Raw genomic sequence first — 112,532 nt, forward strand, 5'->3', positions numbered from 1 at the left:
TGCTCAGCCGCCTGCAGCACGGCCGCCGCGTTCAGGTAGCTCTGCCCCGCCGCGCCGGGGCCGATCAGCACGGTCTCGTCGGCGAACCGGGTGACGGCGGATCCCCGGTCCGGTGTGGAGCAGATCGCCACCGTGGGGATCCCCAGCTCCCGGCACGTGCGGGCGACGCGCAGGGCGATCTCGCCCCGGTTCGCGATCAGGATCTTGTCGAACACGTCGCGGCCCGCCTACGCCGCGGTCAGCTCGGCGCCGAGCGCAGCAGGCGCACCGAAGCGCCGGAACCGGGCGTGCCGGTGCGCGCGCAGCTCAGGGCCCGAGAGCGTGCCGAGCTCGGCCAGCCCCGCACGGACGGCCTCCCGGAGCGTGGTCGCCGCGACGACCGGCGCACGGCCCGTCCCGCCGGGCGGCTCCGGCAGCACGCCGTCGACCACGCCGTGCCGGAGCAGGTCCCGCGCGGTCAGGCAGAGCGCGGCGGCGGCCCGCGGGGCCTGGGCGGCGTCCTTCCAGACGATGGCCGCGCACCCCTCTGGACCGATCACCGAGTACACGCTGTGGTCGAACATCAGCACGCGGTTGGCGACGGCGATGCCGAGCGCCCCGCCGCTGCCGCCCTCGCCGATGACGGCGCTGACCACCGGGACGGTCAGCGACATCATCAGCCGCAGGTTCTCCGCGATGGCGACGGCCTGGCCGTTCTCCTCGGCGTCGGCGCCGGGGTAGGCGCCGGGCGTGTCGACGAGCGTGACGACCGGCAGCCGGAGCTTCTCGGCCAGCCGCATCAGCCGCGCGGCCTTCCGGTAGCCGGCGGGCACGGGCATGCCGAAGTTGTGCCGCATCAGCTCGGCTGGGTCGTGCCCCTTCTGCTGCCCGATCACCATCACCGGCTGCGTCCCGAGCCACGCGGGCCCGCCGACCGTCGCGGGGCAGTCCCCCGAGACGCGGTCACCGTGCAGCTCGACGAAGTCGGTGAACGCGAGCCGCAGGTAGTCGACGCACTTGAGCCGGTCGAGGCTGCGGGCCTGCGTCACGTGCTCCCACGCGTCCGGCTCGGGGAGCAGATCGGGTTCGGTCACCACACCGTGAGCAGGCACCGGCTCGGGAGCCGACGGCGTCGCGGCGACGCGCAGCAGCCTGCCGAGCTCCTGACGCTGCCGCGAGCGCGGCACCACCATGTCGACGAACCCGCGGGCCAGCAGGAACTCGGCCGTCTGGAACTCGTCGGGCAGGGACTGGCGGATGGTCTGCTCGATCACGCGCCGCCCGGCGAACCCGAGCCGGGCGCCCGGCTCGGCCATGACCACGTCGGCGAGGGTCGCGAACGACGCGGCCACGCCGCCGAACGTCGGGTCGGTGACGAGCGAGATCGTCAGGATGCCCGCCCTGTCGAGCTCCCCGAGGGCGCCGCTGGTCTTGGCCATCTGCATCAGCGACAGCGCGCCCTCCTGCATGCGCGCGCCGCCCGACGCGGTGACGATCAGCAGCGGCGTCCGTTCCTCGAGCGCGATCTCGGCGGCCAGGGTGATCAGCTCCCCCACCGCGCTGCCGAGGCTGCCGCCGAGGAAGCGGAAGTCCATCACCGCCGCCACCACCCGGCAGCCCTCGATCGTGGCGCGGGCGCACAGCACGGCCTCGCGCATCCCGGTCCGCGCCTGCGCCGTCGCCAGCCGGTCCCGGTACGGGACGGTGTCGACGAAGCCGAGCGGGTCGGTGCTGGTCACGGAGAAGCGCAGTGGCTCGACCGAGCCCGCGTCGGCGAGCAGGGCGAGCCGTTCCTCCGCGGTGAGCGGCGCGTGCCGGCCGCATTCGGGGCACACGCGCAGGCTGCGGGTGAACCGCTTGCCGTAGACGGGCCGCTGGCAGCCGGTGCACAACACCCAGTCGGGCGAGTCCATGGTGTTCCTCTGCTGTCGGAGTCAGACCTTGAGCGTTTCCGTGGCGTAGAGCCGCGCGGCCGGCTCGAACTGGATGGCCATGTGCGTGGAGATCGAGTTGACGTCGCGCCAGAACCGCTGCAGCGAGCCCTTCGTCGACTGACCGGTCGTCCCCGCGGTGCGGAAGATGCGGTCGACCGCGGTGACCAGCATGTCCACGGCCAGCGAGCAGTCGCGCAGGTTCTGCGCGGTCTCGGCAGGCGTGGTGGCTGCGCCCTGGTCGGCGATGCCGACGGCCCGCTCCAGCAGCAGCTGCGCGGCGTCGATCTCGCCCGCCGACCGGGCGAACGCCATCTCGTAGGTCGCCCTGTTGCCCTGCACACCGGGCACGCCGGGCAGGGAAGGCGCCGTACGGATCTTGTTGGCGATGTAGCCGGAGAACGAGCCGAGCGCCCCGCGGGCCGCGCCCAGCGCGGGAAGCACGAAGGACAGCCCGTTGACGGCTTGCAGCGGCGCCGAGTAGCAGGGGGCGTCGGTGTCCGGGGACTCCACGGTCTTGCCCGCGAACAGGTCCGCGCGGTCGAACGCGAGCGGGCGGGCCACGAACGCGTCATCGACGACGAGCGTGTTGCTGCCCGTGGCCTGCATGCCGACGTTGAACCAGGTCTCCTCGACGCGATAGGCGCTGCGCGGCACCGCGAACAGCTTGGCCACCTGGTCGGAGCCGCTGCCCACGATCGCGCACACCAGCGCCCAGTCCGAGAACTCGACGAAGCTGATGTAGGGCCAGCTGCCGGCGACGATCCAGCCGCCGTCCACCTCCTCGGCCCGCCCGAGCGGGGTGACCGAGCCGACGACGACCGCGTCGGGGCCTGCGGACCAGATCTCCCGCTGCCCCTCGACGGGCAGGAACGCCGCCGCCATCCGGGACATGCTCGCGGTGAGCGATGCGCACCACGCGGTCGCGGCGCACGCCTCGCCGACGGTGACGACCGCAGCGGCGAGGTCGGCGAACGTGCCGGCGTGCCCGCCGGCGCTGATGGGCACGAAGTGCCGGGCGAACCCGGCGTCGACGACCGCCGCCGCGACGTCGGGATCGAGCCGGCGGCGCTCGTCGGCCGCCGCCGCGCACCGGGCGGCGATGGCCGCGAGATCTGCCGTGGCCACGCTTGGCAATGGTTTGGCGGACATTCTGGGCCCTTCCTGCTCACCGCGGACTGGTGGTGCAACTGTGATCCCGCGCGATCGAAGACCGGTAGGCGGACGATAGAACGCCCGTTGACCCGACTGCTCGTTGTCGTCGATACTCCGGATCCGAAATCACTGCTACTACCAAAGGTGGAGCATGACGACATCGACCATTCTTCCGGGCCTGGTCGCGGGCACGTGGAACCTCGACCCGAACCACTCCGAGCTCGGATTCACAGTCCGGCACATGATGGTGAGCCGGATCCGCGGCCGGTTCCGCGCGTACTCCGGCACCGCACAGGTCGCCGACGACCCGCTGCGGTCGACGGTCACGGTTACCATCGACGCCGCGTCGTTCGAGAGCGGCAACGAGGCGCGGGACAACGCGGTGAAGTCCGCGGAGTACCTGGACGTCGTCACGCACCCCGAGTACACGTTCCGCTCCACGGAGATCCGCACCGACGGCGACCGGTACGTGCTGGCGGGCGAGCTCACGATCCGCGGCATCACCCGGGCCGTCGAGCTGCGGTTCGAGTACAACGGCAGCACGCGGGACCCCTTCGGCAACGACCGCATCGGTTTCAGCGCGCGCGGCGAGATCAGCCGAAAGGACTTCGGGATCGTCACCGAGCTGCCGATGGACGGCGGTGGCGTGGTCGTCGGCGAAAAGGTGTCGCTCGAGTTGGACGTCGAGTTCACCCGCGCCTGAACGCGAAAGGGAGCCTCCCGCGCCATTGCGGGAGGCTCCCTTTTCGTCAGGCGGGGCTGCTGGAGACGACGTATCGGCGCACGGCGATCTGCGCACCCTGACCGAAGAGCCGATTCGGCTCGAGGCTCTCGTCGTCGAGGAACGGCTGCGGCGCGGGCGGGCCGATCTCGGTCGAGTAGTAGTAGCCCTCGATGTCGGAGACGCGCACCAGCGCCGTGCGGCCGGGTGCGGCGTAGTCGAGCGAGGCGAACATGCCCATCCCGGCGTTGAGCTGCCGCGGCTCGATGCCGACCTCGTCGCCGCCGTGATCGACCATCAGGTAGCGCCGCGAGTGGAGGCGGTGACCGAGCCGGTCCACCTGGTAGACCTCCGCGTCGTCGAGGAACCACCGCACGAGCCCTGCCGACCGGTCGTAGGAGATCCGGAAGTGGTGCTCCTGGTCGGCTGTCCGCCGCGCGACGGGGATCTGGTAGACGAACGCGGCGTAGTTCCCCATCTGCTGGCGGGAGAACGGCAGCCGCTCGTAGACCACGTAGACCTGCTCGTTCGACAGGAAGAAGTCGACGATCAGGGAGGTCTCCTCGTCCAGCAGCGGCATGCCGACCGAGGCGAGGCGCATGTCGTCGTCCGGGTCGGTCACGTGCTCGCCGAACGGATGGCCCGCGGTGCCGAACGTGCGGCCCGACATCCAGGTCTCGAAGCTCAGGACGGCGCCCGGCTCGGCGTCGAAGCCGTGGAAGCCGGTCGACGCCGTGCGGTTGGTGAACGCGAGCCACTTGACGTGGTCGAGCGTGCCCGGCAGGCCGCTGCCGTTTGCCCCTTCCTGCGCGAGCGTCCGCACGAACGCAGGCTCACCGGTGCTCGGGTTCGTCCCGCTGGAGCGCACCCGCAGCCCGGCAGCGGACGTCTCGACGACACCGTCGTCGCCCAGGTGGGGCCCGAAGCCGTAGTGGAACCACCGGGCCGCGGGGTCCCCCGCCGCGCCGACGGCGAAGCCGTCCTTGAAGTCGTCCCACACGATCCGGTAGCCGGGCTCGGTGCTTGTCGTCATCTCTGCCGTCCCCTCTCGTTTCAGCTGTCAGCCGTGAAGCGCCGACCGGATCGCGTCGACCTGGTCGGCGAGCATCCGCCGGGACACCGCCACCGGGGCGGTGTACGAGGCGTGGAAGGTGCCCGGGTAGTAGCGCAGCTCGGTGCGCACCCCGGCCTGGATGAGGCGGTGCGCGAACGTGATGTCCTCGTCCCGCAGCGGGTCGAACTCGCTGACGCCGATGAACGCGGGCGGCAGGCCCGCGAGGTCGACGGCCCGGGCGGGCGCGGCGAGCTCCGAAGCGTCGCCACCGTTCAGGTAGTGGCGCCAGCTCGCCGCCGCGTTGTCCCGGTCCCACTTCGGGGTGTCGACGAACGCGCGCGCCGACGGGGTGTCGAGCCGGTCGTCCAGCTCCGGGCTGAGCAGGCACAGGTGGCGCAGCCGCGGGCCGCCGCGGTCGCGGGCCAGCAACGCGACGGCCGCGGCCAGCCCGCCGCCCGCGCTCTCGCCCGCGACGCCCACCCGGTCCGGGTCGACCGCGAGGTCGCCGGCACGGGCGACGGTCCACTCGAGCGCGGCGTAGCAGTCGTCGAGGCCTGCCGGGAACGGGTGCTCGGGGGCGAGGCGGTAGTCCACGGACACCACGACGACGCCTGCCTGGTCGGCCACCCGGGCCGCCGCGGAGTCGACCATGGCCAGGTCGCCGAGGACGAACCCGCCGCCGTGCAGGTAGAGCACCACCGGCGCGGGCGGTACCGCCCGGTCAGGCCGGTAGACCCGGACCGGCACGGCATGCTCGCCTGGCACTGTGCGGTGCTCGACCCAGACCGGCTCGCGGGGCCAGTAGGCGGGCGTGGCCGCGGTGATCTCGCGCAGCGTCTTCCGGGCGGTCTCGACGTCGGTGTAGTCGATCCGGGCCAGCCTCGGCACGAGCGGCGCGAGCTCGGGATCGAACGCGTACGGCATCACACACGCTCCCATCGCAACGCGCGGACGAGCGGCTTCGTACTGATCACGGCGGCGCCGGTGAGCGTGAGGGCGTCGCCGTCGATGTGGAACTCCCGCTCCTGCGCGGTGCCCACCATCTGCGGATGGGCGCTCACGGCGACGAGGTGGACGACGCGGCCGGTGCCGCGCAGCTGCCAGCGACCGGCGTACCCCATGAAGGACTCCGGCGTGGCCTCCGCCCCGCCTGCCATCATGCTGACCGACATGAACCCGGTCGGCTCGTAGATGAGCAGGCCGTCGGGCCGCTCACCGAGCGGTCCCGGCCTGGTCACCCCGTCCTCGTCCCGCTCGGTGTACGCGCGCAGCCGCCACACGCCGATCAGCTCCCTCACGTGCCCTCCTCGGCGGGGGTGCTCGACACCGCGAACCGCGACACGCTGAGCGCGGCGCCCTGCCCGAACAGCCTGCTCGTCTCGCGGCTCTCCTCGTCGAGGAACGACGGCGGCTCCTCACCACCGGCCACCGGGTCGACGTAGAACCCGTCCGAGCGCACCAGCCGCACCAGGGCGGGCAGGCCGTCCAGCCGCGCGTCCAGCAGCGTCAACATGCCGATCCCGAAGCGCAGCTGGCGCGGCTCGGTGCGCCGCGGCGGCCCGCCGTGGTCGAGCAGGAGGTGCCGGCGCGAGTCGAGCGGCACGCCGATGTCGGTGACCCGGAAGACCTCGCGGCCGTCGACCAGCCACCGCACGAGCCCGGCCGACCGGTCGTAGGCGATCTCCAGGTGGTGCCGGTCGTCCGGGGAGCGTTCGGCGACCGGGACCGCGTAGGAGAACGCGGCGTAGGCGCCGAGCTCGGCCCGCTGGTTGGGAAGCCGCTCGTAGAACGCGTAGATCCGCGTGTTGGTCAGGAACAGGTTGAAGATGGTCGACGTCTCGGGGTCGACGGCGTTGAAGGTCACCGTCGCGAGCCGCAGGTCGGCGTCGGGGTCCGCGACGGCGTCGCCGAACGGGTGGCCGTGCGTCCCGTACGTGCGGCCGGACAGCCAGGCCGAGCCGGACAGGACCTGGCCGGGCACGGCGTCGAAGCCGGGGAGGCCGGTGGCGGCCTCGTGGTCGGCGAACGCGAACCACTTGAGGTGGTCGAGCAGCCCCGGCAGGCCGTGCGGGTTCACGCCCTCCGGCGCGAGGGTCCGGACGAATGCGGGCTCGCCGGTCGCGGGGTTCACCCCGCCCGAAACGACCTCGAGTCCGCGGGGCGAGGTGTGCACGATCCCGTCGTCGGCCACGTGCGGCCCGAACCCGATGTAGGTCCACCGGGAGTCCGGACCGGACGTCGGGAAGCCGCCGGCGAAGTCGTCGGCCCAGAGTGCCTGTACGTCACTGGGTACTGTCATGATCCATCCCGCCGTCAGAGGAACTCGTACTCGGCCGGATCGAGGGCATGGGTGCGCCGCCAGTACTCGAGCGCGGAGAACGGCCAGTTCTGCGCGGTGCGGCCCTTCTCGTTGATGAACCAGCTCGACACCGACGAGAAGCCCCAGGCTCGTTCCGCGTTGCCCTGGTCGACCCATTCGTTGTAGTCGTCGTGCACGTCCGCGCGGACGTCGAGCGCGTTCTTCCCGCGTTCCAGCACCTGCCGGATCGCGTCGAGCACGTACGTCATCGCGCATTCGGAGAAGTAGAAGATGCTTCCGCCCTGTCCGGAGAGGTTCGTGTTCGGGCCGTACAGGCAGAAGAGGTTGGGGAAGCCCGGGACGGTGATTCCCAGATAAGCTCGCGCGTCCCCGGCCCACATCGCGTGCAGGTCGACGCCGCGGCGGCCGGCCACCGCCATCGGGGTGAGGAACTTCGACGCCTGGAAGCCGGTGGCGTAGACGATCGCGTCGACGTCGTGCCGGCGCCCGTCGGCGGTCACCAGGCCGTCAGGCGTGATGCGGTCGATCGGGTCGCAGACCAGGTGGACGTGCGGCCGCTGGAGGGTGCGCAGCCACACCCCGTTGTCGCGCATCACGCGCTTGGCCCCCACCGGGTACGCCGGGATGACCTTCTCGAGCAGCTCGGGTGCGTCGGCGACCTGCGCGGACATCCACTCCGTCAGCGCGGCGCGCAGCCGGTCGTTCGCCGCGGAGATCGCGCGCTCCGTGGGCGGGTAGCCGCGGTCGACGATCCACCCCTCCAGCACGCCGCCGCGCTCCAGCAGCCCCGGGGCGCACAGCCAGAACCGGTGCCACGGCGAGTAGTACGGCACGTTGTCGTAGAGCCAGCGCACGCCCGGTGGTACGGGGTCGTGGTAGTGCGGGGTCGGCCGGAGCCACGGGGCGTTGCGCTGGAAGACGGAGAGCTCCGCGGCGACCTTCGCGACCTCGGGGACGAGCTGGTACGCGCTGGATCCCGTGCCGACGACGGCGACGCGCCTGCCGGTGAGGTCGACGGAGCCGTCCCACTCCGCGGAGTGGAACGCGGGGCCCGCGAAGCTCTCGCGCCCCGTGATGTCGGGCAGGTTCGGCCGGTTGAGCTGCCCGACCGCGCTGATCACGGCGTTCGCCTCGACCCACGACTCACCCCGCGCGGTGCGCAGGTGCAGCCGCCACCGCGACGCGGCGTCGTCCCAGTGCGCGGCGACGACCTCGGTGCCGAACTCGATGCGGTCCTGGAGGCCGAACCGCTCGGTGACGTCGCGGAAGTACTCGTGCAGGACGTCGCGGGTGCAGAAGTGGTCCGGCCAGTCGTGCCTCGGCGCGAACGAGTAGCTGTAGAGGTGGCTGGCGACGTCCACGCGGCACCCCGGGTACCGGTTCTCCAGCCAGGTGCCGCCGACGTCGGTGTTCCGCTCGTAGACGGTGCAGCGCACGCCTGCCTGCGTGAGGCGGTGCGCGGCCAGCAGCCCGCTCATCCCCGCGCCGATGATCGCGACGTCGAACTCGACGCCGGGCGCGACCTCGTCGAGCGTCCAGCGCGGGGCCTTGGCATCGGTGCCCGCGGTGACGATCTCCTCGGCGAGCAAGGGGACGAGATCGGCCGTGTCGGCATCCAGGGCCCACGCGGAGATCGTCCGCAACAGGTCAGCGTCCGGCGGAGGGACCGGCGGGCAGCCGGCATCCCGGTAGCGCCGCAACGCGTCGAACGCCGCCGCGCGCACCATCGCCTGCTGCTGCCCGGACAGGCCACCCTGCGGTTGGAACAGCCAACCGTTCCGCCGCTCGACGCGGCCGAGGATCGACGGGTCCGCGGTCAGGTGCGCGACGGTCATCAGCAGCGAGGGCGCCTCGGCGATCTCCAGGTGCGCGCGCAGTGTCTCGTCGTCGGCCGTACCGAGGGGCACACCGAATGTCACAACGCACCTCCGCAGCGGGCCGGCATTCGCACCGAAAGCCTGGGGGAAGCGTCTCGAACTTCACTAGAAGGCCGGTGATGCGCCGATCCGCTACCGGAATGCGACCGCTCTTCTACCGCACGCCGAGATTCCGTCGCCACGATGGAACACGTCCTCGCGACCCGAGAGGAAAGGTGCCCGAAATGTCTCTCTCCGCACAGCGGACCGGTGTTCGACGATGAATCGCCGCGTTGTCATCACTGGTATGGGAGTCCGCACGCCGGGCGGAAACGGCGTGAAGGAGTTCTGGGACCTGCTGTCGGCAGGCCGCACGGCCACTCGCCGGATCTCGTTCTTCGACCCGTCCCCGTACCGTTCCCAGGTCGCAGGCGAGGCCGATTTCAACCCCGAGTTCGAGGGCCTGTCCGCGCGGGACGTGCGCCGGATGGACCGGGCGTCCCAGTTCGCCGTGGTGTGCGCCAGGGAGGCCGTCGAGGACAGCGGGATCGACGTCGGAGCGCTCGACCCGCACCGGGTCGGCGTCAGCCTCGGCAGCGCGGTGGCCGCCGCGACGAGCCTGGAGCGGGAGTACCTCGTGCTGTCCGACAGCGGCCGGCACTGGCTGGTGGACGACGCGTGGCTGTCGCCGCACATGTTCGACTACCTGGTGCCGAGCGTGATGCCGGCCGAGGTCGCGTGGACGGTCGGCGCAGAGGGCCCGGTGGCCATGGTGTCCAACGGGTGCACGTCAGGGCTCGACTCGGTGGGCCACGCTCGGCAGCTGATCCAGGAGGGCAGCGCCGACGTCGTGCTGGCCGGCGCGTCGGACACCCCGATCACGCCGATCGTGGTCGCCTGCTTCGACGCGATCAAGGCAACCACACCGCGCAACGACGATCCCGAACACGCCTCCCGGCCGTTCGACGGCTCGCGCAACGGGTTCGTCCTCGCCGAGGGCGCCGCGATGTTCGTGCTGGAGGACCTCGACCACGCCCTCGCCCGCGGCGCGCACGTCTACGCCGAGATCACCGGCTACGCCACGCGCTGCAACGCCTACCACATGACCGGCCTCAAGCCGGACGGCCGCGAGATGGCCGAGGCGATCCGGGTGGCGCTGGATGAGTCGCGGCTCGATCCGACCGCGGTCGACTACGTCAACGCGCACGGCTCGGGCACCAAGCAGAACGACCGGCACGAGACCGCCGCCTTCAAGCGCAGCCTCGGCGACCACGCATACCGCACGCCCGTCAGCTCGATCAAGTCGATGGTCGGGCACTCGCTCGGTGCCATCGGATCGATCGAAATCGCGGCGTCGGCGCTCGCGATCGAGCACTGCGTCGTTCCGCCGACGGCCAACCTGCACACCCCCGACCCCGAGTGCGACCTCGACTACGTGCCCCGCACCGCGCGGGAACGGCAGGTCGACACGGTGCTGAGCGTGGGCAGCGGCTTCGGGGGCTTCCAGAGCGCCATGGTGCTGCGTCGGATGGACTCGGGCCGCGTGAAGGGGGCCCACCGATGAGGGACCGCGTCATCGTCACCGGGATCGGCGTCATCGCGCCGAACGGCCTCGGGCTCGAGCCCTACTGGCAGGCGACCCTCGAGGGAACCAGCGGCATCGGCACGATCACGCGGTTCGACTCCTCCCGCTACCCGGCCCGGCTGGCGGGTCAGATCACCGGCTTCGACGCCGAGGAGCTGCTGCCCAGCCGGCTGCTGCCCCAGACCGACGTGTCCACGCGGTACGGGCTGGTGGCCGCCGACTGGGCCATCTCGGACGCGAAGCTCGAGCCGGGTGGGCTGGTCGACTACGACATGGGCATCGTCACGTCCAACGCCTGCGGCGGCTTCGAGTTCACCCACCGCGAGTTCCACAAACTCTGGTCGCAGGGGCCCGAGCAGGTCAGCGTCTACGAGTCGTTCGCCTGGTTCTACGCGGTCAACACCGGCCAGATCTCGATCCGCCACAAGATGCGTGGGCCGAGCAGCGCGCTCGTCGCCGAGCAGGCGGGCGGACTCGACGCGATCGGCCACGCCCGGCGCACGATCCGGCGCGGGACACCGCTCGTCGTCACCGGCGGCGTCGACTCGGCGCTCGACCCGTGGGGCTGGGTGTCCCAGCTCTCGAGCGGACGGGTCAGCCGGGCCCCCGACCCGCTGCGCGCCTACCTCCCGTTCGATGCGAGCGCGTGCGGTTACCTGCCGGGCGAGGGCGGCGCGATCCTGGTGCTGGAGAGCGCGCAGGGCGCGCAGCGGCGCGGCCGCAACCACGCGTACGGCGAGATCACCGGCTACGCGTCCACGTTCGACCCGCCGCCCGGCTCGGGACGCCCCTCCGGCCTGCGGCGCGCCGCGGAGCTGGCCATCGAGGACGCCGGGGTCTCCCCGGACGCGATCGACGTCGTGTTCGCCGACGCGGCAGGCGTTCCGGAGCTCGACTCCGCAGAGGCGGAGGCGATCCGGGGGATCTTCGGGCCCGGCCACGTCCCGGTGACGGCGCCGAAGACGCTGACCGGCCGGCTCTACTCCGGTGGCGGGCCGCTCGACGTCGTGAGCGCGCTCATGGCGATCCGCGACGGCGTCATCCCGCACACCGCGGGCACCACGGCCGTCCCGGCCGAGTACGGGATCGACCTCGTCACCGGCAGCCCGCTGACGGCGCGGGTCTCGACCGCGCTCGTCCTCGCACGGGGCCGGTGGGGGTTCAACTCCGCCGTCGTCGTGTCCGAGTCCGTCGCCTGACCCGGCGAACCAGGGAAGGAACCCAGACATGATCATGACGATCGACGACCTCCGCACGATCCTCGTCGCCTGCGCGGGCGAGTCCGACGGCCCGCTCGACGGTGACATCCGCGACGTCGACTTCGACGAGCTCGGCTACGACTCACTCGCCCTGATGGAGACGGCCGCACGGATCAGGAGCGACTTCGGGGTGACCATCCCGGACGAGCGGATCGCCGAGCTGCGCACGCCCCGCGAGATCCTCGACCTGGTGAACGGCTGATCGCCATGGTGATCCACACCGAGCACTCCGTCGCGGTGTCGGCGGCACCCGATGTGCTGTTCGACCTGATCGGCGACGTCACCCGGTGGCCGGCGATCTTCGGGCCGACGGTCCACGTCGAGCACATGCACCGCGCACCGGGAACGGAACGCTTCCAGCTCTGGGCGCTCGCGGGGGACGAGGTCAAGACCTGGGTCTCGCGCCGCACCCTCGACGGCGTCCGGCGGCACGTCACGTTCGAGCAGGAACGTACGCAGGCGCCGATCGCGTCCATGTCCGGCTCGTGGACCTTCCACCCGGCGGGCGGCGGCACCGAGGTCGTGCTCACGCACGACTTCACCGCCGTCGACGCGGCGCACGAGGACCGGCTCACCTCGATCGTCGACAGCAACAGCAACCGCGAGCTCGCCGCGCTCCGCAGGGTCGCCGAGATCGGGCATCCCGTCGCCGACGTCGTCGTGACCTTCGAGGACGAGATCCCGCTCGACGGTTCGGCGGAGGACGCCTACGTGTTCATCGACCGGTCCGACCTCTGGCCGCAGCGCCTCCCCCACGTGGCGCGGGTCCGCCTGCTGGACCCGCAGCCGGGCGTGCAGGACATGGAGATGGAGACGACCACGGCTGACGGCGGTACGCACACCACGCGGTCGATCCGGCTGTGCTTCCCGTCCGACCGGATCGTCTACAAGCAGCTCGTCCCACCGGAGCTGCTGCTCGGGCACAGCGGGTCGTGGCACCTGCGCAAGGGCGAGGACGGTGACGTGGCGACCGCGCGGCACACGGTCGTCATCAACCCGGACGCGGTCGCGAAGGTCCTCGGCCCGGACCGCACGCTCGCCGACGCCCGGGAGTTCGTGCGGGGCGCGCTGGGTGCGAACAGCCGGACGACCATGGCCCACGCGAGCGCCTACGCGGGGCAGCTCGCCGTACTGGGCGGGCCGTCTTGACGGCAACGGCCGCGGCGACCGAGCGGACCGTCGAGGTCGCCGACGGCGTCCACGCCTACCTGCAGGAACCCGGCGGGTGGTGCGTGAGCAACGCCGGGATCGTGGTGGGCGACGACGGGGCGGTCGTGATCGACACGCTGGCCACGGAGCGCCGCGCGGCCCTGCTCCGCACAACGGTCGACGAGCTGTGCCCCGCATCCCGCCGGATCGTCGTCAACACCCACCACCACGGCGACCACATCTTCGGCAACCACCTCTACGGGCCGGAGGCGACGATCGTCGCCCACGACGGGGCGCGCGCCGAGATGCGCGAGACCGGGCTGGCCCTCACCCGGCTGTGGCCGGACGTCGAATGGGGCGACGTGCGGGTGACGCTGCCGACCGTCACGTTCACCGACCGGCTGGCCCTCACCGTCGGCGGCAGGCGGATCGAGCTGATCGGGGTGGCCCCGGCGCACACCACCAACGACGTGGTCGCGTGGATCCCCGACGACCGGGTCCTGTTCGCCGGGGACGTCGCGCTCGCCGGCAGCACGCCGTTCACGCTGATGGGCTCGATCAGCGGCAGCATCGTCGCGGTCGAGCGGCTGCGCAGGATCGGCCCGCGCACGATCGTGTGCGGCCACGGTCCCGTCGCTGGGCCCGAGGTGCTCGACGAGACGATCGAGTACCTGCGCTGGATCCAGAGGCTCGCCGACGCGGGAGTGCGGAAGGGCCGGACGCCGCTCGAGGTCGCCCGCGACGCCGACGGGCGGTTCTCGCACCTGCTGGACCCCGAGCGGATCGTCGGCAACCTCCACCGGGCGTACGCCGAGATCGAGGGCGGACCACCGGCCCGGCCGCTCGACGTGATCGGGATCTTCGGGGAGATGGTCGAGTTCAACGAGGGACGGCTGCCCACATGTCTCGCATGACGTCCCTCGCCGTCGAGCCGGCCCTGTTCCGCGACGCGATGGCACGCTTCCCGTCCGGGGTGGTCGTCGCCACCACCCGCGACGATGCGGGCGAGGCGCACGGCTTCACCGCCAGCTCGTTCTGCTCGGTCTCGGCCGACCCGCCGCTCGTGCTCCTGTGCCTCGCGATCTCGGCCACCTGCCACCCGGTCTTCGCCCGGTGCCGCCGCTTCGCGATCAGCATCCTGCACGCCGGGCAGGTCGAGCACGCCGTCCGGTTCGCGACGAAGGGCGCGCCGAAGTTCACGGACCTCGACCTCACGAGCACCGTGAACGGCCAACCCGCGCTCACCGGCGCACTCGTGACGCTCGACTGCGCCGTGGAGGACCGGCATCGGGCAGGCGACCACACGATCATCGTCGGACACGTGCAGCACGTCGTGCTCGGCGACGACCGGCCGGTCACCGTCTACCACGGCAGGGCGTTCCACACGCTGCCATGACGCGAGCCGGGCCCGCTGGGCACGGGCCGGCCGGGGTCCTGACGGATCGTCATGAGGGCTGCGAGCGGACGCGCTCAAGGATGCCGAGCGTCAGTCCCGTCGCCATGTCCTCGAGGTTCCAGCCTGGTTCCCGGTAGGCGTGGTTGCTGACCCAGAACGTCATCACGGCGTCGTCCGGGGAGTCGTCGACGGATCGCGCGTAGGTCGCGAGCGCCCAGTCGTTGCCCCCGTCGTGAAATGCGATCCGCCCGTCCTCCGCGTCGACGATGCCCCAGCCGTACGCGTACGACTCGGCGGAGTCAGGGACGGGAACGCTCGGGGCGAAGAGCTTCGCCCGCGCGCTCGCCGAGAGAACGGTGTCGCCGGTGAGAGCACGGTGCCAGCGGAACATGTCGCGTGCGGTGGACAGGAGGCCGCCGTTGCCGCGCAGGTTCCAGTACGGGCCGTCCGCTGCCCACGGCCGCTCGTCCGGCCGGCCGCGGCTCGCGCCGCCGGCGTCGTACTCAACGGCCACCTGGTCGCGTTCCCATCGGGGCAGCACGTATCCGGTGCTCGTCATGCCTGCCGGGGCGAACAGGTACCTCGCCATGAACTGCTCGTAGCCGAGCCCGGAGACCTTCTCGACGATTGCGGCGAGCACGCTGTAGCCGACGTTGGAGTAGCGGAACTCCGCCCCCGGAGCCGACAGCGGCGTCGAGGCCAGCGCCTCGGCCAGCATGGCGTCGCGGGACAGCACCGCGTAGTCGTCACCGAGCGCTTCCACGAGGCCCGCCGTGTGCGTGAGCAGGTGGTGCAGGGTGATCCCCCGCTTGTCGCCGGGAACCGGCCCGAGATGGGTGCTGATCGGATCGGTCACCCGCAGCTCGCCCGTCATCTCCAGCTTCAGGATCGCGGCCGCGGTGAACTGCTTGCTGATCGACATGACGTCGTACGCGGTGTCGCAGGTCGCCGCGATCCGCTCCTCGCGATCCGCCATGCCGAAGCCCTCGCAGTGGACGATCCGTTCACCGCGCCCGGCGACGACCGTGCCGCCGGGGCCGTCCGGCAACGTCTGGGAGAGGAACTCGGCGACGGGTTCGCGCGAAGGCTCCGGGGAGCACGCGGCCATCGCCAGCACGACCACCAGCGGCACACCGATGCGGATCCGGCGCATGTGACCTCCAGTTGCGGTTCATCGAGGGGTCACACGCTGACCGGCATGCTCGAACTCGATCAATACGTTCGCGTGTTCGGGTTCGTGCGGAACGCCGTACGGCCAGCTCAGCGCCCTCACCACCGGAGCGACCATGACGACCGCACCACCGGCCAGCACACCGCCGTCGCCGGCAGCGGCCACGGACGAAGCCGCGTTCGTCGCCGAACTACGACGGCTCAAGGCCTGGTCCGGACGCAGCTTCCGACAACTCGAACGCCAGGCGGCCGCCGCAGGCGACGCACTGCCCGCCTCAACCACCGCCACCATGCTCGGCAAGCACCGGCTCCCCCGCGAGGAACTCCTCGTCGCATTCGTCCGAGCCTGCGGCCTCGGCGAGGACGAGATGCGGCCATGGCTGGCCACCCGCGCAAGGCTCGCCGGCGGGACACCGGCCACTCCGACCGCTCCGGCCGCTCCGGCCATGCGGTCGTTCCGTTGGCGGCCGGCCCTCACGGCGGTGGCCGCGCTGGCCATCGCCTTCGCCTGCGGGGCAACGCTCACCGCGGGTCTCGCCGACGGTTCGAGCGACGAACAGGAAACCGTGCAGCTCACACCGTGACCGACACCGTGTCGGTCGACGGCCGTCAGGGCTCGCGGGAGCGGTGATCGACCGAGATCCGGGACCACGCCGGAAAGTAGTTGAACTATGGTACAACTAGTACGATGGTTCAACTACCTTGAACGGAGGCCCGTCGATGCCCACTCCCACCCGTCAACGCGCCGGCACGAGACAGTGGGTCGGCCTCTCGGTAGTGGCACTGCCGACGGCATTGCTCGGTCTCGACGTGACGGTGATGTACCTCGCGCTCCCCGAACTGTCGCTCGACCTGCGGCCCAGCAGCGTCGAGGCACTGTGGATCATGGATGCGTACGGGTTCATGATCGCGGGCTGGCTGATCACGATGGGCACGCTCGGCGATCGGATCGGTCGACGCAGGCTGCTGATGATCGGGGCCGCCGCGTTCGGGGTCGCCTCGATCGCGGCGGCGTTCTCCACCTCGGCGGCCATGCTCATCGCCGCCCGAGCCGCGCTCGGAGTAGCGGGGGCGACCTTGATGCCCTCGACGCTGGCGCTGATCAGCAACATGTTCACCGACGCCCGTCAGCGCGCCTTCGCGATCGGGGTCTGGGCGACCATGTTCGCCCTCGGCATGGCCGTCGGACCGCTGGTCGGTGGAGCGCTCCTGGAGCGCTTCTGGTGGGGATCGGCGTTCCTCGTCGCGATCCCGATCGTGCTCATCGTCGTCGTCGCGGCCCCACTCCTGCTTCCCGAGTACCGCGACCCCGACAGCGGTCGTCTCGACCTCGCCAGCGTCGTCCTGTCGCTTTCCGCGATCCTGCCGGTGATCTACGCGATCAAGCACGGTGCCGTCGAAGGTCTCGACGCCCCGACCCTGACCGCCGCCGTCGTGGGCGTGCTGTTCGCCGTGCTGTTCGTCCGGCGGCAGAACCACCTCACCGACCCCCTGCTGGACCTCCGCCTGTTCGCCACCCCCACCTTCAGCGCCGCCCTCGCGATCCTGCTGGTCGGGCTCGTCGGGGTGGGCGGCGCGATGTTCCTCGTCACCCAGCACCTGCAGCTGGTCGAGCAGCTCTCCCCCCTGCACGCAGGCCTCTGGATGGGCCCACCGGCGCTGATGATGTTCGTCGCCGCGATCGGGGCGCCGCTGCTGGCGCGCCGGATCCGGCCCGGTCGCATCGTCGCGGGCACCTTGGCCCTGTCCGCGGTCGGCTACGCCCTGCTCGCGGCTGTGGACGGCCCAGGCAGCATTGCCCTCGTCGTCATCGGCTTCGGCCTTGGCTACCTCGGCCTCGGCGCGATCGCCGCCCTCGGCACCGACCTCGTGGTCGGGAGCGCTCCCCCCAACAAGGCGGGCTCGGCATCGGCGCTGTCCGAGACCGTGCAGGAACTCGGCCTCGCGATCGGCGTGGCCGTACTCGGCAGCCTCGCCAACGCGATCTACCGCGCGGAGATGACGACCACGGCGCCGCACCCGGCGACCGCTCCGTACACGCAGAGCCTGTCCGACGCCGTCTCCGCCGGCGAACTGCCTGGCAGCCTCCTCGACGCCGCCCGGCAGGCCCAGACCACCGGGCTGAACGCCACCGCCTTCGTCACGGCTGCGACGATCCTGGTCCTCGCCGTGCTCTCCGCGGTCATGCTCCGAGCGGTCCCGACCATCGGCGGCAACGACGAGGCAGCCGACCCTGCCGACCTCCCGGCACCCTGACCCCGGCGATACGGTGGCGGTCGATGACCGAAGTGCGCAGGCTCGACGACCGCGGAGAGGATCCGGAAGTCCTCTCCGACGGTCGGCGCGCCCGCGGCGTCCGCCGCCGCGCCGAGCTCATCGGCGCGACGCTGCGGATCGTCGAACGCGACGGCGCGGCCGGAGTCACGCACCGGACCGTCGCCAAGGAGGCCGGCGCACCCACCAGCCTCGCCACGTACTACTTCGCCACCCTCGACGACCTGCTGATCGCGGCCCTCACCGACGTCGGCGAGCACTACGAACGCGCCCTGCGCGAGATCCTCGACCGGGGCGGCGACGAACTCGGAGAACTCGCCCGACTCGTCGCGGCAGCCGCAACCGACCCCGGACGCCGCCGGGCACTCGCCGAACGCGAGCTCTCCACCCTCGCCGCTCGCCGGCCCGCGCTCCGCGGACTCGCACACGGCTGGCGGCGACAGGTCGCCGACATCGGCCGCCTCCACACCACCGATCCCACGGCGATCGACGCTCTCGTCGCGGCCGTGGACGGTCTCTGCGCCTCGGTCCTGCTCTCCGAGACGCCGCCCGATGTGAACCGGCTCCGGTCGGTGCTGGCGCGCATCGTGGGAGCGGACGACTGACGTGAGCGGTCCCGCGGGCTACCGCGATGGATCAGGAAGATGCACGATCGCCAGGTCGTCGCTGCCGAGGTCGAGCGGGATCTCGACGTCGGGCCACCACACCACGACGATGCGGGTGCGGGCACCTTCGGGTGTGCCGTAGTGGTGCACCTCGCTCAGGATGCCGCTGAGCCCGTGCCCGCCCGCCCGCTCGATGACGATCGGCTTGCCTCGGTGGCCCGAGTGGAGCTCACCCAGGAAGATCGTTCTGGGTTCGTTGTTCACCCGTCCCCGACCCGTTCGCTGCCGACGTGAGTGCCGTCGTTCACCCTACCGGGTGAACACACCTCTGATGTGTGTAGCCGCTGCACACCGTGCCTGCGGCGATCTCGGGCACACCGGATGGCGGCAACCTAGTGCGTGATCGCGCCGATCTTCGGCGTCAGCCGTCGTTGTCGGGGAGACGGTCGAGCACCCGTTCGAGCGCGAGACCGATGACGTCGATCTCGGCGTCGGCGAGCGCGTCGAAGAAGTGGCGCCGCACGGCAGCGACGTGGGCGGGTGCGGCGGCGACGATGGCGGCTCGGCCCGCGTCGGTGAGGCGGACCATCGAACCGCGCGCGTCCTCGCTGCATTCCTCACGGGCGACCAGGCCGCGCTTCTCCATCCGGGTGACCTGGTGGGAGATCCGGCTGCGCTCCCAGCCGATCGTCCGACCGAGGTCACGCGCCCGCAGCACCCCGCCCTGCGCCTCGGAGAGCGGCACCAGGAGGGCGTAGTCCGCCCCGGACAGACCCGACTCCCGGATCAGGCCACGCTCCAGCACCGCACTCAACCGCTGCTGCACACCGACGATCCCGCGCCAGACGCGTGCCTCCCGCTCGTCGAGCCAGCGCACCTCCTCCTCCATGAGCAGGACCCTACCAGGGAAGTTGACGTGTCATCCGAAGCCGAGTAAATGTAGATGCATCAACAAGAAGGTCGTGCTCGCCGGTTCCGTGGCGTGGGGTCGCTTCGGTCCGTACCCATTCGCCTGACCCAACCAGGAGCATCAGATGACCGACCTCATTCTCGGGCTCGACACCTTCGGCGACGTGCCGGAGGACGACTCCGGCACCCTCGTCTCCCACGCCGAGGCGATCCGGCAGGTCGTCGCGGAGGCGACCCTCGCCGACGAGCTCGGCGTCGACGCCATCGCCCTCGGCGAGCACCACCGGCCGGAGTTCGCGATATCGACACCCGAGACCGTGCTCGCCGGCATCGCGGCCCGCACCTCCCGCATCCGGCTCGGCTCCGGCGTCACCGTGCTCAGCTCCGACGACCCGGTGCGCGTCTTCGAGCGCTTCGCCACCGTCGACGCGATCTCGGGAGGCCGGGCCGAGGTGATACTCGGGCGCGGCTCGTTCACCGAGTCGTTCCCGCTGTTCGGCTACGACCTGGCCGACTACGAGGTGCTCTTCGAGGAGAAGCTCGAGCTGTTCGTCCAGCTCCTCGACGAGAAGCCCGTCACGTGGAGCGGCACCACCCGCGCTGCCCTCGACGACGCCGACGTGTACCCCAAGACCGACTCAGGGCGCCTCACCACCTGGGTCGGCGTGGGCGGCTCGCCCCAGTCGATCGTGCGGACCGCCCGGTACGGCCTGCCGCTCATGCTCGCCATCATCGGCGGCCCGCCCGAGCGCTTCACCCCGCTCATCGAGCTCTACCGGCGCGCCACCGACCGGCTCGGCACCGCCACGTGGCCGATCGGCATGCACTCGCCGGGCTTCGTCGCCGACACCGACGACGAGGCCAAGGAACTCTACTACCCGCGCTACAAGGTCGTCCGCGACCGCATCGGCGCGCTGCGCGGCTGGCCACCCGTCCGGCGCGAGGAGTTCGAGGCGGAGATCGAGGGCGGTTCGATGTACGTCGGCTCACCCGACACCGTCGCCCGCAAGATCGCCCGCACCGTCAGCGCACTCGGCGTCGGCCGCTTCGACCTGCTCTACACCTCGGGTTCCCAGTCGATCAGCGCCCGATCGCGCGCGGTCGAGCTCTACGGCACCAAGGTCATCCCCATGGTCCGTGACATCCTCTCGGCAACCTGACGACACGATCGGCGCCCCCGGGGGCCGGGAAGGTCGGCACCGTGCTCGGCCGCCTCGCCGTCGGCTACCGCGTGCTCATCACCGGCTGAGCGGCCCGCTCCTCCATCTCCCGGTACACGGCGATCTTGCCGTCGAGCACCTCCAGCTCGCGGTGGGTGCGCTCGATGCGTTCCAGCACGGCCGCCCGGTGGGCCTCCAGCAGCTCCCTGCGACGGGCTGGGTCGCGGGCGCCGTCGACCGCCACGAACCGGCGCAGGTCGGCCATCCGCATCCCCGTGTCGCGCAGGCAGCGCAGGATCCGCAGCCAACCGAGGTCACCTTCGGTGAACGCGCGCGCCCCGCCCGCCGTGCGCGTGACGGCCCCGAGCAGGCCGAGGCGGTCGTAGTAGCGGATCGTGTCGACGGCGACACCGGTGCGCCGGGCGGCCTCGGAGATGTTCACCGTGCCGATGCTGCCGCACCCACGAGCACCCGGTCGACCGTGGCCAGCTGGTCGGCGTCGAGCGGGCCATGGGCCAGCGCTCCCACGAGCTCCCGGGCCTGTGCCGCCGTCCGCACGCCGGGCAACGCGATCGCCCGCTCCGAGCGGGCCCACACATAGGCGAGCGCACCCTGCACGAGCGTGCGCCCACCGGAGGTCAGCACGTCGCGCACGGCGTCCAGCCGGGCGAGCCACTGCGGCATCTCGGCGTCGGCGAAGAACGTCCACCACGGGGTGTGCCGGCGGACGTCCCCGGCCGGGAGCTGGTCGGGCGTGCGGTACTTGCCACTGAGCAGGCCCATCGCGAGCGGGGTGCGGGCCAGCACGGCCATGTCGTGGCGCGCGCAGGCCGCGAGGGCGGGCTCGTCGGCGCTGAACACGTTGAGCTCCTGCTGCACCGCCACGCCGTGGCCGCCCGCCGCGACGATCGCGATCACCTCGGGGTCGGTCGCGCTCGTGCCGTACGTCCTGATCTTCCCGGCCGCCACGAGCTCCTCGAACGCGCCGACCGCATCCTTCGCCTGCTCGGCGTCCGCGTCCCCCGGATGGATCTGGTAGACGTCGATGTGATCCACCCCGAGCCTGCGCAGGCTCGCCTCGCACGCCTTGCGGATGTGCGCGGCGGTCAGGTCGCTCCCCGCGCCCGTCCTCGTCTCCTCGTCGAACACGAGCCCCACCTTCGTCGCGAGCACCACGTCGTCGCGGAACGGGGCGATCGCCCTGCCGACCACCCGCTCCGAGTGCCCGCACCCGTAGACGTCGGCCGTGTCGACGAAGCGCACTCCACCGTCGTATGCGGCGCGAACGGCAGCCACCGACTCGTCGTCGTCCACCGGGCCCCAGCCCGCGGGCTGGCCGTTGAATTCCCAGTCCCCGCCGAGCGCCCATGTCCCGATGCCGAGCGCGGGAACGCGCCACTCACCGACGCTGCGGGCCGTGATCGATCCATCCATGGCCGCGAGGCTGCCCCCTGGAGCGCGCTCCAGGTCAAGAGCGGGATCAATCGTCGTCGGGATCGGCCTCGTCGCCCGAGGAGACGGGGTGTCCCGCCTCCCAGCGCTCACGACGCTGCGCCGCGAGATCCGCCAGCCGGGGACCCCGGAACGCGTCCGTGACCCGGAGGAGGATCGCGCCGATGGTGAGGCACTCGAACCCGGCGAGCATGAGCCGGATCAACGGCGTGATCACCGCACCGCTGGCGAACACGAGCATCGTGATCATGGTCTGGTCTCCCTCGTCCGCCCCTCCCGGATCGACGGCTGCCAGTGGACGACGTCCATCACCGGCGCTCTTGCCGACCTACTACCTCAGTATCGAACTGCACGCGCCGAGCGGAGGAAGAGTTCATCACGAACAGCGACACGAGCCGCCTGATCGGGTGAGGCGTTCCCGTCTCAGCGATCACGCATCAGCGACAGCCGGCAACGGAGCGTTACGCGGTCCGAAGTCATGGCGCTCCGCCCACCCCCGGCCTACGGTCGCGGCATGCGCTTCGCGATCAAGACCCGGCCCGAGCACACGACGTGGGAACGCATGCGCGACGTCTGGGTCGCGGCGGACGAGTTCGAGGTCTTCGAGTCGGCGTGGAACTGGGACCACTTCTACCCGCTCAGCGGCGACCTCGCCGGGCCGAACCTCGAGGGCTGGACGACGCTCGCCGCGCTGGCCCAGGCCACCCGCCGGATCCGCGTCGGCTGCCAGGTCACCGGCATGATCTACCGCCATCCGGCCGTGCTGGCGAACATGGCCGCCACCATCGACATCGTCTCGGGCGGCCGGCTGGAGCTGGGCGTGGGCGCCGGGTGGAACCAGCAGGAATGTGACGCGTACGGAATCCCGCTGCCACCGCTGCGGGAGCGGTTCGATCGGTTCGACGAAGGCGTCGAGGCGATGGTCGGGCTGCTGCGCGACCCGGTCACGACGTTCAAGGGCAGCTACGTCACGCTCACCGAGGCCCGCTGCGAGCCCAAGCCCGTGCAGCGGCCACACCCGCCGATCACGATCGGCGGCCGGGGCCCGCGCCGCACGCTCGGCGCCGTCGCCCGGTGGGCGCAGGCCTGGAACGTGATCGTCACCGATGCGGACGAGTGGCGCCCGCTGAAGGACACGCTCGACACCCGCTGCGCCGAGGTGGGCCGCGACCCCGCCGAGATCACATGCTCGGTCAACGTCCGGATCGACGGCGACGTCCCCCAGGACCAGGCGATCGAGGCGGCGCTCGGCCAGATCGCGGACTTCACGTCTGCGGGCGTCGACCTGATCGTCCTCAACCTCCCGCTCGACGCCACGCCGGACATCCTCCGGCCCCTCGCCGATGCGGTGGCGCCGCTGTCCTGATCACCAGGCGCACCCGATATATGCCGTTTCGTCCGGTTCGCTATGGTCGCCTCGAACGCCGGTGCTCCCCGTCGCTCCCCTCCGGCGTGCACGTCGAGGAGGCTGGATGTCCCGGTTCCCGCGGCGCGTCTGCTGTGCGCTGCTCGGTGCCGTCGCCGTCCTGGTCGCCGGTTGCGGAGGCAACGCGGCCGGACCGGGCGAGCCCGATCTGTTCGAGGCGCTCCCGCCGCCGTCTCCCCCGCCGACGGCCGTCCCCGCTCCCGTGATCGACGACGCGCGCACTCCGGGCAGCCGTCGTGAGGGGGCCGCCGGCAACGAATGGCGAATGGTCTTCGAAGACGACTTCGACGGATCCCGGCTCGATCCGAACGTCTGGAATCGCTACAGCTCCGTCGGCGGGTTCGGCAACGGCTTCCGCCGCCCCGAGGCGATCACCGTGGAGGACGGCAAGCTGCGCATCACCGCGCGCGGCAACGTCTCCGGAGGCATGAACCACGAGCGCAGCCAGACCTACGGGCGCTGGGAGTTCCGGGCCCGCACCGACAAGGGCCGCGGCCGGGGCTCGGCGATCCTGCTGTGGCCCGACTCGCTCGACAAGGCGGCCGACGGCGAGCTGGACATGATGGAGGTGCCGCGCGAGGACCGGTCGCAGGCCCACTTCGTCATCCACTACTCGGCGCAGAACAAGCTCGCGGGCAACAAGGTGGGCGGCGACTTCAGCCAGTGGCACACGTTCGCGATGGACTGGCTGCCCAACCGGATCACCTGGTACGTCGACGGCGTCAAGCAGTTCGAGACCACCGACCGCAACGTGATCCCGACGAGCTCGATGCACCTGGCGATCCAGCTCGACATGGGCCCGTTCGAGGAGTGGATCCTCGCGCCGGACGAGACCACGCCCGCCGAGGTCAGCCTCGAGGTCGACTGGGTACGCATCTACGCGCGGCGCTAGTACCACAGCTCGACTTCGTGATCTTGCTGGTCGAGGCGGGGGAACGTGGACTGCCGCCGCGCGACGGGTGTCGGCGCTGTTGCCGGGCCCCGTTCGCCGGTGGCCGCGCCCATGATCCGCAATATCGGTTGCTCATGGCTGTGCCGGCAGCGATGAACACCCGCTACTCGCGATCTTCCCGTGCATGATCCGGAGTTTCGGGTGCTCATGGTCGTGGGGGCAGCCGTGGACAACCGCTAGTTCGGATCATGCCCGCCGTCGGTCGAGGGCCGTGGTGAGTCAGGGCGCGATCGTGTCGATCCGTCGGGTCGAGTCTGGTCGGGCAGCTGCCGGTGGGCGCGCCGTTCCCGGCCCGGGCCACCCGGCGCCCGCCCCGCGATCGGGCCTCGGCGGTGTTCCCTCCCGTTCACCTCGACCCCGTCACCGTGCAGGGGTGGCTGGGTTGGGTGCACTACCGAACCCTGGGGTTGCGTGGGCAGCCGTCCCCGACGCGGGGGCACGCCCGTTGTCGACGAGACCACCGCGGTTCGGGTGCCACGCAACCGGCTGTGGTCCCGACCCTCCACGCCCAGCCCTCTCCCGGATGATCACGGCCAGACCCACCCCAGGGACAGGGCCGCGGGCGGGTCCATGATCAGCAGGAGCGGGGCACCAGCCGCAGGGGTGCAGCTCAGGTCCCGATCCCGCTGATCACGCCCCAGATTCCCGGGGCGGCCACCGGGCGAGGACGGGACCACAGCCAGTCAAGTGGCACCCAAGCCGCGGTGGTCTCGTCCGGAACGGGCGTGCCCCCCAGTCGGGGACGGCCGCCCGCGCAACCACATGATTCGGTAGTGCACCCCACCCAGCCACCCCCACGAGGCGACGCGGTCGAGGTGAACCGGTGGGAACACGACGGCGGCCGAGGCTGGTGGGTGAGCGCCGGGTGGCCCGGGCCGGGAACGGCGCGCCCACGAAAGACCCGGCACCCGACCGCACCCCCGGGGCGCGTTCCGCGGAACGCACCGCGACCCAGGCGGTGATCAGCGGTTCGGCGCGAAACCCGACGCCCCACGTCGGGAAAGGCGCCAAGCTGACGATCACAGGCTGCCGCCGGCCCAGCCCTGTGTCGCCCGGTGCGCTCGTTCTCGGGTGGCGCGCCCGGCCGACCGGGTTGGCTGGCCGGTGACCAGGCGTCGACCGGCACGGGTTGCGCCGGTGTCGTCGGCTCCGCCGTGCCGAGATGCTCCCCAGCCCTGCGATCAGAAGAACGATCACGAAGTCCGGCTTTGGTGCCAGCGGCAAATGACCCGATTCGTGACGAACTCCCGACCGACGACCTCACGCCCCCGCTTGGATACCGTCGCCGTACCGGGAGACCTCGGAGGTGGCCGTGACCGACTGGGCGAGCGTGATCCTGGACCCGACGGGCAATGCGGACCACGGCGAGAACCGCGTCCTCGCCCCGCGGCCCACCACGCTGCACGGGGCGACCCTCGGCCTGCTGGACAACGGCAAGCCGAACGCCGCGCTGCTGCTCGATGAGGTCGGCAGGCAGCTCGCCGACCGGTTCCGGCTGCGGGACGTGAAGGTCTTCACGAAGGGCTACTTCGGCACGCCGGTGGAGCAGACGCAGGTCGAGCGCATCGTCGCCACCTGCAACTTCGCCGTGACGGCTGTCGGTGATTGAGGCTCGTGCAGCGCGGCCAGTCTGGCCGACGGGATCCTGCTGGAGCGTGCCGGCATTCCGGCCGTCAGCATCTGCACCGAGCCGTTCCGCCTCGCCGCCGACGCGATGGCGCGCTCGTACGGCTTCCCCGGCTACCCGTACGTGGTGACCGAGCACCCGGTGGCCAGCCTGTCGCGCGACGAGATCCGGGACCGCGTGACCCTGATGGTCCCGCGCATCGTCGAGCTGCTGGTGGTCGAGGGATGAGCATGGAGGACGACGCCCGCGCGATCGTGGACGCGATCGAGTACTGCTACGACCAGGAATGGAGCGACGGGCTCCCGGTGGTCCCGTGCACCCGCGAACGGCTCGACACCTTCCTTGCGCGGACCGATCGCGCGCCGGACGACGTCCTGCTCGCCATGCCGCAGATCGGCCGCGAGTGCACGGTGCGGCTGGCGGCGCTGAACGCGGCGATGGCCGGCTGCCGCCCTGAGTACTTCCCGGTGGTACTCGCGGCGTGGGACTCGCTGCGCGCCGAGGGGTACGCCGGGCGGGGCATCTGGCAGAGCACCACGGGCACCGCGGCGTTGATACTGGTGAACGGGCCGGTGCGCGGGGAGATCGGTATCAACGGCCGGGGCAACGTGTTCGGCCCCGGCTTCCGCGCCAACGCGACGATCGGGCGGGCGATCCGGCTCGCGGCGATGAACGTGTTCGGGCTCCGCCCGCACGCCCTCGACCAGGCCACCCAGGGCACCCCGGCGAAGTACACCTGCTGCATCGGGGAGAACGAGGAGGAGAGCCCGTGGCCCGCGTTCCACGAGGAGTTCGGGTTCGGCCGTGGCGCGAGCGCCGTCACGGCCATGACGATGCGTTCGGTCGCCCACGTCGAGGCCCGGCACACCTCCGACGCCGCGCAGCTGTTGCGTGACCTGGCCGGGACGATCGCCCGCACCGGCGCGCTCCTGCACCGCACGATCTCCTCCTGCCTCGTGCTCGGCCCGGAGCACGCCCACCTGCTGGCCGGACAGGGCTTCGACAAGCCGGCCATCCGCCGGTTCCTGTTCGAGGAGGCGGTCCTGAGCCGCGGCGAGCTCGACCGGGTCGGCAAGACCGCGATCTCCCGCACCACGTCGTGGCGGCTCCCCGCCGATCACCCCGAGGCGGTTCCCGACGATGGCATCGACCCGGCCACCGGGTCGTTCCACGTGCTCACCTCGCCCGACGCGGTGCAGATCGTGGTGGCGGGTGCCTCGAACTCCGGGGTGTCGGCGGTAGTCGACACCTTCGGACCGCGCGGCGACCGGCCCCCGCTCGTCCCGGTGGGGACGGTGCCGCCGACCGACGGGTGAGCCCCCCAGACCCGGTAGTGGCGATCTTTGGTGGCGCTGCTGTCGGCGGCGCCGATCAAAAAGCCCAGCCGATAAACCTACGCGACGTCGGGCTGGGTCATCAGCGGCGACGTCACGTGCAATTCCAGGCTGGGGCCGGTCAGGGGCACGGTGCTCCACGTCGCCACCGCTGTCTGCGTCTCGGCGTCGACCACCAGCCGGACCCGGTGCGGGGTGGTGATGACGTAGAGCTCGGCGACGAACGTGCTGCCCTGCCAGGCGCCGGCCGCGACGACCGGACGGCCGAGCGGCGAGCTCTCCCGCCACTGACCGTGGCCCGCCTCGATGTCGAGATCCGACCCGAGTCGCAGGAGCCAGCCATCATCGACGGGATCGACGACCACCCTGGTCCCGTCGGGCAGTGCCGAACCCTCGGCGGAGGCGTTGAGCCTCGCCGTGACCGAACGTCCCGGCTCGGCCGAGCCCGGCACGGGCGCGAACGACAGCCGGCGCAGCCGCTCGGCGAGGAGCTCGTCGTCCGGGGAGCCGCCGTCGCCGGCACCACCCGCCACGTCCACACCGGGCAGTAGGCACTCCCGGATGGCGTCGTGCACGACCTGTGCCGGCGAGTCCGCGTTCGGATGGCCGCTGGTCACGGCGACCACGAGATCGTGCGACGGGACGACCACGCATTGCTGGCCGAAGGACCCGTTTCCGTGGTAGCCGTGCCGCGACATCCAGAACTGGTACCCGTAACCGCACAGGAAGTCGGGGTTTCCGGCTTCGTCCGCCGGAGGCAGCGTTTCGACGTGCCGCCTGGTCGCGAGCTCCACCCATTCGCGCGGGACGAGCTGCCGCTCGCCCCATCGGCCGCCCCGCAGCAGCAGCTCGCCGAACGCGGCGACGGCCTCGGTGGTGAGGTGCAGCCCGTGGAATCCGAAGGCGGCGCCGCTGGCCACCCGGTCCCACTCGGCGTGGTCGACACCCATGGGCGTGAAGAGGCGCTCGTCGAGGAACTCCGGCAGGCCGTGGCCCGTGACCCGTTCCACGATCCGGGCCAGGATGAAAGTGGTCGAGTTGTCGTAGGTGTGCCGTGTTCCCTCGGCTTCGGTAAACGGCACGCGCAGGAAGCCCTTGACCAGGTCGCCCGGTTCCAGTTGCCAGGCCTCGTCGAGGCTGTCCGTGTCGTGTCCGGCCGTCATGGACAGCAGGTGGTGGACGGTGATGCGGCGCCCCTGCTCGGAGACGTCGGCCGGAACGTGGTCGGGCAGTACGTCCACCACCCGGTCATCCAGCGTGAGCAGCCCGTCGGCGATCGCCAGCCCCACGGCGACCGAGGTGAACGATTTGGTCAGCGAGTAGAGCAGGTGCGGGCGTTCGGCCGAGTACGGCGCCCACCAGCCTTCGGCGACGACGTGACCGTGGCGCACCACCATGATGGAGTGGCATTCGATGGATCGCGCTTCGACCCGGTCCAGCAGTGCGGCAACCGCGCGGGACGACACCCCCACGGCGGCCGGTGTCGACCGTGGCAGCAGGGCGCGCTGAGAAGGCATTCAGGAGACCCTAACCAGGCGCTCATCGCGCAATTCGGACCGCCTCGATCGCGGCCTCGAGGATGTCGATGCCGGCGTGGAGCTCGTCGTCGGTCGTCGTGAGCGGTGGGGCGATCCGGAAGATTCCGCCCATGCCCGGCAGCTGGACGATGTTGAGATGCAGCCCGCGGTCGAGGCATGCCGCGGTGACGGCATGGCCGAGCGCGTCGGCGGGGGCCTTGCTCTCCTTGTCGGTCACGAGCTCGATGCCCTGCAGGAGTCCACGGCCCCGGACGTCGCCGACGACCTCGTGGTCGGCGCGCAGCCTCAGCAGCCGCTCCTTGAGCTGCTCGCCCAGCTTGGCGGCACGTTCGACGAGGTTGTCCCGCTCGATCACCTCGAGGACGGTCAGCGCGACCGTGGCCGCGAGCGGATCGGAGACGTGGGTGGTGAAGAAGAGGAACCCGCGCTCCCGGCAGATCTGCTCGATCTCGTCGCTGGTCACCACGGCCGCCACCGGCAGACCGGCGCCGAGCGTCTTGGACAGGGTGAGGATGTCCGGGACGACCCCGTCACGCTCGAAGGCGTACATGTGACCGGTGCGCCCGAGACCGGTCTGCGCCTCGTCGAGGACGAGCAGCATGCCGCGCTCGGCGCACATCTCCTTGAGACGGGCGAGGTAGCCGGGCGGCAGGTCGATGACCCCGCCCGACGAAAGGATCGGCTCGACGAGACACGCGGCCATAGCCCCCGTCGACTGCTGGTCGACCAGGGCGAACCCGTACTCGAGTTCGGCCTCCCAGTCGTACGAACCGTCCGGCCTGCGGAACGGCGACCGGTAGGCGTTGGGGGTCGGCAGCGTGAGGTTCCCGGGCAGGGTCGGGCCGTATCCGCGGCGCCCGGCCGAGAAGGTCGCCGCCGCTGCCCCGGACGTCATGCCGTGCCACGACCGGTCGAACGAGACGATCTCGTACTTGCCGGTATACAGCTTCGCCATCTTGATGGCGGCTTCGTTGGACTCCGCTCCGGTCGTCAGCAGCAACGTCTTCGTCAGTGGGTCGGGCAACGTCGCGGCTAGCCTTCTGGCCAGGTCGACGACCGGCCGGCTCAGCATCCCGCTGAACAGGTGGTCCAGCGAGGCGACCGAGCGGGAGACCGCGCGGACGACGTCCGGGTGCGAGTGCCCCAGCACAGCGCTCATCTGGCCGGAGGTGAAGTCGAGGATGGCCGCCCCGTCGCTGTCGTAGACGTACGAGCCGGCAGCGCGCTCGATGATGCGCGGGGTGAAGGTCGGGCCGTACCGGACGAGGTGGCGTTCGACGTCGTCCCAGAAGGCGTCCACACCCCGTCATACCGCAGGCGGGACGTCACCGGCCAGCGGCACTCCGCTCGGACCGGACGACCGCGACCGGGCACGGCGAGTGGTGCAGCACCGCGTGACTGACGGACCCGAGCACGAGGCCCGCCGCGCTGCCCCTCCCGTGCGAGCCGACGACCACGAGCTGGGCGCCATCGGCGCTCGCCTGCTCGATCAATGCGTGCGCGGGCCGGTCCTGTACGACCACCCGGCGCACCTCGACATCGGGGTACTTCCCGCCCCAGCCCGCCAAGCGCTCGGCGAGCACGCGATGCTCGTCCGCCTCGATGGCGTCCCAGTCCAGCAGCGGCGCCACGGCGGCCTCGAACACGGTGTCGGTCCAGGCGTGCACCGTGACCAGGGGCACCTCACGCGTCGCTGCCGCCTCGAAGGCGAAGCCCAACGCCGTGTCGCTGATCTCCGAGCCGTCGACGCCGACCACGACCGGGCCGGCATCGGACGGCCGTTCACCACGAACGACCACGACCGGGCACGCCGCCCCCGCGGCCAGTCCGATCGCCACCGAACCGACGAGCAGGGACGTGAACCCGCCGAGCCCGCGATCACCGAGGACGACCAGGCTCGCCCGGCGCGACGCGGCGAGCAGCAGCGGCACCGGGAAGCCGTCGATGACGCGCTCGGAGATCTCCACGCCGGGAGCGGCCTCCGCGGCGGCCTCCGCGGCCGCCGAGACCTCCTCCCGGGTGCGTGCCATCAGCGTCTCGCGAAAGCGCACACCGAGTCCTGCGCTGTGGAGGTGCCTCGTCTCGAGCCAGCCGAAGGCGCTGATCAACTGCATGCCGGTCCGGCGACGCGCGGCTTCGCGCGCCGCCCAGCGGGCGGCCTCGAGCGCAGACGGCGACCCGTCGATGCCGACGACGACCGGCAGCCCTCGCTCTCGCGCTTCCTCCATCGCACGCTCCTGTCCGCTCCGGTACCGATTCGTTTCGGCACCCCAGTGTGGACAAGACGGAGCGCCATTGCGTGACAACCTGCGATCAGGCGCGGGTCAGCGCACCGCGGAGCTTGTTGCGCGAGCTGACGTCGAGCTTGGTGAACACCTTGCGCAGGTGCCATTCGACGGTGCGGGGGCTGATGAACAGTTCGGCGCCGATCTCGGAGTTCGTCATCCCCTCGCCGGCCAGGCGGGCGATCTGGGCCTCCTGCGCGGTGAGCACGTCACGCACGTCGGCCGAGCGTCGGCGGACCGTCTCGCCGGTGGCCTGGAGCTCGCGACGAGCGCGCTCGGCGAACCCGGAGGCACCGAAGCGCTGCAGCATCTCGTACGCGGTTCGGAGCTGCGCACGCGCGTCGACGCGCCGGTTCTCCCGGCGCAGCCATTCGCCGTACACCAGATGGGCACGGGCGAGGTGGACGTTGACGCGGGTGCGTTCGAGGCGCTCGATCGCCTCGCGGTACAGCGAGTCCGCGGACCGGCCGTCGGCGAGCAACGCGGCCGACCGGGCTCGGGCGCCGAGCGCCCAATCCGTGCCACTGGCGTCGGTTCGCTCCTCGAGTCGTCGCATGGCAGCACCGGCCACCTCGAGGGCACCACCTCGAACACCGGCCTCGACGAGCTCGACGAGCGTGAACCCGAAGACACCCAGATCCTCGAACTCGCACCCCCGTTTCGCGCAGGCCAGGGCCTCCTGGTAGCGGCCGAGGCCGTTGTACAGCACCGCCCGCACGTATTCGACCCCACCGATGGCTCGTCCCTCGCCCCACGAGATCCCGTCCTGGACATCGGACTGGAACGGCACCGGGGCCACACCAGCCTCGCCGCGCCAGGCGGCGAGCGACAGCTTGGAGTACCCCATGGGCGCGTGGCCGGTGGCCTCCGTGAGCGCGTCGCACTCCTCGACCAGCTCCGAGGCCGCGGCGAACTCTCCGGCGTGCAGGTGCACGGCAGCACGGTGGGTCAGGGCCAAGGGGAGGACGTTGAGCGCGCCGGCCTCGCGAGCCAGCCGGACCGCGCGCGTGGTCAGCTCGTGCGACGTCTCGTCGTCCCACATGTCGCCTGCGACGAACCACGCCAGCCAGAACCAGCGTATGAAGTCGTCCTCGTCGGGTCGGGAGTCCTGCCGGAACGCCTGCAGCGCCCGCTTCAGAAGCGGCGCACCCGAGACGTAGCCCTTGGTGAACCGCGCCACCAGCCCGTCCAGGAGCATGTCGATCGGCCGTGGTGGCCGCGAGGCCGGCGGCGCTGCCATGGCGGCCTCGGCCACCTCCCGCAGCCCGTTCTGACCGAGCAGGCGACCGGCGAAGACCGCGGCAGCCAGCGACTCGAGGTAGGCCTCCCTGGCCTGTCCGTCGCCGAGTCGTTCGAGTTGGTCGGCCGCATCGACCAGGAACGGCACCGCGTCGCGGCCGCGCCGGCGGGTGAGCACTATTCGGGCACGGAGTCGGGCCAGCCGCGCGCGCTGCAGCTCGCCGAGCGGACCCAGCTCCGCTGCGGCGAGCAGCTCGGAGGCTGCGTCGGAGGATCCTGCCTCGAAGCTGGCGTGCGCTGCGGCCAGCGCACGTGCGACGCGGTTGACCGGATCGGGCGTCAGCTCGGTCGAGCGTTTCAGGAACACGGCCGCGGCGGCGATTCCGCCCCTGGCCTGCGCCCGGTCGGCTGAGCGCTCCAGCTCGCCTGCCACCGACTCGTCGGGTTCCACCACCCCGTGTGCCCGATGCCATGCGCGGCGATCCGGATCGGACTCGGGATCGGTCGCGGCGGCCAGCGCGCGATGCACGGCCTGGCGGTCCTTGGCGCTCGCCGCGCGATACGCGGCCGAGCGCACGAGCGGGTGCCGGAACCGCACCCGCACCCCGATCTCGATCAGCCCCGCCGCCTCGGCAGCGACCGAGGCGTTCGGCTCGATGGCGAGCCTCTCGGCCACCCGCCGCAACAACGACACGTCCCCCAGCGGCTCGGCGGCCGCGGTGAGGAGCAGCCGTTGCGTCGCGATCGGGAGCGCCTCGATGCGCCGCAGGAAACTCTGCTCGATCTGGCCGGCGAGCGGCCGCGCGTCCGGACGCCCGAACCCACCGGTGAGCTCCGCCGCCGTCAATCCCCGTGGCAACTCCAGAAGGGCGAGCGGATTGCCTCGGGTCTCGGCGACTATCCGGTCCCTGATCCGCTCGTCGATCCGCCCGGGGACCGCCGACTCAAGAAGCGCACGGGCGTCACCGTCGCGCAGGCCCGTGACCACGAGCTCCGGCATTCCCGTCAACGGGTGGGCCGGGGCGAGCACCGGTTCGCGCACCGCGAACACCAACGCCGCCCGTTCCGCGAGCAGCCGACGCGCGACGAAGGCCAGCGTCTGCGCGGAGACCTGATCGAGCCACTGCGCGTCGTCGAACACACAGACGAGGGGCTGTTCCTCCGCCACCTCGGCCAGCAGGTTGAGCACCGCCAACCCGACCAGGAACCGATCCGGCGCGCTGCCCGTGCTCAGCCCGAACGCGACGGACAGTGCATCCCGCTGCGGGCCGGGAAGGCGATCGAGATGCCCCATCATCGGCACGCACAGCTGGTGCAGCCCGGCGAACGGCAGCTCCATCTCGGACTCGACGCCGACGGCGCGCGCGATCCGGCACCCCGCTGCGCTGCCCACCAGGTAGTCCACCAGCGCGGACTTGCCGACCCCCGCCTCACCGCGCAGGACCAGGACCTGGCTCCGACCCGCCCTGACGTTCGCCACGAGCCGACCGAGCGACTCGCACTCGCTACGCCTGCCGAGCAACCTGCGCCGGACAGCGCCGCTCGACATCAACCACCACCGCGCAGGTCAAGGAGGCCCGGCTCCGATCAGCGCGGGTGATCCCATGATGCCCTGCGCGCGAGCGCGGCAGCCACTGTCGGGGTGTGTGACGTGTTCCCCGGCCCCCCACTCCTCGCGATCGGGCTGCTAGTGCCCCCGCTCCCGAGCGCCGGGCATCAGCATGATCGCCGCTCCGGCGCACGGACGGCCATATTCGGCCGGGGATGCACCGGCCTGGTGATCAGGGGCCGGCGGCGCCGGCCGCTCGGTCGCGCGTGGTACCGAGGGTGAGCAGATCCGCAAGGCCGAAGTCCGGTCCGGCTGCGGGCAGGATCGGCTCCCAGTCCGGTTCCAGGCTCAGGTAGCTCGCCGGGTCGGCGCGCAGCAGCCCGATCAGGACCTCCGCCACGATCCGGCCGCCCACCGGGCCGAGCCGGTCACCGCCGCCGCGGTGCTCGGCCTCCTTGAGGATGTAGAACCACAGCGGCGTGCCGTGCGGCCACGCCTGATCCAGCTCGTCCACCGTCAGCGGCGAGACGTTCATGACGTGCGCGACCGCCTCGCCGCTGGGCAGCGCGGTGGTCTCGCCGCGCAGCAGGTCGCGGACCGCGAGTGAACGGTAGGCGGCGGTGTCGACCGCGCCGGTGACCTGCTCTGGAAGGCCGATGAGGCTGGTCGCGAGCCGGCCGTCGAGACGTTTGGCGCGCTGCGCGGGCGGGCGTCCCGGCAGATCGAAGACCTGCGCGAGATCCAGGCGACGATCGGCGGGTTGCGGGCCGAACCCGACGAGGTCGGGGAAGAGCGGCACCAGGGGACCGCCGTCGACGAGCCGGTAGGTGTGCCGGATCTGGCCGTGGCCGTAGCGGAACGCCGCGTCGGCGAACTCCAGCGGGATGTAGGCCTGCCCGGGCGCGGGCGTGAACCACCGGCTGCCCTCGGCGAGCACGCGCTCGACGAGGCTCGCCCCGACGAGACGGGGCAGGAAGTCGTGGACCATGATCCACTGGTAGTGCCAGGTGAGGATGATCCGTGCCCGCTCGAAGACCTCGGCCTCGGGCACCCCGTTCTCGCGCAGCAGGTCGACGGTGCGGTTGTGCGCCCCCAGCAGGGCGACATGCAGGGTCAGCGCGAACAGGTGCACGTCGTTGCGGGGGTCGCCGATAAGGGCAATGCCCTGCTGGTTGCGCGGCGCGTCGGCGCCGTCCGGTCCGAGCAGGAACTTCGCCGGGTCGGCGACGTCGAACAGGTACGGCGACCCGACCGGGCCGTCCGAGTAGAGCATCTCCAGATTGAGCTTCGGGGCGCGGGCGTTGCGCAGCGCATCGGGCGCGACGTCGCCTTCGACGGGCGAGCGATCGGCGGTGATGTCGTGGGCGATCAGCTGGCCGAAGAACGGCCACCCCGCGGCCTCGGAGGCGTCGTCGTCGCCAGGGCTCAGCCCGCCCAGCACGGCGGCGGCGTCGCAGATCCCGCCGTTGCCACCCGCCCGCATCAGCAGCTGCGGGTCGGTGCCCAGCGGGTCCAGGTCCGGGAACATCCGCCCGTAGCGCGCCGCCCCAGTGGGCCGGTCCACGGCCCGCACCAGGCTGAGGCAGTGGCCGCGGGCGGCCACGTGGATGCCGTGCGGGTGTGCCGGGGCCGGCTTGGGCCGGGAGCCGTTCTCCATGGCCTGCACCGCGCCGAGAAGGCTGCGGAGCCCGACTTCTTCGCGCTGGACATCCGCGGGATCGAACAGCCATTCGCCGATCGGGACGCCGTTGACCTCGTCGTCCGGCTCGCTGGCCTCCGCCCGGTCGAGCTCCGCCCTGACGTCCTTCTCCAGCTCGTTCAGGAAGGCGTCATCGCCGTTCGGGGTGCTCATCTCTGCTCCATGCGTGACGTAGGTGGATCACCTCTCGGACGGCGTCGGCGAAGTCCTTCGGGGCTTCCTGAGGCAGGTTGTGCCCAGCTCCGGTGACCTGGAGGTGCAGTCGAGGGCCGGTGAAATGTGCAGCGGACGGGCTGCCGTCGGTGGCCGGGAAGTTCCCGTCGGCGAGGCCGTCCAACGTGACGGCCGGGACGGTGATCACCGGCTGGGCGGCCAGTCGTCGTTCGATCTCGGTGTAGGCCGGGGCGCCGGGGGCGTATCCGAGGCGGTGGCGGTAGGAGTGGATGACCACGTCGACGTAGTCGGGGTTGGTGAATGCCTCGGCAGCCCGGTCGAGCGTGGCGTCGTCGAACGGCCACGCGGGCGAGTTGCGTCGCCAGATCACCTCGGCGATGCCACGGGGATCGGCGGCGAGCCCGGCCCTGCCGCGTTCGGTGAGGAAGTAGTAGAAGTACCAGAACCCGGCTTCCAGGTCGGGCCGGATCGGTGTCATCGCCGCGGCGATGTCCTGGATCAGGTAACTGTTGACCGACACGAGCCCGGTGCAGCGCTCGGGCCAGAGGGCGGCTACCACGCAGGCCGCGCGGGCTCCCCAGTCGTAACCCGCGAGGACGGCACGGGGAATCTCGAGCACGTCCATGAGGGCCACGACGTCGTCACCGAGCGCGGCCTGCTGGCCGCTTCGTGGGGTGGCGGGATCGAGGAACCGGGTGGCTCCGTGCCCGCGGAGGTGGGGGACGATCACGCGGAAACCCTCGGCGGCGAGCGCGGGCGCGACGTCGACGTAGCTGTGGATGTCGTAGGGGAAACCGTGCAGGAGGAGCACGGCCTCCCCGTCGGCAGGGCCATCCTCGTGGTAGGCCACGTCGAGCACCCCGGCGCGTACGCGCTGCACCGGTCCGAGCCGCTGACCGTCCCCCGCGCTCACCCTGCCGCCCCGACCGCGTCGAGGATCGTCGTGGTCACCTGGTCGGGTGCGCCCACGCTGATCGCGTGCGATGCGCCCGCGACCTCGCGGGTGCCCTTCGACCCCGCGCGATCGGCCATGAACCGAAGTGCCGCCGCGGGGATGTTGCGGTCCTGGTCGCCGAACACGAACCACGACGGCAGCTGCCGCCACGCCGGTACGTCCGCGGGCAGGCCTTCGGCCAGCGCCGCCTCGGTGACCGGGCGTTGGGTCACCGCCATCAGCTCGGCCTCGGCCGGTGTCCCGTCGGCGACGAACTGCTGGTGGAACACCTCCGGCCGGATCCGGAACTCGTTGCCCCCGCCTGCGACGGGGGAGGGCACGATGGCCTCGCCGAGCGTGCTGCCGGGGAACCGGCTCGCCAGCTGGAGCGCGCTCTCACCGCGCTCGGGGGCGAACGCGGCGGCGTAGACGAGCGCCCTGACGGCGTCGTTGCCCGCCGCCGCCTCGGTGATCACCATTCCGCCGTAGGAGTGACCGACGAGCACGACCGGCGTGCCGATGCCGATGATGACGTCGCGCAGGTAGGCGGCGTCACCGGAGACGCTGCGCAGCGGGTTGGCCACCGCGACGACGTCGACCGACTCCGCGCGGAGCCGGGAGATCACCGGGTTCCAGCTCGCGGACTCGGCGAAGGCTCCGTGGACGAGGAGCACGGTGAGGTTCTGTGCGGACATGTCCTTCTCCCTGAGGTCGATTGCGGTTCAGCCGGTGCCGAGCGCCCCGCGCAGGACGCGGATGGCCTGCTCGATGGCGGCCGTCGCGGCGCGGGTCCCGCGCACGGGGTTGAGCATCATGAAGTCGTGGAGCGTGCCGTTGTAGCGGACGCTCGTCGTCGGCACGCCCGCCTGCGTCAGGCGGCGGGCGTATGCCTCACCCTCGTCGCGGAGGACGTCGTTCTCGTCCACCACTACGAACGCGGGGGGCAGACCGGCGAGCTCCTCGAGGCTCGCCCGCAGCGGTGACGCGGTGATCTCCGCCCGCTCGGCGGGGTCGGTCGTGTAGGCGTCCCAGAACCAGGCCATCCCCTTCGCGGTCAGGTACGGGCCGTCCGCGAACTCCCGGTAGCTCGCCGTGTCCTGCGCGGCGTCGGTGACCGGGTAGTACAGCGACTGGTGCACGAAGGTGACGTCGCCGCGCTGCTTCGCCATGATCGTCAGGGCCGCGCTCATGTTCCCGCCGACCGAGTCGCCCGCGATGGCGAGCCGCGACGCGTCCAGTCCCTCGGACCGGCCGAACTCGGTGATCCAACGCGCGGCCGCGTAGCCCTGCTCGATGGCGAGCGGGTAGCGGGCCTCCGGCGAGCGGTCGTACTCGACGAACACGACCGCGGCATTCGCGCCCACGGCGAGCTCGCGCACGAGCCGGTCGTGGGTGCCTGCGTTGCCGAGGACCCAACCCCCACCGTGCATGTAGAGGACTGTCGGCAGCACCCCCGTCGCCCCGACCGGCTTGACGATGCGGACCGTCACCGGCCCGACGTCGGCCGGCACGGCGATCCACTTCTCGGCGACGTCGAGCTTCTCGATAGGGGCGGCCTGGATGTCGTCGAGGACCTTCCGGGCGCCCTCCACGTCGAGCTCGTACAGGAACGGCGGCTTGGCGGTCGCGTCCGCGATCTCCTGCGCCGCGGGTTCGAGGACGGGCCGGCTCATGATCGGCTTCCCGACGGACGCGGCGCACGGCGAGGGCGGCGTTCCTCGAGCTCCTCCGCGCTCACCGGGACGAGCATCGGCTGGCCGGGGACGCAGAACATGGTCACGACGAACCGCGTCTGCCCGTCGGCGAGGTTGTTGCCGTCCTGGTAGTGGATGAGGTCGCCGCCGGGCTCCCAGAACGTCTCCCCGGCGCGCACCACGCGCTCGGGATCGCCCTCCAGCTCGAAGATCATCTCGCCCTCGATCACGTACCCGAAGGCGGGACCGGAGTGCCGGTGCGGCGGGCTGCCGGTGCTCCCCGGCGGCAGGGTGACGACGATGGTCATCGCCTCGGACTGATCCGGCATCGGCGGGGTCGGCACAGAGCCGGCAACCGTGAACTGTGGCGGGGGCGTCGTCCGGTTCGGGTCGTCGATGTGGTGCGAGTGGTCGACGGTCATGACTGCTCCAAGAGGTTCGAGGTGGGTGCCAGGCGGCCGCTCGGTCGCGCGGCGGTCCAGGCGCGTGCTGTCACTTCTGCTGGGCGAGCCAGGTGCCGAGGGTGATCTCCCCGAGCTGGGCGTCCGGCCCCGGCAGCAGCGTCCGCTCGCCGATCAGCGCGCCGGAGTAACGCGCCTTCTCGTCGGTGACGACCTCGCGCGGGTCGTTCCTCGCCGCGAGGGCCTTGCGCACCAGCTCGTCCAGCCGGAACTGCTCGGGGCCGCCGATCTCGCGGATCCCGTTCAGCGGCTCCCCCACCGCGACGCGGCCGACCCCGGCGGCGACGTCGTCGGACGCCATCGGCTGGAACAGGACCGGCGGCAGGAGGACCTTGCCGTCGACCGTGCTCAGGTCTGCGATGCCCCGGACGAACTCGAAGAACTGCGTGGCGTGCACGATCGAGTACGGCCGATCCGCCTCCCGGATCAGCCTCTCCTGCTCGATCTTCGCGCGGAAGTAGCCCGCCTCCGCCAGCTGGTCGGTGCCGACCACCGACAGCGCCACGTAGTGCCCCACCCCCGCCTTCGCCGAGTACTCCAGCAGGTTCGTGGTCGAGGTCCGGAAGAACTCCATCACCGCGTCGTCGGCGAACGACGGCGAGTTCGACACGTCGACCACGACGGCCGCCCCGTCGAGCACTTCGGCGAGCCCCTCGCCCGTCAGCGTGTTCACTCCGGTGTTCGGGGCAGCCGGCACCGCCTCGTGGCCGTGCTCGCCCAGCTTGGCCACCAGCTTCGACCCGATCAGCCCGGTCCCACCGATCACAACAACCTTCACGACGTGTCCCTTCGTCCGACCAACGCCCGCTCTCGTGCGGCGCTGGGTCGGAAGCAAGGACAGGACAGCCCGCGGATCCGTGACGGTGTCACGGATCGAGCCGCTGTCCGGTCCTCACTGAGGCGAGCCGTAAGACGATTCGGGGATGGCGAGATGGCGCTCTCAGAACCGCACGCAGTGGACGAGCGTGAGATCGGATCCATCGGCTGGCACGCCTCGACCGGCGAGGACGTCCTCGCGCGCCTCTCGAGCGATCGGCAGGGGCTGAGCGCGGACGAGGCCGGTCGCCGGCTGACCGAGTACGGTCCGAACCGGCTCACCCGGCAGCAGGGCCCCTCGGCGTGGGCGGTGCTGGCACGGCAGTTCGCCAGCCCGCTGATCTACGCGCTGTTGATCTCGGCCGTCGTGGCCTTCGCATTTGGGGACCTCGCAGACGGGGCTGTGGTGCTCGGCGTCGTGGTGCTCAACGCGCTGATCGGATTCGTCCAGGAGTACCGGGCGGGTAGGGCGATCCAGGCACTCGCTCAGTTGGTGTCGGAGCCGGCAACGGTGCTGCGTGACGAGCGCTGGACGCAGGTGCATGCGGCGGACCTCGTTCCAGGGGACGTCGTGTCGATCGAGGCGGGTGCTCGCGTGGCGGCCGACCTGAGGGTTCTGCAGGCGCACGGCCTTCGCGTGGACGAGTCCACGCTCACCGGCGAGTCGCTGCCGGTGGACAAGTCGGCCGCGCCGGTCGGTCCGGCCGCCGAACTCGCCGAACGACGGTCGATGCTGCACGGCGGCACCCTCGTGACGACGGGCTCGGCCGTGGCCGCCGTGGTCGAGACCGGGGACCGGACGGAACTGGGACGGATCTCCGGTCTGCTCGGCGGCATCGAGCAGACCCAGACCCCGCTGACCCTCGGCATCGCCCGGCTCGGATCGACCATCACCAAGATCATCGGTCTCGTGGCGGTGGTCCTGCTGGGAGTCGCGCTGCTGCGGGGGTTCCCGGTCGCCGACGCCGCACTGGCCGCGATCACCCTTGCCGTCGCGGCGATCCCGGAGGGGCTGCCGGCGATCGTGACGATCGCGCTGGCGGTCGGCGTGCAGCGGATGGCCCGTCGGCAGGCCGTGGTCCGCGAGCTACCCGCGGTCGAGACCCTGGGTTCCACCTCCGTGGTCTGCACGGACAAGACGGGCACGCTGACGCGCAACGAGATGATGGTCCGCCGCGCGTGGACGCCCCATGGCGATGAGGCGGAGTTCGACGGCGTCGGATACGAGGCCGCTGGGCGCATGGTGGTCCGAGGCCGCGCCGGGCCGCTGCGGAAGCTACTGGTCGGCGCCGCACTGGCGAACGAGGCACGGCTGGACGGTGCCGACGATCGGCGGACCGTGCTGGGCGACCCGACCGACGGTGCCATGCTCGTCGCCGCCGAACGAGGCGACGTGGCACTCGACGAGTTGTTCCGCACCCACCCGCCGCATGCGGTGCTGCCGTTCGACTCGGAGCGCAAGTACATGGCCAGTGCTCCCGAGCCGGGCACCGACGGTTTCACCTACTTCAAGGGCGCACCGGAGGTCCTGCTCGCGCACGTGGACCCGACCGACGCCGACGCGGCACACGCCGTGCTCGACGCCTACGCCGCCGACGGGATGCGGGTTCTCGCGGTCTGCCGGCGATACGACGCCGACAGCGGTGGGCTCCTTCTCGACGGCCGCCGGCTCGAACTGCTCGGCCTGGTCGCATTGATCGACCCGCTGCGGCCCGAGGTGGTCGACGCCGTGGACGCGTGCCACCGTGCGGGCGTCAGCGTGAAGATGATCACCGGTGACCACGCCGCGACCGCGGCCGCAATCGGTCGTGACCTCGGCATCGGCGGGAACGGGCCACCGATGACCGGAGCCGAGATCGCGGAGCTCTCCGATGACGAGCTGCGAGACCGCGTCCGGACCACCGATGTCTTCGCGCGGGTGGCACCCGAGCACAAGCTCGAACTCGTCCGGGCGCTCCAGGCCGGGGGTGCCGTGATCGCGATGACCGGTGACGGCGTCAACGACGCGCCGGCCCTGCGCCAGGCCGACATCGGGGTGGCGATGGGACGCGCCGGCACGGCGGCGGCGAAGGAAGCCGCCGACATCGTTCTCGGTGACGACAACTTCGCGACGATCCGGGCGGCCATCGAGGAGGGGCGCCGGGTCTACGACAACCTGGTCAAGGCGCTGGCGTTCGTGCTGCCGACCAACGTCGGCGAGGCGCTGATCGTCCTGGTGGCGGTGCTGGCGTTCCCGGTGGTCGGGGGATCGCCGGTCCTGCCGATCGAGCCCGTGCAGATCCTCTGGATCAACCTGGTGGCGACGGTGTCGCTGGCACTGCCCATCGCGTTCGAGGCGCAGGAACCCGACTCGATGCGCAAGCCCCCTCGCGATCCGGACGAGCCGCTGCTGTCGCGCTTCGTCGTCGTCCGGACGGTCTACGTCGGCGCGCTCATGGCGGCGGTCGCGATCGCGCTGTTCCTGGTGGCCGTTCCGGTCGCTCCGATCGCGCAGGCCCAGACGCTCGCGGTCACATCGGTGGCCTTCTTCCAGATCTTCTACCTGCTGATGTGCCGGACGCTGATCGCGCCGGTGCGCAGCATCGGCTGGGCCTCGAACAGGTACGTCTTCGCCGGTATCGCCGTGCTGCTGGTGCTCCAGACCGCGGTCGTGCACCTGCCGTTCCTGCAGGCGGTCTTCCACACCGATGACCTGAGCATCGGTCAGTGGACGCTCGCGGCAGCGGCAGGTGCGGTGGTGGTTCCCGTGGTCGCCGTCGAGAAGTGGTGGAGGCAGCTCCGCGGCGATCTGGCTCGGGCTCAGCGCCCCCAGTAGCCTCCCCCCGGGGAGGCAAGATGAGAACTGGCCGGACGCCGGAGCGCCTCCTCGGACGGCGGAACGAGCGCAAAGCCCTCGACGACCTCCTGGACGGCGTTCGGGACGGTCGAAGCGCGGCGATCGTCGTGCACGGTGAGGCAGGCATCGGTAAGACGGCACTGCTGGAGTACGCACTGGGAAGGGCGGCCGGTTGCCGAATCGCAAGGGCGGCCGGCGTCGAGTCCGAGATGGAGTTGGCCTTCGGCGGGCTGCACCAGTTGTGTGCCCCCTTCCTGGATCACGTCGACCAGCTACCCGAGCCCCAACGTGACGCCCTCGGGACAGCTTTCGGCCTGACCGCAGGGGCGCCGCCAGGCCGCTTCCTCGTCGGACTGGCGATCCTCAGCCTGCTCGCCGACGTCGCAGAAGAACAGCCGCTCGTCTGCCTCGTCGATGACGCCCAGTGGCTGGACCAGGTCTCGGCACAGATCCTCGCCTTCGTCGCTCGCCGCCTCCTCGCCGAGCGGGTGGCGCTCGTGTTCGCGATGCGCGACACGACCGCCGACCACGTCCTAAAAGGACTGCCGCAGCTCGAGGTGGTGGGTCTGAACGACCACGACGCCGGCACGCTGCTGGACTCGGCGACCCCCGGACCACTCGACGAACGGATCTGGCATCGGATCCTCGCCGAGACGCGCGGCAATCCCCTCGCCCTCATCGAGCTGCCTCGGGACCTCACCGCTGCCGAGATCGCCGGCGGGTTCGGGCGTCCCGACGCTCAACCCCTCTCCAGTCAGATAGAGCAGGACTTCCATCGGCGTATCCAAGCGCTACCACCTGAGACACGACGCCTGCTCCTCACCGCTGCAGCCGAACCCGTCGGCGATGGGGCGTTGTTGCGGCGTGCCGCTGATCACCTCGGAATCGAGGCGGACACGGCGGGGACCCCGGCCGAAGCGGCGGGGTTGATCACCCTCGGCACCTTGGTGCGGTTCCGGCACCCGCTCGTGCGTTCGGCGACCTACCGCGCCGCGAGCCCCGGCGAGCGCCGAGATGTGCACAGGGCGCTGGCCGAGGCGACCGATGCCCAGTCCGATCCCGATCGTCGGGCCTGGCACATGGCGCGCGCATCGCCGGGGCCCGACGACGCGGTGGCCGCAGAACTGGAGCGGTCGGCGGACCGTGCGCAGGCGCGCGGCGGTGCCGCGGCCGCAGCAGCCTTCCTCGCACGGGCCGCCGAGCTGACCCCCGACCGTGCACGCCGCGGATCCAGAGCGTTGGCAGCGGCGCGGGCCAAGCACCAGGCCGGCGCGTTCGATGCGGCACTCGGGCTTCTGGACGCGGCCGAACTCAGCCCCCTCGACGAAATCGGACGTGCCCGGTCGACCCTGTTGCGCGGACAGATCATGTTCGCCTCCCGCAGTGCCGGTGCGGGCCTACCGCTGCTTCTCGAAGCCGCCAAGCGCCTCGAACCGCTCGACGCCGGGCAGGCCCGCGAGACCTACCGCGACGCGTTCTACGCGGCGCTCACCGCGGGCCGGCTGCCGGGCGACGACCGAGTGGTGGCGGTCTCCCATGCGGTGCTCACGATGGCCCCGGCACGGGAGCCGACGCGAGCCGATCTGCTCCTCGAGGGCCTGGCCCGCGTGACCACCGAGGGGTTCGCGGCAGGTGTGCCACAGCTCCAGCAGGCCCTGACCGCCTATCGCACCGAGGAGATCTCCACGGCGGAGGGTATCGGCTGGCTCCCGCTCGCCAGTCGCTTGGCGCACAACACCTGGGATTTCGACAGCTGGTCGGTCCTGTCGGCCAAGCTGGTCGAGATGGCACGCGAGACCGGGACCTTGTCGGTGCTGCCATCGGCACTCCTGCTGCGGCTGTCCAACCGGAGAGACGCCGGGGACCTGGCGGAGGCGGACTCCCTCGCGGCTGAGGCTGCGACGATCGGCGAGGCGCTCGGCGGCAGCTACTTCGCGCACTACGGAGCTCTGGTCATCGAGCCGTCCCGAGGCAGGGAGGCCGCAACCCGCCAGGCGATCGACGTCATCACCAACGACCACCTGCTCCGCGGCGAGGGAAAGGTCTCGACCGCCACCGAATGGGCAGCTGCGGTGCTCTACAACGGCCTGGGGCGGCACGAGGAGGCGTACCTCGCCGCCAAGCGCGGGTCGGCGTACCCACCGGAGATGGGGCTGTCCACATGGTCGCTGTTCGAGCTCGTCGAGGCCGCCGTGCGGCTGGGCAGACCCGAAGACGCGGCCGAGGCCGTGCAGATCATCGGCGAACAGGCACAGGCCAGCGGCACCGACTGGGCGTTGGGCACCGCGGCGTGCCTGAACGCCCAGGTGAGCGACGGGCCGGCGGCCGACGATCTGTACCGGGAGTCGATCGATCGGCTCGAGCGCACCGACGTGCGCCTCGGACTGGCCCGGGTCCGGCTGCTCTACGGCGAGTGGCTGCGCCGCGAGAACCGGCGCGTCGACGGACGGGAGCACCTGGCCATCGCCCACGAGATGCTCAGCGGGATCGGAGCCGAGGCGTTCGCGAACCGCGCGCGGCGTGAGCTCGAGGCGACCGGAGCGACCGTTCGCAGCCGGACCGTCTCGATGCGGGAAACGCTCACACCTCAGGAAGCACAGATCGCGCGTCTCGCCGGTGACGGTCAGACCAACCCTGAGATCGGCGCGCAGCTGTTCATCAGTCCACGCACTGTCGAGTGGCACCTGCGCAAGGTGTTCTCCAAGCTGGGCATCACATCCCGCAGACAGATCCGCAGCGCGTTTGGCCGAAGGGGCAACGGCCTGACTACTCCAGGCTCCCCGACATCGTGACCGTCGTGCCGGCCGCGCCCGTGAACACGGCAGGGGCGTCCCGCAAGGCACCGATCGCGGCGGGCCGGCCGGTCGAGGCGACGAACCACGTGCATGCCTCGACCTTGGGGGCCATCGATCCGGCCGGGAAGTCCATGGCCCGCAGCTGCGCGACGTCCACCGTGGCCAACGTCCGTTCCCGGGGAGTTCCGAAATCCTGCTTCACCGCGTCCACGTCGGTGAGCACGACCAGCCGGTCGGCATCGAGCTGGATCGCCAGCAACGCCGCCGTCATGTCCTTGTCGACGACGGCCTGCGCGCCGTCGAGCCTGCCGTGCTCCCCGGCGACGACGGGCACACCCCCACCCCCGCCGCAGATCACCGTCGTCCCGCTCTCCACCAGCCGTCGGATCGTGGGCAGCTCCACGACCCGCAGGGGTTGTGGGGAGGCGACGACGCGGCGCCACCCGGCCGTGTCGCGGCCGACCGTCCATCCGTGCTCGGCGGCGAGGCGCCGGGCTTCCTGCTCGGGATAGCCGGCCCCCACGAACTTGGTGGGCGCACCGAACGCCGGGTCCTCGCGGTCGACCACGGTCTGCGTGACGATCGCGACGGGCGGGGCGACGCCCGCATTGCCCAGCTCCTGAGCCAGCCAGTACCCGATCATCCCCTGGGTCTGGGCGCCGAGCGCGTCCAGGGGGAACGGGTGGGTGAGCTCCGGGTCGTTCTCGCTTTCGAGGGCGAGCACCCCGACCTGCGGACCGTTGCCGTGGCACAGCACCAGCGTGTGCTCGGACGCGAGCGGCGCCAGCGCGCAGGCGGCGGTCCGCACGTGCCGCTGTTGGACGCCGGCATCGGGGCGCTCCCCCCGTTCGAGCAGCGCGTTCCCGCCCAGGGCGACGACGAGCAGCACGTCAGCGCCCCAGAGCCGCGACGAGCACGGCTTTGATCGTGTGGAGCCGGTTCTCGGCCTGCTGGAAGACCACCGATGCGGCCGAGCCGAACACGTCGTCGGTGACCTCGGCCCCGACGAGCCCGAAGCGGTCGTGGATCCGGCGGCCCAGCGCGGTGGTGGTGTCGTGCACCGCGGGCAGGCAGTGCAGGAACCGGGTGTCGGGCCGGCCGGTCGCGGCCATCGCCTGCGCGGTCACGCGGTACGGCGTGAGCAGCGGCACGCGGCGCTCCCACTCGGCGTCGGCCTCGCCCATGCTGACCCACACGTCGGTGTAGACGAACGCCGCGCTCTCGAGCGCGGCGGCGGTGTCGTCGGTGACCATGACCCGCGCGCCGCTGACCAGCGCCTCGCGCTGGGCGTCGGCGACGAGGGACTCCGGCGGCCACAGCTCGCGGGGTGCGGCGATCCGCACGTCCATGCCGAGCATGGCCCCGGTGATCAGGAGCGAGCGCGCCACGTTGCTCCGCCCGTCACCGAGGAAGCAGTAGCTGATCGCCTCGATCTCACCGGATTGGTGCTCACGCATGGTGAGGACGTCGGCGAGCATCTGGGTCGGGTGCCACTCGTCGGTCAGCCCGTTCCAGACCGGCACGCCGGCGTGCCGGCTCAGCTCCTCGACCGTGCTCTGGGCGAACCCGCGGAACTCGATCCCGTCGAACATCGCGCCGAGCACCCGCGCGGTGTCCGCGACGCTCTCCTCCCGCCCGAGGTGCGATCCCGCCGGGCCCAGGTACGTGACGTGGGCACCTTGGTCGTACGCGGCCACCTCGAACGCGCACCGCGTCCGCGTCGAGTCCTTCTCGAACACCAACGCGATGTTCCGGCCGACGAGCGACCGGCGCTCGCGCCCTGCCCTCTTGTCCGCCTTGAGATCGGCGGCGAGATCGAGCATCTCGACGAATCCCGCACGGCCGAGGTCGGTCACCGTGAGCAACGAACGCGACGGTCTGGCGAGGGTCATCACGGCTCCTTCGACGGCGAAACGGGTTCGCGCAGGATCGGGCAGCTCATGCACCGCGCGCCACCCCGGCCGCGGCCGAGCTCGCTGCCGTCCAGGCCGATCACCTCGAGGCCGTGGTCGCGCAGCATCTCGTTGGTGGTGGTGTTGCGGTCGTAGCCCAGGACCACACCGGGGGCGATCGCGAGGAAGTTGTCGGCGTCGTTCCACTGCTCCCGCTCGGCTTCGCGCCGGCCCTCGACGGCCTTGAGGATGCGGACGTCGTCGACCTCGAGCGCCTCCGCGAGCGCGGCGGTCAGCCCGACGCGCTTCTCGACGTCGATGTCGCTCCCGTCCTGTGACGGGGTGAGCATCCAGAGCCGGGCGCAGGCGTCGTCGAAGTACGGGTACCCGACGAAGGTCGCGGTGTCGACCATGGTGAGAACGGTGTCCAGGTGCATCGCGGAGCGGGCCTTGGGCAGCTCCACGGCCAGCACCCGCCTGGCGTGGCCGCCCGCGAAGAGCCGACGGGCCAGCATCTCCATCCCCATCGGGGTGGTGCGCTCGCCCATCCCGACCATGACGACGCCGTCGGCGATCACGTGGATGTCCCCGCCCTCCAGCGTGGCGGGGGCGTGGTCGAGGTCGTCGTCTCCGTAGAGGATCTCGAAGTCGGCGCCCGCGAACAGCGGGTGGTACCGGTAGACCGTGCGGCTGTTGATCGACTCCCGGCGCCGCGCGTCCTTGGCCATCGGGTTGATCGTGACGCCGCGCCCGATCCACGCCACGTTGTCCCGCTGGAACAACGTGTTGGGGAGCGGGGCGAGCACGAAGTCGTCGGCGCCGAGGCTCTGCCACGCGACGCTGGCCGGGCTCAGCGTGGCGAGCTCCGATGTCAGCACACCCGCGATGAGGTAGTCGGCCAGCAGCGCCGCGTCGATGTCGGAGAACAGTGTGCGCAGCTCACGGGCCGCGGTCGGTCCGAACCGCTCGTCGGTGCACACCCGGGCGACGGCGAAGCGCCTGCCGGTATCCGTCGCGAGCGCCTGTGCCAACAGATCGGCGAAAAGGTGCACCCGCACGCCGTAGCCGACCAGCACCTCGACGAACTCGTCGTGCTCGCGGCGGGCGCGGGAGGCCCACATCACGTCGTCGAAGAGCAGCTCGGCGACGTTGCCGGGAGTCAGGCGGTCCAGCTCGCGGCCCGGCCGGTGCACGACGACCTCGCGCAGCCTGCCGATCTCCGAGTCGATGCCGACCTCGAGGCCCAGACCCACGTCGGCGGTCATCGCGCGACCGCCGCACCGTAGACACCGCGCCGGACCTTGACCCACACGTAGACCGGCACCCCGAGCAACAGGCAGAACACCCCGTAGTAGACGGCCTGGTAGCCGCTGCCCGCGAGCGCCCAGAACCCGAACGCGAGCGCGAGCCCCGACACGACGACGTCCCGGACGAGGTGGCCGACCCCGAGTCGCCTGCCCTCGGTGAGCAGCCAGTACAGCTGCGCCGCCGCGGAGAGCAGGTACGGGATGACCGACGTGAGCACCGACAGCAGCACCACGGTGACGAACACCTGCTCGAAGCTGGTGAAGCTGACGACGGTGAGCCCCGAGGCGAGCAGGGTCGAGACGACGATCCCGAACGCGGGCACCCCAGCCCGGCTCTGCGTCGCGAACCGCGCCGGGAACAGCCCGTCCCGTGCCGCCGCGCGCGGCATCTCGGCCACGATCAACGTCCAGCCGACGAGGGCGCCGAACCCGGAGATAATGGCCGCGACGGCCACCGTCGCGCCCGCCCACTGACCGCCGAAGATCGCGTCTGCCGAGTCGCTGAACGGTGCCGTCGACCCGACCAGGTCGTCGTGCGCCACGGTGCCGAAGACCGTGACCGTGCCGAGGAGGTAGACCGCGGCGCAGGCCAGGGTGCCCAGAACGGTGGCGCGACCGACGTTGCGCTCCGGATCGCGGACCCGCCCGGCCGCGACCGACGCGGTCTCGATGCCGAGGTAGCTGAACAGGGCGATAGCGCCCGCCGCACTGATCGCGCCCACCCAGGACGTGCCGCTGGTGTTGAAATCGCCGAAGTTGGCGCTGTCGATGAACAACAGCCCGACCGTCGCCATGAACAGCAGCGGGATGAACTTCAGGACGGTCGTGACGACCTCGAAGGCGGCGATGCTGCGCAGTCCGGCCAGGTTGACCAGCGCCGGGAGCCAGAGACCCGTCAGCGCGATGACGACCGACCACCCGACCTCGTGCCCGGTGTTCCAGAACACCTCCACGTAGCCGACCCACGCCACGACGATCGCCGCGTTCCCCGCCCACGCGGTGATCCAGTAGCTCCAGGCGATGAGGAAACCGGCGAACTCACCGAACGCGTCGCGGGCGTACACATACGGGCCCCCGGCACCCGGGAGCCGCGCCGCCAGGCCGCGGAACGCCAGTGCCAGCGCGACCGCGCCGATCGTGACGAGGACGAACGCGACGAGCGAGATCGGACCGAACACCGCAAGGGCGGACGGAAGGGCGAACACGCCGGTCCCGATGACGGAGCCGGCCACGAGCGCCGAGGCTGTTCCGACCCCGAACCGGCGGCCGCCGCCCTGCTCTGCCGACCCGGTGGGTGACGAGACCTCGGTCAGGTGGATTACCGCGCTGTCTGCCGTCTGGCGCGGTTCTACGGTGTGGCGCATGTCTTCCTCGTCTTGTTGTGAAACCGCGGTCATTCCTGACGCAGCACGGCCTCGATTTCGAGGGCGATCTGCACCTTGTCGCTGACGACCACGCCGCTGCCGTCGAGCGGCATCTTGATGTCGACGCCGAAATCGTTGCGGTCGATGGTGGTCGTGGCGGAGAAGCCGATTCGGGTGCCGCCGCTGCCGTCCGGTCCGATGCCGCCCACCTCCACGGCCAGCGGCACAGACCGGGTCACGCCCTTGATCGTGAGCTCGCCGTCCACCACGAGGTCGGCACCGTCGGCGCGGACGCCCATGGAGCGGAAGGTCCAGGTGGGGTAGTTCTGGACGTCGAAGAAGTCGGCCGAGCGGACGTGATTGTCGCGCTGGCCGTTGCCGGTGTCGATGGAGGCGGCGTCGATCGACGCGGTGACGGACGAGCCGGTCAGGTCCTCTCCGGTGACGATCTCCCCGGAGAACGTGCCGAATCGACCTCGTACTTTGCTCACCATCATGTGACGCACCGTGAAGGAGACGTCGGAGTGGACGGGATCGATGTCCCAGGTACCGGCGAGGTAGCCGGGAATTGGTGTGGTCGCCGTGCTCATCTGATCTCCCAGGGTCTCGGATGTCTCAGCGAGGACCGGAAGGCCGCTCGATCCGTGACACCACTGGGGTGATCTCGGGAGTTGGGCGTTCCGGAACGGATGAACCGGCGGGCACATCTGGGAGCACCGCACCCGGCCGGCGGTGTCACGGATCGGACCGCCACCCGGTCCTCGTTGGCGACGAACCGATGCGGCGCCGTCGTGAGGAAGGTGGGTCATGAGGTTCGACGAGTGGTCGTCCTATGAGGAAACCCTGACCACCACTGGCGGCAACGGGTCGAGCCCTCCATCGAAGGGTCTGCAGACCCTTCCCCGCCCCGTCGCGGCTGTGGTGGGTGGCGGGGGTGTGTTCGGGGCGGCGCAGGTCGGTGTCGGATACGCGCTGGAGCGGCACGGATTCGTCCCGGACCTGATCGTCGGAACCTCGGTGGGCGCCCTCAACGGGGCGATCGTGGCCGCGCACCCCGGCACGGCAGCCTCGTGGCTGGACCACGTGTGGACCAAGCTGCGTCGGCGTGACGTGTTTCCGTTCGGCTACGCGTACTCGCAGGTCAGCGTCTTCGCCGACCGCGGCCTGCGCCGGCTGATCGCTCGGGCCGGGCTGCCGTCGCGGATCGAGGAGCTGCCGATCCCGTTCACCGCGGTGGCCATGGACCTGGTCACCGGAGCGCAGGCGCTGCTCGACGACGGAGAGCTCGAGTCCGCGCTGCTGGCGAGCGCCGCCATTCCCGGGGTCCTGCCCCCGGTGCTTCGGGAGGGCCGGATGCTCGTCGACGGCGGGGTGATCGCGTTCGTCCCGGTGCGGGCCGCCCGCCAGGCCGGGGCGGCCAGTGTGGTGGTGCTGCCGACCGGGCCGGCGAGCTGGCCGGTGCGCCCGACGATCCCGCGCAGGCGGGCGGGCGCGATCGCCGGCCGTGCCGGGTTGCTGATGTGGCACCACCAGATCGAGCGCGACCTGCACGAGGTGTCCGAGCACATCCCGACCGTCGTGCTGCCGACCGGCATCGAAGCATGGCCCTCCCCGTGGGACTTCGGGCATTCCGGGCGGTTGATCAGCACCGCGTCCGCCGCGGCGGGGCGCTTCCTCGACCAGTTGCAGATCAGCGGGCCCGGCCTGTACCGGGCCGAGGATCCTCCGAGGGCAACTGCCACGCCCTCCTTGTCGGAGGTGGGCCGATGAGCACGATCGCGTTCCTCAACATCGGCATGCATGGGCACGTCAACCCGACGCTGCCGGTCGCGGCGGAGCTGGTCCGGCGTGGCCACTCCGTCACCTACCACACCTCGCCCGCGTTCCGCGCGGAGATCGAGGCCACCGGCGCGACGGTGTACCTCTACCCCGGCGGCGATCAGCCGCTCCCCGATCCGCCGATGCCGCTCACGCTGCTGGAGGACCTTGCGAGCACCGCCGTCCGCGTGCTGCCCACTGTGCTCACCGATCTGCGCCGGGTCGGGCCGGACCTGATCGTCCACGACAACGCCTGCCTGTGGGGCGCGGTCGCCGCGCGCGAGCTCGGGGTGCCGGCCGCCTCGTCGTTCACGACGTTCGCGTACAACCGGCACGTGCCCAGCCCCACCCGCGGCTCGTGGGGCCTGCTTGCGGAGGCGACCACCCGGCCCCGCAACGTCCTCGGCTACCTGCGGTCGCGCTGGGACCTGAACCGCCGCTTCGACGCGCGTGGGTTGCCGCTGCTCGACCTGGGCAACATCCGCGCGCCGCTCAACCTGGTCTACACCTCGCGGGCCTTCCAGCCCGCCGTCGAGTACCTCGACCAGTCCTTCCGGTTCGTCGGGCCGAGCATCGGCGCCCGCCCGGCCGACCCGTCGTTCCCGGCCGACCAGCTGCAGGATCCGGTGCTGTACGCCTCACTGGGCACGGTCTTCAACGCCGACCCACAGCTGCTGCGCGGCCTCGCCAGCGCGCTCGCTCCGCTGGGCGGAACCGTGATCGTCTCCACCGGGCAGACCGATCCCGCCGCGCTGGGCGCGCTGCCGGCGAACGTGCTCGCCCGCCGCTCCGTACCGCAACCGGACGTGCTGGCCCGCGCGGCGCTGTTCGTCACCCACGGCGGGATGAACAGCGTCAACGAAGCCACCTACGCCGGCGTTCCGATGCTGGTGATCCCGCAGGGCGCCGACCAACCGCTCGTGGCCCGGCGCGTCGTCGAGCTCGGCGCAGGCCTCTCGATCCCCACCCGGGACGCGGCCGTGGAACCCGTAAGCGCCCTCGCCCGGCGGCTGCTCGACGACCCCCGTATCCGGGCCGGCGCGGCCACCCTGCAGGTGGCCCAGCGACGGGCAGGCGGCTACCGGCGCGCCGCCGACGAGCTCGAGCGCTACCTGCACCCGGCCCGCCCTGCCGCTCCTCTGCGTCAGCCCTGACCGATGTCGCCCGCGGTGGTCGTCCTGCTGCTGGTCGCCGGGCTGTCCGAGGCCATCGGGCGCATGCTGCCCCTGATAGCCCGCCGGTCCGGCGCGTCGCGGACCGGTGTTGCCGGGCTGCTGATGGCCGGTGCCGTTGTCGAGGGCACCGTGTTCGCGCTCTGGCCACTCACCGCGTGGGCCCTCGCCGCGCTGGTGCTGCCTGCTCCGCAACCCGGCGTCGACGCGCCGGCCTGGACACCCGGCCTGGTCGCCCCGCTGATCCTCGCCGCCGTCCTCGCGTTCCCGCTGCTCGGGCCCCTGCTGCACCTGCTGCTCATGGTGGGGGTCGGGGCAGGCCTCGCGGGCCCACTCGCCGCGGCGACCGGACTGGGCTGGTGGGCCGCCGCCGGCTGCCTGGCCGTCGCCGGAGTCGGACTCGCCCTCGCCGTGGAGGCCGTCCGGCGTCTGGTCGGGACGATCGGCGCCACCGGGGCGGCGGAGCCTCAGCCATGAACGAGCTCCTGCTGCTACTCCTGGCGGGCGGGCTCGGACCGGTCCTGCTGGCCGAGGCACTGCTCGCCCGCCACGAGGTGCTCGTCTACACAGCCGGCTGGCGGGCCACCGCCACCGAGCTCCCGGAGGGCATGCCCCATGCCCTCGGCGCGGCCGCCGACCGTCCCCCGGACGCCTACCTGGTCTACCTCGACGGCATCGGGAAGCGCCGCTTCCGCGACAGCCGCGACGGCGGCCGGCTGGTGAGGGCGCTGATCGACGGGGCGCCGGAGCTGAGGGTGCTGGGTCAGGTGTTGCCCTATTCCCCGCTGGCCGACCCGCTCGCCGACCGGCCGGTGTGGGCGTGGCTGCGCCGCCACGTCGGGCTGCTGCTGTTCCTGCACAACGTCATGCAGATCTTCGTCGCCGCCGACCGCCGGTACCGCCCCGTGTACAACCGCGCCGTCGGCGGGCAGATCGCCACCCAGCTCCGGCTCGCCGGCTACCGGCCCGGTAGCGACATCCCGGTGGTGCTGCTCGGCTACAGCGGTGGCGCGCAGGTTGCCACCGGCGCGGTCGACGAACTGCACACCCGGCTGTGCGCCCCGCTCCTGCTGATCACCCTCGGCGGGTTCCACAACGGCGCCAACGACCTCACCCACGCCCGCCACCTGCACGAGCTCACGAGTGCCTACGACCGGATCGAGCGGGTCGGCACCTGGATCTTCCCGCCGCGCTGGCGGCTGCTGTGGCGCAGCGAGTGGAACCGGGCCCGCCGCGCCGGGAAGGTCACCGTGCACCGGCTCGACCCGGCCACCCACGTCGGGCCCCGCAGCTACATCAGTCCGGATGCCATGCTGCCCGACGGCCGCAGCCACCTCGACCGCACCGCCGACACGGTGATCGCGCTCATCCGGGCACACGGTTCCGAGGGAACAGCCGCGCCATGATCACCACGAGACGTACGACAGTGCACCGGGTGGCGCGGCAACGTACTGCTCGCGCCGAGCTTCGGCCGCCAAGTGCGGTGACCACATTCATTCGCCGGGTCTGGTCGGGCGAGGTGCAGACCCGCAGTGGTTGTGGGGCCTCCGGTGGCGCCGCGCCCTCACCAAACCGGCAGGCCGCAGGGCCTCCGGTGGCGCCGCGCAGTGTGCGGGGCATGTAGCGCGGGCAGGCCAAGGGCCTCCCCCCGGGGCGCGCGGCGCCACCGGAGGCGGCCCGACGGGCATGATCAAGGCTTCGGCGCGAAAACGGGCAAAAACGACCCGGGAACGCGCCGAACCGCTGATCAAGCCGCCATCCCGGGGATACTGCGGCGATCAAGGCGAAATGGTCGCTAGATGATCTCCGATCGCGACCATCAGCCCTTGATCACCACGTTGACGTGTGTGTGAGGGCGTGTGTGTGGGGCGGCCGGCTCGCGTCAGGAACCGGTGAACGTTGGTGGTTACCGCACTGAGGTGCGCGCAAGAGCGTCGTTAGGCCCCCCACGCCCGTTCGCGAGGCATGCCTCCCACAGGTCGGCCAGCTCGACCATCCCGACCACCCGCCCTCCGTCCACGACCGGCAGGTGCCGGACGCCACGGGACAGCATCAGCCGGGCCGCGTCCTCGGCGGCGACATCGGCTCGGACCGTCACCGGCTTCGCTGTGGCGACGTGGCTGACCCGCGTGTTCTCGAGGCTCTGACCGTGGGCGACCGCCCTGGTGATCTCGGCGGTGGTGATCATCGCGACCGGTTCGTGCGTATCGTCGGTCACCACCACGAGCGATGATTCGTGGGAGTGCTCCATCAGATAGGCGGCCGCGGCGAGGTGAGCGTCCGGCTCGATCGTCGTCGGCGGCCTCATGACGTGCCCCACGGTCTGGGGTGGAGCACTACCCGGGGACAGGGAACGAGTACTCATGATGATTCCGTCCTGGTCTCGACGTTGAGTGTCGGTACGTCCAAGTCGCCTCGGCGGAGGCGGTACACCTCGAGTGTGAGGTCGTAGTACTTCTCCGTCACCCCTACCCATTCCATTCCGACCCGGCGCGCGGTGGCCGCACCCCTGACATTTTGCGGACGCACCACGGCGAAGATCTCGTCCAGGCCGGCGTCGAAAGCGTAGTGGGCGACGGCATGACCGGCCTCGGTCGCGTATCCGTTACCCCAGGCCTTCGGTGCGATTTGCCACCCGACCTGGAGGTCGATTTCGTACGGAGGTAGCGGCAACAACGTCACGCCACCGACCACCTCTCCGGTCTCCTGCAGCGCGACGGCCCAACGTCCTTGGCACGAGTCCAGCGACGCGCATTCGACCATCCAGCCGGCGAGATGCACCCGCATGGACGCGATGTCCGGCACCCGCTCCACCGCTGGCGACAGCCATCTCGACACTTCGGCGGAGCCGTAGACGGCGAGCGCGGCGTCGGCGTCGTCGAGAACCCACGGCCGTAGGAGGAGCCGAGCTGTACGGATGCGCTCCCCGACGACGAGCAGATCGTGCTTTCTCCCGAACGCCATCACCGGCAGCCCATCGAGAGGATGCTGCCCGGTGTGACATCCAGCCCTTTCCGCAGGATGAAGTTCCCCTGCTTCCTCGCGTCACCCGTGATGATCAATCCACGACAGTTCTTGACCTGCTCGTGGAAATCGGGAGGCGCCACTCCGAAGATCGAGCAACGGAATCCCACTGCATCATCGACCTCGACCTGGACCGCGCGTCGCACCGGACACCGCGATTCCAAATCGGCATGGACGATCTGCCGGACCGGAGCAGCGAGGAAGGTGGTGTCGAGCTGGACCGCCGACAGGACGGCGCGCATCGCCTGAAGAATGTCGACGTCGCCCATTCGTACCACCGTGCCGCGCATCTCCGCGGTTCCGTCCTGGTCGATGACATAGCACGAGTTGAGCACCGCAACTTCGTCACCGTGGGCCATCGCCCACAACAGGAACAGCGCTTCGGGCGGAAGGCGAGGATCAACGCTCCTGATCATCGAGGCCGCCGACCGTCATCCCGAGGCCGCCGCGCCGACGCGCAGCCGGCGCGCGACGTCTGCGACGTCCTGCCCCGTCCGCCGAGCGAGCGCGCGCACGTCCAGGTCACGGGCGCGGGGTGCGGGGACGAGGACGCCGCCCAGGTGGAGCAGCGCGTGGAACAAGGTCATCAGCGTGGCCTCGTGGCCGCCGTGCAGCACGCCGTCGCCCGAGGCGAAGCCGGACCAGACGATCCGGCCATCAACGATCTCCAGCGACTCCACATAGGACTTGAGTGCGGGCGCGAGGTTGCCGTACCGGCTCGGCGAGCCGAGAACGACCGCGTCGGCCCAGCGCACGTCATCCGGCGTGGCAACGCTCCCCGCCGCGAGCGCCGACACGGCGTGGTCGGGGATGCGCCGGATCCGGACGACCGCGCCGGCCTCCTCGGCACCGGCCGCCACTTCCTTCGCAAGGCCCTGGATGCCGTCGGCCGCTCCGTGGTAGATGACCGACACCTTCGGTTGCTCCATGCCGTGTCTCCTTCGACTGCGATGGGTGACCACCGTCGACGGGCAGCCTCGGGATCGAGGACAAGGCAGCCCACGGATCCGTGACGCGGACCCGGGAAGAGCGCTGTGCCGACGGCCATGTCACGGATCGCCTGACCTCGCTGTCCTCCTCTCGGCACACCCGAACCTCGCGAGGAGGCCTCATGGACACGACGTCGCTGGCGGATGCGGCGCGAACCCACATGGAACGCGCGCGGGCCGCGGACCACGGCCGGAGCGCTCACACCGTGCAGGGGGGCCATGATCGCGCGCTCCGCCAGACCGTCGTCGCCCTGCGAGCCGGCACGACACTGCGCGAGCACTCGAGCGAACGGGAGGCGACTCTGCAGGTGATCGCCGGCCGCATCCGGCTGACCGCAGGCACGGAGACGCTGGAGGCCGTCGCGAGCGACCTCCTCACCGTCCCCGGCGGCGCCCACACGATCTCCGCGGTCGAGGACTCCGCGCTCCTGCTCACCGTGTCGGTCGTGCTCGGAGCGCCCGACGCCATCGCCGTGACCAGTGCCGGCGAGGCTTACTCCTGGCAAGAGGACTGGGCATAGGAATGGAGCGACGGAGGATCTCCGTCCGGACCCGGATGACGGCGCGCGCCGTCGACGAGCCGCACCGGGCGTCGACACAACTCGAGCTGCTGTTCGACCTGACGTTCGTGGTGGCGATCGCCGCGGTCGTGGTGCAGCTCGGCCACGGGATCATCGAGGGGCACGCGGCGGAGGTCGTGGGCCCGTTCCTGCAGGTGTTCTTCGCGGTCTGGTGGGCGTGGATGACCTTCACGTGGTTCGCCTCGTCCTACGACACCGACGACGTGCCGTACCGGCTGCTCACCCTGCTGCAGATGGGCGGAGTGCTCGTACTGGCCGCAGGCGTGCCCTCCGCGTTCGCCGACGGCGACTACCGGGCCATCACCCTCGGCTACCTCATGATGCGCGTGGGCCTGGTCGCGCAGTGGCTGCGGGCGGCGCGGGAGGACCCGGAAGGCCGCGGCACCGCCCTCCGGTACGCCACGGGCATCTCCGCCGTCGAGGTCCTCTGGCTGCTCCGCCAGCTGGTGGCCGAGCTCGATGTACTCGGCGGTGCCGCGCTGGACGTGGTGTTCCTGGTCCTGGTCATGGCCGAGCTGGCCGTGCCCATGTGGGCCGAGCGCAGCCGGAATACGAGCTGGCATCCGCACCACATCGCCGAGCGGTACGCGCTGTTCACCATCATCCTGCTGGGCGAGAGCGTCCTCGCGGTGTCGACCGGGATCGCCCACGTCCTCGAATCCGGTCTGCACGTGTCGCTCGTCGTGGTCGCGGGCTCAGGGTTGGTGCTGCTGTTCGCGCTCTGGTGGCTCTACGAGCTGGAGCCGAGCGCCGACGGGCTGTCCACCCGCCGGGGGCGCGCGTTCCTGTGGGGCTACGGCCACTACGGAGTCTTCGCGGCCCTCGCCGCGCTCGGCTCGGGCCTCGAGGTCGCCGTCCGGCAGACCGCGACGCACGAGGCGCTGGACGCGGTCGGCGCGGGCTATGCGGTGGCGGTCCCGACCGCGGCGTTCTTCGCGCTGCTGTGGGTGAGCCACTCGCCGATCCTGCCGCGGTCGCCGGTCCGGCCGGCCGTCCTGTTCGGCGCCGCCGCCCTCGTGCTGCTGGCTCCGGTGGCGGGCGCCGGAGCCGGTGTGGGCGCGATCGTCGCCCTCGTCGCGCTGATCGCCGCCGGGACGGTCGCCGTGACGGTGGTCTCCACCAGGTGGGGAGGCTCTCACTCGATCCACATCTGATCGTCGCGGACGCCCGAAAGGAGCTGTCGGCGGCGCCGCCCAGATTCGCATTTGGTTTCGATTGATACGGTATCGAATGAGCGGATAGTTGTAATATGCCCTCATGGCCGCCGATGCTCCTCACCGAACCGTCGCCGCGCGTGCGACGGACCGCCCCGGGGATGCCTCGCCTTTCGCTCTCGGCCTGCTGCTGCGCCAGGCGCACTGGCGGGCGGCCACGCTGATGACGGAGGCGCTTCGGCCGCTCAGCATCGAGTTGCGGCATTTTGCCGTGCTGATCGTGCTGGTCAACCGCGGGTCAACAGTGCAGAGGGACCTGGCGGCGGCAACGGGGACCGACAAGGCGGGAATCATGCGGGTCGTGGACGACCTGGAGCGCAAGGGGCTGGCCGTCCGCAAGACCGTTCCGGGGGACCGGCGGGCGCGGGCGGTGGAGATCACCCCTCGTGGCCTCGAGATTTTCGATGCAGCACATGTGGCGGCGGAACCGCTGGCTGCGCGCCTGGTTGCAGAACTGGGCCCCGGGGAACCCGAGCTGCTGACGGATCTACTGACCAAGCTCGCCTATCCCGCAGACGGTGGGGCGTAAGCACATCCGCGCGGGGTTGCCTGAGGCGTCGCACGGCGTCTACGTGCCCGGGGGTTACGCGGCGAGGCGCTCCGCGAGTTTCTTGGCCTTGATGATCGCGTCCTCGAAGGCCCGCTCGCGGGAAGCTTCGTAGAGAGGGACCAGTCCGGACATGGCCGGGATGCGGGGGGCCATGGTGAGTTCGGGGACGATGAAGTCGAGGTCCAGCCCGAGGGTGCCCTTGAGGACGGCCTCCAGGTAGTTCTGTACGAACTCGAAGCCCTCGCGCGGGGTGCCCGGCGCGTAGGAGCCGCCGCGGCTGGCGACGACGGTGACCGGTGTGCCCTTGGCCGAGGGGGTCTCGCCTGCGGTGCGGCCGAGCAGGATCACGTTGTCCAGCCATGCCTTGAGAGTCGACGGGATCGAGTAGTTGTACATGGGGGCGCCGATGAGGACGGCGTCCGCCTGCTCCAGCTCCTCGATGAGCTTCACCCGCGCGGCGAACGCGGCGGACTGCTCGGGGGTGCGCTCGGACGGGGCGGCGAAACCGGCGGTGTAGGCGGCGGCCGTGATGTGCGGGACGGGGTTCGCGGCGACGTCGCGGTAGATCACAGTGCCGTCCGGGTGCTGTTCCTCCCAGGCTTTGCAGAAGGCGTCCGCGACCGAACGGGACGAGGACGCCTCACCGGGGAACACGGACGAGTCGATGTGCAGCAGCGTGGCCATGGACTTCCTCCAAGAGCGGTACCCGAGGCCGGGAACCGAGGACTGAGGGTTCGTGCTCGAGTTAGTCTAACACGAGATGGTATCGAATGATACGGTCGCTAGTGTAACTAAGTCGCCCAGGTCGAGCAGGGAGATACGCGTTCATGGACGTCTATGACGCGGTCACGAGCCGACGGGCGGTGCGCGGGTTCACCGACCGGCATGTCCCGAGGGAAGTGCTGGAGCGCGTACTGTCCGCCGCAGCTTGGTCGCCGTCCGCATCGAACCTCCAGCCGTGGCACGCCTACGTGCTGGCCGGCGGGCCGCTGGCCGAACTCAAGAAGCGCACCGGCGAGCGCATAGCCGCAGGCGACCCTTGGGACGAGCCGGAGTACGAGCAGTACCCGCCCGCTCTGAAGTCCCCGTACCGCGAACGCCGATCCGCCTTCGGTGAGCAGCGTTACAGCGCACTCGGCATCCCGCGCGGCGACCTGGAGGCGCGCCAGAGGGCCGCGGTCGCGAATTGGGACTGTTTCGGCGCGCCCGCCGCCCTGTTCTGCTACATCGACCGCGACCTCGGCCCGGCCCAATGGTCCGACGTCGGCATGTACCTGCAGACCGTCATGCTGCTGCTCCGCGCCGAAGGGATGCACAGTTGCCCGCAGATGGCATGGGCGAAGTATCGGAAGACCGTCGCGGAGGTCCTTTCACCCCCGGCCGAGCTCATCCTCTTCTGTGGCATGTCGATCGGGTTCGAGGACGTCACAGAGGGTCATGCCCGTACGGGCCGGGCGCCGCTCGACGAGACGGTCACGTTCGTCGAGGGTTGAGGAGATATCGCTACTGCACCGGTCCGCGCAGGAACCCCCCAGCCCTGCGCGAGCCGTCACTCCGCTGCCCTTCGCAGCGCCTCGGTCTGTTCTGGATCCGCAGCCGTGAACGTCACGTCCGCAAGCCGCTCTGACAGCTCCCAGAGCCGCACCGCGTCGTCACGCTCGAGCGCGGACCGGTAGATCGGCAGCTCGGTGGGTGCGCCGGTGAACTGGCCGAGGCCGTCGGGCCCGTAGAGGCGGCCTCCGGTGGCGTCCGGGCTGGTCGCGGCGAACAGGATCGGCTGCACGCCCGCGTGCACCTCCTGGACGAACAGGCCCCAGCGGGCGAGCCGGGCCATGATCGCCTGCTGCGCCGAAGGGCGCCGGCGGCCCAGGTTCGGCCCGGAGGCGTAGAGGTTCGTCAGGGTGGTGCCGGGATGTGCGACGTTGCTCGTGATCCCCCATCCGCCGTCCCTGCTGCGGCGGTCCAGCTCGAGGCCGAACAACAGGTTCGCCAGCTTCGAGGCGTTGTACGCGCGCACCGGCGAGTAACGCCGCTCGGCCTGCAGGTCCTCCCACCCGAGTCGACCGAACCGGGCGGCGCTGCTCGACACCGTCGTGACGCGCGCCCGGCCGGCCTGGAGGAGCGGCAGCAGCCGCGCGGTCAGCGCGACGTGCCCGATGTGGTTCGTGCCGAACTGCAGCTCCAGACCGTCCTCCGTGGTGTGCCGCGTCGGCGGGGCCATCACCCCGGCGTTGTTGACGAGGATGTGGATCGGGCGGCCGTCGTCGTGCAGGGTCTGCGCGAGCGCGGCAACCGAGCCGAGAGACGCCAGGTCGACATGGCGCACCGCGACCGCAGCATCGGGCACAGCACCGCGGATGCGCTCCACGGCAGCGGCGCCCTTGCCGAGGTTCCGCACCGGAAGAACGAGCGCGGCGCCGGCTCGCGCCAGGCGCTCGGCAACGCCCAGCCCGACGCCGTCGCTGGCGCCGGTCACCACGGCCAGCTTCCCTGTGAGGTCCGGGACTGTTCCTGCTGATCGGTCATCCACGACAACCAGGACTGGCCAGCCCGACGATCTGTGACAACAGGCCGTCACTTTCGGCAGTGCTGCCCGGTCCTTGTTCGTGAACGACGATGCGTCAGGAGAGGACCACACATGCCCAGCCCGACCGAGCGGCGGCTCGCGACCGCGGTCCTGGTGATCGGCACCGGCGGCTCCGGCCTGCGCGCCGCCATCCAGCTGGCCGAGCGCGGCACCGACGTCATCGTGGTGGGCAAGCGGCCCAGCGCGGACGCGCACACCACCCTTGCGGCAGGTGGCATCAACGCCGCCCTCGCCACCATGGATCCCGACGACTCATGGCAGCAACACGCCGCGGACACGCTCAAGGAGAGCTACTTCCTCGCGGACCCGAACACCGTCCGGATCGTCACCGAAGGCGCCGCCCGCGGCATCGCGGACCTGGAACGGTGGGGCATGCCGTTCGCGCGCGAGGCGGACGGCCGCATCTCGCAGCGGTACTTCGGCGCGCACACCTTCCGGCGGACCGCCTTCGCCGGTGACTACACCGGCCTGGAGATCCAACGCACGCTGGTGAACCGGGCCCGGCAGCTCGACGTGCCGATCATCGACACGATGTACGTCACCAGCATCCTGACCCGCGACGGCGTGGTGTTCGGCGCCTACGGGTTCGACGTCGGGGACGGCACGCGCTACGTCGTCCACGCCGACGCGGTGATCCTCGCCGCGGGCGGGCACACCCGGATCTGGCGGCGGACCTCCTCGCGACGCGACGAGAACACCGGCGACGCGTTCCGGCTCGCCGTCACGGCGGGAGCGCGCATCCGCGATCCCGAGCTCGTGCAGTTCCATCCCTCCGGCCTGCTCGAACCCGAGGACGCAGCCGGCACGCTCGTGTCGGAGGCCGCCCGCGGCGAGGGCGGCATCCTGCGCAACCAGCTCGGCGAGCGGTTCATGCAGCGCTACGACCCCGTCCGCATGGAGCTCTCCACCCGGGACCGGGTCGCCCTCGCCGCGTACACCGAGATCAAGCAGGGCCGGGGCACCCCGGACGGCGGCGTGTGGCTCGACGTCTCCCACCTGCCCCGAGAAACGATCATGCAGCGGCTTCCCCGTGTCTACCAGACGCTGATCGAGCTCCAGATGCTCGACATCACCACCACGCCGATCGAGATCGCACCCACCGCCCACTACTCGATGGGCGGGGTCTGGGTGCGCCCGGAGGACCACGGCACGGAGGTCGCGGGGCTGTACGCCATCGGCGAGGCCGCCAGCGGATTGCACGGGGCCAACCGGCTCGGTGGCAACTCGCTGATCGAGCTCCTCGTCTACGGCCGGATCGCAGGCGATGCCGCCGCGGACTACTCCGCCGACCTCGACGCGCAGCCCCGCAGCGCCACCGCCGTCGCCGAGGCCCGTGACGAGGTGGACCAGGTGCTGGCCGCCGACGGACCGGAGAACGTGCGGTCCCTGCAACGGGCAGTCCGCGACACCATGACCGAGCACGCCGGTGTGGTGCGCGACGAGACCGGACTGAAGGCGGGGCTCGCACGCCTCGACGACATCGAGGCCGCGGAGAAGGACATCGGCGTGCATCCCGACCTGGCCGGATTCCAGGACATGGCCCACGCGTTCGACCTGCGGTCCTCGCTCGTCGCGGCTCACGCAACGATGGAGGCGGCGCTCGAGCGCCGGGAGACCCGCGGTTGCCACAACCGCTCCGACTTCCCGGACCTGGACGAGACGCTGCAGGTCAACCTGGTCTGGTCCGGGCCGGGGCAGATCGTCCACGAGCCGGTGGCGGAGACGCCGGTGGAGATCGCGGCACTCGTCCGGGAGGTGTCGACCGCCGGCAAGCTCGTCGAGTGACCCCTACGACGAACGGCGATGATCCTTGACCCGATCGGCGTCTGGCCGCCCCCGACGGCCTCCTCGATAGACTGAAAGCCTTTTCGAGCGGCGGCGGTGGTGATGTCCAGGAGCGGTTCGCGAGGTCTGCGTGGGCGCCGCCGCGAGTGCCACGCGTTGGATCAGCTCCTGGCGAGCACCCGCGAGGGGCGGAGCCGGGTGCTCGTCCTGCGTGGCGAACCCGGGATAGGCAAGACCGCGCTGCTGGACCACCTGGCGAGCCGCGCGGAAGGGTGCCGCGTCGCGCGCGCAACAGGGGTCGAGCTCGAGATGGAACTCGCCTTCGCCGGGCTCCACCAACTCTGCGCACCGTTCCTCGACCGGCTCGACCGGCTTCCCGGCCCGCAGCACGAGGCGCTCGCCACCGCGTTCGGCCTACGGGACGGCAACCCCCCGGACCGCTTCCTGATCAGCCTGGCCACCCTCAGCCTGCTGTCCGACGTCGCGGAGGAGCAACCCCTCGTCTGCCTCGTCGACGACGCCCAATGGCTCGATCAAGCCTCGGCGCACACGCTCACCTTCGTGGCACGGCGCCTGCTGGCCGAACCGGTCGCACTGGTCTTCGCGACCCGGACGGTCGGCGAGGACCACGCGTTCCGCCAGATACCGGAGATGCGGCTCACCGGCCTGAACGACGCAGACTCCCGCGCGCTGCTCCGGGCTGCGCTGCGCGGCCCGCTCGACGGCGCGGTGTTCGACGAGATCGTCGCCGAGGCGCGCGGCAACCCGCTGGCGCTCCTGGAGCTGCCTCGCGGGCGGACCCCGGCAGAGCTGGCGTTCGGGTTCGGGCTCCCGAACACGACATCCGTGGCCAACCGCGTGGAGCAGGGATTCGTCCGACGGCTCGAACCGCTTCCGGCGGAGACCAGGAAGCTCCTTCTCACGGCCGCGGTGGAGCCGGTCGGAGACGTCACCGTGCTGTGGCGGGCGGTCGAGCAGCTCGGGATCGGGCCCGATGCGGCGGCGCCGGCGCAGGCGGCCGGCTTGATCGAGTTCGGCACCCGCGTGCGGTTCCACCATCCGCTGGTGCGCTCGGCCGCATGGCGTGCGGCCGAGGTGCACGACCTGCAGGAGGTGCACGGTGCCCTTGCCGAGGTCACGGACCTCGATCCCGACCGCAGGGCGTGGCACCGCGCGCAGGCGAGCGCCGAGCCGGACGAGGAGGTCGCCACCGAGCTCGAGCGCTCGGCCGACCGCGCCCGTGCACGCGGTGGGTTCGCGGCGGCCGCCGCCTTCCTCGAGCGAGCGGCCGAGCTCACCCCTGACGAGGACCGACGCACGGCCCGCGTGCTTGCCGCGGCACAGGCCAAGCTGCACGCGGGCGAGTTCGACACCGCCCTCGACCTGCTCGCCGCCGCAGAGGCCGGGCCGCTCGACGAGCTGGGGCGGGCGCGGGTCGACCGGCTGCGCGCCCAGATCGCGTTCGCCTCGAACCGCGGCAACGAGGCACCTCCCCTGCTGCTCGCCGCCGCCGAGCGGCTCGAGTCGCTGGACGCCGAGCTCGCTCGCGACACCTACCTGGACGCCTTCTCCGCCGCGATGTTCGCCGGCCGCCTCGCCAGCTCCGCCAATACGGTGCAGGTGGCGCATGCGGTGCCGCGCACGCGGGCGGACGGAGCGCGCAAGGGCGACCTGCTGTTGGAAGGGCTGGCCTCGCTATTCACCGACGGCTATGCGGCGGCGATACCGCTCGCACGGCGCGCGCTGCACGCGTTCTCCGCGGACGACCTCTCGGTGTCGGAGGGACTCCGCTGGCTCTGGCTCGCGTCGGTCATCTCCGTGGACGTGTGGGACGACGGGTGCTGGCAGGTTCTCTCCGCCCGCCACGTGGAGCTCGCCCGCGACGCCGGCGCCCTCGGCGAGCTCCTCCTCGCGCTCAACTCGCGCGTCATGGCGCAGGTGTTCGCCGGCGAGCTGACGGAGGCCGCATCCCTCGTCGACGAGGCGAATGCGGTGGAGGACGCGACCGGAGGCGGTCTCGCCCCCTGCGGAGCCATGGCGCTCGCCGCGTGGCGCGGTCGCGAGGAGCAGGCGCGCGCCCTGATCGAGGGCAGCATGAGCGAGGCCGTTGCCCGCGGTGAAGGTATCGCGGTGACCATCGGGCACTGGACGAACGCGTTGCTCTTCAACGGGCTGGGCAGGTACGAGGAGGCACTGGCCGCGGCCCGCCAGGCAGGCATGTTCCCCACCGAGCTGTGCGCGGCGAACTGGGGGTTGGCCGAGCTGGTCGAGTCGGCCGCCCGCACCGGCGCCACCGAGGATGCGGCCAAGGCCCTCGAGCAGCTCTCGGCGATGACGCAGTCCAGCGGCACCGACTGGGCACTCGGCGTCGAGTCGCGCTCACGCGCGCTGCTGAGCGAGGGCGACACCGCGGAGCGGCTCTACCGGGAGGCGATCGAGCGGCTGAGCCGCACCCGCGTCCGGGCCGAGCTGGCCAGGGCCAGGCTGCTGTACGGCGAATGGCTCCGCCGCGAGGGCAGGCGCAGCGACGCCCGCGAGCAACTTCGGGCCGCCCACGAACTGTTCAACACGATCGGCGCAGAAGGATTCGCCGAACGAGCCCGTCGCGAACTGCTCGCCACCGGCGAGACGGCACGCAAGCGCACTACCGAGACCCGCGACGAGCTCACGGCCCAAGAAGCCCAGATCGCCCGCCTCGCCGCACACCACCACACCAACTCCGAGATCGGCGCACAGCTGTTCATCAGCCCCCGAACCGTCGAGTGGCACCTGCGCAAGGTGTTCACCAAGCTCGGCGTCAGCTCCCGCAAGGAGCTGTCCGAGGCCCTGCCGGGGCACTAGTGTCCCCCGGCTCCGTCACGCCACCGCCAGACCTCCGTCGACCGCGATCACCTGCCCGGTCACCCAGGACGCCGCCGGGTCCGCGAGGTGGACGATCCACCGGGCCACCTCGGCGGGATCGCCGCGGCGGCCGAGCGGGATGCGCGCAGCCTCGGCCCGCTTGATCTCGACGATGTCCGCCTCGGCCAGACCCGCCGCGACGAGCGCATCGCTCTCCGTCGGCCCGGGAGCGACCGCGTTGACGCGGATCCCGTGCGCAGCGAGCTCCGCCGCCCAGCTGCGGGTGAGGTGCTCGATCGCGGCCTTCGACGCACCGTAGTGCGCGAACCCGGGCGCCGGTCGATGCCCGAAGGTGCTCGACACGTTCACGATGGTGCCGCGGTGCTCCTGCAGCAGCGGCAGCGCAGCGGCCGCGAGCAGGCTCGGAGCCGTGACGTTCGTGTCGACGACGTCGCGGAGCCGCGTGGCGGTGACCTCAGCGAGTGGCAGCGCCGAGAAGACCCCCGCGTTGTTGACCAGGACGTCCAACCGTCCCCAGCGTCGGGCGGCCGCACCGGTCACGGCCGCCGCCGCGTCCTCGCCTCGGACGTCGGCGACGAACGGGACGATCGCGGTGTCGTCGGCCGCGGTCTCCGCGAGCTTGTCCGCGCGCCGGCCGACTGCGAGCACCGACGCACCGGCACGAGCGAACGCCCGTGCGCTGGCGCGCCCGATGCCGGATCCCGCACCGGTGATGACCACAGCGCGGCCGGCGAAATCCGCACTTGTTCGATGTTCGTCGACCATCGAACGAAGGTAGCATGCCGCCATGCGCGGAGACGACAGCACGAGCGGCCCGATCACGCTGCCGGGCGTACTGGCCGCGCTCAGCGACACGACCCGTCTCGGTCTGGTCCGGGTGCTCGCCGACGGCCATGAGCGGGCATGGGGGGACCTCCGGGTCCCGGTGGCGAAGTCGACGCTCAGCCACCATCTCAAGGTGCTGCGCTCCGCCGGTGTCACCGCCACCCGCAAGGAAGGCACACGCTGCTTCGTTCGGTTGCGCGCCACCGAACTCGAGGACACGCTGCCCGGCCTCCTCGACAGCGTGCTGGCCTCCGCCGCCGCGCTCGGGTCGGGGGACGCCGTCGTCGCCGCGAACCCGAGATGACACGTAGTCGATTCACGTCGTGTCCAACCGCAGATCCGTCTGCGCGAGAACGGCCGATTCCGTCGTCACGGGATCGACTCCTCGCGCGAGGCGACTCGCAGCCCACGGGGTAGCAACAGATCCATCCGGTCGCGCAGGCGGATCGCGCGACGCTCGTCCGCGCTCAGGCCGCCCCACACCCCGGTGGCCTGGCCCGTTGTCAGGGCCCACGTCCGGCACTGGATCATCACAGGGCACCGCTGGCACACGGCCTTGGCCAGAGCCGTCTGGACGAGGGCGGGCCCGCTGGTACCGACCGGGAAGAACAGCTCCGGCTCCTCCGCTCGGCACGCCGCCCTGAAACGCCAATCCACGACGATCCCCCTTCTGGGAATGGCTGGTGAGACAGGGCCACTGTCGGTCCCATGCACCCCCGGTCGCCCCAGGGAAGGCCCCGGGCCACCCCCTGGTGCACGGGCGAGACCCGGGGCAGGCGGGACCAGGCCGCAAGGACGTCACGATCGGGCGGGCCGCCTTGTCCTTGTTCGTGAAGGGCGCCCGGCCGAGTCGCGAGGTAAGAGCGGGAGCACCGGGTTTCAGACGGCTCCACGGAGTATGCGTCAAGCAGAGCGTGGCTGGTCCCACCCGCCGCCGGGCCCCTTCGCGCGTGATCTCGGCGAGATCCACTTCGCCGCTAGACTGGTGGTCTGGCTAGCGGCGGCGGGGGCTATGTCGAGACGTGATGACGGGCCCGATCTGCGCGGACGCCACCGCGAGTGCCAACTACTGGAACAGCTCGTGACGAGCGTCCGAGCGGGGCAGAGCCGAGTGCTCGTCGTCCGAGGCGAAGCCGGGATCGGCAAGACGGCGTTGTTGGAACACCTGGCGAGCCACGCATCCGGGTGCCGCATCGCGCGCGCCGGAGGTGTCGAGTCCGAGATGGAGCTCGCGTTCGCCGGGCTCCACCAGCTCTGCACGCCGTTCCTGGACAGGCTCGATCGGCTCCCGGCCCCTCAACGCGACGCGCTGGAGACGGCGTTCGCCCTGCGGAGCGGGAACACGCCCGACCGCTTCTTGATCGGCCTGGCCGCGCTGAGCCTGCTGTCCGACGTCGCCGAGGACCGGCCCCTGGTCTGCCTCGTCGACGACGCCCAGTGGCTCGACCATGCCTCGGTGCACACGCTCACCTTCGTCGCCCGCCGCCTGTTCGCCGAGTCGGTCGCGCTGGTCTTCGCGACTCGGGCAACCGACGAGGATCACGCGTTCCGGCCGCTGCCGGAGCTCCCCCTCACGGGATTGAACGATGACGACTCCCGCGCGTTGCTCCGCACGGCGCTTCGCAGCCCGCTCGATGCCGCCGTGCTCGACGAGATCGTCGCCGAGACGCGCGGCAACCCGCTGGCGTTGCTGGAGTTGCCACGAGGGCGGACGCCCGCGCAGCTGGCGTTCGGGCTCGGGCTGCCGAGGGCGATGCCCATGGCCGGCCGGATCGAGGAGGGGTTCCTCCGACGGCTCGAACCGCTTCCGGTCGAGACCAGACGGCTTCTGCTCACGGCTGCGATCGAGCCGCTCGGCGACGTGAACGTGCTGTGGCGGGCGGCCGAGCGCCTCGGTATCAGACCGGACGCCGGGGTCCCTGCCGCGGAGGCCGGCCTGATCGAGTTCGGTACGCGCGTGCGCTTCCGCCATCCCCTGGTGCGCTCTGCCGCATGGCGGAATGCCGACGTGCGCGATCTACGGGCGGCGCACGCCGCGCTGGCCGCGGTCACCGAACTCGATCCCGACCGCCGGGCGTGGCACCGCGCGCACGCGACCACGGAACCGGACGAGGTCGTCGCCACCGAGCTCGAACGATCGGCCGACCGCGCCCAGGCACGCGGCGGGTTCGCGGCGGCCGCGGCCTTCCTGGAACGGGCGGCGGAGCTGACCCCTGACCCGGTGCACCGGACGTCCCGGGTACTGGCCGCGGCACAGGCCAGGCTCCAGGCCGGTGAGTTCGACCCGGCCCTCGACCTGCTGGCGACCGCGGGGACGGGACCGGTCGATGATCTCGGGAGGGCGCGGATCGATCTGCTGCGCGCCCGGATCGCGTACGCCTCGCGCCGCGGCAACGAGGCTGCACGGCTGCTGCTCGCCGCGGCCAAGCGGCTCGAGCCGCTCGACATCGAGCTCGCCCGCGAGACCTACCTGAGCGCCTTCTCGGCGGCGATGTACGCGGGCCGTTTCGCCAGTCCCGCCGACCTGGAGGAGCTGGCGGCGGCCGTACCCCGCGCGACGACGGACCGGACCCGGAAGCGCGACGTGCTGCTGCAGGGCCTGGCCGCACTGGTCAAGGACGGGTACTCGGCGGCGCTACCGATCATCCGGCGAGCGTTGCGGGCGTACCGCACCGAGGAGATCTCGGTCGCGGACGGGCTGCGGTCCCTCTGGGTCGCGGGGGTCGTCGCGGCGGATGTGTGGGACGACGAGAGCTTCCACGTCCTCACCGCGCGCTTCGTGAAGATGGCTCGCGATGCCGGCGCCCTCAGCGAGCTCCTCCTCGCGCTCAATTCGCACATCATCATGCTGCTGTTCGCGGGCGAACGGGAGGCGGCGGCCGTCGTCGACGAGGCGAGGGCGGTGCGGGAGGCGATCGGCAGCGAACGTCCCGTCTACGAGGTCATGGTGTTCGCCGCGTGGCAGGGTCGCGAAGACACCGTCCTCCCGCTGATCGAGACCAGCCTCAGCGACGTCGTGGCCCGTGGCGAGGGTATCGGGGCGGCCGTGGCCCAGTGGGCGAACGCACTGCTCTTCAACGGACTCGGCCGGTACGAGGACGCACTGGGCCCGGCTCGAGCGGCCGGCAAGTGCCCGCAGGAGCTGGCCGCGGCGAACTGGGGGTTGGCCGAGCTGGTCGAGTCGGCCGCCCGCACCGGCGCCACCGACCTCGCGGCCGATGCGCTCGAGCAGCTCTCCGCGATGACCCGGGCCAGCGGCACCGACTGGGCACTCGGCGTCGAGTCGCGCTCACGCGCGTTGCTGAGCGAGGGCGACACCGCGGAGCGGCTCTACCGGGAATCCGTCGAGCGGCTGAGCCGCACCCGCGTCCGGGCCGAGCTGGCCAGGGCCCGGCTGCTGTACGGCGAATGGCTCCGCCGCGAGGGCAGACGCCTCGACGCCCGCGAGCATCTGCGGGCGGCTCACGAGTTGTTCAGCACGATGGGCGCCGACGGGTTCGCCGAGCGGGCCCGTCGCGAACTACTGGCCACCGGCGAGACCGCACGCAAGCGCACCATCGAGACCCGCGACGAGCTCACAGCCCAAGAAGCCCAGATCGCCCGCCTCGCCGCACACAGCCACACCAACTCCGAAATCGGCGCACAACTGTTCATCAGCCCCCGCACCGTCGAGTGGCACCTGCGCAAGGTGTTCACCAAGCTCGGCCTCAGCTCCCGCAAGGAGCTGTCAGAGGCCTTGCCGGAGGCCGGTCCTCGCGCTCACGAGGGTTCGGCGGCCGGGTCCGCCGCAGGGATCTCCTCCACCTGACGGATCAGTCGTTTCAGCTGGGAGATCTCGTCTAGCAGGGCCTTCTTGCCGGCCGCGGTCAGGTGGATCCAGGTACGGCCACGTCTGCCCTCGTAGCCCTTCTCGATCTCCACCAGCCCGGCCTTCTCCAACACGGTCAGGTGCTGGGAGAGGTTGCCGGTGGTCAGGTCCAGCGTGGTCCGCAGAAAGCCGAACTCCACCCGCCGGGCCTCGTGGGCCACGGTGAGGATGCCCAGCCGGACGCGTTGGTGGACGACGTCGTCGAGCCCGATCGCCGGATGGGTCATATCCCGCGCCGCCGTTCGGCCAGTGCGAAGCCCACGCCGCCGAGGAGCAGCACACCCCCGGCGACGACCAGACCAGGCAGGAAGCCCCACATCGGGCCGAGTTTCGGGCCCAGCCCACGCACACCGACCCCGCACACCAGGAGCGCGACCACCAGGTAGCCGGTGGCGAACGCGAGCAGCGGCCAGTTGCGTTCCACCCTGCCCAGCACGAACAACGCGAGGCCGATGGAGATCAGCGGGACAAGACCGACGGCGACCGGACCGGTCGGGAGGTAGCCGAGCACGCCGAGTTGCTGGCTCCACGCCGAGGCGATACCGAGAACCAGCCCGGCGGCGATCCCCGAACTCACGTACGGCAGGACGCGGGCGCCGACCCCGCGGCTGCGGGCCCGATGCACGTAGAAGGCGGCGATCGCCGAGTACGCCAGCACGAAGGCGATGATCCAGTAGACCCCGGCGGGCCATGCGACGACCTGGATGCAGGCGCCCCGGTCGATGATCTGCACGCCGCCGCGGGCGCCAAGGGCCGGATCGCACGTGACGACGTACCGGCCCAGGCGGTAGAAGGGCGCCGACGCGACGACCACCAGGCCCAGCAGCACGAGCGGGAACCAGGTACCGCGCTGCGCCCGGCGCACGTGGTGGGCGAGCTGCCGGGTGATCGAGAGCACCTGTCGGGCGGCGTCCACTGAGGGGGCCGTTCGGTCTGTCATGGCAGCATGCTTGCATCGCAAGCAGGTCTGTGCAAGTAGATGTTTGCATTCCGCGGGCCACAGGCGCCCGGGGGAAAACACACACGGGCCGGGCCCCTGGCCGCACTCCCCAGTGACACACCCGGGGCTACCAAGGGCGCGACCGGGGCCCCGGTCGGACGACGGTCGTCGTATGCCCTCCTCCATCGACATCCCCGCCGCGACGCCCGAGGAAGCTGCCGATTTCCAGAGCGTCCGGCCACGCCTGTTCGGGATCGCGTACCGGTTGCTGGGCCGGGTGGCCGACGCCGAGGACGTCGTCCAGGACGTCTGGGTCCGCTGGCAGGGGGCGGACCGCGCACAGGTGCGCGACCGTGTCGCGTTCCTCGTGAAGATCACGACGCGGCTCGCGCTCAACGTCGCCGTCTCCGCGCGCTCGCGCCGCGAGGTCTCCGTCGACAGCTGGTTCCCGGCGCTGGTTCGCACCTCGGAGGACCCGACGGTGGCCGCCGAGCGGGCGGCAGACCTCGAGCAGGCCGTCCAGCTCCTGCTCCAGCGGTTGTCGCCGGTCGAACGCGCCGTCTTCGTGCTCCGGGAAGCGTTCGACTACCCGTTCCGGGACATCGCGGAGGCGCTCGGGATCAGCGAGGCCAACGCCCGGCAACTCGGGCGACGCGCTCGGCTCCACCTCGCCGAGCCCCGGCACACGCCCGTTCACCAGGTGGCGCGTGACCGGTTGCTGCGGGCCTTCCACGACGCCCAGGCGGGCGCCGTGGCGCGCCTGGAAGGCCTGCTCGCCGCCGACGCCCTGCCTCACCCCGAGCGCGGCCGGAAAGTGGCGTGACGTCATGCACGAATTCCGGAACACCGCCCCGTGGAGCCTCCACGGCGAGCAGGCCCGCCTGGTCGAAGCCGCGCGGACGTTGCGATCCGGGGCCGCGCTCCAGGTGTACCGCTCGCATCCGCTCGACGAGTACGTGATGTTCGGCGTCGCGCGGCTGCTCGACGCCATCGCGTACTCGCTCCGCACCGGTGACGACGTGCACCACACCGTCGTGTCGGCGGCGATGGAGATCGCCGACCACGCGCTGACGTACGTCCTCCCCGTGGTGCACGACAACGGACACAGGAACGATCCCGAGAGGAACGCCGGGCCATGAACCGCCAGGAGCAGCGCGCACTGCGGGCCATCGAGAAGAGCCTCGCCGACGAGGACCCGAGGCTGGCCGAACTGCTCCGCACGTACGGGAAGAGCCGGTGGAGCTGGGTCGGCCGGTACGCCGCGTGGATCGCCCTCCCGTTCGCGCTACTGGGGTTCGTACTGGGAGACGGGCTGCTCCTGCTGACCGCCGCGCTCCTGGTGACCGGGGCCGTTCTCGGCTGGGGCCGACGGCGCGGTCACGGGTCCGGTGGCTCGACGAGGCGGTGCCGGTAGGCCATCGCCACCAGCTGTGCGCGGTCGCGCGCGCCGACCTTGGCCATCGCCCGGCTGACGTGGGTCTTCGCCGTGGCGTGGCTGATCGTGAGCGCTGCGGCGATCTCGGTGTTGCTCAGGCCGTGGGCGACGAGCCCGACGATCTCCTTCTCGCGGGTTGTCAACTGGTCCAAGACGTCCGCGTTCAGGCGCGGGGTGGCGCTCGCCTCGGCAAGCCTTGCGATCAACCGGCGGGTCAGTCCCGGAGACAGGAGCGCCTCGCCCCCCGCGACGACGCGGATGCCCCGCAGCAGCTGGACGGGCTCGGTGTTCTTGATCAGAAAGCCCGCGGCGCCTGCCCCGAGTGCTTCGACGACGTACTCGTCGTGGTCGAAGGTGGTGAGGATGAGCACGTGAACGCTCGCGAGCTCGGGGTCGGCGGCGATCTCCTGAGTGGCGCGGAGCCCGTCGACGCCCGGCATCCTGATATCCATCAGGACGACGTCCGGGTGGGTCTGCCTGGCCAGCTCCACCGCGGTGGCCCCATCGGCGGCCTCGCCGACGACGACCATGCCGGGCTCGGTGTCGACGAGCACCCGGAAGCCGCCCCGCACGAGGGCCTCGTCGTCGGCGATGAGCACGCGGATGGGCTCGCTCACACCGACCATCATCGCGGGTCCGGGATCGGCAGCTCCGCGTACACCTCGAAGCCGCCATCGGGGTGCGGTGCCGCGGTGAGCCGGCCGGACAGCGCGCGGGCGCGTTCGCGCATCCCGTCGATGCCGTGCCCGCGTGCGGTGTCCGTGCCGGCAGCGGCTCCGTCGTCGCGGATCCGGATGGAGAGCCGGGACGGCTCGTGCGTCAGCGTGAGCCGGACGGTCCGCGCCTCGGCATGGCGGAGCACGTTGGTCAGGGCCTCCTGGATGATCCGGTAGGCCGCCATGTCCACCGGGGCCGGCAGCGGGCGTGGATCGCCGTCGACGTGCAGATCCACCCGCAGGCCCGAGGCCTCGGCCGTGTCGAGCAGCTCGGTGAGCCGGTCGAGCCCGCCCCGGGGAGCACGTGGTTCCCCGGTCGAGGTGTCGGACCGCAGGATGCCGAGGATGGTCTTGACGTCGGTGAGGCCGTCGTCGCAGACCTTCTTGATCGCGGCGAGGGCCTCGCGGGCCTGTCCGGGACGTTGGTCGATGACGTGCAGCCCGACCCCGGCCTGCACGCTGATGGCGGCCATGGCGTGCCCGAAGACGTCGTGCAGCTCGCGCGCGATGCGCAGCCGCTCCTCGGCGGCGAGCCGGCGCGCCCGCTCCTCGCGGGTCCGGGTCTCCCGGGCGAGCTCGGCCCGGGTGGCCACGAGCAGCGCCCGGTAGTAGCCCACGGCCGTGCCCGCGCTGGCGGCGGTGGCCGCCAGCAACGCCGCGATGGGGACGACGCCCACGGTCTCGGTGTCACCGAGCACCACGCGGATCGAGAGGATCTGGATCAGCGCCGTGGGCACGGCTCCCGCGAGGCCCCAGCGCCAGCCCCGCTCGGCCGCGAGGGTGTAGCAGCCGATCAACGGCGCCAGCGTGATCAGCCGGCCGGGTTGGGGACCGAGGAACCAGACGATGGTCACCGCGTTGAGCACGCCGAGCGCCGCGATCGGGTAGCGCCGGCGGAAGGCGATCGCGACGGCGGCCGTCGCGACCAGCGCGACCGCTCCCACGCCCACCCGGCCGACCTCGACGACACCCGCGACGAGCAGCCCGACCGCCACGCAGGCGCCGAGGACCGCGTCGGCAACGACCGTCGGCAGCACGCCCCGCTCGATGTTGATGTCGACCATCCTCCCGCCTCGGCTGGCGAACCCATGGTGCGCGGCCGGCCGCGGGCGTGCATCCACCCGGTGTGGTGTCCCGGGACTACCACCGGCGGCTGACCGTACGTCGCACGCATCAGCCGGGAAACACCTCCGTCGTCCGACGCGCCCGCCCTGCCCGGCCACCAGCATCGGGGGACCATCCACGACCGAAGGGAATCCCCATGTCCGCCCACCTCGTGCTCGCCGGCTTCGTCCTCGGCGTCGGCCGAACCGTGCCCACCGTGGCCGCCGCCCTCGCGTTGATCGGCGTCGTCATCGGCGGGTGGGCCCTGGCCCGCCCCGGCCGCGGCCCTGCCGCCATCGCACTCGTGCTGGGACTGATCGGCCTGATCGTCGGCGCTCTGCACGGGGCCAACGCCGCAGGCGGACTCGGTACGGGCAACGGGCTCGCCGGGGCCGTCGGCGCCGTTGCGCTCGGAGTGATCGGACTTGTCCTCGGTGGACTGGCGCTCGCCCGCTCCCGCCGCAGGTCGAACAGCAGGCCAACCTGAACTCTGCCAGCAGGCCACGCCCCTTGCCATGCGGCAGAGTCATGCCATGGACACGATGATCGTCGCCGCGGCGGCGCTGTTCTTCCTCGGCATGGGCGTGCTGGCACTGATCCGGCCGGCCGCGCTCGTGGCACCGTTCGGGATCTCCCTCTCCGGACCGGAGGCACGGCTGGAGGTCTGCGCGGTGTACGGCGGCTTCGGGATCGCGGTCGCGGGGCTGCTCGCCGTCGCGGCCCTCGATCCCGCCGCCCACCGCGGTGAGCTGCTCGCCGTGGCCGTCGCGTTGTTCGGGATGGCGGGCGGCAGGCTGCTCGGGCGGATCCGGGATCGTCCCGGCGCGTTCTACCCCGTCTGGTTCTACTTCTGGGTCGAGGTCGTCGCGGGGGTTCTGCTGCTGCTCGCCCGGTGATCATCCGGTATCACTGGCGATCACACCGCGAACGACGGAGGTGGCGCGATGACGCGCTGGCGTAACCGGCCCGAGGGTTCGACCTGGGGCGACTTCGGCCCGGACGACCGCATCGGACGGCTCAACCTGGTCGGGCCCGAACAGGTCCGCAAGGGCGTCGCCGAGGTACGCGACGGGATCACCTTCTGCCTGTCGCTGCCGCTGGACCTCCCCGGCCGCGCGGTGCTCAACCCGAACCGGCTCCCGCCCGTCCTCCGGCCCACGCTGCGCTCCGGCGCCGTCGGCTTCAACTGCGACATGACCGTCGCCTTCCCCGGCGCCACCGACGTCATGTGCGACGACCTAGTCGTGCTGCACACCCAGTACTCCACGCAGTGGGACGCCTTCGGCCACGCCGGCTCCCACTTCGACGCCGACGGCGACGGCACCCCGGAACGCCTCTTCTACAACGGCTGGCGCGCCGGTGTCGACGTGGTGGGGCCGGACGAGCCCGAACTGGCCGGCATCCGCAGCCTCGGCCGGCTCGACGGCGCCACCGAGGGCACCGCATCGGCCTCGAACGCCGGTCCGGTCGACATCAGCCACATGGCACGCCACGGCGTCCAGGGCCGGGCCGTGCTCGTCGACCTCGAGGCCCACCTCGGCACGCAGCGCACCGTCGTCGGCTTCGAGTCGCTCTCGCGGGTGCTCGACGCCGACGGAATCGTCGTCGAACCCGGCGACATCCTGGTGCTCCACACCGGGTTCACCCGGCTGCTGGCCGACCAGCACGGGAACCCCGACCCCGACTCGCTGAACGTGTGCGCCGTCCTCGACGGCGCCGACCCGGACCTGCGGAACTGGATCCGCGACAGCGGGGTCGCCGCCATCGCCGCGGACAACTACGCGGTGGAGTCCTTCCCGCCCGACCACGAGCTCAGGGACGAGCCCGCGCTGCCGCTGCACGAGCTGTGCCTGTTCCGGCTCGGCGTGCACCTCGGCGAGCTGTGGTGGATCTCCGAGCTCGCAGCCCACCTGCGTGCGACCGGACGCTCGCGCTTCCTGCTCACCGCTCCCCCGCTCCGGCTGCCCGGTGCCGTCGGCTCACCGGCGACCCCGATCGCGACCGTCTGAGCCGTTGACTACGTAGTCAGGAACTGTTGTACTCGTGCGCACGTCTCTGACTACGTAGTCAGTCGCCCCAGAGCAGAGGAGCCCGGGCGATGGAGATACCGGCCGAGCCGCCGCGGCGCGTGTCCATGCACGACGTCGCCGCCCTCGCGGGCGTCACGCAGAAGACCGTGTCGCGGGTGGTCAACAACGAGCGCCACGTCGCCCCGGCGACCAAGGAGCGCGTGCTGGCCGCGATCAAGGAGCTCGGGTTCCGCCCGAACGCCGCGGCCCGCGCCCTCGTCACCCGCAAGTCGCGGCGGCTCGGGATGGTCACGATGAGCACCACGCTCTACGGGCCGGCGTCGATCCTCGACGGGATCGAGCAGGCGGCGCGCTCCGCCGGCTACGCGCTCTCGGTCCTGCGGACCACCGAGAACAACGCCGAGGAGCTCCAGAACGCGGTCAACCAGCTCGTCGACCAGGGCGCAGAGGGCATCATCCTGTCCGAGCCGATCGACTTCGGCCACCCGCGGCTGGACATCCCGGCCGGGGTCGCGGTGCTCTCCTTCGGCAGCCCGAGCGAGCACTACCGGCCCGAGGAGATCGTGGTCGGCACCGATGAGCCGGAGGCGGCGCGATCGGCCACCGAGCACCTGCTGGCGCTGGGCCACCGCACCGTGTGGCACATCGCGGGCCCCGAGAGCTGGGCGGCGAGCCGCAGGCGCATCGCGGGCTGGCGGGCCGCGCTCGCCGAGGTCGACGCCGCGGAGCCCACCGTCCTGCGCGGTGACTGGACGCCCCGGTCCGGCCACGACGCGATGCGCTCCCTCCTGCACCGCCCGGACGTCACCGCGGTGTTCGCCGCGAACGACCACATGGCGATCGGCGCGATGCGCGCCATCGCCGACGCCGGGCTGCAGGTCCCGCGGGACGTGAGCGTCGTGGGCTTCGACGACGACCCCGTGTCCGCGTTCCTCAGCCCGCCGCTCACGACGATCCGCCAGGACTTCGCCGAGGTGACCCGAAGGGCCATGCACCGGCTCATCCGCACGCTCGAGGGCCATCCCCCGGCCGAGCGGCACCGTGCGGTGCCTGCCCAGCTGACGGTCAGGGCGTCGACGGGACCGGCGAACCCGGACCGCGCGACACTCCGGCCGGTGTCGTGAACAAGATCAGCAGGCTGGTGCGTGCGCGGCCACATTCGGCCGGGAATGCACCGAACGAACGATCTTTGCAGGCCTCGCCGCCGGCGCGGTCAAGGGCTGACCATCCCGCAGAAAGGACACCATGCAGCACCTGACGGACCGGGTCCTGTTCGGCGCGGCCTACTACCACGAGTACCAGCCATCACCGCGCCTCGACGAGGACTTCCGGCTCATGACCGAGGCCGGGTTCAGCGTGATCCGGGTCGGCGAGTCCGTCTGGTCCACGTGGGAGCCAGAAGACGGCGTTTTCGACCTGGACTGGCTGCAGCCGGTGCTCGACGAGGCCGAGCGGCACGGCATCGCGGTGGTACTGGGCACGCCGACCTACGCCGTGCCGATGTGGCTCGCCCGGCGCCACCCCGAGATCAACGTCGAGCGCGCGACGGGCCGGCCGATGGGCTGGGGCGCCCGCCAGGAGATCGACTACACGCATCCGGCGTTCCGCTTCCACGCGGAACGGGTCATCCGCAAGATCGTCGCCCGCTACGCGGCGCACCCGGCGGTGATCGGCTACCAGGTCGACAACGAGCCCGGCAACGAGATCATCCACAACCGGGGCGTCTTCCAGCGCTTCGTCGACCACCTGCGCCACACCTACGGCACCGTCGAGGCGCTCAACGAGGCGTGGGGCCTCACCTACTGGTCGCACCGCCTCTCGACGTGGTCGGACCTGTGGACCCCCGACGGGAACGCCCAGCCGCAGTACGACCTCGCGTGGCGGCGCTTCCAGGCCGACCTCACCACCGAGTTCATCACATGGCAGGCCGGCATCGTGCGCGAGTACGCCCGGCCCGACCAGTTCGTCACCACCTGCATCTCCTACGAGCGCCCCACCGTGCAGGACGAGGCGCTGACCGCGGACCTCGACGTCACCGCCGGCAACCCGTACTACCGGATGCAGGACGGGCTCCGCCTACCCGACGACGACGCACCGGCCGAACAGGCATGGACCACTTCCGGCGTCTGGTCGCTCTACGCCACCGCCGACCGGATGTACGCCTCCAAGCAGGCGCCGTTCCTCGTCACCGAGACCAACGCGCAGGCCATCGGCTACCCGTGGTCCAACGAACCGGCCTACGACGGCCAGTGGCGCCAGGCCGCGTGGGCGCTCGTGTCCCGCGGCGCCAACATGATCGAGTACTGGCACTGGCACACGCTGCACGCCGGCACCGAGACGTACTGGGGCGGCATCCTGCCGCACAGCCAGGAACCGGGCCGCGTCTACCGGCAGCTCGCCGCGCTCGGTGCCGAGTTCGCCGCGGCGGGCGACCGCGTCACCGGTCTCGTCCCGGACCGCGACGTGATGATCCTCTTCTCGAACGAGAGCAAGTGGGCGCAGTCCGAGTACCCGTCGCTCTCCCGCGACGGGCGCGAGCCGGACCGGCGCTCGTTCCAGACGGTCGCCGACGCGTTCACCCGTGGCGTGTCCGACGCAGGGCTGCAGGCCGGCCTGGTGCACCCCACGCAGCTCACCGCCACCAGCCCGCAGGAGTACGCCGCGCTGCACCCGGTGCTCGTCGCGGCGGCGTTCACGATCGCCCGCGACGACGAGCTGCAGTGGCTCGAGCGGTACGCCGCGGCGGGCGGGCACCTCGTCGTCGGGATCCGCACCGGCTACGAGGACGAGGAGGGCCGGGCCCGCTTGCAACGCAAGCCCGCCTTCCTCGCCGGGGCGGCAGGCGTCTGGTACGACGAGTTCAGCAACCTCGCCGAGCCGATCCCGCTCACGCCGGGCGATGGCTTCGACCTGCCCGCCGACGCCGCGGCCACGCGATGGGCCGATGGGCTGCACGCCGACGGTGCCCAGGTCCTCGCCGGTTACGCCCACCCCCATTTCGGGCGGTTCGCCGCCGTCACCACCCGCGCGCACGGCGCCGGCCGGATCACCCAGGTCGGCACGGTCCCCAACCCGGCGCTCGCCGAGGCGCTCATGGCCTTGGCGGTCGACGCCGAGACGCCGTGGCGGCGCGTGACGCCGACCCAGACCGTCACGAGCGCCACCAACCGCCACGGCGAGCGCGTCCACTTCATCCACAACTGGTCGTGGGATCCCTCGTCCTACCCGCTCCCGGCACGGGCCACCGACGCCGTGACCGGGGAGAAGCTGGAAGAGGGAACGGCTGTGGAGCTGGGCGCGTGGGACGTGCGGGTCGTGATCGAGTCGTAGACCGTTGCGGACCCGTCAGCGGACGCGGAAGACCGGTCCACGCGGGGTGAAGGGGAGCCGCGCTCCTTCCGGCACCAGGAAGGCATGCTCCCGGCGGATCCGCACGACGTCACAACGCGCATCGGTGATCACGAGGATCGGAGCGGCCGGCGGGAAGTCGGCGGCTCCTTGGAGCAGCGTGATCCCCGGCTGCAGGACCGTCCCGCCGCGTCCGCGCACGGTGACCCGCCCCGCGATGTCGGCTGTCGGCAGGTATCCCGCGTCGTATGCGACGGCGTCGCAGAAGACCACACGCACCGCCGGTACGTCCCGAGCCGTCGCGTAGGACGCGACCGCGCCCAGCGCCTTGCCGAGCAGCTGTGCGTTCATCGACCCCGACGTGTCCAGCACCACGCCGAAGGTCGCGCGCGGCACCAGTTCCAGTGGCCGCAGCACGCCCGGCCGCGGGATCTCGGGGGTCGCCGACTGACGCCGCGAGGCGCGGGCGTAGCTGCGACGCGTCTCCGGCGCGTGCACGTGCTCGTCGAACCAGCGCGCCAGCTGCGCGTCCCACGGCAGCGGCGGATGCTCCAGCGCGCGGATCTCCTGCTCCAGACCCGCAGCCACGAGCCCGCGCCCGTTCGCGCGGTGGTACTCGAGGCCGGAGGTCAGGGCCCGCCGGTAGAACTCGTCGAGGTCGACGGCCTCGGTGCGGTCGTCCCGCTCCCACGGGAGCGGGGTCGACGCGCCCCGGCGCGACTGGCGGCGGTGGTCGGCATCCGGCCGGGAGAGCCAGTCGCCCAGCACGTCGCCTGCGGACCGCCCGCCCGGTGTCCGCAGGCGCCGCGCCCTGCGCAGGTCGATGCCGAGGGTGTCGTACACCGACTCCGCCGACAGGCCGGCGAGCCGCTGGTCGTACAGGGTGCCCTCGGGAAGCTGCCCGACGGACATCGCGACGAGCCACCCGTTGATCACGAAGTCACAGGCCACGTTCCACAGGTACGGGTCCCTGCCGTCGACGCGCCGGTCGTGGCGCAGCGCGGCGTGCAACATCTCGTGGGCCAGCACGAAGCGCCACTCCTCCGGTGAGAGCTGCACGTGCGGGTTGACGTACACCTCGCCGTGCTCCGGGCTGACGGCCGCAACCGCGATGTCCCACGCCCTCGCGATCTCGGGGTCGTCGACGATCGTCAGCCCTGCCGCGACCGCGCCGAGCAGCGGGTAGGACGAGACGAACCAGGCCAGCGCGCGGTCCCACTCGCGCAGCGCACGCTTGTGCACCACCCGGCCATGTCCCTCCGCGGCCTGTTCCATGGCGGTGGAGGCCGCGTGGGTGAGCCCTCTCGCGAAGCGATCCGTCCACGGCTCGAGCGTGGCGTACGGCGAGGGAGGGGCGTACCGGATGCACGGACCTCGGCCGGCTGTTCCGCACTCGCGCAGCTGCGGTGGCACCCCCTCCTCCCGCCAGTGCCGCGTCAGCTCCAGCTCGTCACCCGGTGGTAGCTCGGGAATCCAGCCCAGCGGTTGTCCGACCCGGATCACGTCGGAGAGCCGGTTGACGGCTACGCAGCAGGCCGCCGCGTACACCGGGTCGATCGTGTTGTCCGGTAGCAACGCATCCGCCTCCACCAGGCGGTCACGGTCGAGGTGCCCCAGCCCGAGGTGCAGCAGGAGGTGGGCGAACACCCACGCCCACCCATCGGCCGTCGCGCCGTCGATCTCGTGGTTCGGCGTGATCGTGCCGAGCGAGTCGACCACGGCCCATGCTTCGCGCGGCAGGACCACGTCCGTCTCGTCCGGTGCCGACCGGCCGCACAAGTTGCGCAGGACGAGGTTGTCCGTGACCGCGCCCCATCCCGCGACGATCGCGGCCCGCCTGCGCTCGCGGCGCTTCGTCTCCTGGGCCGCGCGGCGTGCGCTCACGTGCCCGAGCGCACCGCGACGAGCCGGGGCATGTCGCGGGCGGCCTCGACCATGAACCACGCGGGCAGCGCGCCGCCGTCCTCGCCCTCGGCGATCACGAGCTGTGCGATCTCCAACGAGATCTCCGCCAGCTCGACCAGCAGCGACTTCGCCCGGAACGCGAACCGCGTCGCGGCGGGCGACGCGAAGCGCTTCTCGGCCGGGAGCTCCTTCACGAGCCGCGCTCGGAAGGTCTCCGCCAGGAAGAAGAGGAGATCACGATCGGACGGATCGGCGGGCCAGCGCGCGTCGCCCTTCACGATCGCCTCGAAGTCGAACGCGTGCCGGGCGGCCTTGCGATAGGCGCAGAACGCCGCCGCGTGACTCTTCGTCAGGGTGGCGTACGCCATGAGCGCGATGTTGTCCTCGGTGATCCCGTCGCCGCAGGACGTGAGCACATCGGAGAACATGTGCCACGACCGCGGCGTCGAGAACGGCTCCTCGGTCTTCGGCGGCGCGGTCCAGAGATGGTCGGGCCGCTGCGTGAGGTACTCCACGACCCACGGGTGGATTCCGTTGGTCACCGCCCAGGCGAGCCAGTCCGTCGGCGACGCGATCAGATGGATGTGCACGAGCCGGTTCACCAGCGCGGATGCCATGGGGCGCGCCAGTGCCTGATCCGTGGCGCGGTTGCCGGCTCCGATGACGACCGAGCCGGCCGGGAGTTCGTAGGAACCGATCCTGCGGTCCAGGATCAACGAGTAGAACGCCTTCTGCACGTCCGGGGACGCCGCGTTCAGCTCATCCAGGAAAAGGCAGTACGGCCGGTCTCTCGCGATCTGTTCCGGTGGGCAGAACCGGCTGCGCCCGTCGATGATCTGCGGAACGCCGATGAGGTCCTCCGGTGCCAGCTGGGTGCCGAGCAGCGAGACGCACTCGAGCCCCAGCGATGCCGCGAACTGCCGGACCATCGACGACTTGCCGATGCCCGGCGCCCCCCACAGGAAGACCGGGCGCACGACAGCCACGGTCAGCAGTACCTCCGGCAACGCGGCCGGGGTGACGGTGCGGACGGGCTGCACGCTGGGAACCTTCCCGTGTCGATGGTGGCGGCGACCATCATGGATCATGGCTGCCGCCCGCCGCCTCGGATTTGTCGCCGCGCCGGTTCGATTGCGGCTCCATCCGCCACCGGGAACAGTGGTCCGCGCGCACCCGTTGAGCAGGGTCAGGGTGTGAGATCTGCTTCGAGGAGGCGAACACGATGGCGACCGAGCGCGCGATCCTGGCGGGCGGCTGCTTCTGGGGAGCGCAGGAACTCCTGCGTGCACGACCGGGCGTCCTCTCCACCCGCGTCGGCTACTCCGGCGGCGACACGCCGAACGCCACCTACCGCAACCACGGTGACCACGCCGAGGCCGTCGAGATCGACTTCGACCCCGACGTCATCACCTACCGCGAGATCCTGGAGTTCTTCTTCCAGATCCACGACCCGACCACAAAGGACCGCCAGGGCAACGACGTCGGGCGCAGCTACCGGTCGGCGATCTTCTACACGAGCGACGAGCAGGAGCGCGTCGCCCGCGACACGATCGCCGACGTCGAGGCGTCCGGCCTGTGGCCCGGCAAGGTCGTCACGGAGGTGGAGCCCGCGGGCGACTTCTGGGAGGCGGAGGAGGAGCACCAGGACTACCTCCAGAAGCACCCCTACGGCTACACCTGCCACTACGTGCGGCCGGGTTGGGTGCTCCCGCGGCGGGCGGCGTCCGAGGTCTGAGCCGGCTCCGCGGTGCCGGGCCGGGCGCCTGCGCGCTCGGCCCCGACACCGGCCGCGACCACGAGAGCGATCCCGGCGACGGCCCACCAGCCGGGTAGCTGGCCCAGCACGAACACGCCGACCACGAGCGCGATCGCCGGTTCGAGGGCCATCAGCACGCCGAACGCGGCGGTGGTCAGCCTGCGCAGCGCGAGGACCTCGAGGCTGAAGGGCACCACGGGCAGCAGGATCGCAAGGCCGAGCCCGAGCAGGAGCACGTCGCCGGTGAGGTGTCCGATCACATCGGCCCCACCGGACACACCGACCACCGCGGTCGCCGCCAGCCCGGCCACGGGCATCGACACGGCCAGCCCGCGCAGCCCGGCCACCTCGTCGCCGACCCGCTGGGTGAGCAGGATGTACGCGGCCCAGCACGCGGCCGCGGCCAGCGCGTACGCCACGCCGACCGGATCGGTGCCGCCGTGCCAGGGCTCGGTCAGCAGGACGACGCCCGCCGCCGCGACCACCGCCCATGCCCTCGCCCGCCCCCGGCCGCGGGCCACCGCGACGCCGAGCGGGCCGAGGAACTCCAGCGCGCTGGCCGCGCCGAGCGGTATGCGGGCGACCGCGGCCATGAAGAACAGGGTGAGCCCGGCCGTCACGATCCCGAGCAGGACGGCGGCGACCAGCCCTCGCCTGCTGAACGCGGACGGCCGCGGCCGCACCAGTACCAGCAGGATCAGCCCGGCCCACGCCAGCCGCAGCCATGCCGTGCCCTCGGTGCCGAGCCGGCCGATCAGCCCGACGGACACGGCGAGTCCGAGCTGGACGCAGATCATCGCGAGGACCGCGAGCGCGGCGCCGGTGCGGGACGGGGTCATGACTCCAGTCAAGGCGACCCACACCGTTCGTGTCCACGTGACTTTCCTGCACATATCGTTCAGGATTCATGAATGGAAACGCGTCGCCTCGACTTCCTCGTGGAGCTCGCCCGGCTCGGCTCGATGCGTGAGGTCGCCGAGGTGCTCGGTGTCACGACCTCGACGGTGTCGCAGCAGATCGCCGCGCTCGCGCAGGAGGTGGGAGCGCCGCTCGTCGAACCGGTCGGGCGGCGGGTCCGCCTGACGCCCGCCGGGCGCCGGCTCGCCGACCACGGCGTCACGATCCTCGCCGCGGTCGAGGCCGCCCGGCGTGACCTCGATCCGGACGCGGAACCGGCCGGCACGATCCGGGTCGCCGGGTTCGCGACCGCCATCCGCCGATCACTGCTGCCGCTGCTCCCCGACCTGGCCGCGTCGCACCCGCAGGTGCGGCTGGTGTGCGCCGAGCACGAGCCCGCGGAGTCGCTCGCGATGCTGGCCGACGACGCCGTCGACCTCGCCCTGCTCTACGACTACGACCTGGCCCCGCGCACGTTCGACCAGCGGGTGGAGGTCACCCCGCTGTGGAGCGTGCCGTGGGGCCTCGGCGTACCCGGCCACGACCCGGACCCACCCGGCGGCGCGGTGGCCGTGTTCCGCCGGTACGCCGGCCACGACTGGATCGTGAACTCGCGCAACACCGCCGACGAGGAGGCCGTGGCGGTACTGGCCGCGCTGGCGGGCTTCACACCACGGCTGTCCCATCGCGCCGACAGCCTCGACCTGGTGGACGACCTCATCGCGGGCGGGCTCGGGGTGGGCATGCTCCCCGAGCATCGGGCCACCCGGCCGGAGGTCCGGGTGCTCCCGCTCCGCGAACCCGCGCTCCGGCTGCGAGCACACGCCGTCGTGGCGCGGGGGCGCGCGACGTGGGCGCCGCTCGCGCTCGTCCTCGCGCGGCTGACCGGCGCGTCCTGACCCAGGAGAGCGTTCCGCGGAACGCGACGGGCTCATCGATCGAGGTCGGAGCTCAGCTCAGGGGCGCTGGTAATGGAGTGCGACCGCTCCGGATGACGGAAAGGCCGTCGCGGTGGCGAGTTGCCATTTCGATGCGTAGTCGTCAGGGAGCACTCGACGCCCGCCGCCCAGGGTCGACGGCACCACGGTCAAGTAGAGGTCATCGATCAGATCGGCCCGCAGCAGGGTTTGAATGATGCTGGCGCTGTTCAGGACGAGGATGTCCCGCCCGGGTCGGCTCTTGAGCGCACCGACCTCGGTTTCGACATCGCGCGAGATCCGCGCATTGGTCCACTCCGACTTCTCCAGGTCTTCCTGCTCCAGGGTCGTCGAGAAGACGACCTTCTCCACCGTGGCGAGCCAGTTCCCGAGATCACGAGTGCGGGCTGAGCTGCTCTGATCGTTCGTGATCGCCGGCCACACGGACGTGAAGCCCTCCCAGTTCGTCCGGCCCAGGATCGCGGTACTAACGCCCCGCCAGATCCCCTCGTAGTAGATCTCGCTATGACTGCTCGCGATGTGCTCCATTGCCCAGCTCATGTCATCGTCGGGTCCGACACCACTGTATCCGTCCATTGACACGGTGACCTCGGCGCCAACCCTGCGACCGACTCGAGCGGGCACGATTTCAGGCATTCGATTCTCCATCCGTGATCGACGATCGTGAGCATGCAGCAGTCATTGCGATGGAGTCCGACAGCAGATCGACCGGAATCGCATTGACCGACTAGTTGATCACTAGTTGGGAGCGTAGGAGCGGTCGACGCCACGGGCGCCCGTGCCGGGCACGTGGTCGCCACCTGATCGACACGTACCCAACCCGCGCCCTACATGATCAAGTCGACACCGTGCGTCCGACCGACGCGGCGAAGACCGATGACGTCGACCTGATCACGCACGAGATCGAGCGCGGAACGCTGTCGCGGTCGCGCCGTCGGTCACACCAGCTTCTCCAGCGTCGCCCGTGCACCGATCTCATAGAGCGAGTCGAGGTGCCGGCGGTAAACGCTGGTGAACCGCTCGTCGTCGATCAGGTCGCCGAACACCTCGCGGTCGGCGAGGAATGCCAGCCGGTCGTCGCGCTGGCGTCGCGCGGCGTCCGTGAGCCGGCCGGCGAGGCGGTCGACGACCTCGATCGGCTGCCCGTTCTCGTCGACGCCCTCCGCGTAGCGGGCCCAGCTCGCGACCACGGCCGCGGACCGGGTGATGTCGCCGCCGTGGGCCAGGTTGTGCCGGATCACCGGCAGCAGCCACTTCGGGATGCGGTCGGAGCTCTCGGCGCACAGCCGCGCGACGGTGTCGCGGACGTGTGCGTTGGAGAACCGCGCGATCAGGTTCGGCTTGTAGTCCCCGAGGTCGACCCCCGGGACCGGTTCGAGCGTGGGGGTTGCTTCGCGGTCCATGTAGGCGAGCAGGAAGTTCGCGAACAGGGGGTCCTGGCACGCGTCGTGCACGAGCCGGTAGCCGGCGAGGTACCCGAAGTAGCACAGCGCCTGGTGGCTGGCGTTGAGCAGCCGCAGCTTCATCAGCTCGTAGGGCTCGACGTCGGCGACCACCTGCACGCCCACGTCCTCGAACGGGGGGCGGCCGAGTGGGAACCGGTCCTCGAGCACCCACTGGGTGAACGGCTCGCAGACGACCGGCCAGCGGTCCTCCACACCGAACCGCCTGTCGATCTCGGCGCGGTCGTCGTCGGTGGTGACCGGCGTGATGCGGTCGACCATGCAGTTGGGGAACGCGACGTTGTCCCGCACCCACGTGCCGAGCTCGGGATCGCGCAGCGTCGCGAACGCACCGAAGCTCTTGCGCGCCGCGTCCCCGTTGCCCTGGATGTTGTCGCAGGACAGCACCGTGAAGGCCGGTAGGCCGCGCTCGCGGCGCCGGACCAGCCCTTCGATGATGAGCCCGAAGGTGGTCCGCGGCGCCGCGCCGGGCTGCAGGTCGTGCACGACGTCGGGGTTGGTGGCGTCGAACTCGCCGGTGACGGCGTTGAAGTTGTAGCCGCCCTCGGTGACGGTCAGCGAGACGATCCGCGTGCCCTCGTCCGCCAGCTTCTCGATCACCGCGTCCGGGTCGTCCGGCGCGAAGAGGTAGTCCACGATCGATCCGACGACCCGCGGCTCGAACGTCCCGTCCGCGTGCTTGATCACCAGCGTGTAGAGGTGGTCCTGCGCCTCGAGCGCGTCCTTCATCCTCCGGTCGCCGGGCAGCACGCCGACGCCGCAGATGCCCCAGTCCAGCGCCTTGCCCTCGTTCATCAGGCGATCGAGGTACATCGCCTGATGGGCGCGGTGGAACGCACCGACGCCGAAGTGGACGATCCCGGCGCGGACGGCCGTGCGGTCGTACGACGGGACCGCGACGGCCGGATCGAATGACGACAGCGTCGTCGCGCCGAGGGCGGTCACAGGCCTGGATTGTTGGCCTGCGCCATCCCGCGGTCAAGGAATCTCGTCAAACTGTGCACGGGTGTGCTCATATGAGCGTCGAGGAGATCGTCTCGCTGGTCACCTGCGCGCTCGCCGCCTGATTTGAAAGGATCTCCCCTGTGACCAACCCGATCGGCGTGCACGCACTGGTATGGGTCGGCGGCACCGGGCCGGCCGATGTGAGCGAGGCGGTGGCCCGCACCAAGGCGGCCGGCTACGACCTGCTGGAGCTCTCGCTCCACGACGCGAAGCAGCTCGACACGGCGGCCGCACGAGCCGAGCTCGGGGCCGCGGGACTCGGCATCGCGTGCTCGCGCGGGCTCGCGTTCGACGCCGACGTCTCGAGCACCGATCCCGCGGTCGTCGACCGCGGCGCGCAGCTGCTCGCCGACTCGCTGACGACCACCCGCGAGCTCGGCGGGACGATCCTCACCGGGGCGCTCTACAGCGCGCTCGGCAAGTACTCCGCTCCCCTGTCCGAGGGCGGCCGGGCCAACGTGGTGCGGGTGCTGCGCGAGTTGGCCGCCGAGGCCGCGGGCCACGGCATGACGCTCGGGCTGGAGATCTGCAACCGCTACGAGACCAACGTGATCAACACGGCCCACGACGCGCTGCGGCTCGCCGACGACATCAGCGCCGACAACGTCATGATCCACCTGGACACCTACCACATGAACATCGAGGAGGACGACCTCGTCCGCCCGGTGTACGAGGTGGGCGACCGGCTCGGCTACGTGCACATCGGCGAGAACCACCGCGGCTACCTCGGCTCCGGCCACCTCGACTTCGGCGCGTTCTTCCACGCGCTCGCCGACGTCGAGTACACCGGCCCGATCACGTTCGAGTCGTTCTCCTCCGCCGTGGTCTCGCCGGGCCTGTCGAGCGACCTGGCGGTGTGGCGGAACCTGTGGTCCGACGGGGCCGACCTCGCCGCCCACGCCCGGTCGTTCATCGCGGGGCAGCTCGCGGCCGGCCGACCCCGGTGACGCTCTCCGATCTCGTCGTACGGGCCGCCGCGCTCGCTTCCGGCCCGGGCCGAGCCGTCCTCGGAATCACCGGCAGCCCTGGCGCCGGCAAGTCGACGCTGGTCGAGGCGCTCCTGCGCGAGCTGGACCCCGGGCGGGTGGCGCACGTCCCGATGGACGGGTTCCACCTCGCCGACGTCGCGCTGCGCGCAATCGGGCGCCTGGACGCGAAGGGTGCCCCCGACACGTTCGACGTCGGCGGCTACGTCGCCCTGCTGCGCCGGATCCGGGCCGACGCGGAGGATGTGATCTACGCGCCGGCCTTCGAGCGGGACCTGGAGCAACCGCTCGCAGGCGCGATCGCGATCCCCCGCGCCGCCCGCCTCGTGCTCACCGAGGGCAACTACCTGCTCGTCGAGTCGGGCCGCTGGCCGGAGGTGGCGGCACAGCTCGACGAGGTGTGGTTCTGCGACCCGCGCCCCGACGTGCGCCTCGACCAGCTGATCGCAAGGCACGTCGCGTTCGGCAAGGAACCGGACACGGCGCGGGCGTGGGTGGCCGCGGTGGACGAGCCGAACGCGCGGCTGGTCGAGGCCACGCGGTCCCGCGCCGACCTGGTGGTTCCCGCTCCCGTGCTGGAGGCGCTCCCGACCTGCTAGACGCCGCCGTGCTGCGAGCAGGACTGGCCCGTGGTCGGCTGATGCTCCTCGGGCCAGCCTTCGTCGCGGCGATCGCTTACGTCGACCCGGGCAGGTCGTGCTGTCGTTCGGGATCCCGTTCGCGCCTGGTGCCGCTGGTCATGCTCACCCGGCGCCGCGGGCGGGTGAAGCGCCGGTGAAGCAGCCGTGAGACGGCCGGTTCGCAGAGTGGACGCCATGACCGTTGCAGAGGTGGACGTCCTGATCGTCGGCGGTGGCCCGGTCGGGCTCACCGCCCGGGCGCTCCTGGAGCGCTGGGGCGTGCGGACGGTGCTCGTCGAGAAGCACGTCGAGCTGTCCCCGTTCCCCCGCTCGCGCCTGGTCAACGTGCGCTCGATGGAGATCCTCCGGCAGCTCGGGCTCGCGGAGGCCGTCGCCGCTCGCGCGTTCGCGCCGGAACACGGGCGCATCCGGTTCCGGGACACCCTGCAGGACCGCGACTTCGCATCGGCCGCGATGATCGGGATCGACGCGCCGATCATCGAGAGCCCCGTGATCGGCGCGCTCACGTCACAGGATCGGCTGGAGCCCACCCTGCTCCGCGCGGCGGACACGCCGGTGCGGTTCGGGGTGGAGCTGGTCGACATGGCCGAGGATGCCGAGTGCGTGGTGGCCTCCCTCCTCGACCGCCGCGGCGGCACCGAGACCCGCGTACGGGCCCGCTACGTGCTCGCCGCGGACGGGGCGAACTCGACCGCCCGGCACCGACTTGGCATCGGCACCACCGGCCCCGGATCGCTGGGGGCGTTCACCACCGTCGTGTTCGACGCCGACCTCGCCCGCTGGAGCGCCGACCAGCCCGCGGGCGTCTACGCCACCGCGCACGGGTCCTTACTCCCGCTCTATCCCGAAGGGGGCTGGGCCTGGCTCGCCCCCACGCCCGAGGACGCGGCGCAAGCCGACTGGCCCGGCCTCGTCTCGCGCGCCATCGGGTCCGTCGACGTGCGCGTCGACGTGGTGCGGGTCCAGCACTGGCCGGTGAACGCGGTCGTCGCCGACCGCTTCCGCGATGGCCGCGTCTTCCTCGCCGGTGACGCCGCGCACGCGATTCCGCCCGCGGGCGGGCTCGGCATGAACGCCGGCATCGCCGACGTGCACAACCTGTGCTGGAAGCTGGCGGGTGTTCTGCGGGGATGGGCCGGACCGGGCCTGCTGGAGACCTACGAGACGGAACGACTGGCCGTCGCCCATCGAACCCTCCAGCAAGCGGTGGCGAACTCCCGGCTGATGGTCCAGGCGCCACAGCGGCGCCAGGAGCAGCTCCGGAACGGGCACGCCGCGTCGACCGAGATCGAACTGCCGTGGTCGGAACGGTACTTCGCCCAGCTCGGGCTCGTCCTCGGCGTGGCATACGGCTCCGACGCCGACCCCGGCACGGACTACGTCCCCACCCCGGAGCCGGGCCACCGCATGCCCCACCTCTGGCTCACGCCCGCACGCTCCACCCTCGACGCGCTCGGAGAGTGGTTCACCGTGCTCACGCCGAACCCCACCTCGTGGGAGAAGCAGATCGCCGCGCCGTGGCCGCTGCACGTGCAGCCCCTGCCCGACGAGCACCCCGCCCCATGGGGCCTCGGTCCGCACGGAGCGCTGCTCGTCCGGCCGGACGGCCACATCGGCGCCCGCTGGAGCGAGCTCCCCGCCGACGACTCGGCCCTCCACCGCGCCCTCGTCACGATCACGGCGTAGCCGGGTCTCACGGTCGTGGCGGCATCCACCAGCCCCGAAACCGGTGCTAACGATCACGCAGCGACGGCGACTGCGCCCGCTGCAGCGGCAGCTCGTCCGGACGCTGTTCGTCGGCCTGCCGGCCCGCGGTGGCGAACACGGAGGCGCGCCGCTCGGCCTCCTCGCGTGAGTCCTCGTAGGCGACGTGATCCGCCACGCCCGGCACGAAGGTCCGCGCGCCAAGGGTGAGGACCGGAGCGAGGAGGCCCACCGACCCCTCCTCGACCCGCTCCCACCCGACGACCCTGCCGATGTGGGGCTCGACGCGGCCGGCCACCACGACGATCGCGAACAGCGGGTACGGCTGGGCCACGAAGTCACGGATCACGATGTGTCTGCGTAGAAGGATCGGATGGTGTTACTCCTCTCTCGGGTCGCCTTTCGGACCGCGCCGGCGTGATTCCGATCCGCGGTCGCGTACCTTCACGCCTCGCAGGTCCGGCGTCCCCTTCGTGAGCCGGGCCGCCACCTCGTCGACCTCCTCCGCCACCTCGTCGACCTCCTCCGCCACCTCGTCGACCTCCTCCGCCACCTCGAGATCCTGGCTCCGCGACGACGGCGCCCGTTCAGGGCTGCGCGTCGGCTGGGACCGGCTTGTCGGGGTCGGCGCGCGGGTCGTGCGCGGCGGGATGGGGGCCGCCGCGGCGGTGCCCGGAAGCGCGGCGATCTGCTCGGCCCTCACGACCTGCGGTTCCGCGGGCGCGGGTGTGGCCGCGGGTGGCGGGACGATCTGGTGGGCAGGCGCCTGCTCTCCTGGCGCCGGGCGCGGCAGCGGCGGGACGTCGTCGGGCATCAGCACGAGCGCCGAAGCGCCCGCCGCGGCGGCCGACATCACGGCGCACGCGGCCAGCAGCCGTGGCCGCCGAAGGGACCGGCGACGGTGCGCCCGGCGTCCGGCCGCGATCGGCGCGGCGCCTTCGCGGCCGACGAGTGCGTCCACGCTGATCCCCGTCGCACGGCGCCGAGTCCTCGAACGATCAACCACTGTCAGCCCCTGTTCCCGGCCAGAATTCGCGGCAACTTACATCCACGACGAATGCTTCGTTTTGCTAGCACGAACACCGCATTCCGGTGCGTCCGATCGGTTTCGCGACGATTGGCGTAGTCGCGCAGGGACGGCCGGCCGCCGTGGACCCGTCATTCGCGAATTACCTCGCCGCCGGGTGCTCCTTACCGTTCGGATCGACGACCGGAAGGAGAGGATCGACGTGGCGGATCCGTTCGAGGGTGAGGTCGTGGTCCTGGCCCGCCGGGCCGAGTCGGACGGCGTGGTGTCGCTCGAGCTGGGGCTGCCGTCGGGCGAGCCCGTCCCGTCATGGGGGCCGGGGGCGCACATCGACCTCGTGCTGCCGGACGGCCTCGTCCGCCAGTACTCCCTGTGCGGATCGGTCGAGAACGACAAGTCGTGGCGGATCGGGGTTCTCCGTGAGCCGGAGGGCCGCGGCGGGTCCCGGTGGATCCACGATCACGCCGACGAGGGCACCACGCTCACGGCCCGCGGGCCGCGCAACCACTTCCCGCTCCTGGACTCGCCGCGCTACCTGTTCATCGCGGGCGGGATCGGGATCACGCCGCTGCTGCCGATGATCAGCCAGGTGCACGCGTCCGGCGCGGGCTGGGAGCTGCACTACGGCGGGCGCGAACGCGCCTCGATGGCCTTCCTCGACGAGCTCGACGGCTACGGCGACCACGTGACGATCCGGCCGGTGGACCAGCTCGGGATGCTGGACCTCGCGACGCTCCTCGGCAGCCCTGCGGAGTCCACGCTGGTCTACTGCTGCGGCCCGGCGGGCCTCATCGATGCCGTCGAGGAGCGGTGCCGGCTCTGGCCGGCGGGCTGCCTCCACGTCGAGCGGTTCACCAACGTGGTCACCCCGTCCGAGGACGACGCCGCGTTCGAGGTGGAGCTCGCGGCCTCGGGGCTCACGATGAGCGTGCCCGCGCACCTGTCGATCCTCGAGGCCGTCGAGAACGCGGGGATCCCCGTGCTGTCGTCCTGCACGGAGGGGACCTGCGGCACCTGCGAGACGACCGTGCTGGAGGGCGAGGTCGAGCACCGCGACGTCGTGCTCACCGACGACGAACGCGACGCGGGAGAGACGATGATGATCTGTGTGTCCCGGGCGAGGTGCGGCCGGCTCGTCCTCGACCTCTGATCGGCGGGACCCGAGCGGCCGCGGACCGTCACTGGCTGTATCCGCCGCTACCACCGATCGCGTTGCTCGTACTGTTGCGGCGTGCACCTGCAGATGGCCGTCGTACTCGCCGTGGCCTCGGCGGTCTGCTATGCGCTGTCGGCCGTGCTGCAGGAGCGGGAGGCGTCGCGGCAACAACAGGCGGGCGGGCTGGCCCTCGTCGCGCGCCTCGTCCGCCGCCGCGGCTGGTGGGCCGCCATCGCGGCGACGATCGTCGGCGCACTGTTCCACCTCGCTGCCGTCGGCGCGGGGCCGCTGGTGGTCGTGCAGCCGATCGGGGTGTCGACGCTGGTCATCGCCCTGCTGATCGGTTCGCGGCTGGGGCAGGGACCCGTCCCGGCCCGGTCATGGGCGGGCGCGACGTGCGTCGTCGCCGGATTGCCCGCGGTATTCGCCGCTGTCCCCCACGATGCCTCAAGCACCGGAGTCCGGATCGAGGGCGTCACGGGGTACTGGCAGATCGCCGCGGTGCTGGCGGCGATCGTCGCGGTCGCGCTGGCCGGGGCGATGGTGCTCGGCGCCCGGAACCAGCGGCGGGGTGCGGCAATCGCCTACGCAACGGCCGCGGCGGTGTGCTTCGGTTTCACCTCGGCCACGGCGAAGACGCTGTTGCTCGGCCAGATCGAAGCGCAGCGGATCGCGATCGGCGTCGTCGTGGTCTGCCTCGGCACGGTGCTCGCGCAGCACGCCTACCGCGACGGCGGGCTGGGCGCGCCTCTCGCGGTGCTCACGCTCCTCGACCCGTTCACGGCGGGAGCGATGGGCATGCTCGTACTCGGCGAGCCCTTCGGCACCACCCCCCTCACCCTCGCCATCGGGGTGGCGGGCGGGCTGGTCACCTCGATCGGCGTGGCCCTGCTGTCCGCTCGCCGCGCGGCGGAACCGCCGAACGCGCCTCCCGGGCAACCGCTCGCGGCGGCGAGCGAGGTCGCCGCCACCCGATGACCCCGATCGGCTGATTTCCCGGCTCGACGGAGTGCTCGACGCCCTCCGCCCGCCCGGCCGCGACGTACCGTCGCCCGGCGGGTGGAGAGGACCGGGATGACCACGTTCAGCAGGCGGCAGGTACTCGGGGCGGCCGGCGCGGCCGCGATCGGCACGTCGCTCGCCGCGTGCACCAAGCCCGTGACCAGCGCACCGACGTCCCAGGCCACCCCGGACGTGCCCGAGGAGACGAAGACGCTCGACCAGCTCTACGCCGATGCGATGGCGGAGGGCGGCCGGCTCGTGGTCTACGCGGGCGGGGACACCGCGAGCCAGCAGGACGCCACCCGGCAGGCGTTCCTGTCCCGCTTCCCACGCATGACGCTGACGATGGTGGTCGACTACAGCAAGTTCCACGACGTGCGCGTCGACAACCAGATCGCGACCGGCACGCTGATCCCGGACGTGGTGCAGCTGCAGACGCTGCAGGACTTCCCCTCCTGGAAGGAGGAAGGACTGCTGCTGCCGTACAAGCCCGCCGGATTCGCCGCCCTGCACGAGACGTTCCGGGATCCCGACGGCACGTGGCTGGCGATCGCGGTGATCGCCTTCAGCTTCATGTACGACAGCGCGAGCGTCGGCACCGCGGCCCCCTCCTCCCCGCTCGACCTGGTCGACCCCCGGTGGAAGGGGAAGATCGCGTCGTCGTACCCGCAGGACGACGACGCCGTCCTGTTCCTGTACCGGCAGTACGTGCACGAGTACGGCTGGGACTGGGTGGCGAGGCTCGCCACGCAGGGCGTCCAGTTCGAACGGGGCACCAACACGCCGGCCGCCGCGGTGGCCGCGCGGCAGAAGGCCATCGGCATCGGCGGTGCGGGGACGCTGAACCCGGCGCCGGGCTCCACCACCCGATGGGTGGCCACCGACGACACCCCGTTCCTTGCGTGGGGCCAGCGAGCGGCCGTCCTCGCGGGCGCCGCGCACCCCGCTGCCGCGAAGCTCTACCTGAACTGGCAGATCTCAACGGACGTGCAGAAGGCCGCGTTCAACGGCTGGTCGGTGCGCACCGACGTCGTCCCGGCCGGCGGGCTGAAGCCGATCTGGGAGTACCAGAGCGCCCACGTCGACGAGTTCGTCGAGTTCATGTCCGACCGCGCAGAGGTCGAGCGCTGGCGGCAGAGCTTCGCGCTGTACTTCGGCGAGGTCCAGGGCGCCCCCAGCCCCGGCTGGCTCGGACTGCACCCGGGCCAGCCGGTCACCTGACCGGCCAGGACACTCCCAGTACTGCAGTCCGGCTTCGTGATCATTTCTGATCTCCGTGCTCGGGCGGCCGCTCGGCACGGCGGAGTCGCCGGCGCCGGCGCAACCCGTGTCGGGCGACGCACCCCGTCGCAGCCGAAACACCCCGTCGACCGGGTGCGCCAGCCGAGAACGAGCGCGCCAGGCGGCACAGAGCCCGGTCGGGCCGCCGGCTGGCCTCCGGGGGTGCGGCCGGGTGCCGGACACTTTCATGGGCGCGCCGTTCCCGGCCCCGGGTAGCCCCGGGCCTCACCCACCAGCCGAGGGCTGCCGGCGTGTTCTCGCCGGTTCACCTCGACCGCGTCGCCTCGTGGGGGTGGCTGGGTTGGGTGCACTACCGAATCATGTGGTTGCGCGGGCGGCCGTCCCCGACGCGGGGGCACGCCCGTCCCGGACGAGACCACTGCGGCTTGGGTGCCACGCGACTGGCTGTGGTCCCGTTCTCGCCCACTGGCGCCCCGGGATTCTGGGGCGTGATCAGCGGAATCGAGACCTGGGCCGCACCCCCTGCGGCTGACGTCCCGTTCCTGCTGATCATGGACCTGGCCGTGGCCCCGCCCAGGGGTCGTTGGCCTCGATCATTCGGGAGCAGGGCTGGGGTGTGGAGGGTCGGGACCACAGCCGGTTGCGCGGCACCCAACCCGCGGTGGTCTCGTCGAGAACGGGCGTGCCCCCCAGTCGGGAACGGCCGCCCGAGCAACCCCAGGGTTCGGTAGTGCACCCAACCCAGCCACCCCCACAAGGCGACGGGTCAAGGTGAACCGGAGGAACCACCGCCGAAGCCCGGATCACGGGCCGGGCGCCGGGCGGCCCGGGCCGGGAACGGCGCGCCCACCGGCAGCCGCCCGACCAGCCCCGACCCGACGGACCGACACGATCGCGCCACCCCGGCCACTCAACCGGCCGCGGGCATGATCCGAACTACCGGTTGTCCACGGCTGCCCCCACAACCATGAGCAACCGAAACTCCGGATCATGCACGGGAAGATCCCGAGTAGCGGGTGCTCATGGCTGCCGGCACAACCATGAGCAACCGATACTTCGGATCATGGGCGCGGCCACCGCCGAACAGGCGCGCCGGGCGCGCGGCAACCGGCACACACCAGAGGACGTCGCCGACCAGGCTCAGGCCCTCATCGCCGCGCGATCCGCGCGCGTGGAGCGTTGTCGTGCCGTTGCTGCGGTGAACGCGGGCACCGTCAGGCCGGCTCGGCGTGGACCCGGCTGCGGGCTCTCGCTGCCTTGACGATGAGCTCGGTGCAGTCTTCGATGGGGATCCGCGTGCTGTCCAGCACCAGGTGGTAGTGCTCGGCGCCAGCGGGATCGGTGCGGTAGTAGTGCCGGACGTAGGCGGTGCGGGCGCTGTCGTTGCGGGTCATCGCATCCCGTGCCTCCCGCTCGCTGACCCCGAGCAGTTCCATCGCCTGCCGGACCCTGCGGTCCGGGTCGCCGTGCAGCCGTACGTGCAGCGCGGTGGCGTGATCGCGCAGCACGATCGCGGCCGCGCGGCCGAGGATCACCCCGCCGTGCTCGCGGATGCCCGCACGGATGGCGCGCTCGGTGCAGGCGTTGAAATGCGCGTCGGGCAGCAGCGCACCGGGCGGCGGCGTCACACCGATCATCCAGTCCGCCGACGCGGGCGCCGCGGCCGACAGCACGCGCGTGAGCCAGCCCTGCACCTGCTCGTCGCGACTCAATGCGTCCTCGACCGGGATCCGGAGATCGTCCGCCACTGCGACGGGTATCGCCCGGTCGAGGAAGGGCACGCCGAGCTTCTCGGCGACCGCCGGGCCGATGAACGCGCCCCCGGCACCGTAGCTGGCGGAGATCGTGACGACGTGTCGCATGGCTGGCTCCATCGCCGAAGACCTGGGGGGACAAGGTTAAGGCAAACGGGGCTGGACGGCAGCAGGAGACGTACGCCCACTCGGGGGAACGGCCGCCGCACGCCAGGTGATGGCCCGCTATGCCACCAGCTCGCCCACCGCGCGAGCGGAGAGGACGTTCTTCGGGATGAAGCCTGCCGCGGGAGTGTCCGAGACCAGGTCCGCGACGTCATCGTGATCCATGGTCGAGATCAGGACGATGCGGGACCGGAGGTGCGGGAATCTGTCGATGAGGAGGTGGGTGAGCTCGACGCCGCTCTCGTCGCCGAGGTTGATGTCGACCAGCACGATGTCCGGCTGCACCTCTTCGGCCTTCTCCAATGCCTCCCGCTGCGAGGTCGCGGTGGCCACGACTTCGAGTCCGTCACGGCTGAGGTATTTCCGAGCTACCGCGAGGAACTGCTCGGAGTCATCGACGATCATGCATCGAGGCACTCTGGTCATGATGGCGCGACCGCCGGACGGCCACAATGCATACCGTCGTCCGCGCCGATCATTTCCCTCACCCCACACCGATCGGACGAAGGGATACCCCCGCTCATCGCCCCGAAACGCGACCTTCCGGCGCGCCCGCCCACCGCGCGGTCTCGACGTCGTCGGAGAGGTCGCGCTGGTGTGTGGGGTTGATGAGCAGCTCCTCGATCACAGCACGCTGCGGCAGTGAAGCGGCGAGCAGCACGGCCGCGGCGACGTCCTCCGGGAGCAGCATGGTGGCGCGTTCCCGCTCCGACGGGACCTTCGGGCGGTTGTCCAGTATCGGGGTGTCGACCTCACCGGGCAGGATCGTGGTGGCCCGGATGCCATCGCCCCGGTACGTGGCGTTGAGGTAGTCCATGAAGTTCGCCACGCCTGCCTTCGCGGCGCCGTAGGCAGGGCCGCTGAGCGGGCTCGGCCGCACCGCCGCGATCGACGAGACGGTGATCACGGTGCCGGCCCCGCGCGCGAGCATGTCCGGCAGCACGGCCCGGGTCAGGGCGAACACCCCGCTCAGGTTGACCCGCAGCACGTGGTCCCACTCGTCGTCGGAGAGCCACTGGGCGTTGCGCACCTTCGACGAGACCCCGGCCACGTTGACCAGAACGTCCACCGGTCCCATGCGCTCGCGCACACCGTCTACGAGCGCGGTCATCTGTGCCGGATCGTCGACGGCGGCCGGCTCGACGTGCGCGGTGCCGCCCGCCGCGGCGATCGTGGCCGCGACGTCGTCGAGCAACGCGCGGCGCCGCCCGACGAGCACGGTCACCGCGCCCTCGGCGGCCAGCGCGACCGCGGTGGCAGCGCCGATGCCGCTACCGGCACCCGTGACCAGGCAGACCTTGTTCTGCAGAGCGCTCATGGTCATCGAGTATCGCCGCCCGACGGTGTGAACTCAGCGGGGGTTCAAGAACGCGTCCGTACGCTCGCCGACATGGCCCTCCGAACAGATCACCGCACGCCCAACCGCCGGGCGTTGGCCATACTCGTGGGAGCCCTCGTTGTCGGCGGCGGGCTGTTGTGGCTGGTACTGGGCGTGCTCAGGCCGGAACCGCCGACCGGTGGAGGCGGTGGTGGCAGCGGCACGTCGATCGACCTCGAGGGCTGGAAGCTCACGCTCCCCACCGAGGGCAAGAGCGGCAACGCCGCGATCGTCGAGCCCGCGGCGCTCACGGAGCCGTGGCTGACCGCAGGCCCCGACGGCAGCCTTTCGTTCTGGGCGCCCGCCGAAGGTTCCACCACCAAGAACTCCGAACACCCGCGCACCGAGCTGAACAGCCTCACCGAGTTCTCCGCCGGCACCGACGGCGAGCACACCCTCACGGCCTCACTCGCGGTGAACCAGGTGCCGGAGGACTCGAAGGACATCATCGTCGGCCAGATCCACGGCGCCGGCGACATCATCTCCGCGCCGTACGTGATGCTGCACTACCGGGACGGGGAGATCCGGGCGGTCGTCAAGCAGCAGCACAAAGGGGACGAGAAGCAGTCCTTCTCCCTCCTCACCGGGGTGCCGCTGAACGATCGCTTCGACGTCACCATCACCGACGCGGGCGACGGCTCGATGACGATCAGCGCGAGCCACGACGGCAACACCCAGCAGGCCACCGCCCAGGTGCCGGCCGCGTTCCACGGCCAGACCGTGCGCTTCCAGGTGGGCGACTACCAGCAGGCCGACTCGGCCAAGGGTGCCGACGACGGCGGGCGGGTCACCTTCTACGCGATCGAACAGAGCTGATCGGCGGCGATGAGTTCGGCCCGTCGCCGTGGTCCAACCCCCATGAGCGAACACGAGCCCACCGCAGTCACCAACCTCGACATCTACGGTTCGGAGCCACTGCCGTGGAGCAGGCCACGGGACCTCCTGCCGGAGAGCCTGACCAAGATGGAGACGCCGGTTTTCCTCGGCACCGCGAGCCCAGACGGCCGCCCTCACGCCGCCGGCATCGGTGCCGCATGGCATGACGGTGAGATCTACTTCACGAGCGGGCCGGGCACCCGCAAGTCCCGCAACCTGGTCGCCAACCCGGCCTGCACGATCTCCATCCGCCTCCCGGGCATCGACCTGGTGCTGGAAGGCGAGGCCCACCGCGTCACCGACAACGGGACCATCACACAGCTCGCCGCGCACTATGCCGCGGAAGGCTGGCCCGCCGAGTCCGACGGGGAGGGCGGCCTCACAGCGCCGTTCAGCGCGCCCAGCGCAGGGCCGCCCCCGTGGCACCTCTACCACTTCACGCCGCGGACCGCCGTCGGCGTGGCCAGCGCAGAACCCCACGGCGCCACGAGGTGGACCTTCTCCTGACGCCTCGACCACCGTCGTCGGGGGCCATTCGCGTCCCGCGCCTCCCGCTCGCCGGCCTTGGCGACGAGTGGCCCTCTACCAGCGACAAAGAGCATTCAATCGAACATCGGTTCGAGTAGAATCGATAGCATGTCCGGCAGCCCGGTCGCCACCGCGCACCGCCTCCTCGCCGAGGCCATCGACGCGCTGACGGCGGCCGCGGATGCCGGCGCCACCGACGCCGAACTGCTGTCCGTACTCACCGTCTGCGAACGCCTGAATCGGCGGCTGGACCACCTCACCGTGTCCACCATCTCCACCCTGCAACGGCGCGGTGCGTTCGCGGAGCGCGGCTACAAATCCACCGCAGGCGCCCTCAGCGACCTGCTCGGCTGGGAACGGTTCGAAGCACGTCGCCGGGTCGACGCCGCGGACGGTGTGTGCTCCCGAATCAGCCTCGACGGCACCGAACTCCCACCTCGACTGGCAGCCACCGCGGCGGTGTTCGACGCCGGCCGCGCCCGGCTACGCCACGTCGAGGTCATCGCGAAATTGCTCGACTCGCCCGCCGCTCGGCGACTGTCCCCTGCGATCTGGGCCGGCGCCGAGGCCACGCTTGCGGAGAAGGCCACCGAGTACACGCCGAGCGAGTTGCAGACCTGGGGCGCCGAGCTGATCGAAAAACTCGACGCCGACGGACCGGAGCCCGACGAGCGCCCACCTGCGGAGATCAACGAGCTGCACTTGCTGCCGCACCGCCGTCGCCCCGGCGGATCGTTGAAAGGCCGCTTCGACAACGCTGCGCTCTACGACGCGATCGCCACGCTCATCGACACCATGGCTGCGCCGCGCACCAACGATGACGAGCGCAGCGCAGCCCAGCGGCAGGCCGAGGCGCTGGCCGAGGTGTGCGGGTATGTGCTCGACCACGGCGAGGTCCCCGATTCAGGCGGCCGCCGTCCGCACCTGAACGTCATCATCGGGCTGGACGACCTGGAATGCCGCGCCCGTGCCGCCATGCTCGACTTCGGCGGACGGCTCTCCCCCGAGGCGCTACGCATGCTGGCCTGCGACGCCGCCGTGGTGCCGATCGTGATGAACGGCGCCGGGCAGCCCCTCGACGTCGGCCGCGCCCGCCGCACCATCCCCGACGGGTTGCGTCGCGCGGTGGCTGCCCGGGACCGGGGCTGCGCCCGCTGCGGCCGACCGCCATCCTGGTGCGAGATCCACCACCTCATCCCGTGGGAAAACGGCGGGGAAACCGCGCTCGGCAACTGCGTCATGCTCTGCCGAACGTGCCATCGCCTCGTCCACCACACCGACTGGATCGTCCGCCTCCGCGACGGACTCCCCGAGTTCATCCCGCCCACCTGGATCGACCCGGACCGACATCCCCGACGAAGACCCCGGCCACAGTTCGTCCCCGCCTGATCGTCGCGGGCCCGCGCAGAGCCGCCGCCTCAGCGCAGCATCGGCTCCAGCGGGAACTCCACCCCGTCCACCGGCGGCTCCGGCATCGTGCCCGAGCCGTCGGGCTGGGGAACGGCCGCGAGCAGCGCCCGGGTGTAGGGATGCTGCGGGTCCTCCCAGATCGTGCGCGCCGGCCCGGACTCGACGATCCGGCCCCGGTACATCACGGCCAGCCGGTCGGCGATCAGCCGCACCACCGTCAGGTCGTGCGAGATGAACAGCAGGCCGGCGCCGCTCTCCACCGCCAGGTCGCGCATCAGCGCCGCGACGATCGCCTGGGTGGACGCGTCGAGCGCCGAGATCGGCTCGTCGCCGATCAGCAGGTCCGGGCGGGCGGCGAGCGCCCTGGCGATGGCGATCCGCTGGCGCTGACCGCCGGAGAACTCGTGCGGGTAGCGGCGTGCGGCGCCGCGGTCGAGGCCGACCCGCTCCAGCCACCAGCCCGGCTCGGACCCCTCCGCGCCCCGGCCCACGGCCGCCCGGACGCCGTCACCGATCTGTACGCCCACCGGTCGCCGCGGGTGCAGCGAGCCGTACGGGTCCTGGAACACCATCTGGATCCGGGTCAGCTCCAACGGGCGGCGCCGCAGACCGAGCGGCTCGACCGGGCGGCCGTCGAACGACACGGTGCCCGCGGCAGGCGGGACGAGCCCGCAGATGGCGCGCGCCACCGTCGACTTGCCGCACCCCGACTCCCCGACCAGGCCCAACACCTCGCCGGCATCCACTGCGATGTCCACGCCGTCGACGGCGCGGACGGGAGGCCTGCCGCGGTAGACCACCTCGAGCCCGTCGACCTCGAGCAGCGTCACGACTCCTCCAGGGCACGTACGTCGTCGAGGGTCCGGACGCCGCCCGCTGCCCCGGGCAGGCTCGCGAGCAGCGACGCCGTGTAGGGGTGGGCGGGCGTGGTGAACACCTGGTGGCGTTCCCCGTTCTCCACGACCTCGCCGTCGCGCATCACCGCCACCTGGTCGGCGACCGCGCTCATCACCCCGAGGTCGTGGGTCACCAGCAGCACGGCGAGCCCCATCTCGCGGGCCAGGTCGCGCAGCAGGTGCAGCACACCGGCCTGCACCGTGACGTCGAGGGCGGTTGTCGGTTCGTCGGCGATCAGGACGGACGGGGAGCAGGCCAGCGCGATGGCGATCGCGATGCGCTGGCGCTGCCCGCCGGAGAACTGGTGCGGGAAGCGGCGCAGGGCGGCTGCCGGGTCCGGGATGCGCACCCGTTGGAGGAGCTCGACGGCGCGGGCGCGGGCCGCGGCGCGGTCGAGCCGAAGGTGGTGGCGCAGGTGGTCGGTCAGCTGAGCCTCGATGCTCAACATCGGGTGCAGGCTCGTGGACGGGTCCTGGAAGACCATCGCGATCTGGGTGCCCCGCAGGTCGTTGCGTTGTCGCGGGGTGAGCGCGAGCAGGTCGCGGCCGCCGTATGTGATGGCGCCCCCGACCCGAGCGCGGGGCGGCAGGAGGCCCATCACCGCCAGGCCGGTCATCGTCTTGCCCGACCCCGACTCGCCCGCGAGGCCCTGGATCCGGCCCGCCTCCAGGTCGAGGTCGACGCCGCGCAGGATCTCGGCCTCGCCGATGCGCAGCGTGAGGCCGTCGATCCGGAGGGCGGTCATCGGGTCTCCGCCTTCCCCAGCACGCCCGCCGTGCGCGGGTCGAGAGCGTCGCGCAGCGCGTCCCCGAGGAAGTTGAACGCCATCACCACGGTCAGGATCGCGAGGCCCGGGAACACGCCCAGCCACCACGAGTCGAAGTTCTGGATCGCCGTGGCCACCATCGAGCCCCACTCCGCGGTGGGCGGCTTCGCGCCCAGCCCGAGGAACGACAGCCCGGACAGCAGGAGTGTCGCGGTGCCGATGTCGAGGCTGGCGAGGATCAGCACCGGCCCGGTCACCATCGGGACGATGTCGGTTCCCAGTGATCGCAGCGGCGAGAAGCCGAGCAGCCGGTCCGCCAGCACGTAGTCGGCCTCCCGGATACCGACCACCAACCCGCGCGTGACGCGGGCGTAGGCGGGCCACGAGACGACCAGCGCGGCGAGCACCGCGTTCAGCAGGCTCGCACCGAGCGACGCAGCGACGACCATCGCGAGGATGACCGTCGGGAACGCCATCACGAGGTCCGTCAGCCGCATCACGGTCTCGTCGACCCAGCGCCCGAAGAACCCGGCGGCGAGGCCGAGGACGCCCCCGATGAGGACGGACAACCCGACGAGCAGGATGGCAAGGGGCATCGTCACCTGAGCGCCGGCCAGCACGCGGGTGAACACGTCGCGGCCGAGCTCGTCGGTGCCGAACCAGTGGGCCGCGCTCGGCGCCTCCAGCCGCGCGAAGTCCTGGGCGAGCGGGTCGTGCGGCCAGAGCGCCGGGCCCAGCACGGCGATCAGGATCCACACCAGTGCAACCGCGGCGCCGGTGACGCCGAGCGGGGTGCGCCATGCCTGCGGGATCCGCGTGCGGAACCGCGCGCGCAGCGGCCCCTCGGCCACCGTGCTCATGAGATCCGCACCCGCGGGTCGATGACCCCGTAGAGCAGGTCGACGACCAGGTTGATCACCAGGTAGATGACGCCCACGAGCAACCCGACGCCCATCACCGCAGGCAGGTCGAGGTGCGACGCGGCCTGGTAGGCGTAGGACCCGAGCCCTGGCCAGGCGAAGATCTCCTCCACCAGCACGGTGCCCGACAGCAGCGCGCCGAACGCAAGGCCAACCACCGTCAGGATCGGCACCATCGCGGCGCGCAGCACGTACCGGACGAGCACGGTCCGGCCCGGCAGACCCTTGGCCCGAGCCGAGCGGACGTAGTCCTGCTCCAGCACCTCCAGCACGGCGGAGCGGGTGAACCGGGTGAGCAGCCCGACGGTGTAGAGGGTCAGCACCAGCGTCGGCAGCATCAGGTGGGCCAGCGCGTCCCCGAAGGTCTCCCACTCCCCCGCCAGCAGCGAGTCCACGGTGTAGAGGCCGGTGACGTGCGGCGGCGGGGTCGTCGCGGGCGCGAGGCGTCCCGAACCGGGGGCCAGGTCCAGCTGGAACGAGAAGACGTAGAACGCCACGAGCGCCAGCCAGAACGTCGGCACCGATATCCCGACCAGCGACACCAGCCGCAGCACGCTGTCGGCGAGCCGCCCGCGCCGGACGGCCGCGACCACGCCGAAGCCGACGCCGATCAGCACCGACAGCACGATCGCGCCGATCGCGATCTCCAACGTCGCCGGGACCGCCGACTGCAGGTCGGTGAGCACCGGCCGGTGCGTCTGCTGCGACTCGCCGAGATCGCCCTGGAGCAGGTTGCCCAGGTACGTCACGTACTGGACGGGCAGCGGCCGGTCGAGCCCGTAGTGCGCCCGGTACGCCGCGACGGTGGCCGGGTTCTCCGCCGCCCGCTGCCCGAGGTTGGCCGCGACGGGGTCGCCGGGCACCAGGTTCGTCAGCACGAACGTCACCAGCGTGACGCCGACGATCAGCAGGGCCGACACCCCGAGCCTGCGCAGCAGGTACCGGGCGAGCGCGCTACTGACCACCGGCGGCCACACCGACGGAACCGAGGTCCAGCGTCCAGATCGGGTTGTAAGCGGCGCCGGTCACCGACTTCGCCGTGACGATGTTGGTCGCGGGCTGGACGAGCGGGATGAACGGCCCGCCTGCGTTCAGGCTGCGCTGGAACTCCTGGTAGAGGCTCGCGCGCTCGGCCGGGTCGACGGCCGCCGCCGCGGCCTTGGCCGCGCGGTCGATGTCGGGTGCGGCGCTCGCGGGCCAGTTCGCGCGCTTGCCGATCAGTCCGTCCGGGGCGAAGGCCAGGTAGTTGGACGGGTCCGGGAAGTCCGGCCCCCAGTACCAGAGCCCCATCTGCTCCTTGCCGTTGCGGTAGTTGTCCAGCTCGGTCGCCACCGGCGCCGGCGCCAGCTCGACCGTGATGCCGGCCGCGGCCAGCTGCGACTGCAGCCGCTCTGCGATCGTCTGGAAGCTCAGCCCGAGTAGCGTGAAGTCGCTCGGGTAAGCGAGCTTCGGCGGCTGCCCACTCACCCCGCTCGAGGCCAGTGCGGCCGCGGCGCCGGCCGCGTCCTGCTTCGGCGCCTCCGCCGCCGGGAGCGAACCCGAGATCATGGTGGGGATCATGCTGGCCGGCTGCACCGAACCCGTGCCCGCGACCTGCAGCAGGCCGGGGTAGTCGATGGCCTTCTTCACCGCCGAGACGTACTGCGGGTTGCTGGTGGCGGTGGAGATGTCCGCGCCCTGGTTGAGGAACAGGAAGATCGTGTAGGCGGACGGCCCGCTGGTGACGGTGAGCTTGCCCTGGTCGAGCCCGCTCACCTGGTCGCCGGAGAGGTCGAGGGCGACCTGCGAGTCGCCCTTCTGGACGTTCAGCGACTGGGTGGCGGCCTGCACGTTGCGGATCACGATGTTGTCGTACGCGGGCTTGGCGGGCCCGTTGTACGCCGGGTTCTTCGTGAGCACCGCCTGGCTGGCGACGTCGAGCGACTTCAGCGTGTACGGGCCGGACCCCGCGGACGTCGAGTTGAGGAACGCCTCCGCGCCGTCCGTGTCGTCCGTGGTGCCGCCGTTGGCGGTCACGACCTTCGAGTTGACGACCGACAGCGCCGGGTTGGGCAGGATGAACGGGAGGGCCGCATTCGGCTCGGCGCTGGTCAGCACCACCGTCGAGTCGTCCCGCTTGGCCACCGTCACGCCATCGAGCAGGAACGACGGGTTGCCCTTCATCCCGATCACCCGCTGCAGCGAGAACACGACGTCGTCGGCGGTGACGGGGCTGCCGTCGGAGAACACGCGCCCTTGGGCGAGGGTCAGGGTGAGCGTCTTCGCGTCGGGCGACAGCTCGTAGGAGGACGCGAGGCCGGGCGCCGGGGTGGAGAGGTCGTCGCCCGCGAACGTCAGGAGCGTCTCGTACATGCCGTGCGTGAGCATCTGCCCGGTGAGCTCGTACTCGCGGCCGGGGTCGACGGTCTTCAGATCGAACGTCGAGTCGATCACGAGCGTCGGCCCGGAACCGGACCCACCACCCGAGCCTCCCGACCCGCAGGCCGCCACCGCGAGCACGACCGCGGCAGCGGCGGCGAGCGCGGCGGATCGCCTCGCACCGAACATGTGCACCTCCACGCAGAACTGACTCGGCCCCAGCTCGCGGTCGGCGGTGCGATCTCGCGTCCACTGGACGATTCGGCGGGTATCATGCGACATTACTTGCAGTTCGTCCAGTAGCGACGCTGGCGCTCAGACGAAACCACATCCATCGGATGGAAGGGTTCCCGAGTGTCCGGAAGCCAGGAGTCGAGCGGCGGCCCCGCTGGACGAATCGATAATCCGGACGAGGTCGACCGGCGGATACTGGCGGGACTGCGGGACAACGGCCGGATCTCGATGTCCGCGCTGGCCGAGCAGGTCGGGGTCTCGCGGGCCACCGTCTACACCCGCGTGGAGAACATGGTGGCGCGCGGCGTGATCACCGGGTTCAGCGCGCGGGTCGACCCGCGCAAGGTCGGCTTCGGGATCTGCACGCTCGTGTTCGTCACGGTCCGGCCGCAGTCCTGGAAGAGCTTCCGGAGCCGGGTCGTCGAGATGCCCCAGGTCGAGTACTGCGCCGTCACCACCGGCCAGCACGACGCGATGCTGCTCGTCCGCGGGCGCGACGTCGCCGAGGTGCACGAGTTCGTCACCGAGGTGCTGTCGGTGCTGCCGCAGATCAAGGCGGTGGAGTCGGTGCTCGTCATGGACGAGGTGGTGAGCCGCGCGTTCCTGCTGCCGGACGACATCCCCGCCGTTGCCCCGGCGAGTCAGTCGCTCGGCATGACCCGATTCATCCGGGCCGGCGACGGGCATGCGGGACTCGAGTCGCTGTGAGGCCTGCGGCGAAGACACGCTCATCGGTGAGTGTTCCAACCTTGATTGTTCCACCGATGAGCGTTTCGCGGCCGTCGGGGCCGGTCAGCTGGTCCAGAGGGTGGAGATCGGGAAGGCTCGCAGCCGGTCCCCGAATGGGAGTGGCTGCGTTCCGGCATAGAGGACTATCCCGGCAATCAGCTGATCCCCGAGCCGTCGGGCCAGGCGTTGAATCCCCCGGAAGTCGTCGGCGCGGACGGTCTCGGCAGCCTTCACTTCGATGGCGACCACGTCGCCCGAGGCATGTTCGAGTACGGCGTCGACCTCGTAGCCGTCTCGATCACGGTAGTGGTAGAGCCGGACAGACTCTGCGGTCCAGCTCAGCTGGCGGGACAGCTCGCCGAGCACGAAGTTCTCCAGGAGCGGACCGATCGGGGCGGTCTGATGGGCGGCACGCCTCATCGTGATGCCGGCGAGATGCCCGGCGAGACCCGAGTCGTTGACGATCAACTTCGGCGTGGCGATGGCCCGGGTGGTCAGGTTCGTGGACCAGGCCGGGATCCGGTCGACGATGTAGAGCAGTTCCAGAAGGTCCAGATAGCGTTTGAGTGTGTTCACCGGGATCTGCAACCGGCCGGCAAGGGTGCCGGGAACGACGAGCGTCGCCATCTGGGCAGCGACCGCACCGAGGAGGCGGCGCATGTCGGCGGGGCGTTCGATGTCGCTGAGCTGGCGGACGTCGCGGCTGATGAGATCCGACGCCGTCGACTCGAAGAACCGCGCCCGCCGGCCCGGGTCCACGCGTCGCACCGCCTCCGGATACCCACCCACCAGAGCACGCTGTACGTAGTCGGACCGGTGCAGAGTGGATGGTTTGGGCACGAGATCCTGACCGAACTCGAAAATGGCATCGACGAATCCGTCGGCTGTTCGGTCGATCTCGCCCTGAGAGAACGGCCACAACTCGATCGTCTCGGATCGACCCGGCAGCAAGTCCGGAATCTGCTGCATCGCGAACAATCGCGCGGATCCTGTGAGCAGGAACTGGCCAGGCCGAGGATCGAGATCGACCGTGTGCTTGATGGCGAGAACCAGATCCGGTACCCGCTGGACCTCGTCGATGACCTGTAGACCGTCATGCCGGACGAATGCGGCCGGATCAGCTGCGGCGGAGGCCCGCACAGCGGCGTCATCGAGGTATCGGATCTCGGTGCCCGGGCGACTGTCGGCGACGAGACGGGCAAGCGTGCTCTTGCCCGTCTGACGAGCGCCGTTGAGCACGACCACCCGTGTGTCGCCAAGCGCTGCGACCACGCGCTCGTGCGAGCGACGAGGATAGAGATCGCGCGCGCCGGGCATGTCGTCCACGATACTCGTCGTGGACGTTCTGCCGAAATGTGCATGGATGTCTTGCCGATAGCACTGTGGCTGTTCTGCCGAAGCCAGCGCGGCTGTGCCGCCGACCCGGTTGTGGCTCATCCGGAGATGGGCTGCGAGCTCCCCTCAGGCAAGCACAGCGACCACGACGAAGAGAACCGGAACGCTGATCACGGTGGTGCTCAGCGCCGCGTCCCGCCCCAGCGCGACGCCCTGGTCGAACCGCACCGCGTAGCCGAACACGTTCTGGGCCGTCGGCAGGGCTGCGCAGACCACCACCGCGAGCAACGCGTGCCCCTCGAGCCCGAGCAGCAGGCCGAAGAGCAGCGCCAGCACCGGATGCACGATGCACTTGAGCAGCAGCACAGTCGCCAGTAGCGGGGCGGCATCCCCCGCACCCGGCCGTTTCGCGCCGCAGAGCGAGATCCCGAATGCGAGCAGCATCCCGGGCACGGCCAGGTCCGAGATCAGCTCGATCGGGGCGATCACCGGCTCGGGCGGGAGCAGCCCGGTCGCGGACGCCGCGATCCCGGCGGCCGTGGCCAGTGCGATCGGGTTGCGCAGCGGCGCGGTCACCATCCGCCACAGGGGTGGACGGGCGCCGTCGGCCCGCTCCGCGAGCACGCCGAGCACCGTGGTGAAGAACGGGGTGAGCACCGCGAGCTGGAAGACCAGCACCGGGACGGCCTCGGTCACGTTCCCCAACGCGTAGGTGGCGATCGGCAGCCCGAGGTTCCCCGCGTTGACGTAGCCGCTCGCCATCGCCCCCACGGCGGTCTCCCCCGCCGGCCGCCTGCGCAGCAGCCCGACCGGCAGGTAGAGCAGGCACACCAGCACGCTCGTCACCGCCGTGACGACGAGGCCATCGGAGAACACGGCTCCCACGTCCGTGCGGACCAGAGTGCTGAAGAGCAGCGCAGGGGACGCGACGAAGAACGCTGCCCGCGAGAGCACCTGGGTGGCGGCAGGCCCGAGCACACCGGCCCGCCCGACCAGGTAGCCGACCGCGACGACGACCCCGATCACGACGAAAGCGTCGACGACCCCGTTCACGCCACAGTCACGTCTGACCAGAGTAGAGCTGTGACCGGCGTCAAACGGCGTCCGCTACCCGTCGACGGCGTGGGTCAGCGGGACCTGGCTCCCAGTCCGGCGACGAGGGCATCGATCCGGTCCGCGTGGTCGGCGGTGAAGGCCGCCCGGGAATCGGCACGAGCACCTTGTTCGCGAGCCTCAGCAGCCACACGTGCCGGCGCGTGCGGGTACTGATGATGCCGTCCCACCGGGTCGTGACGTCGGACTGGGGCGTGTGGATCCCGACGGTGGCTCGACCTGCGGATGGCCGCGGTCTGTTGCCGCGCTACTCCGACGACTCCGGCCTGATCGGCTCGCCCACCAGACGTCCCCCACCGAGGATCGGCGTACCGGTGTCCGGCGCCGGTGGCTGAGGGTCTTCCTCCGGGTCGTCCGGGCCGCCCTCCCCGATGTGGTTGCCCACTCCCCATCCAGGATCGGCGTTGCCACCAGGTTCGGTGCCATCGCTGCCGGTGTAGGGGGTGTTGCCAGCGTCGGGATCGTAGGTGGTGCCATCAGGCCATTTCATGCACTGATCGCAGTCGGCGGCGAGCGCCGGCCCAGCTGATGTAGCCATGACGGTGAGGCTTGCGACAACGGCCAAGGCAAGCCGGAATGCATATTTCATCCATTTCCCCCTTCAGGGTGCACGCCCTCCGAGGATCTGCGGCAGGAGAGCTGCCACCACTATCGGATCACCCCGTTTCACAGGGCTGTCACCGACGTTTCACGGATCTACACACCCGGATTATGCTCGCGCACCCCGTGTCGGTCCGCGCGATCCGTCGACGGGTCGCGGGAGCGGAGAAGGGGTGCGTCAGGGCTGGAGATCGGCTCGAGAACTAGCGATCGGCGATGCCGTTCAACATCCCCGAGATGAAGCGCTTCTGCAGGAACACGTAGAGCACGACGATCGGCAGCGCCACGATGACGCCCGCGGCGGACAGCGCCGAGTAGTCCGTGAGGTGGGCGCTCTTGAAGAACGCCAGGCCGAGCGGGGCGGTGCGCCGGTCCTCGCTCGTGATCAGGACCAGCGGGAGGAGGAACTCGTTCCACGTCCACATCGTGATGAGCACGCACATCGTCATGATCGGGGCGATCGACGCGGGCACGATGACCTGCCAGAGCACGCGCAGGTCGCGGGCGCCGTCGAGGCGGGCAGCCTCGATGATCTCGGTGGGGAACGTGCGGAACTGGTTGCGCAACCAGAAGATCCCGAACGCGAGCGACTGCGCGGTCTGCGGCAGCACGAGGGCGGCGAACGTGTCGTTCAGGCCGGCGCCGCGGAGGTTGAAGTACAGCGGGATGATGAACGCCTCGGCGGGCAGCATCAGCCCGGCCAGCATCACGAAGAAGATCAGGCCGGAGCCGGGGAAGTCCAGGCGGGCGAACGCGAACCCGGCGAGGACGGCCAGCACGGTGGTCAGCGCGACCACCGCGACCGTGACGACCAGGCTGGAGAGCATGTAGCTGCCGAAGTGGCCGTGCTCCCACGCCGCGCCGAAGTTGCTCAGGTCGATCGAGCCGGGCAACCGGAATCCACCGGAGTTCTCGGCCGCCGGGGTGACCGCGGAGATCAGCACGCCGATCAGGGGGAGGACGGCGAACACGGCGAACAACATCAGGACGACGTGATCGACG

The 112,532-nt window shown here is 71.3% G+C and carries 110 protein-coding genes (2 of these 110 cut by a window edge); 50 read left to right on the top strand and 60 right to left on the bottom strand.

Features of this window, described 5'->3' with window-relative positions:
- The 3 genes in view from K1T35_RS37410 to K1T35_RS37420 are tightly spaced (at most 21 nt apart) and all read right to left on the bottom strand, a layout consistent with a single transcriptional unit that may run on beyond the window.
- Positions 1-215, bottom strand: the start of a protein-coding gene (locus K1T35_RS37410; protein ID WP_220256435.1) for an acetyl/propionyl/methylcrotonyl-CoA carboxylase subunit alpha. The gene continues 1,132 nt to the left of window position 1, outside the view; the window shows 215 of its 1,347 coding nt (coding positions 1-215); the start codon lies at positions 213-215; its stop codon lies off the left edge, out of view.
- 12 nt (positions 216-227) lie between these two features.
- Entirely contained in the window at positions 228-1,892 is a 1,665-nt protein-coding gene (gene accD, locus K1T35_RS37415) for an acetyl-CoA carboxylase, carboxyltransferase subunit beta (protein ID WP_220256436.1), read from the bottom strand.
- 21 nt (positions 1,893-1,913) lie between these two features.
- Positions 1,914-3,038 carry a hydrolase gene (locus K1T35_RS37420; RefSeq protein ID WP_255621154.1) on the bottom strand — a complete coding sequence of 375 codons (1,125 nt, stop codon included), beginning with the start codon at positions 3,036-3,038 and terminating at the stop codon, positions 1,914-1,916.
- A 178-nt stretch (positions 3,039-3,216) separates the two neighbouring features.
- Between K1T35_RS37420 and K1T35_RS37425 the strand changes: the two genes are divergently transcribed.
- Positions 3,217-3,768 (top strand): YceI family protein, encoded by a 552-nt coding sequence (locus tag K1T35_RS37425; RefSeq protein ID WP_220256438.1) that lies wholly within the window; start codon positions 3,217-3,219, stop codon positions 3,766-3,768.
- Positions 3,769-3,814: 46 nt separating this feature from the next.
- Here K1T35_RS37425 and K1T35_RS37430 read toward each other — a convergent pair whose 3' ends face one another.
- From K1T35_RS37430 to K1T35_RS37450, 5 genes are read right to left on the bottom strand one after another with little or no spacing between them, the layout of a single operon-like run.
- Positions 3,815-4,819 (bottom strand): DUF6081 family protein, encoded by a 1,005-nt coding sequence (locus K1T35_RS37430; RefSeq protein WP_220256439.1) that lies wholly within the window; start codon positions 4,817-4,819, stop codon positions 3,815-3,817.
- A gap of 27 nt (positions 4,820-4,846) precedes the next feature.
- Positions 4,847-5,764 (bottom strand): alpha/beta hydrolase, encoded by a 918-nt coding sequence (locus K1T35_RS37435; protein WP_220256440.1) that lies wholly within the window; start codon positions 5,762-5,764, stop codon positions 4,847-4,849.
- Positions 5,764-6,138 carry a lipocalin-like domain-containing protein gene (locus K1T35_RS37440; protein ID WP_220256441.1) on the bottom strand — a complete coding sequence of 125 codons (375 nt, stop codon included), beginning with the start codon at positions 6,136-6,138 and terminating at the stop codon, positions 5,764-5,766. The genes K1T35_RS37435 and K1T35_RS37440 overlap by 1 nt, the downstream gene beginning before the upstream one ends.
- Positions 6,135-7,139 (bottom strand): DUF6081 family protein, encoded by a 1,005-nt coding sequence (locus K1T35_RS37445; protein ID WP_220256442.1) that lies wholly within the window; start codon positions 7,137-7,139, stop codon positions 6,135-6,137. Before K1T35_RS37445 ends, K1T35_RS37440 begins: the two co-directional genes overlap by 4 nt.
- A gap of 14 nt (positions 7,140-7,153) precedes the next feature.
- Positions 7,154-9,079, bottom strand: a complete 1,926-nt coding sequence (locus tag K1T35_RS37450; protein ID WP_220256443.1) for an NAD(P)/FAD-dependent oxidoreductase — start codon at positions 9,077-9,079, stop codon at positions 7,154-7,156.
- Positions 9,080-9,296: 217 nt separating this feature from the next.
- On the opposite strand from K1T35_RS37450, the gene K1T35_RS37455 reads away from it, so the two are divergent.
- From K1T35_RS37455 to K1T35_RS37480, 6 genes are read left to right on the top strand one after another with little or no spacing between them, the layout of a single operon-like run.
- Positions 9,297-10,580, top strand: coding sequence for a beta-ketoacyl synthase (locus K1T35_RS37455; protein WP_220256444.1), 1,284 nt, complete (start codon positions 9,297-9,299; stop codon positions 10,578-10,580).
- Positions 10,577-11,800 (top strand): ketosynthase chain-length factor, encoded by a 1,224-nt coding sequence (locus K1T35_RS37460; RefSeq protein ID WP_220256445.1) that lies wholly within the window; start codon positions 10,577-10,579, stop codon positions 11,798-11,800. The genes K1T35_RS37455 and K1T35_RS37460 overlap by 4 nt, the downstream gene beginning before the upstream one ends.
- 28 nt (positions 11,801-11,828) lie before the next feature.
- Positions 11,829-12,062: an acyl carrier protein gene (locus K1T35_RS37465; RefSeq protein WP_220256446.1), complete on the top strand. Its 234-nt coding sequence runs from the start codon at positions 11,829-11,831 to the stop codon at positions 12,060-12,062.
- A 5-nt stretch (positions 12,063-12,067) separates the two neighbouring features.
- Complete coding sequence (locus K1T35_RS37470; protein ID WP_255621155.1) at positions 12,068-13,009, top strand: aromatase/cyclase; 942 nt, start codon at positions 12,068-12,070, stop codon at positions 13,007-13,009.
- Entirely contained in the window at positions 13,006-13,923 is a 918-nt protein-coding gene (locus tag K1T35_RS37475) for an MBL fold metallo-hydrolase (RefSeq protein ID WP_220256447.1), read from the top strand. The genes K1T35_RS37470 and K1T35_RS37475 overlap by 4 nt, the downstream gene beginning before the upstream one ends.
- Entirely contained in the window at positions 13,911-14,405 is a 495-nt protein-coding gene (locus K1T35_RS37480) for a flavin reductase family protein (RefSeq protein ID WP_220256448.1), read from the top strand. The genes K1T35_RS37475 and K1T35_RS37480 overlap by 13 nt, the downstream gene beginning before the upstream one ends.
- Positions 14,406-14,454: 49 nt before the next feature.
- On the opposite strand, the gene K1T35_RS37485 is transcribed toward K1T35_RS37480, so the two are convergent.
- Positions 14,455-15,558, bottom strand: coding sequence for a serine hydrolase (locus K1T35_RS37485; protein ID WP_220256449.1), 1,104 nt, complete (start codon positions 15,556-15,558; stop codon positions 14,455-14,457).
- 133 nt (positions 15,559-15,691) lie between these two features.
- On the opposite strand from K1T35_RS37485, the gene K1T35_RS37490 reads away from it, so the two are divergent.
- The 3 genes from K1T35_RS37490 (at position 15,692) to K1T35_RS37500 (ending at position 18,454) form a co-directional block, all read left to right on the top strand.
- Positions 15,692-16,159: a hypothetical protein gene (locus tag K1T35_RS37490; protein WP_220256450.1), complete on the top strand. Its 468-nt coding sequence runs from the start codon at positions 15,692-15,694 to the stop codon at positions 16,157-16,159.
- Between the two features lie 136 nt (positions 16,160-16,295).
- Complete coding sequence (locus K1T35_RS37495) at positions 16,296-17,831, top strand: MFS transporter (RefSeq protein ID WP_220256451.1); 1,536 nt, start codon at positions 16,296-16,298, stop codon at positions 17,829-17,831.
- Between the two features lie 23 nt (positions 17,832-17,854).
- On the top strand, positions 17,855-18,454 hold the full coding sequence (locus K1T35_RS37500; protein WP_220256452.1) for a TetR/AcrR family transcriptional regulator: 600 nt from the start codon (positions 17,855-17,857) through the stop codon (positions 18,452-18,454).
- An 18-nt stretch (positions 18,455-18,472) separates the two neighbouring features.
- On the opposite strand, the gene K1T35_RS37505 is transcribed toward K1T35_RS37500, so the two are convergent.
- Both K1T35_RS37505 and K1T35_RS37510 read right to left on the bottom strand, forming a co-directional pair.
- Positions 18,473-18,718, bottom strand: a complete 246-nt coding sequence (locus tag K1T35_RS37505) for a hypothetical protein (protein WP_220256453.1) — start codon at positions 18,716-18,718, stop codon at positions 18,473-18,475.
- Between the two features lie 157 nt (positions 18,719-18,875).
- On the bottom strand, positions 18,876-19,343 hold the full coding sequence (locus K1T35_RS37510; protein WP_220256454.1) for a MarR family winged helix-turn-helix transcriptional regulator: 468 nt from the start codon (positions 19,341-19,343) through the stop codon (positions 18,876-18,878).
- 145 nt (positions 19,344-19,488) lie between these two features.
- Between K1T35_RS37510 and K1T35_RS37515 the strand changes: the two genes are divergently transcribed.
- A complete protein-coding gene (locus K1T35_RS37515) occupies positions 19,489-20,523 on the top strand; it encodes an LLM class flavin-dependent oxidoreductase (protein ID WP_220256455.1) in 1,035 nt (344 codons plus the stop codon).
- A 64-nt stretch (positions 20,524-20,587) separates the two neighbouring features.
- Here K1T35_RS37515 and K1T35_RS37520 read toward each other — a convergent pair whose 3' ends face one another.
- The 3 genes from K1T35_RS37520 to K1T35_RS37530 are packed head-to-tail and all read right to left on the bottom strand — an operon-like array spanning position 20,588 to position 22,225.
- The gene (locus K1T35_RS37520; protein WP_220256456.1) at positions 20,588-20,965 is read right to left on the bottom strand and encodes a MerR family transcriptional regulator; all 378 of its coding nucleotides are present in this window, start codon (positions 20,963-20,965) and stop codon (positions 20,588-20,590) included.
- Positions 20,962-21,957 (bottom strand): aldo/keto reductase, encoded by a 996-nt coding sequence (locus K1T35_RS37525; RefSeq protein WP_220256457.1) that lies wholly within the window; start codon positions 21,955-21,957, stop codon positions 20,962-20,964. The genes K1T35_RS37520 and K1T35_RS37525 overlap by 4 nt, the downstream gene beginning before the upstream one ends.
- A 46-nt stretch (positions 21,958-22,003) precedes the next feature.
- Complete coding sequence (locus K1T35_RS37530) at positions 22,004-22,225, bottom strand: hypothetical protein (protein WP_220256458.1); 222 nt, start codon at positions 22,223-22,225, stop codon at positions 22,004-22,006.
- Positions 22,226-22,489: 264 nt separating this feature from the next.
- On the opposite strand from K1T35_RS37530, the gene K1T35_RS37535 reads away from it, so the two are divergent.
- From K1T35_RS37535 to K1T35_RS37555, 5 genes are all read left to right on the top strand, one after another.
- Positions 22,490-23,341: an LLM class F420-dependent oxidoreductase gene (locus tag K1T35_RS37535; protein WP_220256459.1), complete on the top strand. Its 852-nt coding sequence runs from the start codon at positions 22,490-22,492 to the stop codon at positions 23,339-23,341.
- A gap of 106 nt (positions 23,342-23,447) precedes the next feature.
- The gene (locus K1T35_RS37540) at positions 23,448-24,293 is read left to right on the top strand and encodes a family 16 glycosylhydrolase (protein WP_220256460.1); all 846 of its coding nucleotides are present in this window, start codon (positions 23,448-23,450) and stop codon (positions 24,291-24,293) included.
- Between the two features lie 1,372 nt (positions 24,294-25,665).
- Positions 25,666-25,962, top strand: a complete 297-nt coding sequence (locus K1T35_RS37545; RefSeq protein ID WP_220256461.1) for a hypothetical protein — start codon at positions 25,666-25,668, stop codon at positions 25,960-25,962.
- Positions 25,963-26,067: 105 nt separating this feature from the next.
- Positions 26,068-26,208 (top strand): hypothetical protein, encoded by a 141-nt coding sequence (locus K1T35_RS37550; RefSeq protein WP_220256462.1) that lies wholly within the window; start codon positions 26,068-26,070, stop codon positions 26,206-26,208.
- The gene (locus K1T35_RS37555; protein WP_255621156.1) at positions 26,205-27,296 is read left to right on the top strand and encodes a hypothetical protein; all 1,092 of its coding nucleotides are present in this window, start codon (positions 26,205-26,207) and stop codon (positions 27,294-27,296) included. The genes K1T35_RS37550 and K1T35_RS37555 overlap by 4 nt, the downstream gene beginning before the upstream one ends.
- Positions 27,297-27,373: 77 nt before the next feature.
- Here K1T35_RS37555 and K1T35_RS37560 read toward each other — a convergent pair whose 3' ends face one another.
- The 10 genes from K1T35_RS37560 to K1T35_RS37605 all read right to left on the bottom strand — a co-directional run bounded on the left by K1T35_RS37560 (position 27,374) and on the right by K1T35_RS37605 (position 39,665).
- Positions 27,374-28,831, bottom strand: coding sequence for a serine hydrolase (locus tag K1T35_RS37560; RefSeq protein WP_220256463.1), 1,458 nt, complete (start codon positions 28,829-28,831; stop codon positions 27,374-27,376).
- A gap of 22 nt (positions 28,832-28,853) precedes the next feature.
- Entirely contained in the window at positions 28,854-30,152 is a 1,299-nt protein-coding gene (locus K1T35_RS37565; RefSeq protein ID WP_220256464.1) for an aspartate aminotransferase family protein, read from the bottom strand.
- 25 nt (positions 30,153-30,177) lie between these two features.
- Entirely contained in the window at positions 30,178-31,080 is a 903-nt protein-coding gene (locus K1T35_RS37570) for a universal stress protein (RefSeq protein ID WP_220256465.1), read from the bottom strand.
- A gap of 85 nt (positions 31,081-31,165) precedes the next feature.
- A complete protein-coding gene (locus K1T35_RS37575) occupies positions 31,166-33,925 on the bottom strand; it encodes a LuxR family transcriptional regulator (RefSeq protein WP_220256466.1) in 2,760 nt (919 codons plus the stop codon).
- Between the two features lie 232 nt (positions 33,926-34,157).
- The gene (locus tag K1T35_RS37580; RefSeq protein ID WP_220256467.1) at positions 34,158-35,777 is read right to left on the bottom strand and encodes a peroxidase family protein; all 1,620 of its coding nucleotides are present in this window, start codon (positions 35,775-35,777) and stop codon (positions 34,158-34,160) included.
- Entirely contained in the window at positions 35,755-36,711 is a 957-nt protein-coding gene (locus K1T35_RS37585; protein WP_220256468.1) for an alpha/beta fold hydrolase, read from the bottom strand. The genes K1T35_RS37580 and K1T35_RS37585 overlap by 23 nt, the downstream gene beginning before the upstream one ends.
- Positions 36,708-37,427, bottom strand: a complete 720-nt coding sequence (locus K1T35_RS37590) for an alpha/beta fold hydrolase (RefSeq protein ID WP_220256469.1) — start codon at positions 37,425-37,427, stop codon at positions 36,708-36,710. Before K1T35_RS37590 ends, K1T35_RS37585 begins: the two co-directional genes overlap by 4 nt.
- Before the next feature lie 27 nt (positions 37,428-37,454).
- The gene (locus tag K1T35_RS37595) at positions 37,455-38,405 is read right to left on the bottom strand and encodes an alpha/beta hydrolase (protein WP_220256470.1); all 951 of its coding nucleotides are present in this window, start codon (positions 38,403-38,405) and stop codon (positions 37,455-37,457) included.
- The gene (locus K1T35_RS37600; RefSeq protein WP_220256471.1) at positions 38,402-38,848 is read right to left on the bottom strand and encodes a cupin domain-containing protein; all 447 of its coding nucleotides are present in this window, start codon (positions 38,846-38,848) and stop codon (positions 38,402-38,404) included. Before K1T35_RS37600 ends, K1T35_RS37595 begins: the two co-directional genes overlap by 4 nt.
- Before the next feature lie 70 nt (positions 38,849-38,918).
- Entirely contained in the window at positions 38,919-39,665 is a 747-nt protein-coding gene (locus tag K1T35_RS37605) for an SDR family oxidoreductase (RefSeq protein ID WP_220256472.1), read from the bottom strand.
- A 153-nt stretch (positions 39,666-39,818) separates the two neighbouring features.
- Here K1T35_RS37605 and K1T35_RS37610 point away from each other — a divergent pair, with 153 nt between their 5' ends.
- Together K1T35_RS37610 and K1T35_RS37615 are read left to right on the top strand one after the other, a co-directional pair.
- Positions 39,819-42,518: an HAD-IC family P-type ATPase gene (locus K1T35_RS37610; protein WP_220256473.1), complete on the top strand. Its 2,700-nt coding sequence runs from the start codon at positions 39,819-39,821 to the stop codon at positions 42,516-42,518.
- Between the two features lie 20 nt (positions 42,519-42,538).
- Positions 42,539-45,331, top strand: a complete 2,793-nt coding sequence (locus K1T35_RS37615) for a LuxR family transcriptional regulator (RefSeq protein WP_220256474.1) — start codon at positions 42,539-42,541, stop codon at positions 45,329-45,331.
- Here the strand turns inward: K1T35_RS37615 and K1T35_RS37620 are convergent.
- Genes K1T35_RS37620 through K1T35_RS37640 form a run of 5 tightly spaced genes read right to left on the bottom strand, consistent with a single transcriptional unit; the run spans position 45,306 to position 50,487 of the window.
- Positions 45,306-46,223: a carbamate kinase gene (locus K1T35_RS37620; protein ID WP_220256475.1), complete on the bottom strand. Its 918-nt coding sequence runs from the start codon at positions 46,221-46,223 to the stop codon at positions 45,306-45,308. The genes K1T35_RS37615 and K1T35_RS37620 overlap by 26 nt on opposite strands.
- A gap of 1 nt (position 46,224) precedes the next feature.
- Positions 46,225-47,226, bottom strand: coding sequence for an ornithine carbamoyltransferase (gene argF / locus K1T35_RS37625; protein ID WP_220256476.1), 1,002 nt, complete (start codon positions 47,224-47,226; stop codon positions 46,225-46,227).
- Positions 47,226-48,491: an arginine deiminase gene (locus K1T35_RS37630; RefSeq protein ID WP_220256477.1), complete on the bottom strand. Its 1,266-nt coding sequence runs from the start codon at positions 48,489-48,491 to the stop codon at positions 47,226-47,228. The genes argF and K1T35_RS37630 overlap by 1 nt, the downstream gene beginning before the upstream one ends.
- Positions 48,488-49,897 (bottom strand): amino acid permease, encoded by a 1,410-nt coding sequence (locus K1T35_RS37635; protein WP_220256478.1) that lies wholly within the window; start codon positions 49,895-49,897, stop codon positions 48,488-48,490. The genes K1T35_RS37630 and K1T35_RS37635 overlap by 4 nt, the downstream gene beginning before the upstream one ends.
- 29 nt (positions 49,898-49,926) lie before the next feature.
- Complete coding sequence (locus tag K1T35_RS37640) at positions 49,927-50,487, bottom strand: YceI family protein (RefSeq protein ID WP_220256479.1); 561 nt, start codon at positions 50,485-50,487, stop codon at positions 49,927-49,929.
- A gap of 217 nt (positions 50,488-50,704) precedes the next feature.
- Between K1T35_RS37640 and K1T35_RS37645 the strand changes: the two genes are divergently transcribed.
- The 4 genes from K1T35_RS37645 to K1T35_RS37660 are packed head-to-tail and all read left to right on the top strand — an operon-like array spanning position 50,705 to position 54,293.
- A complete protein-coding gene (locus K1T35_RS37645; RefSeq protein ID WP_220256480.1) occupies positions 50,705-51,667 on the top strand; it encodes a patatin-like phospholipase family protein in 963 nt (320 codons plus the stop codon).
- A complete protein-coding gene (locus K1T35_RS37650; protein WP_220256481.1) occupies positions 51,664-52,869 on the top strand; it encodes a macrolide family glycosyltransferase in 1,206 nt (401 codons plus the stop codon). The genes K1T35_RS37645 and K1T35_RS37650 overlap by 4 nt, the downstream gene beginning before the upstream one ends.
- 3 nt (positions 52,870-52,872) lie before the next feature.
- Positions 52,873-53,364 (top strand): hypothetical protein, encoded by a 492-nt coding sequence (locus K1T35_RS37655; RefSeq protein WP_220256482.1) that lies wholly within the window; start codon positions 52,873-52,875, stop codon positions 53,362-53,364.
- The gene (locus tag K1T35_RS37660) at positions 53,361-54,293 is read left to right on the top strand and encodes a hypothetical protein (RefSeq protein WP_220256483.1); all 933 of its coding nucleotides are present in this window, start codon (positions 53,361-53,363) and stop codon (positions 54,291-54,293) included. Before K1T35_RS37655 ends, K1T35_RS37660 begins: the two co-directional genes overlap by 4 nt.
- A gap of 500 nt (positions 54,294-54,793) precedes the next feature.
- Here K1T35_RS37660 and K1T35_RS37665 read toward each other — a convergent pair whose 3' ends face one another.
- From K1T35_RS37665 to K1T35_RS37680, 4 genes are read right to left on the bottom strand one after another with little or no spacing between them, the layout of a single operon-like run.
- Complete coding sequence (locus K1T35_RS37665; protein WP_220256484.1) at positions 54,794-55,195, bottom strand: cyclic nucleotide-binding/CBS domain-containing protein; 402 nt, start codon at positions 55,193-55,195, stop codon at positions 54,794-54,796.
- Positions 55,196-55,248: 53 nt separating this feature from the next.
- The gene (locus tag K1T35_RS37670) at positions 55,249-55,851 is read right to left on the bottom strand and encodes a GNAT family N-acetyltransferase (RefSeq protein ID WP_220256485.1); all 603 of its coding nucleotides are present in this window, start codon (positions 55,849-55,851) and stop codon (positions 55,249-55,251) included.
- The gene (locus K1T35_RS37675) at positions 55,851-56,327 is read right to left on the bottom strand and encodes an RbsD/FucU domain-containing protein (RefSeq protein ID WP_220256486.1); all 477 of its coding nucleotides are present in this window, start codon (positions 56,325-56,327) and stop codon (positions 55,851-55,853) included. Before K1T35_RS37675 ends, K1T35_RS37670 begins: the two co-directional genes overlap by 1 nt.
- 15 nt (positions 56,328-56,342) lie before the next feature.
- Positions 56,343-56,840: a flavodoxin family protein gene (locus K1T35_RS37680; protein ID WP_220256487.1), complete on the bottom strand. Its 498-nt coding sequence runs from the start codon at positions 56,838-56,840 to the stop codon at positions 56,343-56,345.
- A 182-nt stretch (positions 56,841-57,022) separates the two neighbouring features.
- Between K1T35_RS37680 and K1T35_RS37685 the strand changes: the two genes are divergently transcribed.
- The 3 genes from K1T35_RS37685 to K1T35_RS37695 all read left to right on the top strand — a co-directional run bounded on the left by K1T35_RS37685 (position 57,023) and on the right by K1T35_RS37695 (position 59,224).
- Positions 57,023-57,421 (top strand): LuxR family transcriptional regulator, encoded by a 399-nt coding sequence (locus tag K1T35_RS37685; RefSeq protein ID WP_220256488.1) that lies wholly within the window; start codon positions 57,023-57,025, stop codon positions 57,419-57,421.
- Positions 57,422-57,423: 2 nt separating this feature from the next.
- Positions 57,424-58,635, top strand: a complete 1,212-nt coding sequence (locus K1T35_RS37690) for a low temperature requirement protein A (protein WP_255621157.1) — start codon at positions 57,424-57,426, stop codon at positions 58,633-58,635.
- Between the two features lie 103 nt (positions 58,636-58,738).
- Positions 58,739-59,224: a MarR family winged helix-turn-helix transcriptional regulator gene (locus tag K1T35_RS37695; protein ID WP_220256489.1), complete on the top strand. Its 486-nt coding sequence runs from the start codon at positions 58,739-58,741 to the stop codon at positions 59,222-59,224.
- A 54-nt stretch (positions 59,225-59,278) separates the two neighbouring features.
- Here the strand turns inward: K1T35_RS37695 and K1T35_RS37700 are convergent, their stop codons facing one another.
- Entirely contained in the window at positions 59,279-59,929 is a 651-nt protein-coding gene (locus tag K1T35_RS37700) for an FMN-dependent NADH-azoreductase (protein ID WP_220256490.1), read from the bottom strand.
- Positions 59,930-60,072: 143 nt separating this feature from the next.
- Here K1T35_RS37700 and K1T35_RS37705 point away from each other — a divergent pair, with 143 nt between their 5' ends.
- Entirely contained in the window at positions 60,073-60,738 is a 666-nt protein-coding gene (locus K1T35_RS37705) for a nitroreductase (protein ID WP_220256491.1), read from the top strand.
- Positions 60,739-60,794: 56 nt separating this feature from the next.
- On the opposite strand, the gene K1T35_RS37710 is transcribed toward K1T35_RS37705, so the two are convergent.
- Positions 60,795-61,721 (bottom strand): SDR family oxidoreductase, encoded by a 927-nt coding sequence (locus K1T35_RS37710; protein WP_255621159.1) that lies wholly within the window; start codon positions 61,719-61,721, stop codon positions 60,795-60,797.
- A 162-nt stretch (positions 61,722-61,883) separates the two neighbouring features.
- On the opposite strand from K1T35_RS37710, the gene K1T35_RS37715 reads away from it, so the two are divergent.
- Both K1T35_RS37715 and K1T35_RS37720 read left to right on the top strand, forming a co-directional pair.
- Positions 61,884-63,617 (top strand): L-aspartate oxidase, encoded by a 1,734-nt coding sequence (locus tag K1T35_RS37715; protein WP_220256493.1) that lies wholly within the window; start codon positions 61,884-61,886, stop codon positions 63,615-63,617.
- Positions 63,618-63,719: 102 nt separating this feature from the next.
- Positions 63,720-66,458, top strand: coding sequence for an AAA family ATPase (locus K1T35_RS37720; protein WP_220256494.1), 2,739 nt, complete (start codon positions 63,720-63,722; stop codon positions 66,456-66,458).
- 15 nt (positions 66,459-66,473) lie between these two features.
- On the opposite strand, the gene K1T35_RS37725 is transcribed toward K1T35_RS37720, so the two are convergent.
- Entirely contained in the window at positions 66,474-67,244 is a 771-nt protein-coding gene (locus tag K1T35_RS37725; RefSeq protein WP_220256495.1) for an SDR family NAD(P)-dependent oxidoreductase, read from the bottom strand.
- A 22-nt stretch (positions 67,245-67,266) separates the two neighbouring features.
- Here K1T35_RS37725 and K1T35_RS37730 point away from each other — a divergent pair, with 22 nt between their 5' ends.
- Positions 67,267-67,608, top strand: a complete 342-nt coding sequence (locus K1T35_RS37730) for a helix-turn-helix transcriptional regulator (protein ID WP_220256496.1) — start codon at positions 67,267-67,269, stop codon at positions 67,606-67,608.
- 65 nt (positions 67,609-67,673) lie between these two features.
- Here the strand turns inward: K1T35_RS37730 and K1T35_RS37735 are convergent, their stop codons facing one another.
- A complete protein-coding gene (locus tag K1T35_RS37735; protein ID WP_220256497.1) occupies positions 67,674-67,961 on the bottom strand; it encodes a WhiB family transcriptional regulator in 288 nt (95 codons plus the stop codon).
- 355 nt (positions 67,962-68,316) lie between these two features.
- On the opposite strand from K1T35_RS37735, the gene K1T35_RS37740 reads away from it, so the two are divergent.
- Positions 68,317-71,112, top strand: a complete 2,796-nt coding sequence (locus K1T35_RS37740; protein WP_220256498.1) for a LuxR family transcriptional regulator — start codon at positions 68,317-68,319, stop codon at positions 71,110-71,112.
- Here the strand turns inward: K1T35_RS37740 and K1T35_RS37745 are convergent.
- Entirely contained in the window at positions 71,064-71,399 is a 336-nt protein-coding gene (locus K1T35_RS37745) for a transcriptional regulator (RefSeq protein ID WP_220256499.1), read from the bottom strand. The two genes, K1T35_RS37740 and K1T35_RS37745, sit on opposite strands and share 49 nt — an antisense overlap.
- Positions 71,396-72,112, bottom strand: coding sequence for a hypothetical protein (locus K1T35_RS37750; protein WP_220256500.1), 717 nt, complete (start codon positions 72,110-72,112; stop codon positions 71,396-71,398). The genes K1T35_RS37745 and K1T35_RS37750 overlap by 4 nt, the downstream gene beginning before the upstream one ends.
- 172 nt (positions 72,113-72,284) lie before the next feature.
- Here K1T35_RS37750 and K1T35_RS37755 point away from each other — a divergent pair, with 172 nt between their 5' ends.
- Genes K1T35_RS37755 through K1T35_RS37765 form a run of 3 tightly spaced genes read left to right on the top strand, consistent with a single transcriptional unit; the run spans position 72,285 to position 73,526 of the window.
- Positions 72,285-72,935: a sigma-70 family RNA polymerase sigma factor gene (locus tag K1T35_RS37755; protein WP_220256501.1), complete on the top strand. Its 651-nt coding sequence runs from the start codon at positions 72,285-72,287 to the stop codon at positions 72,933-72,935.
- Positions 72,936-72,939: 4 nt separating this feature from the next.
- Positions 72,940-73,251 carry a hypothetical protein gene (locus tag K1T35_RS37760; RefSeq protein WP_220256502.1) on the top strand — a complete coding sequence of 104 codons (312 nt, stop codon included), beginning with the start codon at positions 72,940-72,942 and terminating at the stop codon, positions 73,249-73,251.
- On the top strand, positions 73,248-73,526 hold the full coding sequence (locus K1T35_RS37765; protein ID WP_220256503.1) for a DUF3040 domain-containing protein: 279 nt from the start codon (positions 73,248-73,250) through the stop codon (positions 73,524-73,526). Before K1T35_RS37760 ends, K1T35_RS37765 begins: the two co-directional genes overlap by 4 nt.
- Here K1T35_RS37765 and K1T35_RS37770 read toward each other — a convergent pair.
- A complete protein-coding gene (locus K1T35_RS37770; RefSeq protein WP_255621160.1) occupies positions 73,490-74,164 on the bottom strand; it encodes a response regulator transcription factor in 675 nt (224 codons plus the stop codon). The genes K1T35_RS37765 and K1T35_RS37770 overlap by 37 nt on opposite strands.
- A gap of 8 nt (positions 74,165-74,172) precedes the next feature.
- Positions 74,173-75,327: a sensor histidine kinase gene (locus K1T35_RS37775; RefSeq protein WP_220256504.1), complete on the bottom strand. Its 1,155-nt coding sequence runs from the start codon at positions 75,325-75,327 to the stop codon at positions 74,173-74,175.
- Positions 75,328-75,524: 197 nt separating this feature from the next.
- On the opposite strand from K1T35_RS37775, the gene K1T35_RS37780 reads away from it, so the two are divergent.
- The 5 genes from K1T35_RS37780 to K1T35_RS37800 all read left to right on the top strand — a co-directional run bounded on the left by K1T35_RS37780 (position 75,525) and on the right by K1T35_RS37800 (position 80,727).
- Entirely contained in the window at positions 75,525-75,854 is a 330-nt protein-coding gene (locus K1T35_RS37780; protein WP_220256505.1) for a DUF6223 family protein, read from the top strand.
- A 46-nt stretch (positions 75,855-75,900) separates the two neighbouring features.
- Positions 75,901-76,263 (top strand): DUF4345 family protein, encoded by a 363-nt coding sequence (locus K1T35_RS37785; RefSeq protein ID WP_220256506.1) that lies wholly within the window; start codon positions 75,901-75,903, stop codon positions 76,261-76,263.
- A 48-nt stretch (positions 76,264-76,311) separates the two neighbouring features.
- Positions 76,312-77,376: a cyclase family protein gene (locus K1T35_RS37790; protein ID WP_220256507.1), complete on the top strand. Its 1,065-nt coding sequence runs from the start codon at positions 76,312-76,314 to the stop codon at positions 77,374-77,376.
- An 89-nt stretch (positions 77,377-77,465) separates the two neighbouring features.
- Entirely contained in the window at positions 77,466-78,521 is a 1,056-nt protein-coding gene (locus K1T35_RS37795; protein ID WP_220256508.1) for a LacI family DNA-binding transcriptional regulator, read from the top strand.
- A 121-nt stretch (positions 78,522-78,642) separates the two neighbouring features.
- Positions 78,643-80,727: a beta-galactosidase gene (locus K1T35_RS37800; RefSeq protein WP_255621161.1), complete on the top strand. Its 2,085-nt coding sequence runs from the start codon at positions 78,643-78,645 to the stop codon at positions 80,725-80,727.
- Positions 80,728-80,742: 15 nt separating this feature from the next.
- Here K1T35_RS37800 and K1T35_RS37805 read toward each other — a convergent pair whose 3' ends face one another.
- Positions 80,743-82,629: a hypothetical protein gene (locus tag K1T35_RS37805; protein ID WP_220256509.1), complete on the bottom strand. Its 1,887-nt coding sequence runs from the start codon at positions 82,627-82,629 to the stop codon at positions 80,743-80,745.
- The gene (locus K1T35_RS37810; protein ID WP_255621162.1) at positions 82,626-83,690 is read right to left on the bottom strand and encodes an ATP-binding protein; all 1,065 of its coding nucleotides are present in this window, start codon (positions 83,688-83,690) and stop codon (positions 82,626-82,628) included. Before K1T35_RS37810 ends, K1T35_RS37805 begins: the two co-directional genes overlap by 4 nt.
- 182 nt (positions 83,691-83,872) lie before the next feature.
- Between K1T35_RS37810 and msrA the strand changes: the two genes are divergently transcribed.
- Positions 83,873-84,385 (top strand): peptide-methionine (S)-S-oxide reductase MsrA, encoded by a 513-nt coding sequence (gene msrA, locus K1T35_RS37815; RefSeq protein ID WP_220256511.1) that lies wholly within the window; start codon positions 83,873-83,875, stop codon positions 84,383-84,385.
- Here msrA and K1T35_RS37820 read toward each other — a convergent pair.
- Positions 84,334-85,245, bottom strand: a complete 912-nt coding sequence (locus K1T35_RS37820; protein ID WP_255621163.1) for a DMT family transporter — start codon at positions 85,243-85,245, stop codon at positions 84,334-84,336. The genes msrA and K1T35_RS37820 overlap by 52 nt on opposite strands.
- 72 nt (positions 85,246-85,317) lie before the next feature.
- On the opposite strand from K1T35_RS37820, the gene K1T35_RS37825 reads away from it, so the two are divergent.
- Complete coding sequence (locus tag K1T35_RS37825) at positions 85,318-86,202, top strand: LysR family transcriptional regulator (protein WP_220256512.1); 885 nt, start codon at positions 85,318-85,320, stop codon at positions 86,200-86,202.
- A 57-nt stretch (positions 86,203-86,259) separates the two neighbouring features.
- On the opposite strand, the gene K1T35_RS37830 is transcribed toward K1T35_RS37825, so the two are convergent.
- Both K1T35_RS37830 and K1T35_RS37835 read right to left on the bottom strand, forming a co-directional pair.
- A complete protein-coding gene (locus K1T35_RS37830) occupies positions 86,260-86,877 on the bottom strand; it encodes a dihydrofolate reductase family protein (protein WP_220256513.1) in 618 nt (205 codons plus the stop codon).
- Positions 86,878-87,179: 302 nt separating this feature from the next.
- Positions 87,180-88,649, bottom strand: coding sequence for a mannitol dehydrogenase family protein (locus K1T35_RS37835; protein ID WP_255621164.1), 1,470 nt, complete (start codon positions 88,647-88,649; stop codon positions 87,180-87,182).
- A gap of 140 nt (positions 88,650-88,789) precedes the next feature.
- On the opposite strand from K1T35_RS37835, the gene K1T35_RS37840 reads away from it, so the two are divergent.
- The 3 genes from K1T35_RS37840 (at position 88,790) to K1T35_RS37850 (ending at position 92,022) form a co-directional block, all read left to right on the top strand.
- A complete protein-coding gene (locus K1T35_RS37840) occupies positions 88,790-89,656 on the top strand; it encodes a sugar phosphate isomerase/epimerase (RefSeq protein ID WP_255621165.1) in 867 nt (288 codons plus the stop codon).
- A complete protein-coding gene (locus tag K1T35_RS37845) occupies positions 89,653-90,294 on the top strand; it encodes a nucleoside/nucleotide kinase family protein (protein ID WP_220256514.1) in 642 nt (213 codons plus the stop codon). The genes K1T35_RS37840 and K1T35_RS37845 overlap by 4 nt, the downstream gene beginning before the upstream one ends.
- A gap of 216 nt (positions 90,295-90,510) precedes the next feature.
- Positions 90,511-92,022, top strand: a complete 1,512-nt coding sequence (locus K1T35_RS37850; protein ID WP_220256515.1) for an FAD-dependent monooxygenase — start codon at positions 90,511-90,513, stop codon at positions 92,020-92,022.
- 46 nt (positions 92,023-92,068) lie between these two features.
- Here K1T35_RS37850 and K1T35_RS37855 read toward each other — a convergent pair whose 3' ends face one another.
- Both K1T35_RS37855 and K1T35_RS49450 read right to left on the bottom strand, forming a co-directional pair.
- Complete coding sequence (locus K1T35_RS37855) at positions 92,069-92,389, bottom strand: hypothetical protein (RefSeq protein WP_220256516.1); 321 nt, start codon at positions 92,387-92,389, stop codon at positions 92,069-92,071.
- A 30-nt stretch (positions 92,390-92,419) separates the two neighbouring features.
- Positions 92,420-93,001 carry a hypothetical protein gene (locus K1T35_RS49450; RefSeq protein WP_255621166.1) on the bottom strand — a complete coding sequence of 194 codons (582 nt, stop codon included), beginning with the start codon at positions 92,999-93,001 and terminating at the stop codon, positions 92,420-92,422.
- Between the two features lie 268 nt (positions 93,002-93,269).
- On the opposite strand from K1T35_RS49450, the gene K1T35_RS49455 reads away from it, so the two are divergent.
- From K1T35_RS49455 to K1T35_RS37870, 3 genes are all read left to right on the top strand, one after another.
- Entirely contained in the window at positions 93,270-94,217 is a 948-nt protein-coding gene (locus K1T35_RS49455) for a PDR/VanB family oxidoreductase (protein ID WP_255621167.1), read from the top strand.
- An 81-nt stretch (positions 94,218-94,298) separates the two neighbouring features.
- Positions 94,299-95,201 carry a DMT family transporter gene (locus tag K1T35_RS37865; protein WP_220256517.1) on the top strand — a complete coding sequence of 301 codons (903 nt, stop codon included), beginning with the start codon at positions 94,299-94,301 and terminating at the stop codon, positions 95,199-95,201.
- Between the two features lie 81 nt (positions 95,202-95,282).
- The gene (locus tag K1T35_RS37870; protein ID WP_255621169.1) at positions 95,283-96,446 is read left to right on the top strand and encodes an ABC transporter substrate-binding protein; all 1,164 of its coding nucleotides are present in this window, start codon (positions 95,283-95,285) and stop codon (positions 96,444-96,446) included.
- Between the two features lie 1,235 nt (positions 96,447-97,681).
- Here K1T35_RS37870 and K1T35_RS37875 read toward each other — a convergent pair.
- The 3 genes from K1T35_RS37875 to K1T35_RS37885 form a co-directional block, all read right to left on the bottom strand.
- The gene (locus tag K1T35_RS37875) at positions 97,682-98,329 is read right to left on the bottom strand and encodes an AAA family ATPase (RefSeq protein ID WP_220256518.1); all 648 of its coding nucleotides are present in this window, start codon (positions 98,327-98,329) and stop codon (positions 97,682-97,684) included.
- Between the two features lie 117 nt (positions 98,330-98,446).
- Positions 98,447-98,791 (bottom strand): response regulator transcription factor, encoded by a 345-nt coding sequence (locus K1T35_RS37880; protein ID WP_220256519.1) that lies wholly within the window; start codon positions 98,789-98,791, stop codon positions 98,447-98,449.
- A 115-nt stretch (positions 98,792-98,906) separates the two neighbouring features.
- Entirely contained in the window at positions 98,907-99,704 is a 798-nt protein-coding gene (locus K1T35_RS37885) for an SDR family oxidoreductase (protein ID WP_220256520.1), read from the bottom strand.
- 72 nt (positions 99,705-99,776) lie between these two features.
- Here K1T35_RS37885 and K1T35_RS37890 point away from each other — a divergent pair, with 72 nt between their 5' ends.
- The 3 genes from K1T35_RS37890 to K1T35_RS37900 are packed head-to-tail and all read left to right on the top strand — an operon-like array spanning position 99,777 to position 102,557.
- Positions 99,777-100,580: a polysaccharide lyase family 7 protein gene (locus K1T35_RS37890; protein WP_220256521.1), complete on the top strand. Its 804-nt coding sequence runs from the start codon at positions 99,777-99,779 to the stop codon at positions 100,578-100,580.
- A gap of 42 nt (positions 100,581-100,622) precedes the next feature.
- Positions 100,623-101,147, top strand: coding sequence for a pyridoxamine 5'-phosphate oxidase family protein (locus K1T35_RS37895; RefSeq protein ID WP_220256522.1), 525 nt, complete (start codon positions 100,623-100,625; stop codon positions 101,145-101,147).
- A gap of 57 nt (positions 101,148-101,204) precedes the next feature.
- Entirely contained in the window at positions 101,205-102,557 is a 1,353-nt protein-coding gene (locus K1T35_RS37900; RefSeq protein WP_220256523.1) for an HNH endonuclease signature motif containing protein, read from the top strand.
- A gap of 29 nt (positions 102,558-102,586) precedes the next feature.
- Here the strand turns inward: K1T35_RS37900 and K1T35_RS49460 are convergent, their stop codons facing one another.
- The 5 genes from K1T35_RS49460 to K1T35_RS37920 are packed head-to-tail and all read right to left on the bottom strand — an operon-like array spanning position 102,587 to position 107,708.
- On the bottom strand, positions 102,587-103,408 hold the full coding sequence (locus K1T35_RS49460; protein WP_255621170.1) for an ABC transporter ATP-binding protein: 822 nt from the start codon (positions 103,406-103,408) through the stop codon (positions 102,587-102,589).
- Entirely contained in the window at positions 103,405-104,220 is an 816-nt protein-coding gene (locus K1T35_RS49465) for an ABC transporter ATP-binding protein (RefSeq protein ID WP_255621171.1), read from the bottom strand. The genes K1T35_RS49460 and K1T35_RS49465 overlap by 4 nt, the downstream gene beginning before the upstream one ends.
- Positions 104,217-105,101, bottom strand: a complete 885-nt coding sequence (locus tag K1T35_RS37910) for an ABC transporter permease (RefSeq protein ID WP_220256524.1) — start codon at positions 105,099-105,101, stop codon at positions 104,217-104,219. The genes K1T35_RS49465 and K1T35_RS37910 overlap by 4 nt, the downstream gene beginning before the upstream one ends.
- Entirely contained in the window at positions 105,098-106,126 is a 1,029-nt protein-coding gene (locus tag K1T35_RS37915) for an ABC transporter permease (protein ID WP_220256525.1), read from the bottom strand. The genes K1T35_RS37910 and K1T35_RS37915 overlap by 4 nt, the downstream gene beginning before the upstream one ends.
- On the bottom strand, positions 106,116-107,708 hold the full coding sequence (locus K1T35_RS37920; protein ID WP_220256526.1) for an ABC transporter substrate-binding protein: 1,593 nt from the start codon (positions 107,706-107,708) through the stop codon (positions 106,116-106,118). The genes K1T35_RS37915 and K1T35_RS37920 overlap by 11 nt, the downstream gene beginning before the upstream one ends.
- Positions 107,709-107,873: 165 nt before the next feature.
- Between K1T35_RS37920 and K1T35_RS37925 the strand changes: the two genes are divergently transcribed.
- Positions 107,874-108,461 carry an Lrp/AsnC family transcriptional regulator gene (locus tag K1T35_RS37925; protein WP_220256527.1) on the top strand — a complete coding sequence of 196 codons (588 nt, stop codon included), beginning with the start codon at positions 107,874-107,876 and terminating at the stop codon, positions 108,459-108,461.
- Positions 108,462-108,545: 84 nt separating this feature from the next.
- Here K1T35_RS37925 and K1T35_RS37930 read toward each other — a convergent pair whose 3' ends face one another.
- The 4 genes from K1T35_RS37930 to K1T35_RS37945 form a co-directional block, all read right to left on the bottom strand.
- Positions 108,546-109,799 carry an ATP-binding protein gene (locus tag K1T35_RS37930; RefSeq protein WP_220263100.1) on the bottom strand — a complete coding sequence of 418 codons (1,254 nt, stop codon included), beginning with the start codon at positions 109,797-109,799 and terminating at the stop codon, positions 108,546-108,548.
- A gap of 144 nt (positions 109,800-109,943) precedes the next feature.
- The gene (locus tag K1T35_RS37935) at positions 109,944-110,870 is read right to left on the bottom strand and encodes an AEC family transporter (protein WP_220256528.1); all 927 of its coding nucleotides are present in this window, start codon (positions 110,868-110,870) and stop codon (positions 109,944-109,946) included.
- 307 nt (positions 110,871-111,177) lie between these two features.
- Positions 111,178-111,519: a hypothetical protein gene (locus K1T35_RS37940; RefSeq protein WP_220256529.1), complete on the bottom strand. Its 342-nt coding sequence runs from the start codon at positions 111,517-111,519 to the stop codon at positions 111,178-111,180.
- 214 nt (positions 111,520-111,733) lie between these two features.
- Positions 111,734-112,532: the 3' portion of a carbohydrate ABC transporter permease gene (locus K1T35_RS37945; protein ID WP_220256530.1), read on the bottom strand. Its footprint extends 26 nt past the window's final position; 799 of the gene's 825 nt are visible here — the last part of the coding sequence; its start codon lies off the right edge, out of view — the gene reads right to left on this strand; the stop codon is at positions 111,734-111,736.

It is taken from the genome of Pseudonocardia sp. DSM 110487, assembly GCF_019468565.1.
GTDB lineage: Bacteria > Actinomycetota > Actinomycetes > Mycobacteriales > Pseudonocardiaceae > Pseudonocardia.

Bases quoted from the DNA above. Each gene is read 5' to 3' on its own strand.
- K1T35_RS37665 (WP_220256484.1), bottom strand. From the start codon at position 55,195: ATGAGGCCGCCGACGACGATCGAGCCGGACGCTCACCTCGCCGCGGCC.
- K1T35_RS37785 (WP_220256506.1), top strand. From the start codon at position 75,901: ATGGACACGATGATCGTCGCCGCGGCGGCGCTGTTCTTCCTCGGCATG.
- K1T35_RS37490 (WP_220256450.1), top strand. From the start codon at position 15,692: ATGACGACCGCACCACCGGCCAGCACACCGCCGTCGCCGGCAGCGGCC.
- K1T35_RS37700 (WP_220256490.1), bottom strand. From the start codon at position 59,929: ATGGCCACGCTGCTGCACATCGACTCGTCCGTGTTCCCCGGTGAGGCG.
- K1T35_RS37790 (WP_220256507.1), top strand. From the start codon at position 76,312: ATGACGCGCTGGCGTAACCGGCCCGAGGGTTCGACCTGGGGCGACTTC.
- K1T35_RS37425 (WP_220256438.1), top strand. From the start codon at position 3,217: ATGACGACATCGACCATTCTTCCGGGCCTGGTCGCGGGCACGTGGAAC.
- K1T35_RS37725 (WP_220256495.1), bottom strand. From the start codon at position 67,244: ATGGTCGACGAACATCGAACAAGTGCGGATTTCGCCGGCCGCGCTGTG.
- K1T35_RS37445 (WP_220256442.1), bottom strand. From the start codon at position 7,139: ATGACAGTACCCAGTGACGTACAGGCACTCTGGGCCGACGACTTCGCC.
- K1T35_RS37570 (WP_220256465.1), bottom strand. From the start codon at position 31,080: ATGGAGGAAGCGCGAGAGCGAGGGCTGCCGGTCGTCGTCGGCATCGAC.
- K1T35_RS37510 (WP_220256454.1), bottom strand. From the start codon at position 19,343: ATGGAGGAGGAGGTGCGCTGGCTCGACGAGCGGGAGGCACGCGTCTGG.
- K1T35_RS37640 (WP_220256479.1), bottom strand. From the start codon at position 50,487: ATGAGCACGGCGACCACACCAATTCCCGGCTACCTCGCCGGTACCTGG.
- K1T35_RS37645 (WP_220256480.1), top strand. From the start codon at position 50,705: ATGAGGTTCGACGAGTGGTCGTCCTATGAGGAAACCCTGACCACCACT.
- K1T35_RS37430 (WP_220256439.1), bottom strand. From the start codon at position 4,819: ATGACGACAAGCACCGAGCCCGGCTACCGGATCGTGTGGGACGACTTC.
- K1T35_RS37885 (WP_220256520.1), bottom strand. From the start codon at position 99,704: ATGAGCGCTCTGCAGAACAAGGTCTGCCTGGTCACGGGTGCCGGTAGC.
- K1T35_RS37850 (WP_220256515.1), top strand. From the start codon at position 90,511: ATGACCGTTGCAGAGGTGGACGTCCTGATCGTCGGCGGTGGCCCGGTC.
- K1T35_RS37540 (WP_220256460.1), top strand. From the start codon at position 23,448: ATGTCCCGGTTCCCGCGGCGCGTCTGCTGTGCGCTGCTCGGTGCCGTC.
- K1T35_RS37535 (WP_220256459.1), top strand. From the start codon at position 22,490: ATGCGCTTCGCGATCAAGACCCGGCCCGAGCACACGACGTGGGAACGC.
- K1T35_RS37890 (WP_220256521.1), top strand. From the start codon at position 99,777: ATGGCCCTCCGAACAGATCACCGCACGCCCAACCGCCGGGCGTTGGCC.
- K1T35_RS37590 (WP_220256469.1), bottom strand. From the start codon at position 37,427: ATGTCCGCACAGAACCTCACCGTGCTCCTCGTCCACGGAGCCTTCGCC.
- K1T35_RS37910 (WP_220256524.1), bottom strand. From the start codon at position 105,101: ATGAGCACGGTGGCCGAGGGGCCGCTGCGCGCGCGGTTCCGCACGCGG.
- K1T35_RS37660 (WP_220256483.1), top strand. From the start codon at position 53,361: ATGAACGAGCTCCTGCTGCTACTCCTGGCGGGCGGGCTCGGACCGGTC.
- K1T35_RS37525 (WP_220256457.1), bottom strand. From the start codon at position 21,957: ATGGATGGATCGATCACGGCCCGCAGCGTCGGTGAGTGGCGCGTTCCC.
- accD (WP_220256436.1), bottom strand. From the start codon at position 1,892: ATGGACTCGCCCGACTGGGTGTTGTGCACCGGCTGCCAGCGGCCCGTC.
- K1T35_RS37875 (WP_220256518.1), bottom strand. From the start codon at position 98,329: ATGCGACACGTCGTCACGATCTCCGCCAGCTACGGTGCCGGGGGCGCG.
- K1T35_RS37630 (WP_220256477.1), bottom strand. From the start codon at position 48,491: ATGACCGCCGACGTGGGTCTGGGCCTCGAGGTCGGCATCGACTCGGAG.
- K1T35_RS37715 (WP_220256493.1), top strand. From the start codon at position 61,884: ATGCCCAGCCCGACCGAGCGGCGGCTCGCGACCGCGGTCCTGGTGATC.
- K1T35_RS37765 (WP_220256503.1), top strand. From the start codon at position 73,248: ATGAACCGCCAGGAGCAGCGCGCACTGCGGGCCATCGAGAAGAGCCTC.
- K1T35_RS37820 (WP_255621163.1), bottom strand. From the start codon at position 85,245: ATGACCCCGTCCCGCACCGGCGCCGCGCTCGCGGTCCTCGCGATGATC.
- K1T35_RS37720 (WP_220256494.1), top strand. From the start codon at position 63,720: ATGTCCAGGAGCGGTTCGCGAGGTCTGCGTGGGCGCCGCCGCGAGTGC.
- K1T35_RS37730 (WP_220256496.1), top strand. From the start codon at position 67,267: ATGCGCGGAGACGACAGCACGAGCGGCCCGATCACGCTGCCGGGCGTA.
- K1T35_RS37550 (WP_220256462.1), top strand. From the start codon at position 26,068: ATGGCGCGCTCGTACGGCTTCCCCGGCTACCCGTACGTGGTGACCGAG.
- K1T35_RS37920 (WP_220256526.1), bottom strand. From the start codon at position 107,708: ATGTTCGGTGCGAGGCGATCCGCCGCGCTCGCCGCCGCTGCCGCGGTC.
- K1T35_RS37435 (WP_220256440.1), bottom strand. From the start codon at position 5,764: ATGCCGTACGCGTTCGATCCCGAGCTCGCGCCGCTCGTGCCGAGGCTG.
- K1T35_RS37455 (WP_220256444.1), top strand. From the start codon at position 9,297: ATGAATCGCCGCGTTGTCATCACTGGTATGGGAGTCCGCACGCCGGGC.
- K1T35_RS37555 (WP_255621156.1), top strand. From the start codon at position 26,205: ATGAGCATGGAGGACGACGCCCGCGCGATCGTGGACGCGATCGAGTAC.
- K1T35_RS37480 (WP_220256448.1), top strand. From the start codon at position 13,911: ATGTCTCGCATGACGTCCCTCGCCGTCGAGCCGGCCCTGTTCCGCGAC.
- K1T35_RS37470 (WP_255621155.1), top strand. From the start codon at position 12,068: ATGGTGATCCACACCGAGCACTCCGTCGCGGTGTCGGCGGCACCCGAT.
- K1T35_RS37595 (WP_220256470.1), bottom strand. From the start codon at position 38,405: ATGAGCCGGCCCGTCCTCGAACCCGCGGCGCAGGAGATCGCGGACGCG.
- K1T35_RS37635 (WP_220256478.1), bottom strand. From the start codon at position 49,897: ATGCGCCACACCGTAGAACCGCGCCAGACGGCAGACAGCGCGGTAATC.
- K1T35_RS37610 (WP_220256473.1), top strand. From the start codon at position 39,819: ATGGCGCTCTCAGAACCGCACGCAGTGGACGAGCGTGAGATCGGATCC.
- K1T35_RS37495 (WP_220256451.1), top strand. From the start codon at position 16,296: ATGCCCACTCCCACCCGTCAACGCGCCGGCACGAGACAGTGGGTCGGC.
- K1T35_RS37580 (WP_220256467.1), bottom strand. From the start codon at position 35,777: ATGAGCACCCCGAACGGCGATGACGCCTTCCTGAACGAGCTGGAGAAG.
- K1T35_RS37600 (WP_220256471.1), bottom strand. From the start codon at position 38,848: ATGACCGTCGACCACTCGCACCACATCGACGACCCGAACCGGACGACG.
- K1T35_RS37530 (WP_220256458.1), bottom strand. From the start codon at position 22,225: ATGATCACGATGCTCGTGTTCGCCAGCGGTGCGGTGATCACGCCGTTG.
- K1T35_RS37895 (WP_220256522.1), top strand. From the start codon at position 100,623: ATGAGCGAACACGAGCCCACCGCAGTCACCAACCTCGACATCTACGGT.
- msrA (WP_220256511.1), top strand. From the start codon at position 83,873: ATGGCGACCGAGCGCGCGATCCTGGCGGGCGGCTGCTTCTGGGGAGCG.
- K1T35_RS37500 (WP_220256452.1), top strand. From the start codon at position 17,855: ATGACCGAAGTGCGCAGGCTCGACGACCGCGGAGAGGATCCGGAAGTC.
- K1T35_RS37675 (WP_220256486.1), bottom strand. From the start codon at position 56,327: ATGATCAGGAGCGTTGATCCTCGCCTTCCGCCCGAAGCGCTGTTCCTG.
- K1T35_RS37695 (WP_220256489.1), top strand. From the start codon at position 58,739: ATGGCCGCCGATGCTCCTCACCGAACCGTCGCCGCGCGTGCGACGGAC.
- K1T35_RS37485 (WP_220256449.1), bottom strand. From the start codon at position 15,558: ATGCGCCGGATCCGCATCGGTGTGCCGCTGGTGGTCGTGCTGGCGATG.
- K1T35_RS37560 (WP_220256463.1), bottom strand. From the start codon at position 28,831: ATGCCTTCTCAGCGCGCCCTGCTGCCACGGTCGACACCGGCCGCCGTG.
- K1T35_RS37800 (WP_255621161.1), top strand. From the start codon at position 78,643: ATGCAGCACCTGACGGACCGGGTCCTGTTCGGCGCGGCCTACTACCAC.
- argF (WP_220256476.1), bottom strand. From the start codon at position 47,226: ATGACCCTCGCCAGACCGTCGCGTTCGTTGCTCACGGTGACCGACCTC.
- K1T35_RS37575 (WP_220256466.1), bottom strand. From the start codon at position 33,925: ATGTCGAGCGGCGCTGTCCGGCGCAGGTTGCTCGGCAGGCGTAGCGAG.
- K1T35_RS37650 (WP_220256481.1), top strand. From the start codon at position 51,664: ATGAGCACGATCGCGTTCCTCAACATCGGCATGCATGGGCACGTCAAC.
- K1T35_RS37780 (WP_220256505.1), top strand. From the start codon at position 75,525: ATGTCCGCCCACCTCGTGCTCGCCGGCTTCGTCCTCGGCGTCGGCCGA.
- K1T35_RS37615 (WP_220256474.1), top strand. From the start codon at position 42,539: ATGAGAACTGGCCGGACGCCGGAGCGCCTCCTCGGACGGCGGAACGAG.
- K1T35_RS37830 (WP_220256513.1), bottom strand. From the start codon at position 86,877: ATGCCTGAAATCGTGCCCGCTCGAGTCGGTCGCAGGGTTGGCGCCGAG.
- K1T35_RS37705 (WP_220256491.1), top strand. From the start codon at position 60,073: ATGGACGTCTATGACGCGGTCACGAGCCGACGGGCGGTGCGCGGGTTC.
- K1T35_RS37680 (WP_220256487.1), bottom strand. From the start codon at position 56,840: ATGGAGCAACCGAAGGTGTCGGTCATCTACCACGGAGCGGCCGACGGC.
- K1T35_RS37750 (WP_220256500.1), bottom strand. From the start codon at position 72,112: ATGACAGACCGAACGGCCCCCTCAGTGGACGCCGCCCGACAGGTGCTC.
- K1T35_RS37685 (WP_220256488.1), top strand. From the start codon at position 57,023: ATGGACACGACGTCGCTGGCGGATGCGGCGCGAACCCACATGGAACGC.
- K1T35_RS37745 (WP_220256499.1), bottom strand. From the start codon at position 71,399: ATGACCCATCCGGCGATCGGGCTCGACGACGTCGTCCACCAACGCGTC.
- K1T35_RS37795 (WP_220256508.1), top strand. From the start codon at position 77,466: ATGGAGATACCGGCCGAGCCGCCGCGGCGCGTGTCCATGCACGACGTC.
- K1T35_RS37740 (WP_220256498.1), top strand. From the start codon at position 68,317: ATGTCGAGACGTGATGACGGGCCCGATCTGCGCGGACGCCACCGCGAG.
- K1T35_RS37755 (WP_220256501.1), top strand. From the start codon at position 72,285: ATGCCCTCCTCCATCGACATCCCCGCCGCGACGCCCGAGGAAGCTGCC.
- K1T35_RS37670 (WP_220256485.1), bottom strand. From the start codon at position 55,851: ATGGCGTTCGGGAGAAAGCACGATCTGCTCGTCGTCGGGGAGCGCATC.
- K1T35_RS37880 (WP_220256519.1), bottom strand. From the start codon at position 98,791: ATGATCGTCGATGACTCCGAGCAGTTCCTCGCGGTAGCTCGGAAATAC.
- K1T35_RS37940 (WP_220256529.1), bottom strand. From the start codon at position 111,519: ATGAAATATGCATTCCGGCTTGCCTTGGCCGTTGTCGCAAGCCTCACC.
- K1T35_RS37515 (WP_220256455.1), top strand. From the start codon at position 19,489: ATGACCGACCTCATTCTCGGGCTCGACACCTTCGGCGACGTGCCGGAG.
- K1T35_RS37460 (WP_220256445.1), top strand. From the start codon at position 10,577: ATGAGGGACCGCGTCATCGTCACCGGGATCGGCGTCATCGCGCCGAAC.
- K1T35_RS37690 (WP_255621157.1), top strand. From the start codon at position 57,424: ATGGAGCGACGGAGGATCTCCGTCCGGACCCGGATGACGGCGCGCGCC.
- K1T35_RS37655 (WP_220256482.1), top strand. From the start codon at position 52,873: ATGTCGCCCGCGGTGGTCGTCCTGCTGCTGGTCGCCGGGCTGTCCGAG.
- K1T35_RS37825 (WP_220256512.1), top strand. From the start codon at position 85,318: ATGGAAACGCGTCGCCTCGACTTCCTCGTGGAGCTCGCCCGGCTCGGC.
- K1T35_RS37930 (WP_220263100.1), bottom strand. From the start codon at position 109,799: ATGCCCGGCGCGCGCGATCTCTATCCTCGTCGCTCGCACGAGCGCGTG.
- K1T35_RS37760 (WP_220256502.1), top strand. From the start codon at position 72,940: ATGCACGAATTCCGGAACACCGCCCCGTGGAGCCTCCACGGCGAGCAG.
- K1T35_RS37775 (WP_220256504.1), bottom strand. From the start codon at position 75,327: ATGGTCGACATCAACATCGAGCGGGGCGTGCTGCCGACGGTCGTTGCC.
- K1T35_RS37465 (WP_220256446.1), top strand. From the start codon at position 11,829: ATGATCATGACGATCGACGACCTCCGCACGATCCTCGTCGCCTGCGCG.
- K1T35_RS49465 (WP_255621171.1), bottom strand. From the start codon at position 104,220: ATGACCGCCCTCCGGATCGACGGCCTCACGCTGCGCATCGGCGAGGCC.